The following is a 102,815-nucleotide window of genomic DNA, read 5'->3' as shown; positions in this document are numbered from 1 at the left end:
AAGAATTCACCGCCTACGCCGCCTCCCTCGGCGTCCCCGAGATCACCGCCATCCCCATCTCCGCGCTCGCCGGCGACAACGTCGTGGAACCCTCCGCCCACATGGACTGGTACGGCGGACCCACCGTCCTGGAACACCTGGAAACCGTCCCCGTCAGCCACGACCTCACCGCCTGCCACGCACGCTTCCCCGTCCAGTACGTCATCCGCCCCCAGAGCACCGAACACCCCGACTACCGCGGCTACGCCGGCCAGATCGCCGCCGGAGTCTTCCGCGTCGGCGAACACATCACCATCCTGCCCTCCGGACGCACCACCACCATCGAAGGCATCGACGCGCTCGGCCAAAGCGTCGACATCGCCTGGGCCCCCCAGTCCGTCACCATCCGACTGACCGACGACATCGACATCTCCCGCGGCGACCTCATCGCGCCGAGCTCGGACACGCCGGCCACCACGCAGGACGTCGAGGCGACCGTGTGCCACGTCGCCGACCAACCGCTCACCGTCGGCCAGCGGGTGCTGCTCAAGCACACCACCCGCACGGTCAAGGCGATCGTCAAGGACATCCCCTCACGCCTCACCCTCGACGACCTCTCCCAGCACCCCGCCCCCGGCACCCTGGTGGCCAACGACATCGGCCGCGTCGTCATCCGTACCGCCGAGCCCCTCGCGCTCGACGCCTACGTGGACTCGCGGCGCACCGGTTCGTTCCTGCTGATCGACCCCGCCGACGGCACGACGCTGACCGCCGGCATGGCGGGCGCCTCGTTCGCCGCCGAGGCCGACGTGGACGCGGACACCTCCGCCGAGGACGCGGAGTGGGACTTCTGATGATCACCGACTTCTTCTCGACCTTCGCGAAGGAGGGCGGCCGTGTCGGCAGCGGCGCCCTCGGCAGCGGCCAGGGCGGGGTCGGGCGATGTGCGTGATGACGTACGCGCACTGCCTGCGCGCCCGCTCGTACCACCCGCACCGCCAGTTCAGACGAAGACCTGCCGACCGCCCGGCCGCGCCACCTGACTCCAGGGGGACGTGAGCACCGGGCCAACGAGAGGAAAGCCTCCCGTGCGTGCCACCCGTACCACCCTCCGCCGCGGCCTCGCCGCCGCCGCCGCTCTGCCGCTGCTCGCCGTGGCGGCCACCGCCTGCGGCTACGGTTCCGAGGCGAAGGACGACGACTCCGCGAAGTCGAACGTCTCCGCCGGCGGGAAGAAGCTCTCGGCGGACACCGTGAAGATCGGGTACTTCCCGAACCTCACGCACGCCACCGCCCTGGTCGGTATCCAGGAAGGCCTCATCGCCAAGGAGCTCGGCGGCACCACGGTCAAGCCCTCGACGTTCAACGCCGGCCCTTCGGAGATCGAGGCGCTCAACGCGGGTTCGATCGACATCGGCTTCATCGGCCCCTCCCCCTCGATCAACGGTTACAGCAAGTCCAAGGGCCAGAGCCTGCGCATCATCGGCGGTTCGGCCTCCGGCGGTGTGAAGCTCGTCGTCGACCCGAAGAAGATCAAGACCCTGGACGACCTCAAGGGCAAGAAGATCGCCACCCCGCAGCTCGGCAACACCCAGGACGTGGCGTTCCTCAACTGGATCTCCGAAAAGGGCTGGAAGGTCGACGCCCAGAGCGGCAAGGGCGACGTCTCCGTGGTCCGTTCGGACAACAAGGTGACTCCGGACGCCTTCAAGGCCGGTTCCCTGGACGGCGCCTGGGTCCCGGAGCCGACCGCTTCGAAGCTGGTCGCCGAGGGCGGCAAGGTCCTGCTCGACGAGTCGACGCTGTGGCCGGACGACAAGTTCGTCATCACGAACATCATCGTGTCGCAGAAGTTCCTCTCCGAGCACCCGGACGTCGTGGACGCCGTGCTGCGCGGCACGGTGAACACCAACAAGTGGATCAACGCCAACCCGGACGAGGCGAAGGCCTCGGCCAACGCCGCGCTCAAGGAGCTGAGCGGCAAGGCGCTGCCCCCCGAGGTCCTCGACCCGGCCTGGGAGTCCATCCAGATCACCGACGACCCGCTGGCCGCCACGCTGCAGGCGCAGGCCGACCACGCGGTGTCGGCCGGTCTGCTGGAGAAGCCCGACCTCAACGGCATCTACGACCTGAAGCCGCTGAACAAGATCCTGAAGGCCGCGGGCCGGCCCGAGGTCGCCGACGCCGGTCTCGGCGTCAAGTAGCCCACCCGACCGCACCAGGATTTCCTGATGACTCCCAGGAGGTGACGACCATGGCGACCACCACCCTCACCAAGGCCGAGGACCGTGCAGCGGTCGAGCACGCCGCTCGTATCACGCACGTCTCCAAGTCCTTCGCCGGACCCACGGGGCAGCAGCTCGTCCTGGACGACATCACGCTCGATGTCGCTCCGGGCGAGTTCGTCACCCTCCTGGGAGCCTCCGGGTGCGGTAAGTCCACCCTGCTCAACCTGGTTGCCGGACTCGACCGCCCGACCGCGGGGTCCATCGAGACCCCCGGCGGGCGGCCGGCTCTGATGTTCCAGGAGCACGCCCTCTTCCCGTGGCTGACCGCGGGCAAGAACATCGAACTCGCCCTGCGGCTGCGCGGGGTCCCGAAGTCCGAGCGCCGCCCCGAGGCGGAGCGGCTGCTCGAACTCGTACGCCTCACCGGGGCGTACGGGAAGCGGGTGCACGAACTCTCGGGCGGGATGCGCCAGCGGGTCGCGATGGCCCGTGCGCTCGCCCAGGACAGCCAACTGCTGCTGATGGACGAGCCGTTCGCCGCGCTCGACGCCATCACCCGCGACGTGCTGCACGACGAGCTGACCCGGATCTGGCGTGAGACGAACGCCTCCGTCCTCTTCGTCACCCACAACGTGCGCGAGGCGGTGCGGCTTGCCCAGCGCGTCATCCTGCTGTCGTCGCGGCCCGGCCGGATCGCCCGGGAGTGGAAGGTCGACATCGAGCAGCCTCGCCGCATCGAGGACACCGCCGTGGCGGAACTGTCCGTCGAGATCACCGAAGAACTGCGTGGGGAGATCCGCCGACATGGCCAGCACTGAAACGAAGGCCGACGACCTGGCAGGTCTCGAAGCCGGCCTGGACGCGCTCGACGCCGTACAGGTACGCAGGACTCCGGCCCGCGAGATCCTGCTCAACAAGGTGCTGCCGCCGGTCGTCGCCGTCGTCCTGGTGGTCCTCGTCTGGCAGTTGCTGGTCTGGGCGAAGGTCACCGACGACTACAAGCTGCCGCCGCCGGCGGCGGTCTGGGACAGCCTGACCGACATGTGGGTGCAGGGCACCCTGCTGGAGGTCATCTGGACCAGTGTGTCGCGCGGCCTGTTCGGCTTCGTGATGGCCGTGGCGATCGGCACCCCGCTGGGCATGCTGGTCGCACGGGTGAAGGTCGTCCGGGCGGCGATCGGGCCGATCCTGTCCGGGCTCCAGTCCCTGCCGTCCGTGGCATGGGTGGCGCCGGCCATCATCTGGCTCGGCCTCGACGACAAGACGATGTACGCGGTGATCCTGCTCGGCGCGGTCCCCTCCGTCGCCAACGGCCTGGTCTCCGGTGTCGACCAGGTGCCGCCGCTGTTCCTGCGGGCGGGCCGCACCATCGGCGCGACGGGGCTGCGCGGGACGATCCACATCGTCCTGCCGGCGGCGCTGCCCGGATATCTGGCGGGTCTCAAGCAGGGCTGGGCCTTCTCCTGGCGCTCGCTGATGGCCGCCGAGATCATCGCTTCCTCGCCCGATCTGGGTCTGGGTCTGGGGCAGTTGCTGGAGAACGGCCGGAACAACTTCGACATGCCGGGGATCTTCCTGGCGATCCTCCTCATCCTGTTCGTCGGCATCGCGATCGACCTGCTGATCTTCAGCCCGCTGGAGCGGCGGGTGCTGCGCAGCCGCGGTCTCCTCGTCAAGAGCTGAGTACTCATGGCCTCCCCTGTCCTGCTCGTCATCGCCCACGGCAGCCGCGACCCGCGGCACGCGGCGACCGTGCACGCGCTCACCGCGCGGGTGCGGTCGCTGCGGCCCGGGCTGCGCGTGGAGACGGGATTCCTCGAGTTCAACGCCCCGTCCGTGCCCCAGGTGCTGGAGCGCCTGGCCGCGGAGGGGGCGGGTGAGGTCGTGGCGCTTCCCCTGCTGCTGACCCGCGCCTTCCACGCCAAGACGGACATCCCCTCCGTACTGCGTGAGGCCCGCGGCCGGCTCCCCCGCCTGCGGATCAGCCAAGCCGATGTCCTCGGCCCGTCCCCGTTGCTGAACGCGGCACTGGAACAGCGGCTGTACGAGGCCGGGGTGGCCCCCGGCGACAAGAGCTCGACCGGGCTGGTCCTGGCCTCGGCGGGTTCCTCCGACCCGGAGGCGATCGCAGTGATCGCTGAAATCGCGCGGGAGCTGCGGCACACCGGTTGGTGCGCCGTGCGGCCTGCGTTCGCCTCCGCTGTAGTTGCCGAGGGCTCCTCCCGCACCGCCGACGTCGTACGCGCTCTACGGGCCGACGGCGTGCGGCGGGTGGCGGTGGCTCCGTACGTCATCGCGCCCGGCCGCCTTCCCGACCGCATCGCCGGCGGGGCCGAGGAGGCGGGCGCCGATGTGCTGGCGAGCGTGCTCGGCCCGTCGCCGGAGCTGGCGCGCCTGCTGCTGACGCGCTACGACGAGGCGCGCGTCCTCGCACCTGCGGCCCTGAGCGCCTGACGTACCGTCCTCGCCGAGAACGCCGGCCGGCGCGTCCGTGAGGGGAGGACCAGCCGTGGTCCTGGAGCGACGCGAGGACAAGGCCGGCCGGCTACAGAGGCCGAGGCCGCCCGTCACGATGCGGACCGGGTCACCGCGGGCGGGCGGGGCGCATCGACGTCAGCCGAGGTCCAGGCTGCCGGTCCGTTCGCGCTTGAGCTCGAAGAAGTCCGGGTGGCCCGCCAGCACACGGAAGCTGTCGAAGAGCCTCGCCGCCTCCTCGCCGCGCGGGACGGAGTTGAGCACCGGCCCGAACCAGACGGTGCCGTCCACGTGGATCGTCGGGGTGCCGACGTAGGAACCTGCCGCCGGGTCCTTTCCCCGGTCGTGGCTGCGCCGCACGGCCTCGTCGTACGCATCCGTGTGCGCGGCGTCCGCGAGGGCGGCGGGCAGGCCCAGTTCGGCCAGGGCCTGCCTGGTGACGTCGTCGAAGTCCTCGTTCTTCCCCTGGTGGATGCGGGTGCCCAGCGCGGTGTACAGGTCCCGGAGGACACCCGGCCCGTGGTCCGCGGCAGCGGCGACCGCGACCCGGACCGGGCCGATCGACTTGTCGACCAGCTCGCGGTACCAGCCGGGGAGTTCGTTGCCGGTGTTGTGCAGGTACAGGCTCATGACGTGGAAGCGGAGCTCGATGTCGCGCCGCTGCTCCACCTCCAGCATCCAGCGGGAGGCGATCCAGGCGAACGGGCAGGCGGGGTCGAACCAGAAGTCGACGGCCGTCCGGCCCGTGCTCTCGTTCACGTCAGTGCTCATGCCGAGAGCCTAGGGAGGCGGCGGCTCCGGGCCCTGGGCCATTGGCCCGCCGTTCCGCTGGGCCACCGGGTCCTCACACGGTGCCGGACCACCGCGGGTCGCGCCCGCTGAGTGCGAGCGCCCGCTCGAAGTCGGACGCCGCCTCGGGCGCGCGTGCCTCCCCGGCGAAGCCCTCGTACCGGCGGTAGAGAGCGGCGTAGCCCTCGACGGTCTCCAGAAGGAAAGCCGCCGCCGGGCCGGAGAGACGGAACTCCTGCCCGGTGGCCCGTGCGACGTCCCAGCCGTGCAGCGCCGTCTCCATGACGAGCATCGCGGCGGTGTCCGCCGCCGGCGAGGAACCGTTCCCGGTGTCGATCTCCCCCTCCCAGGCCGCCGGGTCGGACCATGCGGCGACCGCCCGCTCGATCTGGGCGGCGTACCGCTCGGCCCAGTCCGCGTCGGCCACGAAGTCACGGCCGGTCAGCTCGTCGGGGACGGGCGTCCGTCTGGCACGGCACTCCAGGCCGTGGCCGGTGTGGAGCACCCAGTGGTTGATCAGTTCCCGCAGGTCCCAGCCCTCGCAGACGGTCGGGGCGGTGACCGGCGGCGGGACGTCCACGCCCCGGGCGACCCTGGCGGCCTCGGTGGCGCATTCGTCCATGTGCGTGTACGCGTTCTTCATGCGCCCATCGTGCGGGCCGCCCGGGTGGCCGGTCTTGAAGAAACACGACAGCCCCCCGCCGGTGGCCGGGGCGGGGACGGCGGGACACGGCGACGGGCCGCGCTCGGTGAGCGCGGCCCGCGGGGCGGGTGGTGCGAAGCGGTCCTAGAAGACGCTGACGCCGTAGGCGCTCAGCGCTTCGGTGACCGGCTGGAAGAACGTGGTGCCGCCCGAGGAGCAGTTGCCGCTGCCGCCCGAGGTGAGGCCCAGTGCCGTGGTTCCGGAGAAGAGCGAGCCGCCGCTGTCGCCGGGCTCGGCGCAGACGTTGGTCTGGATCATGCCGTAGACGATGTCACCGCCGCCGTAGTTCACGGTGGCGTTGAGGCCGGTGACGGTACCGCTGTGGACCCCGGTGGTGGAGCCGCTGCGCTTGACGGCCTGCCCGACGCGAGGGGTGGCGGCCGAGGTGATGTCCTGGTAGCTGCCGTTGTAGAGGTAGACCCGGCCGTCCGCGGCGGCGGAGTTCGAGTGCCGGATGAGCCCGTAGTCGTTGGTCGGGAAGCTGGAACCGGCACGCGTGCCGAGCGTGGTGGTCTGGCCGGAGTTGGTGTACCAGGTGCTGCCTATCTCGGTGCAGTGCCCGGCGGTCAGCGCGTAGTACGTGCTGCCGCTGCGGACGTTGAAGCCGAGGGAACAACGGCCGCCGCCGGCGTAGATGGCCTGGCCGCCCGCGATGAGCTTGTTGAAGGTGCCCTCGGTGCGGTTGATGTCGGCCTTGGCACCGGAGTCGGTGACCGACTTCTTGATGGTCGCGATCTCGGCGGCGCTGACCGTGCTGTCGACGGTGACGACGACCTTGCCGGTGCTCGCCTCGGTGTACCAGGCGGTGCCCGCGATGTCGGCGCCGCGTACGGCGGAGCTGGCCTCGGCCAGTTCCGCCTTCGTCACGGTGGTGTCGGGTGCGGCCTGGGCGACCGCGGTGGGGGCCGCAAGCGCGACGGCGGTGACCAGACCTGAGGTCGCCGCGATGAGGCGGGCGCGTCTGGAGATCGAGCCGAGGGGGGCGAAGCGCTTGAAGGTCACAGGATCCTCCGTCGATGGGGGGTGTTCGGACCGCTGGGTGGGCGGCCCGCGCCGTGCGACTGTCCTCGACCGCGGGTTCTGGTCGTGGACCTGCCAACCGCACGGCTCGAATCCTTGACTCCACTTGGTCCGGTGACAAGGTCGCCTTCCGGACCACGACGCAGAGCGGACCTCCCGCTCCGGAATGCGTACGGCCGGGCTCCGAACACCGGCGTCCGCTCATCGAACGGACGCCGGTGGCGAATTGCAGCAAAGCCGCGAACAGGCGCGCGACGAGCGCACTTCTCCCCCGGCGTCGCGTTCACACACAGGCCGGCCGCCCGGGACGGTCTCGCCCGAGCGGCGTCGCGCCCCGGAGCGGGCTCAGGAAGGCACCGACCGTTCGGGCGGCTTACCAGCCTTTTGCCCCGGGGTTCGGGGTGGCCGGAATCAGCCCTTCCAGCGATTACCGGCCTGCCGACGGGCACAGATCAGACCGGGGCGGCACTCTTGCGGCGCCGATCCGGGTGTGCTGCGCGGGGAGGAGCGAAGGTGGCCGGGCGGGCCTCTCAGACCTCGGCGAAGGGATCGTCGATGAAGGGGGTGGCCTGGTGGAAGTAGAGCCTCCAGCCGCTCCCGGTCAGCCGCCACAGCGAACTGCGGTGCGAACGCAGCCCCCTGGACTCGGTGTCGAAGGTCAGATGCACCAGGTCCGACGCGAGCTGGTCGCCGCGCATCCGTGACGCGGTGAGCGGCCCGGGGGGCGGGGCGTCCGGTGCGGTGAGAGCGGCGATGATCGTCCTACGCTCCCACAGCCTGCCACTGGTGCCGATCTCCCGGAAGTCCGGATGCAGGAGTGCGGCCAGCACGTCCGCGGAGCTCCGCACCACGGGATCGAGGAGGCGGAGTTCGCCCTCGATCGCTGCTGCCACGGCGGGCGAAGGCTCAGTCACGCGTCATCTCCACAAGTTTGACCACGGTGTTCCAGTTACGGCTCGTCGCGACGAGGCCGCGGGTGAGTGCCGGCCGTCCGAGCGCGACGGCCAGCTTGGAGCGGCCGAGCCCTTCGGGCGCGTACAGATACAGGGCACGCTCTCCGAGCCGGAACTCCTCGGGACGGAAGGCGGCGGCGTCGAGCGCGGCGAAGCGGGCGGCGTCGACGGGCTGGTCGAAGTAGGTGACGTGCAGCTGCTTGGCTTCCAGCTCGGCGGCGGGGAACGGGCAGGCCTCGGCCACCGCGGCGAGATAGCCGGCCGAGCGCACGAGGCAGTCGACCGGAAAGCCGAAGCGGGCCTCGATCGCGCGTTCCAGTTCGGCCGCCAGGGAGCTCTCGTCACCCGACGCGCTGCTGAACACGGCGTTCCCGCTCTGCAGGTAGGTGGCGACGTCCTCGTGGCCCAGTTCGCCGAGCACCTCGCGGAGCTCCGGCATCGGGACCCGCCGTCGGCCGCTGACGTTGACCCCGCGCAGCAGCGCCGCGTACATCGTGCTCATGGTCACCACCCTAGAGGGTGCCGGCCGCACCACGGCGCCGCCCCACGTGGCGACCGCCGCGCCCCGTGGGGGAGGGCGCGGCGGTCAGGTGACGGTGTGCCGGGCGGGCTACTCGACGATCTTCAGGAGCTTGTTCGCCGTGCCCTCGGTCGCGTTGGAGATGGCGTCCGGGGTGGCTCCCCCGGTGAGCGCCGTGGCGACCTCCTCCGGGGTGGCCTCCGGGTGGCCGCCGAGGTAGACGGCGGCGGCGCCGACCACGTGCGGGGTCGCCATCGACGTACCGGAGATGGTGTTCGTGCCGTCGTCGCTGTCGTTCCACGCCGACGTGATGTCCGAACCCGGGGCGTAGATGTCCACGACCGAGCCGAAGTTGGAGAACGAGGACTGCTCGTCGTCCGCGGTGGACGAGGCGACCGTGATGGCCTCGGGGACACGGGAGGGGGAGCCCTCGCCGGCGTCGCTCGACTCGTTGCCCGCGGCCACGGCGAAGGTCACACCGGAGGCGATGGCCTTCTGCACGGCGGCGTCGAGTGCCGGGTCGGCACCTCCGCCGAGGCTCATGTTGGCGACGGACGGGCCCTCGTGGTTGGCGGTCACCCAGTCGATCCCGGCGACGACCTGCTCGGTGGTGCCCGAGCCCGCGTCGTCCAGGACGCGGACGGCCACGATCTTCGCCTTCTTGGCGACACCGTGGGCGGCTCCCGCGATGGTCCCGGCCACGTGGGTGCCGTGACCGTTGCCGTCGTCGGCGTCTTCGTCGTTGTCCACGGCGTCGAAGCCCGAAGTGGCCCGGCCCTCGAAGTCGTTGTGGGTGACGCGGACCCCGGTGTCGATGACGTACGCCGTGACCTCGCCGCCGGCGGCGTCCGGGTAGGTGTACGCGCCGTCGCCCTCGGTCCCGGCCTGGTCGATGCGGTCCAGACCCCAGGACGGCGGGTTGTCCTGGGTGGTGTCGATGTGGAACTTCTTGTTCTGCACGACCTTGGAGACGGCGGGGTCGGCGGCGAGCCGCTTCGCCTCCGTCTCCGAAAGCCCGCTGGCCGAGAAGCCGTTGATGGCCGACTTGTAGTTCCGCTCGATGGTGCCGCCGTACTCCTCGGCCAGATCGGCCTTGTCGGCCTTCTGGTCCAGCATCACGATGTAGCTGCCGGAGACGGCCGTGGCCGCGTCAGCGCCGTAAACGATGCCCGTCGCGGGGGCCGGTGCGGCTCCGGCGAACGGGGTGGCGAGCAGGGTGACACCGGCCGCCGCCGCCACGGCGGTTATCGCGGCGGTGAGCTTGACCGACCGGGTGCGCTTGTGAATTGCCATGAAGAGGGGTCTCCTCGTCATTCTTTGTGGGGGGATTGGCCCCCGGCCGGAAATTCTCCGGGGGCTGCCTCGAAACCCTGCTCGATTGACGCGCCCAGATCAAGACCTTCATGTAGCCGTCACGTAGTCGGCAAACTTCCGTCACAGTAAATCGCCGCAATTCCCCCGAGTCGCGGCGTCTACGCGCGCCACACCTGCCCATTAGGGCGAACGTATTTTCCCGCACGAGTGAACTCGGCCCGGACGGACGAGGGCCGGTCCATTCGTTACAGGGGAACACTGCCGCGGAATGACATGTTTCGGTTGTGCAGATCGCTGACGAGAACTCACCCCGTGTCCCGCCCGACGGCACATGGCGGACCGCTCGAACCAGGACCCAGGACGACGAAGGCCCGAGCGTGAGGTGCACCGTCGCCCTGTCTCCCGACTCCTTGACGGCGAACCTGCCCGCGCAGTCACAACACGGCCGCCTGGCCGACGTCGCGGTCGTCGGCCTCGGTTACGTGGGACTGCCCACCGCGCTCTCCCTGTTCACGGCTGGCCGAACCGTGGTCGGCGTGGACACGAGCGAATCCCGGCTGGCGGACATCCGTGACGTGCGGGTGGACCTGCTGCCCGCGCAGCAGGTCCGGCTGGCGGAGGCCCTGCGTGCCCCGGGCTTCCGGCTGACGGCCGACCCCGCGGCCGCCCTGGAGGCGGACGCGGTGATCATCTGCGTCCCGACTCCGGTCGACGAACGGCTCGCACCCGATCTCCGGGCCCTGAAAGCCGCCTGTGCCGCGGCGGTCGCCCACGCGGTGCCGGGGCAGCTCCTGGTCCTCACCTCGACCAGCTATGTCGGCACCACGCGCGAACTCCTCGTCGAGCCTCTCGTGGCCCGGGGACTGAGGCCCGGCACCGACGTCTTCGTCGCGTTCGCCCCCGAGCGGATCGACCCGGGGAATCCCTCCCACTCCCCCGACCGGACGCCCCGCGTCATCGGCGGTGTCACGGACCGGTGCACGGAGCTGGCCGCGTACCTGCTGGCCGGGACCGCGCCGTCGGTCCACCGGGTGGACAGCCCGGAGGCGGCGGAGATGAGCAAGCTGTGGGAGAACACCTTCCGAGCCGTCAATATCGCGCTGGCCAACGAACTCGCCGAGAACTGCCTGGAGTTCGGCCTCGAACCCCGGCACGTCATCGAGGCGGCGGCCACCAAGCCCTACGGATTCATGCCTTTCTATCCCGGCCCCGGCGTGGGAGGGCACTGCATCCCCTGCGACCCGCACTACCTGCTGTGGCAGTTGCGCGCGAGAAAGGTCCCGTCCCCGCTGGTCGACGTGGCGATGACGGCGATCGCGGAGCGCCCCGCCCTGGTCGCCGCGAAGGCCCGGCAAGCCCTCGCCGCACGGGGACTGGGCACCGCCGGGGCCAGGGTGCTGATCCTGGGCGTCGCCTACAAGCCCGGGGTGGCGGATCTGCGCGAGAGCCCCGCACTGGAGATCATGGACCGGCTCGCGGCCTGGGGCGCCACCGTCGAGTACGCCGACCCGCTGGTGCCCCGCCTGGAGCGGCACGGAGTGGTACGCCACAGTGTCGGCGTCCCCGGCGCGACGGAGTGGGATCTCGTCCTCGTGCACACCCTGCATCCCGGAGTCGACGTGAGCTGGCCGGCGGACAGCCCGGTCGTCCTCGACGTCACCCGCAGGCCGGCCGGCGCGGCGGCCGGGGCCGCCGTATGAGCCAGGGCTCCACGCCGGTACCGGCACGGGACCGTACGACGACCCGGCGGGCCCTGCTCGCCGCGGCCGTCGCCGCGCCGGCCGCGGGGCTGGCCGCGGCCCTCGCCTCGGACGCGCCCGGGCCCGCGGCGGCCGGCCGGCCCGGTGACGGCAAGGCATCCGGCGGCTCGCCCTCCCCCGCTCCGACGGCGCCGGCCGGGCCTGAGACCGCGGATCGTCCAGGGGGCTCCTTCCACGCGTTCTTTCCCTCGGAGGGCCTGGTCACCAACGAATACGCCTATCGCGACCCGGGAGCGGACGACGCCCGTCTCTCGCGCGACTGGGCCGTCACCAGCGGATCGCTCTTCTCACGGTGGGGCTTCGGGTGGACCGGGGAACCGGACGGCGACGCCCCGGGCCCCGACTCGGGCCTGCACACCGGCTCGTCCGTCTTCCGGCTGGTCACCCGCCGCCGGGACTTCGGTGACACCGCGGTGCGGTGCTGGGTGTTCCTGAAGCCGCCGGGCGCCACCGGGCGCACTCCCGCACGCGACTGGGACGGCGCGCACCTCTGGCTCCGCTACCACAGCGCGCAGGAGCTGTACGCCCTCAGCTTCCGCCGTCGTGACGGCAAGGTTGTCATCAAGCGCAAGTACCCCGCGCCCGGCCGCCCCGTGGACGAGGAGGGGGTGTACACCACGCTCGCGACCCGCGACCACGCCATGGAGTACGGCCGCTGGCACCAGGTCGCCGCCACGGTGAGCGGCTGCGGAACGCACCGGGTGCGGATCACGCTGGCCCTCGACGGGCGGACGGTGCTGGACGCGGAGGACCGGGCGCCGGGCAGGCTGGCCGAGCCGGGTGGGGTCGGACTGCGGGGCGACAACACCGACATGGCCTTCTTCGGCTTCACGGCGGCGGGGGCCGGTGACGGCCGTCGGTGCACCGGCGCTCCGCCGGAGGCTTCCCGCCCGGGGTGGCCCTGGCCGGAGAGCCTCCGTCCGGAGGTGGGGCACGGGTGACTACGCTCCACCGCCCGACAGCCGGGCCGGCGCAGGCCCCCGCACCCGGGAGCGCCAGGGCACCGGGACGCCGGGGCGCACCCACCGGCCCCGCGCTCAGCCACGGGGTGCGCCGGTTGCTCGTCCTGCTCTGCCTGATGCCGCTCCTGTTCCTCCTGGCGTCCCAGTCCGCGCGCCTGCTGCCCCGTATGAACCTTGCGGTCTGCTACGGACTCATCGTGCTCGCCGGCACGATCGTGACGCTGTACATCGCCTACAGCCGCTACGAGGACCCCGCCGAGGGCGAGCTGCGGGGGCGCCCGGGCCCGGGTGAGGACTTCCCCCCGCTGTCCCAGGAACCCGGCGTCACCTTCCTGCTCGCGGTGAAGGACGAGGTGGACGGCATCGAGGCGTGCGTACGCTCCATGGCCGCCTCCGACTGCCCACGGGTACGGATCGTCGTGGTGGACGACCACTCCGAGGACGGGACCGGCGACGTGCTGCGCCGGCTGAGTCAGGAGCTGGGCATCACCGTCATCCACCTGGGCGCCAACGTCGGCAAGAAGCACGCGCTGGTGAGGGCCTGCGAGCTCGCCGACACCGAGATCATCGCCTTCACCGACTCGGACTGCGTCCTCGCCCCCGACGCGCTGCGGCGTTGCGTACGCGCCCTGGTCACCCACCCCGAGCTCGGCGCCGTGAGCGGCCACTGCCGGGCGCTCAACACGGAGTCGAGTCTGCTGGCCCGTGTCCAGGACGTTTGGTACGAGGGCCAGTTCAGGGTCGCGAAGGCCGCGGAGGCGTCCTTCGGTTCGGTCTCCTGCGTCTCGGGGCCCCTGGCCGTCTTCCGCCGGGACGCCGTCTACAACTACCTCCCGGCCTGGGCTGACGACCGCTTCATGGGTGCCCCGTTCCGCTTCGCCACGGACCGCCAGCTGACCGGGTACGTGCTCGGTCAGGCGTGGAGGGGCGCGGCGCTCAAGCGCCGGTACGCCGGGTCCCCCTTCGTCGAGGAGGACTTCGCCGAGCGCCGGTGGCGCGTCGGGTACGTACGCTCCGCGAAGGTGTGGACCGATGTGCCCGCCCGGCTCCGGCCCCTCCTGCGTCAGCAGATCCGCTGGAAGAAGAGCTTCATCCGGAACCTCTTCTTCACGGGCTCGTTCATGTGGCGCCGGGGCTTCGGGCCCGCCGCGCTCTACTACGGGCACGCGCTGTGGGTGCTGGCGGCTCCGGTGATGGCGTTCCGGCACCTGCTCTGGGCACCGGTGCACGGCGCGTTCTTCCTGACGCTCCTGTACTTCTGCGGGGTGGTACTCAAGGGCTGCGTCTGGGGTCTCGCGTACAAGATCGACCATCCGGGGGACACGCGCTGGCGGTACCGGCCGCTCATGAGTCTGTTCTCATCGGTGCTCCTCGCCTGGCTGTTGCCCTACTCCCTGCTCACCGTGCGGCGTGGCGTGTGGTCCAGGGGTGCGGCATGAGAAGACCGGCCCGTCCGGCGCTCCGGGCCCTGGCCGCGCTGCTCAGCACGGCGGCGGTCGCCGCCGTGTACCTCCTCGTGCTCTCCCGGGGGACTCTTCCGTGACCCGCTCCGCACCCGCCCGGGCGCTGCTCGGACTGCTGGCCCTGGCCCTGGTCTGCGTACCCTTCTACGGTGCGTGGCGGTTCCACGAGTTCCGCAGGACGGTGGCCGCGCAGGAGGCACCACCCCGCCCGGCGCCAGGGGCTGCGGCCTCGCGGGAGCGGGCCACGGCCGGGCCGGGCACGCGGGGGGCACCGCCCGTCGTGCTGGCGTACCACGACATCGGGCGTGACAGCTCCAGCCGTTACACGGTGACCCCCGAGGCCTTCGAAGCCCAGCTCGCCGCCCTCGCGGCGGCCGGCTACCGCACCCTGAGCAGTGCGGAGTTCGTCGCGTACCTCCGGGGCGGGAGGGCGCCCGGACCGCGCTCGGTGTTCCTGACCTTCGACGACGGCGCGCACGGGCTGTGGGTGCACGCCGACCGCATCCTGGCCAGGTACCGGATGCGAGCCGCCGCCTTCCTCATCACGCGCGTGGTGGGAAGCCATCGTCCGTACTACCTCTCCTGGGACGAGATCGGCCGGATGGCCCGGTCGGGGCGCTGGGACTTCCAGAACCACACGCACGACCTGCACCGGCGGGGGGCCGTGGACGCGGACGGCCACACGTCCTCCGTCCTCACCTCCCGCGTGTGGCTGCCCGGGGAGAAGCGGCGGGAGACCGAGGCGGAGTACCGCAGACGGGTCGAGGAGGACCTGGACCGCGCGAACGCCGACATCACCCGCCACGGGCTGCCCGCACCGCGGCTCTTCGCCTACCCGTTCTCCGAGGCGAGCGGCAACGGCTCGGAGCTGCCCACGAACCCGACGCTGCGGGCTGCGCTCGACGCGCGGTTCACCGCCGCCCTGACCAACAGTTCCGACCGCCCGCTGCCGGCCGGACGCCGGGCGGCGGCGGCGCACGAGGTGCAGCGGGTGGAGGTCACCGGGCGGACCGGTGTCCGGGATCTGATGGCCGGTGTCGAGCGATGGACCGCCGTCTCCCCGGACGCGTGCCCGGCCCCGCTCACCCGGCCGGCGCTGTGGCGGCGCAACGACAGTTCGGGCACCACCGGTCTGGGAGCGCTCACCGGTGCGGGCCCTCATCCGGACCGCGCGGGGTACGCCGCTGCCTCGTACCGGCCGACCAGCACCGCCGACTGGTCCGCCTACGCCGTGGACGCCCGGGTGGGCCGGCTGCGGGAGTCGAAGAACAACGTCGGCCTGATCGTGCGCGAAGGAAGTCTCGACCCGCTGGCGGTCGCGCTCAGCTTCAGTTACGTCCGCCTGATGGAACGCCGGGACGGCCGCTGGCAGGAGGTGGGCCGCCGCAAGCTCAGGAACGCCGCCGAGCACCGCGTCACGGTCACCGTGGACGGCGATATGACCGTGGTCGCCGTCGACGGCACGGTGCAGATCAAGCGTTCCGGCGCACAGGTGACCGGCGGCGACGCCTCAGGCGGTTTCGCCATCAGTGTGCGCAACGGCGATCCGGACGGCCCCCGGCCGCGCTTCACCTCCCTCACGGTGAGGCCGGCCGCCGAGGGCGCCGGCCCCGGGAAGGCCTCGCGGCACGGCTGACGACAGCGGTGCTCAGGCGGGCAGTTCGGCCTCGACGAGGTCGGCCGCCCGCAGGGTGCCGCCCTCGCCCGCCATGCGCTCCTGGATCCGAGCGAGCTTCGCGGCGACCTCCGGATCGTCCACCAGCGAGAGGACGGCGGCGCGCAGGGAAGCCGCGTCGGCGTTCTCCTTGGGCAGATGCCGGGCTACACCGAGAGCCTGGAGCATGTCCGCGTTGCCGAACTGGTCGACGGCCTGGGGGACGGCGACCATCGGGGTTCCGGTGGCCAGCCCTTCCTGGCTGCCGCCTGCGCCCGCGTGGGTGATGAACGCATCCGCCTGCTTGAGCACGGACAGCTGCGGAACCCACGAGCAGACCTCGACGTTCGGCGGTACGTCGCCGAGTGCGGCGGGGTCCACGTGCGAGCCGATCTGGAGCACCGTGTGCCAGTCCGGCAGGCCGCCGAAGGCCTCGACGCACGCGCGGTAGAAGGCGGGTTCGTCGGTGTAGGCCGATCCGAGGGAGACCAGCAGGACCTTTCCCGCGTCGGTCGGCCGCTTCCACTCCCCCTGCTCGGCCCGCTCGCCCTGGCAGGCTCCGACGAAGGTGAACCTGGAGTGGTCCACGCGTTCGGCGTTCGGCTGGAGCGCCTCGGGGATCAGGACGAGGCCGCGGCGCGGCCGGGCCACGAAGTCGTCCACGGAGAGGTCGCCGAGACCGTGTTCGGCGAGCCAGTCGGCGAACCGCGCGAAGTACGCCCGGCCCTGCGCGGTCTTCCTCAGCTCGGCGTTCATGGGCTCCCCGACCTCTTCGGCGTAACCCTCCCAGGGCACCAGGTTGGGCCAGAGCTGGACGGCGGGGACGCCCCAGCGGTGGGCGAGCACACGGGCCGGGTATGCGGTGATGTCGTGCAGGACGAGGTCCGGCTCGTCCCCTTCGAAGGCCGCGGCGAGCTGCGGGAGCGCCTGGACGGCGTCGTCGAGGAACGGCTCGATGTAGTCGATGGGCTCACTGCCCCACCCCTCCGGCTCGGTGGGCAGGGTGGACGTGTAGATCACCGGCTCCGCGCCGGTGGCGGCGACCTTCTCGGCGAAGGAGGCCGGGATGGCGTAGCTGACACGGTGCCCACGGGCGACGAGCTCCCGGATCACTTCGAGGCTCGGGTTCACGTGTCCGTGGGCGGCGATGGAGAACATGGCGATGTGTGAGGGCGCGGTCGGCGTCATGTCCGCAACGGTAAACGAGACGATACGTCTCGTCCAGTCATTTGGGGGTCCGGATCAGCGCTGATAGCGGGCGAGCACCCGGTTACCGTCCTCGACCAGGCGTTTCTTCAGCTCCCTCGTGTCGATCGCCCCGCTGTAGTACTCCTGGAGCGCGGGCGTGGCGACCTTGTCCTTCCATTCGGGGTAGCCGCGCACCGACTGCGCGGGGGCCGGGCGCAGGGCGCGGGCGAGCGCCGCGCCCGTGGCCCAGCCGTTCTCGGTGGTGTGCAGCGCGGGGTCGGCCAGAGCCTCCGTTCCCGTGGGCAGCATCCAGTCACCCTTGGCGAGGCGCACCATGTTGGCCGGCCGCAGGAGGAAGTCGATGAACTGCGCGGCCTCCTGCTTGTGCGGACTGTCCTCGGCCACCGAGAGGGTCTGGGGGCTGACTCCCTGGGCGAGCCCTCCGTCGCCCGCCGGGGCGGGCAGGACCGTCCAGTCGAATCCCTTCGGCGCCTGCTCGACGACCTGCTGGCGGTAGGAGAAGCCCAGGGGGACCATGGCGTACTTGCCGCCGAAGAAGCCGGGGAGGGTGTCGGAACCACCCATGCCGAGCGCCGTACGGGCCGCGCTCCCGTCGGAGTTCACCTGGTCCCTGACCGTTTCCGGCATGACCTGGTCGTCCTCGCCGAAGCGGATGACCGCCTTGCCGTCCGCTCCCCGGTGGAAGACCTGCCCGCCGGCGGAGAGACCCAGGTTGAGGGTGACGGAGACGGGCTCCCTGAGCGGCCAGGCGACACCGTACGTCCCCTTCTTCGTCAGCTTCTCGGTGACCTGCCGGAACTCGGCCCAGCTCCACGGCTTCGCGGGCGTCGGCATCCGGACGCCGGAGGACTCGAGGATCTTCGTGTTGGCGATCAGCACCTTCGGTTCCTGGAGGAACGGCACTCCGTAGACCCCGTCGCCGAAGGTGGTCGTCGACCAGGACTGCCGCGGGATGTCCTTCTTCAGCCGGTCCGGCAGCAGGGGCCGCAGGTCGGCGAGGTAGCCGCCGTAGGCGAAGTCCGCGAGGTCGTCGGAGGCGTCGTGGATGATGTCGGGCGCCTCACCGCCCTCGAACGCGGTGAGCAGCTGGTCGTGGACGTTGTCCCAGCTCCCCTGGACGTAGTCCACCTGGATGCCGGGGTGCGCGGCGTTCCACTCGCGCACGAGCTCCTTGTTGGCGTCCACGGACTCCTTCTGCCAGGCCAGTGACTGGAAGCTGAGCCGGATGGTGCCGTCCGCCTCACTGTCCCGCCCTCCGCCTCCCGAGCAGCCGGCCAGCAGAAGGGTGAGCGCGGTGATCACCGCTGCCGCGGCGGCGTACGGACGTCGCATCAGTGCTTCACCGCCCCGGCCGTCAGACCGCCCGTGATCCGCTTCTGGATGATCGCGAAGAGGACGAGCGAGGGGAGGGTGGCGAGGAAGGCGGCGGCGGCGAGCGGGCCGAGGTCGGCCACGCCCTCGGCCCCGAGGAAGTGGGTCAGTACGACCGGCAAGGTCTGCTTCTCCGGTGTCTTGAGCAGGACGAGTGCGAAGAAGAACTCGTTCCACGCGGTGATGAACGCGAAGAGCCCCGTGGCGACGATCCCGGGAGCCAGCAGCGGGGCGACGACCGACACGATGATCCGCCCCTTCCCGGCCCCGTCGACGGCCGCGGCCTCTTCCAGCTCGGGGGGCACCGCCCGTACGTAACCCGCCAGCATCCAGAGCGCGAAGGGCAGCGACCACACGACGTAGACCAGGATCAGCCCCCAGAGCGAGTTGATCAGGTGCAGGTTCTTGAGAACCAGGAAGAGCGGAATGATCACCAGGACGAAGGGGAACGCCTGACTGATCACGACCCAGCCGGTGGCCGCCGTGGACAGCCTGGTCCGGTGACGTGCCATCACATAGGCCATGGGTGTGGCGATGACGACGGCGATCAGGGCGGCACAGAGCGCGGCGGTGAGCGAGTTGGCCGCCGCCCGGAGCAGTGGCTGCTCGTCGAAGGCCTGCCGGAAGTTGTCCAGCGTCGGGTTCTCGGGGATCCAGGTGGGGTGCAGGGAGCCCAGCTCACGGGCCGGCTTGAAGGCGGTGGAGATCAGCCAGAGGAAGGGGAACGCCAGGAAGACCAGATAGCACAGGAGCGCGGCGTACTGTCCGGCGCGCGCGGTTCTGCCGGTACGAAGACTCATGTGTCGTCGCCTCCCCTGAGCCGGCCGACGAGGAAGAGCGCGAGGAGCACCGAGATCACGGCGACCATCACGCAGCCCATCGCCGCGGCGTAGCCGAACTGCCCGTAGCGGAAGGCCTCCTCGTAGGCGAAGAGCATGGGCAGCCTGGTGCGGCCGCCGGGACCGCCGCTGGTCAGGACGTAGACCAGGGCGAAGGAGTTGAAGTTCCAGATGAAGTTGAGGGCGCTGATGGCGAGCGCCACGGGCCTGATGGCGGGCCAGGTGACCGTGCGGAAGCGGCGCCACGCCCCGGCCCCGTCCAGGGCCGCCGCCTCGTGGAGTTCGTGCGGGGTGTTCTGCAGCCCGGCCAGCAGGGCCACCGTGGTCTGCGGCATGCCGGCCCAGATCCCGACGAGGATCACGGCGGGCAGTGCCGTGGCGAGTCCGGTCAGCCAGTCCCGGCCGTCACCGAGTCCGAGGTCGCGGATGGTCTCGTTGAGGATGCCCGCGTCGGGGTTGTAGACCAGCCGCCACATGATGCCGACGACGACCTCGGGCATGGCCCAGGGGATGATCGCCAGCGCCCTGGCCAGCCAGCGCATCCGGAGGTTCGCGTTGAGCAGCAGGGCGAGGCCGAGCGCGAGGACGAACTGCGGGACGGTGACGCCGACCGCCCACAGCAGACCGATCCGGAAGGAGTCCCAGAAGAGCGTGTCGTGCAGCAGGTCCTGGAAGTTGAGTGTGCCGATCCACTGGGTGGAGCGGGTGCGGCCGGACTGCGCGTCGGTGAAGGCCAGCGCGATGCCGTACAGCAGCGGGCCGACGCTCAGGATCAGGATCGGGAGCAGGGCGGGCAGCACCAGGAACCATGTGGCGCCGTCGCGTCGGCGGCGGCCCCCACCCCGTCCGCCCGGCGGGGCCTTGCGCCCGGACCGCGTCATCGCGGTCGCCAGTGTCATGAATTCGACCCCTTTGCCGCTTCGGATCGGTTTCATACCTGTATGACCGCCGGGGCGGTCCCCGTCATCGTGCTGACGGGCCGACGGTTCGTCAAGGTGGCCTGCGGTCCCGGTGGCCTGCTGGAGCCGCGGTGGACGGCGGAGGCGGGCCGGGCGGGACGACCGGTGAGCGAAGGCGCCCTCCACCTCACCGGATCGGCGGTGTCGGGCCGCCCGCCGGTGGCACCATCTGTGAGATGCCCCCTTCCCTTCAGGTCGGCCCGTACACCGTCGTCGCGCTCGCCGACGGCGAGGGCCCCTTCTTCTCCCCCAGGTCCGAGGCGTTCCCCGGCGCCACCGCCGAGCAGTGGGCGGCGGCCGACCGTTTCGATCCCGGCGCGCTCGACGCCGAGGGGCGCTGGCGGCTCCAGTTCCGCGCCTTCGCGATCCGCAGCGAACAGCGAGTGACGCTGGTCGACGCGGGGATCGGCCCGGCAGGCAGCCCGGCGGCCTCGTGGGCTCCCGTGCCCGGGGCGCTCCCGGCTTCACTCGCCGCCGCGGGCATCGAACCGTCCGACGTGGACACCGTGGTGCTCACGCACCTCCATACCGACCATGTGGGCTGGGCCGTGGTCGGCGGCGCACAGGGGCGGCCGTTCTTCCCGAACGCCGCATACCTGTTGCAGCAGGCAGAACTCGACGCGATCGAGGTGGTCAACCCGCAGCTGCGCTCCGCCGTGATCGCTCCGCTCCGGGAGTGCGGTCAGCTACGGCTGCTCGACGGCGACACCCCGCTGAGCGGCGGCGAGCGCGTCGTCTCCACACCCGGTCACACACCCGGGCACCAGAGCGTGCTCGTCGGCTCCGCGCACGAAACGGTCGCCGTCACCGGTGATCTCCTCGTGCACGCGATCCAGCTGCTCCACCCCGAGCTCGCCTACGCCCACGAGATGGATCTCGCGCGGGCGAGGTCGTCGAGGGAACAGGTGCTGGGCAGCCGGGACGCCGGCACCCTCCACCTCGCCACCCCGCACCTGACCGAGCCGTTCGTCACCCGGTGACCTACCGGTGAGGCGGCGCCGCTCTGCCGGCGCGCGCGGCCGCTCTGCGTCCGGAGCCCGGTGCCCGGGTCGCCCGTGCCGGAACCCGGCGACGGCCCGTCGCCGGCCCACCGGCCGAAGGGGGTGGCCTGCGTCGGGGTGCCCCTGCGGGGATGAGAAAATCCGGCCATGGACGACATGCGTGCCCGCGAGGTACTGACGGCCGCCGGGCTGCCCGGCGGAGCGGAGCTCATCGCTCTGGGCGAGAACGCGGTGTTCGCCGTCGGTGACCTGGTGGTCAAGGTCGGCCGGGACGCCACGGACCACCCCGAACTGCGGGAGCGGGCCGCGCGCGAGGTGGCCGTCGCCCGGTGGCTCGCCGAATCGGGCGTACCCGCCGTACGGGCCGCGGAGGCGGAGGCCCGGCTCGTGGAGGGCCACCCGGTGACCCTGTGGCACCGGCTGCCCGATGCCGTGCGCCCGCCCGAGCCCCGCGATCTGGCCCCGCTGCTCACCCGGGTGCACGCGCTGGCCACCCCGGAGGACTTCACCCTGCCCCGGCGTGAGCTGCTGGGCGGTGTCGAGCGCTGGCTGCGGCTCGCGGGCGACGCGATCGATCCGGCCGACGCCGACTATCTGCGCGGCCGGCGCGACGGCTTCGCGAAGGCAGCCGCCGCACTCGCCCCCCATCTGCCGCCGGGCCCCGTCCACGGCGACGCCCTCCCCCGCAACGTCCATGTCGGCCCGGACGGACCGGTCCTGGTGGATCTGGAGACCTTCTCCGCCGACCTGCGCGAGCACGATCTGGTGGTCCTCGCCCTCTCCCGCGACCGGTACGGCCTGCCGGCCGAGTCCTACGACGCGTTCACCGAGGCGTACGGATGGGACGTACGCGCCTGGGAGGGCTGCGCGGTGCTGCGGGGCGCCCGCGAGACGGCGAGCTGTGCCTGGGTCTCCCAGCACGCCCCGGCGAACCCCAAGGCCCTGGCCGAATTCCGCCGCAGGGTGGCGTCCCTGCGCGAGGACGACCCCGAGGTGCGCTGGTACCCCTTCTGATCCAGCGGCTGTCAGCTGACGTAGGGGATGACGGGCCAGGCCGGCTCGACAGTCGCCTTCGGGTCGGAGGTACGCCGGAGGTACTGCTGGAGCGACGCGGCCTGCTCGGCCGCCGCGCGCACCTGAAGGTTGTGCACGTCCGTCGGCGCCAGCGCGCCTATGACCGAGTGCTTGACCCCCATGGTCCGCGCCGCCCGTGCCGCCGCCACGGCGTCCGCGACGGCGTTGTGGGCGTTGTCGAGCGGCACTCCGTAGTACTCGCAGAGAGCCCGGAGGTTCCGTGATCCCTTCCTGTACCGGTCCACGTGCTTGTCCAGGACCAGGGGGTCGATGACGGGAGACGTCTCGCCACGCAGCCGCTTGGCCAGTGGCTCGATCCCGTAACGCCTGCACTCGCGGTCGAGGAGGGAGAGGTCGTACCGCGCGTTCATCACCACGAGCGGGATGCCCGAGTTCAGGGTCTCGGCGAGGGCCGAGGTGATCTCCTCGATCGCCGGAGCCGCCTGCGCACCGTGCTCACGGGCGTGTTCCGTGGAGATGCCGTGTATGGCCGAAGCCTGCCGGGGGATGGCCACCCCTGGATCGAGCAGCCATGTCCGGGGTTCCGGCTGCCGCCCGTCCGGATCCACGGTGACGACCGCCGCCGTGACGATGCGGTCGGTCTCGACGTCGGTTCCCGTGGTCTCCAGGTCGAAGCCGACCAGGCGCTCCTGGTGCCAGCTCATCCCGTACCTCCTCCTGTGGTGCTCTCCCCCAAGTGATGACCACCTTCGCACGCACCACTGACAACACGGGAAGGGGCGTCAGGAGACGGGCCTGGAGTCCGTCCACACCGACTCGAACTCCTCGCGGTACGTCTCGAAGAGGCCGTGCTCGCTGTCCTGCCCCGCCCTGACCACGGCACGCCCGGCGCCCCGGAGCACCAGCACGGGTGCCTCCATCCCGCGTGCGCGCCGCAGATACGGCTGGACGACCCCGACGGCGTCCGGCCCGTCGCCGTCCACCAGGTAGGCGGTGAAGCGCGGCGTCTCGTCGAAGACGTGGATCTGGAAGGCTCCCGGGTCGCGGAGCTTGGAACGGACCCGGCGCATGTGGAGGATGTTCATCTCCACGGAGCGGCTCAGTTCGCCCTTCTTGAGGCCCAGTTCACGCTCCCGGCGCTTGACCGCGCTGCTCGCGGGGTTGATGAACAGCAGCCGCACCCGGCAGCCGGACTCGGCGAGGCGCACCAGCCGGCGCCCCGAGAAGTTCTGCGTCAGGAGGTTGAGGCCTATGCCGATCGCGTCCAGCCGGCGCGCGCCGCCGAACAGGTCCTCGGCGGGCAGCTGGCGCTGGAGCCGCACGCGGTCGGGGTGGACGGAGACGACGTCGGCGTACCGGTCGCCGACCAGCTCCTCCACCGCGTCCACGGGCAGCCGGTCGGCGGACGGGACCGCCGCGCCGCTGCCGAGGATCTCCAGGAGCCGTGCGGACGCCCGCTCGGCCTGGGCCAGCACCGCCTCGTTCAGCGCTCGGTTGCGGGAGACGACGTTGCGCGCCACCTCCAGCTCGTCCAGGGCGAGCTCCACCTCGCGGCGGTCGTCGAAGTACGGCTCGAAACACGGCCAGTGCTGGACCATCAGCTCGCGCAGCTGCGGCAGCGTCAGGAAGCTGAGGACGTTGTCGTCGGCCGGGTCCAGCAGGTAGCCCTTGCGGCGCGAGACCTCGCGGACGGCCACGGCGCGCTGCACCCACTCCTGCCCGGCGGGCCCCGCGGCGGCCACCACCCAGTCCTCGCCGTGCACCGGTTCGTAGATCGGCCGGATCACGGCGGAGACCACGGCGCGCAGCCGCTGTTCCACCAGATTCAGCCAGATGTACGCGCGCCCGGCACGCTGGGCGCGCGTGCGCACCTCGTTCCAGGCGTCCGCTCCCCAGTCCAGCTCGGCGCCGATCTCCATGGGCTGCGCGAGGGAGACAGCCCCCGGCGGGGCATCGGTCGGCTCCCCCTCGTGACCCGCGTCACCTGGGGGCAGCTCGAACCCTCCCGAGCTCACCCGCGTACCGCCTTCCACTCCCCCATCAACGATCAAGGAAGGGTACTCCGCGAGCGGGAGCCGTGCAGCCGGATGCACAGCCTCCTTTCTCAACTCCCCCATGAAAAGGGCCTGTTCCTTGCGGCGAGATCGGGTGGAGTGAGATGGTTCATAGCGATTGCGCACCCCCTCGCACGCCGTACGACGGACGGAGGAGCGACCGGGCGGCCCGGCCCCCCTGTTCGGGCGACATGACGTGCCCGAGGTTGACCGGTGCGGCGGGAACACGCCGACGGAACCCGGCCGCACCGCCCGACGTACTAGGTACAGGGCCGTCTTTCGGGGAGTATCGGGTCGAAAACCCCCAGCACCCGGATCAGAAGTGGAAGAGTCCTATCTATGCAGGTCTGGCCGGGACACGCGTATCCCCTCGGCGCCACCTACGACGGCGCCGGAACCAACTTCGCGGTCTTCTCGGAGGCCGCCGACCGAATCGAGTTGTGCCTGCTGCACGACGACGGTTCAGAAACGGCGGTGGAGCTCCGCGAGACCGACGCCTTCGTGCGTCATGCCTATCTGCCCGGGGTGATGCCGGGGCAGCGCTACGGCTTCCGGGTGCACGGTCCGTACGAGCCGCAGCGCGGGCAGCGCTGCAACTCGGCGAAACTGCTCCTCGATCCGTACGCGCGCGCGATCTCGGGGCAGATCCAGTGGGGCGAGGCGGTGTACGGCTACCCCTTCGGCAAGCCGGACGAGCGCAACGATCTCGACTCGGCGCCCCACATGATGAGCTCGGTCGTGGTCAACCCGTACTTCGACTGGGGTGACGACCGCCGGCCGCGCACCGACTACCACCGCACGGTGATCTACGAGGCCCATGTGAAGGGCCTGACGATGCTCCACCCGGGTCTCCCCGAGGAGCTTCGCGGCACCTACGCCGGGCTCGCGCACCCGGAGATCATCGCCCATCTGACGGAGCTCGGCGTCACGGCGATCGAGCTGATGCCGGTCCACCAGTTCGTCCAGGACCACCGGCTCGCCGACGCCGGGCTGGCCAACTACTGGGGCTACAACACCATCGGCTTCTTCGCCCCGCACAACGCGTACGCCTCCTGGGGCGACCGCGGCGAGCAGGTGCTGGAGTTCAAGCAGGCGGTGAAGGCGCTCCACCAGGCGGGCATCGAGGTCATCCTCGACGTGGTCTACAACCACACGGCGGAGGGCAACCACCTCGGCCCGACGCTCTCGTTCCGCGGTCTGGACAACGCCTCGTACTACCGGCTGGCAGACGACCAGAAGTACTACATGGACACCACCGGCACGGGGAACTCGCTGCTGATGCGGTCCCCGCACGTCCTCCAGCTGATCATGGACTCGCTGCGGTACTGGGTCACCGAGATGCACGTGGACGGCTTCCGCTTCGACCTGGCCGCGACGCTCGCACGTCAGTTCCACGAGGTGGACCGGCTGTCCTCGTTCTTCGACCTGGTGCAGCAGGACCCGGTGGTCAGTCAGGTGAAGCTGATCGCCGAGCCCTGGGACGTGGGCGAGGGCGGTTACCAGGTGGGGAACTTCCCGCCGCTGTGGACCGAGTGGAACGGCAAGTACCGGGACACCGTGCGGGACCTGTGGCGCGGTGAGCCCAGGACCCTCGCGGAGTTCGCCGGACGCCTCACCGGCTCCTCCGACCTCTACCAGGACGACGGCAGGCGCCCGCTGGCCTCGATCAACTTCACCACCTGCCACGACGGCTTCACGCTGCACGACCTGGTCTCGTACAACGAGAAGCGCAACGACGCCAACGGCGAGGGCAACCGGGACGGCGAGAGCCACAACCGTTCGTGGAACTGCGGGGCGGAGGGTGAGACCGAGGACAAGGAGGTCCTGGAGCTGCGCAGCCGTCAGATGCGCAACTTCATCGCCACGCTGATGCTCTCCCAGGGCGTGCCCATGCTGAGCCACGGCGACGAGTTCGCGCGTACGCAGCGGGGCAACAACAACGGCTACTGCCAGGACAACGAGCTCTCGTGGGTGCACTGGCCGGACCCGGCCGCGGCCTCGCGCGCCGAGGACGGCGAGACGGACGGCTCCGGCACGGACACGAGCCTGCTGGAGTTCACCCGGGCCATGGTCTGGCTGCGCCGCGACCACCCGGTCTTCCGGCGCAGGCGCTTCTTCCACGGGCGGCCCGTCGAGGGCACGCACGACGAGCTCTCCGACATCGCGTGGTTCACCCCCCGGGGTGAGGAGATGACCCAGCGGGACTGGCAGGCGGCGCACGCCAAGGCGATGACGGTCTTCCTCAACGGCCACGCGATCTCCGAGCCGGGGCCGCGTGGTGAGCGGATCTCGGACGACTCGTTCCTGCTGATGTTCAACGCGGGGGCCGAGTCGCTGGAATTCTCCGTGCCGATGAACCACGGCAAGCAGTGGCAGGTCGTCGTCGACACGGCGATTCCGGACGGGGTGCCGCCGGGCGCGGGCCCGAAGGTGTCTGCGGGCGAGCGGGTGACGCTGGTGGGGCGCAGTCTGACGGTGCTCAAGCGTCCGGCGTAGGCCATCGGGGTGTCCGGGGCCGGGCGGGCACCGCCCGGCCGGTACCAGGTGGCGGAGAAGGTGGGAGAGAGGCGCCCGTGTGGGTACGTACGAGTCCATGACGCCCACCGCCACGTACCGGCTGCAGCTCCAACCGGACTTCCCTTTCGCCGCCGCCGCGGACGCCGTGCCGTACATCGCCGAGCTCGGCGTCTCGCATCTGCATCTGTCCCCCGTCCTGGAGGCGGTGCCGGGCTCGGGGCACGGTTACGACGTCGTCGACCACACCAGGGTGCGGGCGGAGTTCGGCGGTGAGGAGGGGCTGCGGCGGCTGGCCGCCACGGCGCGGGCCCACGGCCTCGGGCTGGTCCTGGACATCGTGCCGAACCACATGGCCGCCGCGCCCCGGCACAACCTGCCGCTGTGGGAGGTGCTGCGCGAGGGCCCGGACTCGCCGTACGCCCGATGGTTCGACATCGACTGGGCGGCGGGCGGCGGGAAGGTGCTGCTGCCTGTGCTCGCCGGGCGCGTCGGTGAGGAGAGCGGCAGCTTCGAGACGGGCGTCAGGGAGGACGGCACGCCCGTGCTCCGCTACGGCGACCTGGAGTTCCCCCTGCGCGAGGGGACCGCGGGCCTTCCGCTGCCGGAGCTGCTGGCCTCGCAGCACTACAGGCTCGCGTGGTGGCGGCTGGCCAGGACCGAGCTGAACTACCGGCGGTTCTTCACCATCTCCGATCTGATCGGTGTCCGGGTGGAGCACCCGGAGGTCTTCACGGCGACCCACGCCAAGATCCTCGAACTGGTCACCGACGGGGTCGTCGACGGGCTGCGTATCGATCACCCCGACGGGCTGGCAGATCCCGCCGCCTACCTGGGACGGCTGGGCGAGGCCACCGGCGGCCGGTGGACGGTCGTCGAGAAGATCCTCACCGGCTCCGAAGCACTGCCGGCCGGCTGGGCGGTCGCGGGGACGACCGGCTACGACGCGCTGCACCGGATCGACGGGCTGTTCACCGACCCGATGGGCGCCGCGGACCTGCTCGGCCGCTACCGCGACTTCGCGGGGCCGGCCGGGGACCGCGGCGGCTACTGGAAGGCCACCGTCCGCCGTGCGGCGTATCGCGTGGTCACCCATGAGCTGGCGGCCGAGACGGAATGGCTGACCCGCCTCGCGGTCGAGGCGTGCGCCGCTGATCAGGCGCTGCACGACCACGCGCCGTGGGCGCTGCACACGGCGGTGCGCGAGCTGCTCGTACGCGTCCCCGTGTACCGGCCGTACGTCACGGCGGGCGGACCGCTCACGGAGATCGCCGAGTCGACGCTCCCGGCGGAGGCCGTGCGTGATGCCAAGGCGGTGTTCTCGGTCTCCCAGGAGGCGGAGGCCGTCGACGTGGTGCGGGATCTGGCGCTGGGCCGGCTCGGCGACGGGCCGGAGCACGCGGCCTTCTGCGCGCGGTTCGCGCAGACGGCCTCCGCGCTGCACGCCAAGTCGGTGGAGGACACGGCGTTCTACCGCTACGTCCCGCTGATCTCGGCGACCGAGGTGGGCGGCGACCCGGGTCAGCCGGCGGTGAGCCCGGAGGACTTCCACGCCTTCTGCGCCCGCACCGCCCGGGACTGGCCCGCCACCGGCACCGTGCTGACGACCCACGACACCAAGCGCAGCGGGGACGTGCGGGCCAGGATCGCGGTCCTGTCCGAGTGCCCGGAGCGCTGGTCCACGCTGGTGGCACAGCTGGCGAGGGCGAGTACGGTGCCGGCGCCGGATCCCCAGCTGGCCTGGCAGGCCTGGCAGTCGGCGTACGGCTGCGCGGGCGTACCCGTGAATGAGATGGCGGGCAGGCTGGAGCCTGCGCTGCTGAAGGCGGTGCGCGAGGCGGGCCTGTTCACCAGCTGGACCGAGCCGGATCCGGCGTACGAGCGGGCGGTGACCGACTTCGTGGCGGCGGGTCCGGGCAGCGACGCGGGCGAGGCCCGGGAGATGATGACCCGCTTCGCGGACACGCTCGCCCCCTTCGTACGGGCCAATGTCCTGGGCGCCGCCCTGGTCCATCTGACGATGCCCGGGGTGCCCGATCTGTACCAGGGCACGGAGCGGGAGTACATCGCGCTGGTCGACCCGGACAACCGGAGGCCCTTCTCCAGGCCCTCCGGCGGCCATGACGAGAAGGCGGCGCTGACGACGGCCGCGCTGCGCCTGCGCCGGGACCGCCCGGAGCTCTTCGGGGAGTCCGGCACCTACGCCCCGCTCTCCGCCCGGGGGCCGGCAGCTGCCCACTGCCTGGCGTTCTGCCGGTCCGGCGAGGTGGTCACCGCGGTGACCCGGCTGGCGTTGCGGCTCGACGAGGAGGGCGGCTGGCGCGGGACGGAGCTGATGCTGCCCGACGAGGGCCCGTGGACCGATCTCCTGTGTCCGGGGCGGGAGTTCACGGGCGTGGCGGTCTCCGTGGCGGAGCTCTTCGCGGACCGGCCGGTGGCGCTGCTGACGAGAGTGGGGCGCTGAGAGGCCGGCGGACGGCGTTCCTGGAGCCCTGGGGACGGGCGGCGGCGCCTCAGGCAGGCGGGACGGGCAGGGACGCGGTGAGCCGGAAGGCCACCCTGCCGAAACTCACCTGGTCGCCGTCGCGCACCACCACCGAGCCGACGACCCGCTGGCCGTTGACGCATGTGCCGTTCGTCGAGCCGAGATCGCGCAGGATCCAGCGGCTGCCGTACGCGGTCAGTTCGGCGTGCATCCGCGACACCGTCTCGTGACCGAGGCGGAGGCCGTTGCCCGGGTCGCGGCCGATGCGCAACGGGTGCGGGCCGGGCACCGGGAGCAGGAGTCTGGGCAGCCTCTCGGACTGCCACGCCATGCGCACCCGGGCCGGGAAGGCCGAGACCCCGCCCACGGCGCGGAACAGCCCGCGCGACCAGCGGCCGCGGGTCTCCAGGTCGGAGGTGAGGGCTTTCAGCTCGTCGGACCGGCGTGCGCTCAGGGCCAGTTCCATGCGTCGCAGGAAGGTGTCGTGCGAGAGCTTTCCCTGCGCTGCGCCGTCTCTGAGCACACCGAGGACACGGTCGCGCTCGGCGTCCGAAAGCCGCGCGGGATGCGTGTAGGGCTCGAAGGAGGACGTCACGCAACGATTGTCGGGCCGAGACGCCCGAGGTGTCCAGACGATGCCCGATTCCGGCAGGCCTGACCTGCACCGCACGCGTAAATGGCGTACGCCGGCGGCGCGGGAGTTGTTAGGGTCACGCGCCGTCCCGACCGATCGGGCGGTACCCCTGCCGAGGAGATTCTGTGACCCTTGCACCGCCCGGCCTGACCATCCGTCCGCTCACCGGAGCGGACGAACTCGGGCTGTTCCGCCGTCTCTCCTACGTCCTGGACCATGAGCTCGCCGACGATCTGGACACCGGCCGGCGCCGCCCCGAGTGGATGTGGGTGGCACTGCGCGGCGACCGTGTCCTGGCCCGCGTCGCCTGGTGGACGGGCCGGCCCGGGTCAGGGCCGCAGGCACTGGACTTCTTCGACCTGGACGACTCGCTGCCCGAGCCGGAGCGCGGCGCGATCGGGCTCAAGCTGCTGGAGACGGCGACGGAGGCCGTCGTCCCGGCCGGGGCGGCCCGGCCCGAGTACGGGCGGTTCATCCCGCCGGGCTGGCGCGACGACCCGGCGGCGCGCGAGGTCGTGGAGGCCCGGACACGGGTCATGGAGGCGTCCGGGGCCCGGATGCTCGTGGAGCGGCTGCGACTGGAGTGGCGTGAGGGCACGCCCGTTCCTGAGGACGACGGCCGGCTGGTCTTCCGCGCGGTCTCCGGACGTGAGGACCTCCTCGCCCTGATGACCCCGGTGCTGGAGGGCACGCTCGACGCCCACGGGCAGCAGGACCTGGCGTCCGGACTCAGCGCCCGGGAGGCGGCGGAGCAGCACTACGACGACGAGTTCGCGCACTTCAGGACACCGCGGGAGTGGTGGCGGATCGCGGAACTGCCGGACGGTGAACCGGTGGGCTTCGTGGTCCCCGCCCGGAACAACTACCACCCGGTGATCGCCTACATCGGCGTGCTGCCGGCCCATCGCGGACGTGGCTACGTCGACGGCATCCTGGCCGAGGGCACCCGGATACTCGCCGCCCAGGGAGTGGACCGGATCAGGGCGGCGACGGACCTCGGCAACGTCCCGATGGCGAAGTCCTTCGAGCGTCTGGGGTACGTGAACTTCGAGCGCGCTTTCAACATGGTGTGGGACCGGCCGTAAACCGGTGGCCGCCGCGCGCCGGGGCCCGTACCCTCACGGAGGAACAACGACCCCGGACGCGGAAGGAGGCGAGACACGTGCGTACCACCTCGTGCCCGCGCTCCCGTCCCGTCCGCAGGACGGTGTCGGACTCGGTCTGACCGGGAGCGCAAGCCCCTCGCCACCCAGTCCTGGAGGACACACCCATGACCTCTCCGGTCATCCGTGCGCTCACGCCGAGCGAATCGCGTCTTTTCCACACCCTGCCGGGCCCCTTCCTCGTCGGACGGGCCGCGTTCGGCCACCGCTACGCCACCGTGCACGAGGGCGGTGAGTACCGCCCCGAGTGGACGTGGGTCGCCCTGCGCGACGGCGTCGTCGTCGCGAGGGCCGCCTGGTGGGGCGGGCCCGAGGACACCGAGCCCGTGCTGCTGAACTACTTCGACTTCGCCGAGGGCGAGGACGGTGCCGCCGCCGAACTCCTGCGCCGGGCGCCGTGGTCCGTCGAGTACGAGCTGATCATGCCGCCGCGATGGCGGGACGAGCCCGAGGTCCGGGCCGCCGCCTCGGCCCGTGTCGCTGCGGCGGAGGCGGCCGGCATGAAGCCGCTGGTCGAGCGCTACCGCTACGAGTGGACTCCGGCGGACGGGCTGCCGGAGCCGCCGGGCCGGCTGGAGTTCCGCGCCGAGCCCGACGACGCGGTGATCCTGGACGTGCTGCGCCGCGTCCACTCCGTGACGCTGGACGCCCATGCCCTGCGCACCATCGAGGGCCCGGGCGGTCTGGAACAGGCCGCCCAGGAGGAGCTGGACTTCTTCAACTGGTGCCCCTCCCCCCGCGGGTGGTGGCAGCTCGCGTACACCCCGGACGGCGAACTCGCGGGCATCCACGTGCCCGCCCGCAACCCGGGCGGGCCGTGCATAGGCTTCATCGGGGTCGTGCCCGAGGCGCGCGGCCACGGCTACGGCTACGACCTGCTGGTGGAGTGCACCCGGTTCCTGGCCGGGGAGGGCGCCACGTCCGTCGCCGGTGCGACGGACCGGGGCAACGTGCCGATGGCCGCCGCGTTCGCACGCGCCGGGCACCGCATCACCCAGGAGCGTGTTCACCTGGTGTGAGTTCGGGCCGTGGCGCACCGGCGCCGGTGCGCTGCGCGCTGATCAGGTCGCGGTACCAGGCGTAGGACTCCTTGGGGGTGCGGCGCAGGGTCCGGTAGTCGATGTGCACCAGGCCGAACCGCTTGCTGGCGCCCTCGGTCCACTCGACGTTGTCGGTGAGTGACCAGGTGAAGTAGCCCCGTACGTCGACGCCCGCGTCGATGGCCCTGCCCAGTGCCTCCAGGTGTCCTTCGAGGAAGGCGATGCGGCGGCCGTCGGCGACGGGCTCGTCGACGGCGCAGCCGTTCTCCGTGATGTAGACGGGCGGCAGCCGGTCCCCGAAGCGGTCCCGGAGCCCCCCGAGCGTCTCGGCGAGCCCCTCGGGGACGACGGGCCAGCCGAAGTCGGTGGTGTCGTAACCCTCGATCTCCCTTATGCCGAAGGGGAGTCCGGGGGGCATCGAGTAACCGGAGAAGGAGTCCAGCGCCTCGGGCCTGGGGGCGCCGACGAGGGTGGGGTTGTAGTAGTTGACCCCGTACCAGTCGAGCGGCGTGGAGATGGTCTTGAGGTCGTCCTCGACCGGGCCGGGCATCAGGGCGGCGAACCCCTCGTCCGGGTAGCGGCCGGTGAGGACCGGGTCGGCGAACAGCCAGTTGGTCAGGGTGTCGTAGAGCTCGGCGCCCATGCGGTCCTCGTCGGTGTCCCCCGCCGTCCAGACAGGGGTGTGGGAGAGCGCGATGCCGATGTTGCCGGCGCCCGCGGCGCGCAGGGCCCGTACGGCCAGGCCGTGGGCGAGCAGCTGGTGGTGGGCGGCCGGGAGCGCGTCGAAGAGGAGGGTGCGGCCGGGTGCGTGCTCCCCGAGGGCGTAGCCGAGCATCGTCACCTCGGCCGGTTCGTTGATGGTGATCCACATGGGCACCCGGTCGGCGAGGCGTTCCGCGACGATGCCCGCGTACTCCGCGAAGCGGTAGGCGGTGTCCCGGTTGAGCCAGCCGCCCGCCTCGTCCAGCGGGAGCGGGGTGTCCCAGTGGTAGAGCGTCGGGGCCGGGGTGATGCCGTGGGCGCAGAGTTCGTCGACGAGCCGGTCGTAGAAGTCGAGTCCGGCGGGGTTGAGGGAGCCGCTGCCACCGGGGACGACGCGGGGCCAGCTGATCGAGAAGCGGAAGGCGTCCGCGCCCAGTCCGGCGAGCAGCGCGACGTCCTCGCGGTAGTGCTCGTGGAAGCCGGTGCCGCGGGTGGTGTCGGTGCCGTCCTTGATGCGGCCGGGCTGTGCGGCGAAGGCGTCCCAGCCGGAGAGCCCCTTGCCGTCGGTGTCGAAGGCGCCTTCCGTCTGGAAGGCGGAGGCGGAGGCTCCCCACAGGAAGCCGGGTGGGAAGGTCGGCACGGTCATCTCGGCCTCCAGCAGCCGTGGGAGGGACCTCGGTGGTACTGCCCGGGTTCACTACGTATGAGCAGAACCCGGCAGGGCAATGATCAGGACCAGACCCTAATCGCCAGTTACGGACTCGCTCCAGTGTCCCGGGGCCGTGTGTGCGACTTCCGCCGATCATGGGGGCCTCCGGGTGAGGCATCCCGTTCATGGACGAGGAGTGGTGAATGCAGTTCGAGGTGTGGGCCCCTGCCGCGGAGTCGGTCGTGCTGTGCACGGCCGGCGGGCAGAGTCCGATGGACCGTGACGAGCGGCGTGCGGGCTGGTGGACGGCCGAGGCCGAGGCGGCGGACGGCGACCGTTACGGCTTCTCGCTGGACGGCGGCCCCGTGCTGCCCGATCCGCGTTCCCGCCGTCAGCCGGACGGGCCGGACGGCCGGAGCGCGGTCGTGGACCACTCGGCGTACCCCTGGCGGACCGCCGCGTGGGCGGGGCGCGGCCTGCCGGGCGCCGTCCTGTACGAACTGCACGTCGGCACGTTCACGGAGGAGGGCACCTTCGGCGCGGCGGCCGAGCGGCTCGGCCACCTGGTGGACCTCGGCATCACCCATGTGGAGCTGATGCCCGTCTGCCCGTTCCCGGGAACACACGGCTGGGGGTACGAAGGGGTGTCACTCTGGGCGGTGCACGAGCCGTACGGAGGCCCGGCCGGGCTGAAGCACTTCGTCGACACGGCGCACGGCCTGGGTCTCGCCGTCGTCCTGGACGTGGTCCACAACCATCTGGGCCCCTCGGGCAACTACCTCCCCGCCTTCGGGCCGTACTTCACGGACACCCACCACACCCCCTGGGGCTCGGCGGTGAACCTCGACGCCCCCGGTTCGGACGAGGTGCGCGCGTATCTGCTGGGGAGCGCGCTGGCCTGGCTGCGGGACTACCACCTGGACGGCCTGCGCCTGGACGCCGTACACGCGCTGGCCGACGGCCGGGCGCTCACGTTCCTGGAGGAGCTCTCCACCGCCGTGGACGCTCTCGCCTCCGAGCTCGGCCGGCCGCTCGGTCTGATCGCGGAGTCCGATCTCTGCGATCCACGGACGACCACACCGCGCACCGAGGGCGGCATCGGACTGCACGCCCAGTGGAACGACGACTTCCACCATGCCCTGCACACCGCACTCACCGGCGAGTCCCAGGGCTACTACGCGGACTTCGCCACCGCCCCCTTCACCGCGCTCGCCAAGACCATGACCAGCGCCTTCTTCCACAACGGCAGCTACTCCAGCTTCCGGGGCCGCACGCACGGCCGCCCGGTGGACGTCACCCGCACGCCCGCGCACCGCTTCGTCGGCTACGCCCAGACCCACGACCAGATCGGCAACCGCGCGCTCGGGGACCGGCTCGCGGCCTCGCTGAGCCCCGGACTCCAGGCGTGCGCGGCGACGCTCGTGCTCACGGGGCCCTTCACGCCGATGCTGTTCATGGGCGAGGAGTGGGGTGCCCGCACCCCCTGGCAGTTCTTCACCGACCACACGGATCCCGATCTCGCCCGCGCCGTCCGCGAGGGCAGACGCAGGGAGTTCGCGGCGCACGGCTGGGCGGAGGAGGACATCCCCGATCCACAGGACCCTGCCACCCGGGACCGCTCGTGCCTCGACTGGAGCGAGCCCGGGCGTGAACCCCACGCCAGGCTGCACGCCTGGTCCCGCGAGCTGATCGCCTTGCGGCGCACCCTGCCGGACCTTTCCGATCCGGACCTCGCCTCCGTGAAGACGGCGTACGACCAGGACTCGGGCTGGATCGCCTACCGCAGGGGCGATCTGAGGGTCGCGGTCAACCTGTCGGGGAAGCCGGCGGCCATCCCGCTGGGGGCGGGACGGCACCGCCGCGGCGCGGGCCGGGTGCTGGCCGCCTGGGACCCGGTGGAGCCTCCGGGCTCCGACGGACTGCTGCACCTGCCGCCGGAGTCGTGCGTGGTACTCGCCGACGACTGAACGACTCCCCTGCTCGCGAGCTCACTTCGGCTCACCGGCTCGGGCACCCGGGCCGGCGGCCGGCTGTCCGCGCTCCGGGCTGGGCCCCGACGCCTCGTCGGGCGCCGTTTCGGCCTTCGGGTGGAGTATCTCGCGCGCCTGCTCCGCGGCCCGGGCGAGGCTCTCGGCGACGAAGTCCATGAAGCGGGCGATGTTCTCGAGGCGGGCGGCGGCCGGGCTGCCGGGGCCGAGGATGCCGACACCCTGCCGCGCGGTCTCCACGAGCAGCGTGTTGGACCGGGCGGCGGCGATCATCGACTGGTACCAGACGTCGTCGTCGGCGAAGTAGCGCTCGCGGCGGCCTTCTTCGCGCTCGCGGCGGAGGAGGCCCTGGTTCTCGAGGAACGCGACCGCCTTGGAGACGGACGCCGGACTGACCTGGAGGCTCCGCACGAGTTCGGACGCGGTGAGGCTGCCGGCGTCGGTGGTGTAGAGGGCGACCAGCACGCGCGCCGTCATCTTGGGCAGACCCGACTGCATGAGGACGGCGGTGAACGTCTCCTCGTAGGCACGCACGGCCTCGGGGTCGCGTCCGTGGGCCTGCGGGGGCGCCTCCGGCCCGCGGGGCGCGGTCTGCCTGCGCTGGTGCGCGCGCCGTTCGGTGGCGCGGTGGGCCAGGTCGGCGCGGTAGCCGGCGGGACCGCCGTTGCGCATCACCTCGCGCGTGATCGTCGAGGTCGGGCGGTCGAGACGTCTGGCGATCTCCGCGTAGGCGAGCCCGTCGGCCAGCCCCAGCGCGATCTGCTGACGTTCCTGCTGAGTGAGCCTGCCTCCCGGCACAGCGGTCTCCCCCTTCGTGGCGTCCCTGACCCCCTCAGCATAGCCTTCATTTTTATTTCATTGCAACGATCCAGCGTCTGACGTTGCATTAGATTTCAGGCCGCTGCAACGACATAGGGCCATCCAACTGCCATTACTCACTCCTCTAGCGACAGAGGTGTTGAAGGATCTTTGAACGCAACGTAGCTTTTCCCCTGCCGGAAACACCATCGAACGCGGCGCGCGGGCGATCCCTACTCGACGATCGCCAGTTCGCGGGGCGTGGTGTTCAGCCGCCTGCCCCCGTCCCCGGTGACCGTGACGATGTCCTCGATACGGACGCCGAAGCGGCCCGGAAGATAGATGCCCGGCTCCACGGAGAAGCACATCCCCGGCACGAGCGGCTGCTCCTCGCCCTCGATCATGTAGGGCGGCTCGTGCGTGGTGACGCCGATGCCGTGGCCGGTGCGGTGGATGAACCGCTCGCCGTAACCGAATTCGGTGATCACCGCGCGGGCCGCCCGGTCGATCTCCTGGCAGGCCACTCCCGGCCGCACGGCACGACAGCCCGCCTCCTGCGCCTCCCTTACGACGTCGTGGACGCGCTGCTCCTCGGCGGTGGGTTCGCCGACATGGACCGTACGGGAGGTGTCGGAGCCGTAGCCGTGCTTCAGTCCGCCGAAGTCCAGGACGACCATGTCACCGCCTTCGATCGTGCGGTCTCCCGCCTCGTGGTGCGGGTTCGCCCCGTTCGGGCCGGAGCCGACCACGGTGAAGTCGACCTGGGAGTGGCCGTGTTCGGTGAGCAGGCCGGCCAGATCCGCGGCCACCTCACTCTCCCTGCGACCCTCGAACCGCACCTTGAGGATCTCTTCGTACGTCGCGTCCGCGGCGGCTCCCGCCGCCGCCAGCCGCTCCAGCTCGGCCGCGTCCTTGACCGCGCGCAGCATCGGCAGGGCCTCGGTGAGCGAGGCGTAGGAGGTGTCGGGCAGCAGCGCGTGCAGCGCCAGCAGGTGCAGGGCCCAGGCGTTGTCGCTGATTCCGAACCGGCCCTTGGCGTCGAGGAGTCCGGCGGCCAGGGCGTAGGGGTTCGCGGCGTCGGTCCAGTCCCGCAGGGTGAGGGCGGGAGCGCCCACCGCGCGCTCGGCGTCGGCCGCCTCCAGGGCCGGTACGACGAGGACGGGGTCGTGACCCGCCCGCAGGACGAGCAGGGTCAGGCGTTCGGTGTCCGCGGTCGGCCGGTAGCCGGTGAGATGGACCATGTCGGGACCCGGCGCGACGAGGACACCTGCCAGGCCCGCGGCGTCGGCGGACTCGGCGGCCCGGGTCATCCGGTTCCGGTAGTCGTCGGCGGTGAAGGGCACGGGCTGGTCGGTGCTGGGCATGAGGACCTCCTGGCGGGGCGACGCGGCACACAGCATCCTGCCCGTCCGCCCCGGTGCACGCGAGCGGTATCCGGGCCGCCGTGCCTCGCGGCTCAGGAACGGCGTACGACGAGGTCGGCGCGGTCGCGGTGCCGCTCGACCAGCCGGGCGTTGCGCTCGTCGGACTCGGCGACCCAGCGCTCGGCGTCCGGCCGGGACTTCCCGAAGCGCACGTGCCGGTCCACGAGCCCGCCGATCCGGGCCCGCGGTTCGGCGTCCAGGAACCACACCTCGTCCAGCAGGCCGCGCACCGGTGCCCAGGGGCCTTCGTCCAGCAGCAGGTAGTTGCCCTCGGTCACGACGAGCGGTGTGCCGAGGGGTACGCGCACCGATCCGGCGACCGGCTCCTCCAGGGCCCGGTCGAAGGCGGGTGCGTAGACCGCGTCCGGGCCCGGGTGCCGCAGCCGGCGCAGGAGCGCCGCGTATCCGGCGGCGTCGAAGGTGTCGGGGGCGCCCTTGCGGTCCGCCCGCCCCAGGCGTTCCAGCTCCGCCCCGGCCAGGTGGAAGCCGTCCATCGGGACGAGGACGGCGCACCCGTCGAGCGCGTCGACGACGCGGGCCGCCAGCGTGGACTTCCCTGCGCCGGGCGCGCCGGCGATGCCGAGGATGCGGCGCCCGCCGGCGCCGGCGAGGCGGCGAGCACGGCCGGTCAGCGCGGCGAGGTCACTCGTGTCCATGGCGGGCATTCTCCCCGGACGGGCCCGGCCCGCGTTAGTGTTACGTATAACTACACCATGGCACGCAACTTCGAGGATCCCCATGTCTCACATCGCCCTGGTCACGCTGGTCGTCCGCGACTACGACGAGGCCCTCTCCTTCTACACCGGCGCACTCGGTTTCGAGCTGGCCGAGGACACGGACCGGGGCGACGGCTCCCGCTGGGTGGTCGTGCGGCCGCGGGGCACGTCGGGCACCGGCATTCTGCTGGCCCGCGCCAAGGACGACGCGCAGCGCGCGAGCGTCGGGGCACAGACGGGCGGCCGGGTCGGCTTCTTCCTGCACACGGAGGACTTCGCCGGCGACCACGAGCGGATGCGCGCCGCCGGGGTCCGCTTCCTGGAGGAGCCCCGGCACGAGGCGTACGGCTCGGTAGCGGTGTTCGAGGACCTCTACGGCAACCGCTGGGACCTGTTGCAGCCCGCGTGAGCCGCCGTTCTCATACGGGTTCCGCCGCCGCGGCCAGCGCTTCCAGGACCGGCTTGATCAGCGGGTGGCCCTCGGCCCCCTGGCGCACCGCGGCGAACACCCGCCGGGTCGGGGCGGCACCCTCGACGGGGCGTACGACGACCCGTCCGAGCTCGGTTCCGCGCAGCGCCGAGCGGGGCACCAGCGCCACTCCGGCGCCCGCTCCGGCGAGAGCGACCACGGCGTGGAAGTCGTCGGACGAGTGCTCCAGCCGGGGCGCGAAACCCGCGTACTCGCACGCCAGGACCACCACGTCGTGGCAGGGGTTGCCCGGGTAAGGGCCGATCCACGCGTCCTGGGCGAGATCGGCGACGGCCACGTGCCCCTGGTCCGCGAGGCGGTGGCCGACCGGCAGCACCGCGTCGAACGGCTCGGAGTACAGCGGCAGCCTGGTCAGCCTCCGGTCGTCGTCACCGGGCGCCCCCCGGTACTCCACGGCGACCGCCACATCGACCAGCCGGTCGAGCACCATCGGCACGCTCGCGTCGCCCTCGGCGTCCTGCACCCGCACCCGGATTCCGGGCGCGGTGCGGGTGAGCGCGGCGATGGCGGGGGCGAGGACCAGTCCGATGCCCGTGGCGAACGCGGCGACGGTGACCGTCCCGGCGACGCCCGCGCCGTAGTCGGCGAGCTCCGCCTCGGCCCGCTCCAGCTGGGCGAGGACCGCGTTGGTGTGGGTCAGCAGGATCTCCCCGGCCGGTGTCAGCCGGGTGCCTCTCGCCCCGCGCTCGACCAGCCGGTGGCCGGTCTCCTGCTCCAGGGCGGCGAGCTGCTGGGAGACGGCGGAGGGCGTGAGATACAGCGCCGCGGCGGCAGCGGTCACCGTCCGGTGGTCGGCCACCGCTCGGAGGACACGCAGCCGCCGCACATCGATCATGCGCTCATTGTCCCTGTTCGCAGGGGCCGCTCACGCCTCCAGTGCGGCCCGCGCGTCGACGAACGCCTCCACGGCGCGGTTGACGTCCTCGGTGGAGTGCGCTGCGGAGAGCTGGACGCGGATGCGCGCGGCCCCCTGCGGGACGACGGGGTAGGAGAACCCGATCACGTACACACCGCGCTCGAGGAGCAGCTCCGCCATCCTGCCTGCCTTCGCCGCGTCCCCGATCATGACGGGGGCGATGGCGTGGTCGCCGGGCAGGATGTCGAAGCCCTCCTCGGTCATCCTGGAGCGGAAGAGCGCGGTGTTGGCATTCAGCCGCTCACGCAGGTCGCCGGCGGTCTCCAGCAGGTCGATGACCTTCAGGGAGGCGGCGGCGATGACCGGGGCGAGCGAGTTGGAGAAGAGGTACGGGCGCGAGCGCTGGCGCAGCAGCGCGACGATCTCGGCGCGCGCGGCGACGTAGCCGCCGGACGCGCCGCCCAGGGCCTTGCCGAGCGTGCCGGTGATGATGTCGACCCGGTCCATCACTCCGTGCAGTTCCGGGGTGCCACGGCCGCCGGGGCCGACGAAGCCGACGGCGTGCGAGTCGTCGACCATGACCATCGCGCCGTAGCGGTCGGCGAGGTCGCAGATCTCGGCCAGCGGGGCGACGTACCCGTCCATGGAGAAGACGCCGTCGGTGACGACGAGGCGGCGCCGGGCGCCGGAGGCCTCCTTGAGCTGCTGCTCCAGGTCCGCCATGTCACGGTTGGCGTAGCGGTATCGCTTCGCCTTGGAGAGGCGGATGCCGTCGATGATCGAGGCGTGGTTGAGGGCGTCGGAGATCACCGCGTCCTCGGGGCCGAGGAGCGTCTCGAAGACTCCGCCGTTGGCGTCGAAGCAGGAGGAGTAGAGGATCGTGTCCTCCTGGCCGAGGAAGGCGGAGAGCCGCCGCTCCAGCTCCTTGTGGACCTCCTGGGTGCCGCAGATGAAGCGGACGGACGCGAGGCCGTAGCCCCAGCGGTCCAGCGCCTCGTGCGCGGCGGAGACGACCTCGGGGTGGTCGGCGAGACCGAGGTAGTTGTTCGCGCAGAAGTTGAGCACCTCGCCCGCGCGGCCCCCGGCGGTGACGGCGACGGTGGCGGACTGCGGGGTGCCGATGACGCGTTCCGGCTTCTGGAGACCGGCGTCGCGGATCTCGTCGAGGGTGGTGCGCAGGTCGTCGCGTACGGATTCGAACATGTCGGGTGTCTCCCAGGTGGGTACGGGTGCGTACGAGAGGTGTCAGGCGGCCCAGTCGAGCAGGACCTTGCCGCCGAGACCGCTCGCGGCGTCGTCGAACGCGGCCTCGAAGTCGCGGTAGCCGTACCGGCCGGTGATGACCGGGGCGAGGTCGAGCCCGCCTTCCAGGAGCACGGACATGGCGTACCAGGTCTCGTACATCTCGCGGCCGTAGATCCCCTTGATGGTGAGCATCGAGGTGACGACGCGTGACCAGTCGACGGGGAACTCCGCGGACGGCAGTCCGAGCATCGCGATCCGGCCGCCGTGCGTCATGTTCGCGATCATGTCCCGCATGGCCTCGGGGCGTCCGGACATCTCCAGGCCGATGTCGAAGCCCTCGCGCAGTCCGAGCCGGCGCTGGCCGTCGGCGATGGTGGCGCCGCCGACGTTCAGGGCGAGGTCCACGCCGACCTTCCTCGCGAGGTCGAGCCGGGCCTCGCTCACGTCGGTGATGACGACGTTGCGGGCACCGGCGTGGCGGGCGACGGCGGCGGCCATGATGCCGATCGGGCCCGCGCCCGTGATCAGGACGTCCTCGCCGACCAGGGGGAACGACAGGGCGGTGTGGACGGCGTTGCCGAACGGGTCGAAGATCGCGGCGACGTCGAGGTCCACCTTGTCCCGGTGCACCCAGACGTTGGAGGCGGGCAGGGCCAGGTACTCGGCGAAGGCCCCGTCCCGTCCGACGCCGAGCCCGAGGGTCGAGCGGCACAGGTGGCGCCGGCCCGCGAGGCAGTTTCGGCACTTGCCGCAGACCAGGTGGCCCTCACCGCTGACCAGGTCGCCGATCTTGATGTCCACGACGTCCGCGCCGATCCCCGCGACCTCGCCGACGAACTCGTGCCCCAGGACGAGCGGGGTGCGCACGGCCTGCTGCGCCCAGCCGTCGTAGTCGCGGATGTGCAGGTCGGTGCCGCAGATACCGGTGCGCAGGACCTTGATGAGCACGTCCCCCGGGCCGGTCTCCGGCTCCGGCACGTCCATCAGCCAGAGTCCCGGCTCGGCCTTGTGCTTCACGAGTGCCTTCACGGCTGCGGCTCCCTGTACCTGGTACGTGGCGAACACCCCGGTCCCGGGCACGCCGAATACGGCCGGCGGCCCGGAGCGACTGAGGGGTACGGCGGGCGAGTGGGTGCGCTGCGGTCCGTCCCCTGGACCGGTGCGCCGCCCTCCGCCGTCACAGAGAAATGTGCCGCACGGCGGGGCCTCAGGTCCATCGAGGATTTCTTAAGCGCCGCCGCAGCTGTGCTTCACACCCCGGCGCGCATTTAGATATTTTGACATAGCTATTACCTGGTACTTATAGTCGGCGCATGCCCGCTCCCCGTGTGCCTTCGCAGGACGCCGACCACGTAGCCTCCGCGCTCGTGGCGTTCCTGCCCGGACTGCACCGGGCCCTGGAGCGGCAGGTCGCGCGGGACTTCCCCCATCCCCGGCTTCCGGACGGCCAGCTCGCGCTGCTGTTCCTCGTCGAGGAGCACGAGGGGATCACCGTCCGCGAATCGGCCGAGGCCCTGCTGATGAAGCCGAACAACGTCAGCGCTCTCGTCTCGCAGCTCACCGAGCTCGGCCTGCTGGAGCGCAGGCAGGACGCGGCCGACAAGCGGGTGGCCCATCTGCACCCGACGACCACGGCCCGGGAGCGCCTCGCCGAGGCGCGTCTCCTCAAGGAAGCGCACGTGGCGCGCGCGCTGACCACCCTCACCGACGGCGATCTCGACGCCCTCGGTGCGGCTCTGGGCGCGCTGAAGTCACTGACACGGCGCCTCCACTCCTCCGCCGGCTGACACGCACGCGCTGTTTCCGGCCAGACTCCCGGGCTCGACGACGCCTGGGCCCCCTGGCCGGCACCTGCGCGCGTGGACACGGCCGTCCCCGCCGTACACGTACGGCCGTGCCGACGCCTCCGGGCGCCGTCCGCCCACACCCCTGAGTACGAACACAGACAAGGCACTTCCATGTCCTCCACCACCGTGGACAAGTCCTCCATGCCCGCAGGGCCGCCATCCGGCGCACCCGAGAAGAGCCGGCGCACCAATCCCTGGCTGACGCTGATCGCCGTGGCCATCGGTCTGTTCATGGTCAACCTCGACGGCTCCGTCGTGGCGATCGCCAACCCGGAGATCGGCCGGGACCTCGACGCGTCCACCGCCGACCTCCAGTGGGTCACCAACGCCTATCTGATCGCCATGGCCGCCCTGCTGATCCTGGGCGGCAAACTCGGGGACCGCTTCGGGCGTCACACGGTCTACATGGTCGGCACCGTGGGCTTCACCCTGGCCTCGGTGGCGATCGGTCTCTCGGGCTCGATCGAGGGTGTGATCGCCTTCCGCGCGGCGCAGGGGCTGTTCGCCGCCCTGCTGATACCCAACACCCTCGGTCTGCTGCGCGCGGTCTTCCCGCCCCACAAGTTCGGCATGGCCGTGGGCCTGTGGGCCATGGTGGCGTCCTGCTCCACCGCGCTCGGACCGATCGTCGGCGGCCTGCTCATCGAGCACGTCAACTGGGAGTCGGTCTTCTACATCAACGCCCCCATCGGCGTCGTCGCGCTGGTCATCAGCCTGCTCGTACTCCCGAAGAGCAAGGACTCCACCGGCCGTCACCGTTTCGACGTGCCCGGCGTGATCCTGCTCGCGGTCGGCCTTGTGGCCCTGGTCTTCGGTGTGGTCAAGGGCGAGACGTGGGGCTGGACCTCCGGCGGAACACTGGGGTCGATGGCAGCGGGTCTGGTCCTGCTGGCCGTCTTCTGCTGGTACGAGACCCGTCAGGAGCACCCGCTGCTGCCGATGCGCCTCTTCCGTAACCGGTCCCTGACCATCGGCACCGCAGTCACCGCGATCAACTTCTTCGTCCTGCTCGGCGTCATCTTCTTCCTGATGCTGTACCTGCAGAACGTGCGGGGCTTCACCCCCGTGGAGGCGGGTATCCGCACCCTGCCGCTCAGCCTGGCCACCGTGGTCGCCTCGCCGCTCGGCGCCGCCCTCACCCAGCGCTTCGGTCCGCGACTGACCATGCCCGTCGGCATGGTGCTCCAGGCCGCGGCATCCCTCTGGATCCTGACCTGGGACGCCGATTCCTCCTACGCCGCGATGTGGCCGCCGTTCCTCGCCATCGGCCTCGGTGTCGGCATGGTGATGTCCGCCTCCTCCGACGCCATCGTCGGCAACGCGCCCAAGAAGGACGGGGGTGTGGCCGGAGGTCTGCAGGCGACCTCGCTGCAGATCGGCGGCGCGCTCGGCACGTCCGTCCTGGTCTCCCTGATCAGCGGCAAGGTGGGGTCCACACTGACCGGCGAGCTGACCTCCGCCGGTGTTCCGGCGGGCGCGGCGGCCGGCTTCCAGGAGGCCAAGGACGCCGTGGCCATGGGGGTCTCGCCCGTGTCGGCCGACATGCCGGCGCAGCTGAGGGCCGCCGTCGTCGAGGGCAGCGGCAACGCGTTCATGAACGGTGTGCACTCCGCCGTGATCGTCACCGCGGTCCTGTGTGTCGCCGGTGCTCTGCTGGCCGCCATGGGCATGCGCGGCCGGACCGGACCGGAGACCGTGGAGGACTGAGGCCCCTGCGGTCCGGCCCGGCCGGGTGCGGGCGCGCACACCTGCGCGTTCCGTACCCGGCCGGGCCGTTGTCAGGGCCGCGGTACGAACGCCCTGATGGCCTCGGTCAGCCGCTGGGGCTGGTCCTCCGGGATGAGGGTGAAGCTGTCGGCGATCTCCACGAGTTCGCCGTCGGGCAGCATGTCCGCCAGCCTCCGGCCGTGGGCGGGAGGCATGACCTTGTCCTCGGCTGCCCAGACGACCAGCGCGGGGCGGTCGAACGTGCGCAGGGCTTCGGCCCAGCTCAGGAGGACGTCCTTCTGCGGCACCCCGAGCACGTACGCCCGCAGGTCACGCCGGATCGCGGCGGAGGTCCACAACGGCCGGAACCACTCGTCCATCACCTCGTGCGGGACCGGACGCTTGCTCATCCACCCCCAGGTGAGAGGAAGTCTGCGCATCGGCTTCAGTCTGAGCAGGGCGAAGGCCGCCCTCAGACCACCGGGCACCTTGGCCGCGGCGTACAGGTTGCGGCCGGGCAGGCCGGGCGGGTAGTTGGCGAACGCCTCGCAGGAGGTGATCACCAGCCTGCCGATCCGCTGGTCCCGGCCCTCCGCGACGAGGGCCTGCGCCCCGCCCCAGTCGTTCATCACGAGGGTGACGTCCCGGAGGTCGAGCTTCTCCAGGAACTCCGCCACCAGGTGGGCCACCCCGACGACCGTCAGATCGGCGTCCGGGCGCATCGGCCTGCGGTGGGCTCCCAGCGGCAGAGTGGGCACGACGCAGCGGAAGTCGGAGCGCAGCCCGGCGACGACGTGGCGCCAGAGCGAACCGTTCATCGCCACCCCGTGGAGAAGGACCAGCACGGGCCCGTCGCCGCCCGTGTCCTCGTACTCCACCACTCCTGCGGAAAGCGTCACTTCGGTCATACCCCCAACCTAGGGCGTCCTGGTACGGCGAGCGGCCCAACGGGGCGTCAGGGCTTGATAGCGTCGCCCGCACGACTACGGAAAGCTCCCCGCCGGGGTCGTCGCTCCGCCGGGCCGGGCCGCACCGACAGGGCGGCGAGCGGCGGCCGGTGCGTGTGACGGGGACGCACGTGGCAGGGACGATGAGGGCCTACGCATGAGCCTCCCGCAGTTGCACTACACCTCCGTCGCGTCCGGTGACGGGGAGTCCGCCGGCCGGTTCACCGCCGCCACCCCCGCGATACCCGGGCCGGTACGCGCGGAGGCCGCACCGCTGCTGGCCTACGACGCACCGGCAGGCACTCCCGACCGGCTCACCGACACCCAACTGCGGACGTTGCCCGTCGCGTTCGGCTTCACCGCACTCTCCGACGGCAGTCATCTGCTCAGCCGTTCAGTGGCGGCCTCCACGGGCGGATTCCACGCCCACGCCGTGCACCTGCCTGCGGGTACGCCGCTGCCGGGCCGGGTGCTCCCCGTCGCCGCGTGGGGCGCCGCAGGCTGGCTGTCCGCGACGCCGGACCGCGCGCAGCCCGACCCGCTGACCACGATGGGCTCCGCCCAGGGCCCCTCCCGCGGGCTCACCCGGGAGAGCCTCGGCGACTTCGCCGTGGCCCGCAGCCCGTGGCTCGCCGCCGTGCTCAGCGATATGCGCCGGGTGAGCGAGGACCCGGCCGCGCCCGCGGTCGTGCTCGTGGAACGGCAGAGCGCGGATGTGGCCCGTTGGGTCGCGCTCGCCACGGCGGTGCTGCCCAGGGAGCACGCCGAGCGGCTGACCTTCACCACGTACACACGGCATCCCGGGCGTACCGCGCACCAGGTCGTCGGAGTCCTTCCTGAGGACGCCCCCGATCCCAGTGACCCCCGTTTCCGCGTACACGCCGCCTCCGGCCCGCGCCCCGGCGTGGTGGACGACGCCTGGGCGGGGACCGCCGCCCGGATCTGGCGCAGCCGGGCCCCCGAGCTGTTCCGGGAGGCCGCGGAACTGCCGGGCGAGCCCTTCGCCGCCGGTCCGCTCGCGGTGACCGCGCTGGGTGCGGGCATCGCGCTCGGGTCCGACGAACGCGCCGCGGCTGCCGACTGGGCGGCCGTGCGGCCGTACGCGCTGGACGAGAAGCGCACCCGGCAGCTGACCGACGCGCTGACCGCGCCCGCCGACGACCGCACGGCGGGCGAGTGCGCCGCCGCGCTCCGGCTGCTGACCGCCCTGGACGGCCGCTGCCCCGCCGATGTCACCGCCCCGCTCGCCGCACTGCTGGTGACGGAGGCGGTGCGGGGCGCCGACCCCGGTCTGGAGCCGCCCGCGCGCTCGGCCTTCGAGGAGCCCGCCGGACAGCGCGCCCTGACCGCACTGGTGGAGGAGCTCGGCGCCGAACTGCTGGCCGAACTCTCCCCCGGAGCCTCCCGGGACGTCGCGCGGACGGTGCAGTTGCTGCGGATCGTGCGGCTGCTCGGCATCGACTGCGGCGATCTGCTGCCCGGCGTGGTGCACCGGCTGGCCCGCGCGCTCCTGGACGACCCCGAGGCGGGCGCGTGTCCCGCACTGCTGGACCTGCTGGACGAGCAGTTCGACGTCCGTACGGCGCTCCTGGGCGAGCTGGACCGGCTCGCCCCGGACGACCCGGCGGGCGCGGAGAGGCTGCTGATCCGGGTCTCCCTGCCGTTCACCGGGACACAGGCGCTGCCGCACCTGCGGATGTGCGCCGAGGCGCCGGGGGCGAAGGCGCGTGGCGCGGACCGGGTGGAGGTCCTGCACACGGTGCTGCGCGCCGCGGGCATGTCCCCCTTCGCCGAACCGCTGGTGCTGCGGACCGCCGTCGGCCTCGTCTGGGGCGACGAGACCCCCACGGCGGGCGAGGCCCGGTCGCTGCTCACCGAGACCACGTCGGACGCCCACCGGGTGGCCGGCACGTGGGCGCACCTCGTCGAGGCGGCACTCGCCGCGCCTCACGGCGACGAGGACGGCCCCCAGCTCGCCCACGACCTGCTGCGCGGCTTCCCGCAGGAGATCACCGCCCGGGTGCGCGCCTGCCTGATGCTGCTGGACTTCGCCCGCGACCTGCGCGCGGGAGCGGCGGAACCGGGCTGGGCGGAACGCGTGCGCGAACTGCGGGCCCGCGCCGAGCCGGTGGAGCCCTCGATCCTCGAACACGCCTACGGCGCTCTCGCCGAACGGCTGCTGGCCCCGGACCGGCCCGAGGCGGAGCTGTACGCCTTCGTCCACAGCGGGGACGAGGACCTGATGTCGGCGTACGGCAGGGCGGCCCGCCGCGAGGAGACACGGACCCTGCTGCTGGCCGACCCCACGTACGTGGCGGACTGCTACACGGTCTGGACCGCCCACCCGCACGCGGGCACCGTCTGGACCCGGACCCGGACCCCCCTGCTCGACGAGGTGCTGCGCCCGGCGGTTCGGGCGCTGGCACCCGAGGGCGTCACGGCGGTGGAGCAAGCCGTGGAGCGCGAGGGAAGCAGCCGCACCCTCGACGCCTTCCGCACCTGGAACCGCCCGTCCCGCTCCCTCGGACGCCTCGGCAAACGCATCGCGGGCCGGGTGCGCCGGGGCTGACCGAGCCAAGGGGATTCGCTCGTGCACGCACTGAGGACAGACGTCCGGGCAACCGTGGGGACGGCAACGCTGCCCGCCACCTCACCGGCTGCTCCGGCGGCGAGGACAAAGCCGTCCCGAAGGCGCCCGAACGGATCTGCTGGGACGTCTTCACGAAGAAGGGCGTAGCTCCTCATGCCGACCGGCGACAGAGGCCGCCGCCCACCTCGGCCCCTTTCTGCGGCAGTTCGTGTCGTTCGCGGAGCGGGAACTGAACTGCGTCTGACCGACGGTGATCCGCGCGCCCTCGGCTCGTCGGCCGGCCGTCGTCCCAGGTCCCCTGGGCAGCCTCGCGGATCACCTGCCGGTCCGGCGACGCCGGCTCACACGTTGGGCACCCTGAGCCGGTCCCAGCTGGCCTTGCCCGGGATGCCGTCCGCGCCGCTTCCCGAGTAGCCGAGCTTGCGCTGCCATGCGGCGTACGACGCGCGGTCCGCCTCCGACCAGTCCGGGCCGGGGCCCACCTCGTACCTTCCGCAGCCCTCGGCCACGAGTCTCTTCCCCATCGCCGTGATGACGGCGCTGTGCCTGCCCGCCCGGAAGAACGCGGCTCCGGGGAACGGCTCGTACGTGGCCGGCGGGGGCGGGCCGTCCGGGCGGCCGGCGAGGCGGGTGCGGACTCTTCCGCGCATCGAGTCCATCGTGAAGCCGCGCGGGTCGACCTTCCCCGGCTGCCACTCCTTGTGGCCGATCACCGAGCGGTGGTTCCAGCCGTGCGCACGGCAGACGGCGGCAGCCGCCCTCTCGATGGCCAGCAGCTGGGCGGCGGGCCACGGGTCCTTGCCGTCGCCGAGGTTGACGCACTCGAAGCCGTAGAAGGAGCGGTTGCCGTCGGTGTTGGCCTCGTTGTCGGCGGGCAGTGCCCTTTCCTCGATCACCGCGCGCAGGACGTCGTCGTCGCCGAGTCCGGCGTGGTTGGCGCGGCCGTGGCCGACCATGTGGACCGAGCCGTCCTTGGCGATCACCCCGTGGCACAGCGGGCCCGGCAGGGTCGAGTGGCCGTCGTAGCAGAGGTCCACGGAGCTCTGTGTGCCCGAGGTCACGGTGTGATGGATCATCACCCCGTGCACGGGGCCCCATGCGCCCTTGTGGTTGCGGTTGTGTGTGCGCCAGCTCCGGTGTTCGACCACACGCAGACCCTCGTCCCGCAGGGCCTTGAGCAGTTTGTCAGCAGACAGAGGCGTTGCCATCGGGTGCTCCTTTACCCAGGTGGTGCATCAGCTCTCTCGGGCTGTCTCCGTCGTCCTCCCCGCCGCTCCGCCCTCCGAACCGGAGGGGGCGATTCTCCGTGTCCTCGGCGCTCCCGCACCGGTCTCCCCTGCCGGGCCGTCCGGCTACCGGGTTCACGGGTACGGCGCGGCAGGTACCGTAGGGAGGACGATTTCGTGAGCCTCCTGGCGGGCTGCGTACACCCAGGAGGAACACATGACGACGAACCGCGGACGCAAGGACGTGATCCGGGACCGGATGGCCGCGACCGGCGAGTCGTACAACGTCGCCGCCCGCAATCTCAAGGCCATGAAGGACATGGGCGCCACCCGCGAGGCCCTGCTCGTCCAGCGCTGGCGGCCCGCGGAGTCCCTGGACGTGCCGTGCCCCTGCGGCGGCACGTGCGAGCCCGGCGAGACCTGTGACCGCTGCCACGCCCGGCACCGGCACGTGAAGCGTTACCCCGGCAGCGTCACGGACGTCGAGGTCTGGGCCGACCGGTACGAGTGCATGGGCTGCTCGGCGTCGTACACCCTGACCATCCGGCTGGCAGGGCGCCCCTGGGGCGTGGCCGAGACCGTCGTGCGGGGCGGGGCCGCCGAGGAGGTCGTCAGGGCCCGGGTGTTTCCCGGGGTGGCGCACCCGCTGCTGCGGGCCGAGACGGGCACGGACTCCGAGGACGAGTAGGGCCCCCTCGGGCCGGGCGACGGGCGGCAACTCGCCGCCGGGCCCCTCAGGGACCGGGCGAGCGGTCCGGACGGCCGGCCCCGGAGAGACGGTCGAGGCGATCGCGGTGGGCCCGGGTCAGCTGGAGGCGCTCCGCCGCGACGTTCTCCTCCAGGTGGTCGATCCGGCCGGTGCCCGGGATCGGCAGGACGACCGGCGAGCGGCCGAGGAGCCAGGAGAGCGCCACCTGCGTTCGGGTGGCGTCCAGCTCGGCCGCGACGGCGGCGACCTCGGCCTCGGCTCCCGCGTCGCCCCAGGCGACGGGGCACCACGGCAGGAAGGCGATCCCCGCCTCCTCGCAGGCCGTGAGCACCGGGTCGTGCTTGCGGTCGAGCAGGTTGTAGCGGTTCTGGACGCTCGCGATGCCGACGATCCCGCGCGCCTCGTCGAGTTCGGCGACGGTGACCTCGGACAGTCCGATCCGCCTGATCTTGCCTTCGGTCCGCAGGTCCCGCAGCGTGCCGACCTGATCGGCGAGCGGGGTCGCAGGGTCGATCCGATGCAGTTGCAGCAGCTCGACCCTTTAGACGCGCAGGCGTCGCAGGGCGTTCTCCACCTGGTCGCGCAGCACGGCCGGCCGTCCGTCGAGCGCCCATTCGCCGGTCTCGTCCGAGCGCGCCACTCCCACCTTGGTGGTGATCAGCAGGTCGTCCGGATACGGATGGAGCGCCTCGGCCAGGAGTTCCTCGTTGGCTCCGCCGCCGTAGAGGTACGCCGTGTCGATCAGGGTGATCCCCAGCTCGACGGCCCTCCGGGCGACCGCGACGGCGCCCTCGCGGGGCGGGCCCGGTTCCGTCGGCAGGCGCATGGCCCCGAAACCGAGCCGCCGCACCGCCAGGTCCCCTCCGACACGAAACTCCGTCGACGTCACGCGTGGTCCTCCCCCAGGCCGAAGAGCAACGCTAGCACCGGAGTTGACACCCGGAGCAGGAGTTTCCGCGAGGGTCCGGCGCGCGGACCCTGACCGCGTGGTGAGGCCTGACCGATCGGTCAGCTACGGTGGGCCCATGCCACGTCCGCCTTCCGCGATGCGACATCACATCCTCGACTCCGCCCTGCGCCTCTTCGCCGAGCACGGCTTCAAGGGGACCTCCCTCCAGGACATCGCCGCCGAGGCCCACTGCTCCAAAGCGTCCCTGCTGTACCACTTCGCCGGCAAGGACGCGATCCTCACCGAGCTGCTGACCCCGCCGGCCGAGGGGCTCTCCGCCCTGCGGGAGGAGTTGGCACCACTGGAGGGCGGCCGCGCCGTGGAACCGGCCGTGACGGGCTACATCGCCCTGGCGATGCGGTTCCACCTGGAAGTAAAGATCATCTTCGCCGAACTTCCCGACATGCTCAGCCATCCGGTGCTCGCCGTCATCCCGGAGGCGGTCGACCAGCTCGCGGACGCGCTGGCCGGACGGTCCCGGAAGCCGCGCGCCCGCGCCATGGCCCAGATGGTGATCGGCGGCGTGGCGGTCACGGTCGCGGCCGATGTGGGCGTCGAGCCGGACACCCTGCGCACCGAACTGGTCCAGGGAGCACTGAGGACCCTCGGACATCCCACCAGCTGACAGAAGTCGTCTCGTCAGGACCGAAGAGAAAGACGCCTCTTTCGCATGGCTATCCTGCTGTACCGGCTCGGCCGGTTCTCCTTCCGCCGCCGAGGGCGCGTACTCGCCCTGTGGCTTTTGCTGCTCGCACTGCTCGGCGGGGGCGCGGCAGCCTTCAGCGGGCCCACCACCAGCAAGTTCTCCATACCGGGCACCGAGTCCCAGAAGGCCCTGGACTCGCTCGCCCGGGAGTTCCCGCAGGCGGGTGGTGCGACCGGGACGATCGTCGTCGCCGCGCCCGAGGGCGGGAAGCTCACGCCCGCCGCCGTGGCCCCGGTGACCGAGGAGGCCGCGAAGGTTCCCGGTGTCGTCGCCGCCGTCGACCCGTTCGCGTCGAAGGCCGTCTCGCAGGACGGCCGCTACGCCCTGATACAGGTGCAGTTCACGTCCGGCGTGGACGGCATCACCGACGCGCAGCGGGAGGCGTTCCGGGAGGCGGGCTCGTCCGTCGCGGACCTCCGCGTGGAACACGGCGGTGAGATCATGCGCGGGGTCCCGGAGGTCGGTTCGACCGAGGCCCTCGGTGTCGCGGTCGCCGCCCTGGTGCTGGTCCTCACCTTCGGCTCCCTGGTGGCGGCGGGCATGACCCTGCTGAACGCGCTGGTAGGGGTGGGTGCCGGTATGGCCGGACTCTTCTCGCTCAGCAGCACCGTGGAGCTGACCAGCACGGCGCCCATCCTGGCGCTCATGCTGGGGCTGGCCGTGGGGATCGACTACGCGCTGTTCATCACCTCCCGTCATCGCCAGTACCTCGCGGAAGGCATGGACGCGGAGGAGGCGGCGGGCCGGGCCACCGGAACCGCCGGTTCGGCCGTCGTCTTCGCCGGCGCCACGGTCGTCATCGCCCTGGCGGCCCTCGCGGTCGCCGGTGTCCCGTTCCTCACGGTCATGGGGCTGGCGGCCGCCGCCACGGTCGCTCTCGCGGTACTCGTCTCGCTCACCCTGCTTCCCGCCGTCCTGGGCTTCGCCGGTGACCGCGTCCTGCCCCGCAAGCTCCGCAAGCGCACTCCCGTGCCCGCTCAGGCTCAGCCGGCGGACGAGGCGGCCGGGGCACCGGCCGGGAGCGCCTTCGGCTTCCGCTGGGGCCGCATCGTGGCGCGGCTCCGCGTTCCGGTCCTCCTGCTCGGCGTGGTCGGCCTCGGCGCGCTCGCGCTGCCCGTGCAGGACATGCGGCTCTCCCTTCCGGACGCGAGCACCGAGGCGGTCGGGTCGCCCAACCGTGAGGCCTACGACCTGACCACCGAAGGGTTCGGCGAGGGCTTCAACGGCCGGCTGATCGCCGTCGTGTCCGGCGACGACGCGCGGTCGACCGAGGTCGCGGCGAAGGAGGCCGCCGCGCTCATCACCTCCACCGAAGGCGTCCTGGCCGTCGCCGCCCCGCAGATGAACGAGAAGGGCACCACCGCCCTGCTGGCCGTGATCCCGAAGACGGGTCCTACGGCCGCCGCGACGGAGGAGACGGTCCACGCGATCCGTGACCGGGTGGGAGAGGTGCGGGGTGCGGCGATCGCGATGACCGGTGCCACCGCCGTCGGGATCGACGTCTCCGAGAAGCTCGCCGACGCCCTGCCGGTCTATCTCCTGCTGGTGGTCGGGCTGTCCGTCCTGCTGCTGATGCTCGTCTTCCGGTCGTTCCTCGTGCCCGTCAAGGCGGCGCTGGGCTTCCTGCTGACCATCGGTGCCACCTTCGGCATCACCGTCGCGATCTTCCAGGAGGGCCATCTCGCGTCGCTGGTCGGCCTCGACACCCCCGGCCCGCTGGTCAGCTTCCTGCCCATCCTGCTGATCGGCATCCTGTTCGGCCTGGCCATGGACTACGAGGTCTTCCTGGTCTCGCGGATGCGGGAGGACTTCGTCCACGGTGCCGACGCGCGCGAGGCCGTCATCAGCGGTGTCGGCCACAACGCGCGCGTCGTGACGGCCGCCGCGGTGATCATGACCGCCGTGTTCGGCGGGTTCGTCTTCATGCACGACCCGGTCATCAAGTCCATGGGGTTCGCCCTGGCGATCGGCGTGCTCATCGACGCGTTCGTCGTACGGATGGCACTGGTGCCCGCGGTCATGCACCTGCTGGGACGCGCGGCCTGGTGGCTGCCCCGTACGGTCGACCGGGCGCTGCCCGACCTGGACATCGAGGGCGAGCGGCTGAGCAGCCGGATCCCGGCACCGGAGCAGGCCGTCGAGCTCGTGAAGACGTGAGCACGCGCCCGCCCCCGTCCGGGAGCGGGCCTCGCGTGACGGAACGGCCCCGCCGGGAGGAGTCCTCCCGGCGGGGCCGTTCCTCTGCGCGTCCGGTGGCGGGATCAGCTCTCGTCCGGCGCCAGGGTCAGCGAGATGGAGTTGATGCAGTACCGCTGGTCCGTGGGGGTCGGATAGCCCTCGCCCTCGAAGACATGGCCCAGGTGCGAACCGCAGCGGGCGCAGCGCACCTCGGTGCGGGCCATGCCCAGGCTGTTGTCCTGGAGCAGTTCGACCGCGTCGGTGTCCTTCGGGTCGTAGAAGGACGGCCAGCCGCAGTGCGACTCGAACTTCGTGTCCGAGCGGAACAGTTCCGCGCCACAGGCACGGCAGGAGTAGACGCCCGCCGTCTTGGTGTCGGTGTACTCACCCACGAAGGCGGGTTCGGTGCCCGCCTTGCGCAGCACCGCGTACTCGGCGGGGGTCAGCTCCGCCCGCCATTGCTCGTCCGGTTTCTCGACGTCGTACGACACGGTGGCTCCCTCAGCTCGACAGGTGGTCCAGGATCTGCGGGCCGAGGTCGGTGACGTCGCCCGCTCCCATGGTGAGAACGAGATCGCCGGGCTTCGCCATTCCCGCGACGGCGGCGGGGACGGCGGCCTTGTCGTGGACGGCCGTGACCTCCGCGCCCGCGGCCTTCGCGGCGTCGATGATCAGCTCGCTGGTGACACCCGGGACCGGATCCTCACGGGCCGGGTAGATGTCCAGGACCAGGGACGCGTCGGCGAGGGCGAGCGCCTGGCCCATCTCCGTGCCGAGTTCCTGGGTGCGGGAGAAGAGGTGCGGCTGGAAGACCACCAGGATGCGCGCGTCGGTGGCCGCCCCGCGCATGGCCTCCAGGTCGGCGGTCATCTCCGTCGGGTGGTGCGCGTACGAGTCGATGACCTGGACGCCGGCCGCCTCGCCCTTGAGCTGGAGCCTGCGCTTGACCCCGGTGTACTTGCCGATGGCGGAGGCCAGGTTGTGCGCGGGGATGCCGAGGGCGACACCGGCGGCGAGCGCGGCGACCGCGTTGTGCGCGTAGTGGCGGCCGGGCACGGAGACCGTGAAGGTGAGGTACTTGCCGTTGAGCACGACCGTGACCTCGCTGGTCAGGCCGCGGGGGGTGACCTTGTGGACGCGTACGTCGGCGCCCTCGGACTCACCGTAGGTGACGACGTGGAGCGAGGAGATGTCGCGGACCCGCCGCGTGAGCTCGGCCGCGCCGGGCTGGTCGGCGGCCACGACCAGGGTGCCGCCGGGGACGACCTTGCCGACGAAGGTCTCGAAGGACTCGTAGATCTCGTCCATCGACGCGTAGTTCGCGTGGTGGTCCAGCTCGACGTTGAGGACGATCGCGACCTGCGGGGCGTACGTGTGGAAGCTCCGGTCGCTCTCGTCGGCCTCGGCGACGAAGATGTCGCCGCCGCCGTGCGTGGCGTTGGTGCCGGGGCCCTCCAGGTCTCCGCCGATGGCGTACGAGGGGGCGAGGCCCAGCTCGGACAGGGCCACGGCGAGCATCGAGGTGGTGGTGGTCTTGCCGTGCGTGCCGGCGACCGCCACGGCGCGCAGGCCGTCCATCAGGGAGGCGAGCGCGTCGGAGCGGTGCACGACCGGAATGCCCAGCTCGGCGGCGCGGACCAGTTCGGGGTTGTCGGCGCGGATGGCGCTGGAGACGACCACCGAGGTGGCGTCGTCCGCGAGGTGCCCGGCGGCGTGCCCGATGTGGACGGTCGCGCCCAGCGCACGCAGGGCGCCGGCGGTCGCGGTCTCCCGGGCGTCGCTGCCCGCCACCTTCGCGCCGCGCTGGGCCAGGATCTTCGCGATGCCCGACATTCCGGCGCCGCCGATGCCGATGAAGTGCGGCCGTTCCAGGGCGGCAGGAATACCGGGTGCCATACGTGTCTCTCCCGAGGTGTGACGTGTGTCTGGGTCCGCCCCAGCCTATTCGCTGTGCGCGAAGAGCTTGAGCACCGGTACGCCGACCTTGTGGCGGGCCCGCGACGCCCAGTCGCGGTGGAAGAACTCCTCGACGTAGTGCGGCGCCGTCAGCACGATGACCTCGTCGGCCCCGGAGTCGTCGACCACCGTCTTCAGCTTGTCCAGGGGGTGGTCCTCGATCACCTGTCCGACGGCTTCCGAGCCCGCCTGCCGCAGCTCCCGGAGTGAGTACTCCAGTGCCATCTCGGCCGGCTCTCTCGCCTCCTTGCCCTCCGGCCTCTCCCCCTCGCGGACGGCCTCCCGGAGTTCGCCGATCGCCACGTCGTCGATCGCGCGGAGCAGCACGTCGGCCTGGTCGCTGCGGGGCTGCATCAGTACGACGAACGAGATCCGCTCCTCGCCGTGGAGGGTCGTGACGAACTCCACGTCCTCGGCAGTGAGCGGCTTCTCGATCATCAAAACGCTTGTGAACACGACAGGCGCCCTTCCGCTACATCTCGTCGGCCGCGGGGACGGCCGCTGTTGCTGAAACCATTTTTCCCCGCAGTCGCACGGGGTTGCAGGACTAAGTGTGCCCATCGGAAGCTAACCGGAACGGCAAATTCCGCTAAGTGTCAGATCTTCGTGCACCAGCTTCCGGCGAGTATCAGATCTTCGTATAACGACTGAAGAGGAATCCTGCCTCTTCGAGGAGCGAGACAAGGGAGAAACGTTCCGGCACGGCTACGGCGGGCCCGCCGGCGATCCGCTGCGCGGCTCCCGCCGTGAGCAGCGGTGAGACGGTCAGGCAGAGCTCGTCCAGCACGCCGGCCGCCACGAACTGGCCGAGCAGACGCGGTCCCCCCTCGGTGAGGAGCCGGCCGAAACCCCGGTCCGTCAGTTCCGCCACCGCGCGGGCCGGCTCGACGGCGGCGCCGTCCCCGGCGAACAGGACCTCGGCCCCCGCGTCCCGGGCGGCGTGGACCCGGTCCGAGGGCGCCGCCGTACCGGTGATCACGAAGGTCGGTACCAGCGGCGAGACGAAGAGCGGGAGCGAGAAGTCCAGGTCCAGGCTCGCGCTGACGACGGCGATGGCGGGAGCCGGACCCTGCCCGGCCGCCGCGCGCCGGGCGGCGAACGCCTCACGCGCGCGGGCGGGCCGGTAGCCCTCGAGGCGCACCGTTTCGGCGCCCACGACGACCGCGTCGGCCAGCCCTCGCAGGGTGCCGAAGATCCGCATGTCCGTGGGGCAGGAGATGCCCTGGGAGCGGCCGTCGTGCTGAGCGGCGCCGTCGAGGGTGGAGACCATGTTGGCGCGGAGCCATGAGCGCCCGGCCTCCGGATACGCGTAGGCCTCGGCCAGCTCGTCGAGCGTCCACTCGCGGTCGGCGGCAGCGGCTGGGTTTGTCAGGTCCGTCACAGGGAGCAGGCGTCGCATGCCCAGCAGTCTGGCACGGCCCTTAGAGTGGAGAGTTGTGTCGTCCTCCACAGCCGTGCCGGGGCAGAGCCCCATAGCCGAAACGGCCCCGCAGTCCCTGTGCGCCCTCGAACCGCGCGTCCCCGCCGACCGCCTGGTCGCGGAGATGGTGCCACCGCCGCGCTTCGACTCGGTGCGCTTCGATACGTACGTACCCGACCCGAACCAGCCGAGCCAGACCGAGGCGGTCGAGGTGCTCGCCTCGTTCGCGGCCGGGCTCGGCGGTGCGCACGCGACGGGCTCCGGGAAAGCGCGAAGCGCCTCCTCCATGGGGTGGTGGCGGGCGGCGGGCGGGCGGTTCGGGAAGAAGCAGGCGGCCCCCACGGGGCCGCGCGGGGTCTATCTCGACGGCGGGTACGGCGTCGGGAAGACGCACCTGCTGGCCTCCCTCTGGCACGCCACACCCGCCGATCCCTCCCTCAAGGCGTTCGGCACGTTCGTCGAGCTGACGAACCTGGTCGGCGCGCTGGGCTTCCAGCAGACCGTGCAGACCCTCAGCGGGCACCGGCTGCTCTGCATCGACGAATTCGAACTGGACGACCCGGGTGACACCGTCCTGGTGTCGTCCCTGCTCAGCAGGCTCGTCGAGGCGGGGGTGGCACTGGCCGCCACCTCGAACACGCTGCCCGGCAAGCTCGGTGAGGGCCGCTTCGCCGCGGCCGACTTCCTCCGCGAGATCCAGGGGCTGTCGTCGCACTTCCGGCCACTGCGCATCGACGGCGAGGACTACAGGCACCGAGGGCTGCCCGAGGCTCCGCCGCCGTACTCCGACGACCAGGTGACCAGGGCCGCCTACGCGACTGCGGGCGCCGCCCTCGACGACTTCCCGTCCCTGCTCGACCACCTCGCGCGCGTGCATCCGAGCCGGTACGGCGCGCTGACGGACGGGATCACCGCGGTCTGCCTCACCGATGTGCGTCCGGTACCCGACCAGTCGACGGCCCTGCGCCTGGTGGTACTCGCCGACCGGCTGTACGACCGCGAAATCCCGGTGCTCGCATCCGGCCTCCCCTTCGACCGGCTGTTCAGCGACGAGATGCTGAACGGCGGGTACCGCAAGAAGTACTTCCGGGCCATCTCGCGGCTCACTGCGCTGGCACGTGACGCAAAGGGACTTGTGGGGCAGTAGGTTCGAGGTCGAGCGCGTGCGGGTGCTGTCCGGCGCCCGCGCGTCGCGTACAACCGCGCACACCGTCCGAAAGGGATCCAGTATGGCTACCACGCGTCAGGCGCACACGGTCTGGGAAGGCAACCTGATCGAGGGCAACGGCGTTGTCACCCTCGACTCCTCCGGGATCGGGGAGTACCCGGTCTCCTGGCCCTCCCGCGCGGAGAAGGCGAACGGCAAGACCAGCCCGGAAGAGCTGATCGCGGCGGCGCACTCCAGCTGCTTCTCGATGGCTCTGTCCAACGGACTGGCCACCGCGGGCACTCCGCCGACCCGGCTGAACACCCAGGCCGAGGTCACCTTCCAGCCCGGCACGGGCATCACCGGCATCCACCTCACGGTGGAAGGTGAGGTTCCGGGTCTCGACGAGGCGGGCTTCGTGAAGGCCGCCGAGGACGCGAAGGCGAACTGCCCGGTGAGCCAGGCGCTGACGGGCACCACCATCACGCTCAGCGCGTCGCTGGCCTGATCCCGCACGTCCCTGGGGCCTCGTGCGGCCCAGGGACACAGGGGGCACCGTGGCCCGCATGGTTCCCGCGCGCCGCGACGCGTGGTACACACATGCGGGTCACTTCACCTGTCCGCCAACAGGGAGTTGCCTCATGACATCCGCACCTCGACGCCTCGCGACGGAATCAGCGTCCCGCGGGCTCGCGACACGACGACAGATCCTGGCCGGCAGCGCCGCTGTCGCCTTCACCGGCGCCTTCACCGAACTCTTCGCCGGCACCGCCGATGCCCGGGGCCACAGTGGCTACGGCCCCCTCCTGCCGGATCCCGAGGGCATGCTCGACCTGCCGAAAGGTTTCCGCTATCGGGTCCTCTCCCGGGAGGGCGACCCGCTCCGCTCCGGCGAGGGCCTGGTCCCCAGCAACCACGACGGCATGGCCGCCTTCAGGGGCCGCAACGGCCGGGTCCATCTCGTGCGTAACCACGAGAACAGGGTCACGGGGAAGATCGGTGTCCCCACCGTCGAGGGCCTCACCTACGACCCGGCAGGCAAGGGCGGCTGTACGGCCATCGAACTCGACGCGCGCGGCGCGGTCCGGGGCGAGCGCGTCGCCGTCGCGGGGACGGCCGTCAACTGCGCGGGCGGCCCCACTCCCTGGAACACCTGGCTGACCTGCGAGGAGACCGAGGACAAGGCCGGCACCAACGGCTACACGAAGGACCACGGTTTCGTCTTCGAGGTGGACGGCGCCGATCCGCGCCGGACCGGGGCCGTTCCGCTGACCGCGATGGGCCGCTTCCAGCACGAGGCCGTCGCGATCGACCCGGCGAACGGCATCGTGTACGAGACGGAGGACGCGTTCGAGAGGCCCTTCGGGCTCTTCTACCGCTTCCTTCCGGAGAAGCCGCTCGGCGGGACGGGCTCGCTGCGGGCAGGCGGAGCGCTGGAGGCCATGCGGGTACCGGGGGTGCCCGATCTCTCCCTGATCCAGGAGATCGGTGCGCGTTTCGAGCGGGTCGAGTGGGTCCCCGTACCGGATCCGCAGGCGGCCGGAACGCCCATCCGGCATCAGGACTTCGGGCCGAAGGGCGTCACCCACGCCCAGAAGCTGGAGGGCTGCTACTGGGGCGGCTCGTCGGTGTACTTCGTCTCCAGCTACGCGCGCAGCGCGGAGGGTTCGGCGGCCGACCACTTCGGCCAGGTCTGGCGGTACGAGCCGGAGCGGCGCCGGCTCACGCTGGTGATCGTCTTCGGCCCGGACACCGACGTGCAGCTCCCCGGCGAGTCCCCGGACAACATCTGCCTGGCCTCCGGGGGCGGGCTGATGGTCTGCGAGGACGGGGGCGGCGCGCAGCACGTGCTCGGGGTGACGCGGCGCGGCGAGGTCTATCCGATGGCGCGGGGGCGGCAGAACATCGGGACGGCCGAGGAGCCGGAGTGGGGTGAGTTCGCCGGGGTCACGTTCTCGCCGGACGGCAGAACCATGTTCGTGAACTGCTACACGCCGGGGACCACCTTCGCGGTGACGGGCCCCTGGCGCTGACCGGCTTCGGCAGACGGGTGATCCGGGCCGGCCGCGCGTCGGCCCGGAGTGCCGTGGACGGCAGCTGATCCTTTTTCAGCTAGCGTCCTTCGGTGATCAAATCCGTTCGTACGATGATCGTTCTGTCTGCTCTGGGTGGGGCCTTTCTGAGCGGGGCGCTCGTCGGCTGCGCTGGGCCGGAAAGCGTGCGGGCCGGAAGCCCGGAGGCCGCGCCCTCCGGGGACGTCGCGGCAGCGCCGTCCGGAGGTGCCGCGCTCACGACGGCCTCCCCCGAGCCCGCGACACGGTCCGCCACGGCGTCCGCGAGCCCGTCGCCGCCTCCGCGGGGCGAGCCGCCCGTTCTCGCCCCCGGGCCCGCCGGGCTCACGCCGGTCTTCGAGCGCCGCGCGGAGAACACCTCGCCCCGGAGCAGCGGCGGCAAGGTCGTGGCGCTCACCTTCGACGCGGACATGACGGCTGATCAGGGACCACGGGCCGCCCAGGGCGAGCACTTCGACAACCCCGGGCTGATCGCGTCGCTGCGCCGGCTGAAGATCCCGTCGACGGTCTTCATGACGGGCCGGTGGGCGCAGGAGTACCCGGCTCAGGCCCGCTCGATCGGCACCGATCCCCTCTTCGAGATCGCCAACCACTCCTTCAGCCACTACGCCTTCGCCTCGCCCTGCTACGGCCTGCCGACCGTCGCGAAGGCCGACATGCGCAGAGACGTGGACCGGGCCTTCACCGCGATCCGGCAGACCGGGGCGCGCAACGTCGTGCCGTACTTCCGCTTCCCCGGGGGCTGCTACGACGACGTCTCGCTGAAGGCCCTGGCCCCCACGGGGGTCACCGCGGTCCAGTGGGACGTCGTCAGCGGTGACGCCTTCGCGACCGACGCGGACGCGGTGGCCGAGCAGGTGCTGGACGGGGTGAGGCCCGGGTCTCTGGTGGTCATGCACTGCACACGCAGCGCCGCACCCGTGACCGAGGACGCCGTACGCCGGATCGTGCCCGAGCTGCGTGAGCGTGGCTACCGCTTCGTCAAGGTCTCCGAGCTCATGCGCGGCTGAACGGCGGCGGCGCCGCGCCCGGCCCGTCGGGCGCGGCGCTCGGGCGCGGCGCTTCAGGCAGCCCGGCGCCCGGCCCCAGGCGCGCCCGGCCTCGTCCCGCACGCCCGGCCCGTCAGCCGGAGCAGGCCGTGCGTCCCGCTTCCTGCCAGGCGCACACGGGGCACAGGGTGCTGCCCTTCGTGGACTCCGGGTATTCGGTCGGCTTCCGGCACAGCACGCACTCGGCGTACGGCGGCCCGGCGTCCTGGGGAGCGGGGGCCGGCTCGGGCGTCTCGCAGTACGCATCGTCCATGCCGTCGAGCGTACTCACTCGCGCAGCGAGGCGATCCGGGACGTGAGGGCGGCCACCGTGACGGCGACGGCCACGGCCACGCCGAGCGGCAGCAGGGGTACCCGCACCGTGCCGGTCGCCGACCCGGAGACGAGTCCGGTCACCGCCTCCCGGGCGGGCGAGCCCCTGCCCACGAGGGCCAGCAGCACACCGAGCAGCGTCACCAGGAGCGACCATCCTCGGCGACGCAGGACCGGGCGGGAGCAGAGCGCCCCCACGGCCGTACCGAGCAGGGCACAGCACGCGGCGGCGAGCAGCCCTGCGAGGGCGGCGGGCGGGATCGGTACGTCGACGGTGTGGCCGGTGCTGGAGGGCTCGCTGATCAGCAGCGTGATCCCGGTACCCGCGACGCCCAGGGCGAGCGCGCTGCCCAGGGCCGCGAGCAGTGAGGCGACGTGCGCGCGCGAAGGCCCGGCGGCCGACGCGGTGACGGTCCGGGCGGCGGGCGGCTCCTGGGTGACACAGAGCCGGGCTAGCCAGGCGGCGACGGGGACCAGCGCGGCGGCGGCGTAGCCGAGCGAGTCCAGTACGGGCTGCCCGGGCCGGAGGCCGACGCCGAGGACGGCCGCGTACAGGAGGACGGGGGCGAGCCAGCGCTGTGAGCGAGCCAGCAGAGCGAGGTGGTAGCGCGTCGGCGCGGCGATGAGGCGCACCGCGGGTCGGGGCGCGGGACGGAACGCGGGCTTCGGTGCACCGCCCGGCAGGGACACCTGCGCCGGCGCGGCTGTGAGCGACGGTGCGGGCGCGGGCGCACGCCAGGGCGCAGAAGAGGGGGAGGGCTTAGAGGAAGGCGGGGGCGCGGACGAAGGCGGGGCAGCGGGCGGAGGCACGGCCGTACGCGCCGGCGTGGGCGCGGCCGCCCGTGCGGCCTCGGCGCGTGTTCCCGCACCGGCGGCCGGCTCCGGCAGCAGGTCTGCGGCCGTGCCGGCCGGAACAGGGTCCCTAAGCACGAGGACCCCGGTGATGTGCCAGGGCGGCCGGGCCGAGAGCAGGGCGTGGAGGACGCTGTCCGAATGCGCCGCGGTCGTCGTGAGGCGGAGCACGCGCGGGTTCCCGGGATCGCGTTCGACGACGGACGTGCCGGGCAGGCCGCCCGGCACGGCGGCCGACGCCATGCCCGTCGCCTCGATCCGGACGCCTGGGCCGGGGTCCGCGGCGGCGGAGCCGGCCGGAGTGAGGGTGAGCCCCTCCAGCCGGTACGCGAGGCCGGCCGATCCGGCGAGCCGCCGGGGGTCGTGGTCGACGAAGACCACCGTGGCGCCCTCGGCGACCCGCTCGGCGACGGCCCGGTCCAGTTCGCCCCGGGCGCCCGTGTCCAGGCCGGTCCACGCCTCGTCCAGGACGAGCAGCTCCGGTCGTGCCAGGAGCGCCTGGGCGACGGCGACCTTCTGGCTGGTGCCCTTGGAGAGCTCCGCCATGGGGGTGCGCGCGTGCCCGGCCGCCCCGAACCGCTCCAGCCACTCCAGCGCACGCGCGGCGGCCTCGGCGCTCGTGAGACCGTGCGCCCGGCCCATGTGGACGAGGTAGCCGAACGCCGTGAACGGCAGCGCGGCGGGGAACCGCTCGGGGACGTATGCCGTGCGCGGCCGGCCGGTGATCCGCCCCTCGGTGGGCGCGTCGACCCCGGCGAGCAACCGCAACAGGGTCGACTTGCCGGTGCCGTTGACGCCCTCGACGCGGACCAGGGTGTGCGGGGGCAGGTCCAGATCGACACCGCGCAGCACCCACGGCCCCCGCACCCCGTACCGTCGGCCCACTCCCCGCAGGATCAATGGGCCGCAGCCTTCTCCGGCTTGAGCTCGCTGGGACGTACGATCACGAACCCCTCGCCCTGGAGCATCAGCTGGACCGCCTCGCCCGATCCGCCGCGCACCATCGAGCCGAAGCTCTGCGAGCGGTGCAGGGAGGTGGAGAGCTGAGCGCTCCAGCCGACGACCGCGTCCGTGTCCACGTACACCGGCTGCTGTGCGGTGACGGGGATCACGATGGGCTGGCCGTCGCAGATGAGGCCGAGCTTCCCGTATCCGCTGAAGACGCTGTTGAAGAGGCCGCCACCGGTCATACCGGCGCCCTTCACGGTCTTGATCTCGTAGGACAGGCTCGCGTCGAAGCAGAGGACGTTGCGGCCGTTGATGGTGAGGACGTCGCCCTGTTCCATCTCCACGATGAAGCAGTTGGCCGCTTCGTGGGCGAACCACGCCTCGCCCTGACCGGTGACGGCCATCAGCGCCAGCCCCTCACCGGTCACCGCGCGCTTGAGCATGCCGCCTATGCCCTGGCCCTTGCGCTCGAACTGCAGATTGCCGCGGAAGGCGATCATCGACCCCTGCCGCGCGTGCATCTCACCGTTGACGGCGTACTTGATGGATTTGGCGTTCTGCAGGGTCATGCCGGGGGCCGTGGCCTGCTGCGCCATGTGCTCGCTGGAAAAGAGGTCGCTCTTCATGGCGTGCATCCTCACCCGGAGGCAGTTGTTCCGCCAAGAAGGAGTCGTGGCGGGGCCTGGCAGACTGGGTGCGTGAGCAGCGACAGCATCCCTGAGCCCCTTCCCGTACCCTCCGCGACCTCCGCCGACAGCCCGTTCCGTACGGAGCCGACGGCCCGCGACGAGGCCCCCCAGTTCGTCCTGCCGCTCGTCGTGCACATCGAGAAGGCGGACCCCCCGGCGCGCAACGACGCCCTGGTGACGGCGGCCCGCGCGGTGCTCACGATCCTCTCCGACCCCCGCTCGCTCGGCGAGGACGACGGGGCGGGCGAGGGCGAGTGGGCCCAGGCCATGCGCGACTGGCAGGACGCCAGGATCCGCAAGGTGGTGCGGCGGGCGCGCGGCGCGGAGTGGCGCAAGGCGTGCGCGCTCCCCGGGATCACGGTCACCGGCGAGCGGGCCGAGGTCCGGGTGTACCCGCCGGTCCCCTTGGACGGCTGGCCCAAGGAGCTGGCCAAGCTCCAGGTGTCGGGCACGGATCTGGAGGACGCCGAGCCCCCGGCCGCGCCCGTCCTCGACGGTCCGGTGCTCTGGATGAGCCCGGAGACCGGCATGTCGGCGGGGAAGGCGATGGCGCAGGCCGGGCACGGCGCGCAGCTCGCCTGGTGGGAGCTGTCGGACACGGAGCGCAAGGCATGGCGCGAGGCGGGGTTCCCGCTCTCGGTGGCCACCCCGGACGCCGGCCACTGGCGCGAACTGGCCGCGAGCGGACTGCCGGTGGTACGGGACGCGGGGTTCACGGAGGTCGCTCCGGGGTCCTGCACGGTCGTCGCCGACCACCCGGCGCTGCGCCGCTGACCCACCCGGCGCCGGGCCGCTGACCGGTGGGGCGGGCCCCGGACCCGCCCCTTCGCTCCCCCGGTCGCGCGGTTTCCCTCCGGCCCGGCTGAACACTTCTGCGCCGATCTACGTATCTCCTCGTACTGCCGCACCGGCATTACCGCCAAGTAGGTTGAACGCCGACTCAGTTGGCGGTTGATTCGAGCTGATACGCACCGGCCCGGGAGACACCTTGCTGCGACGCATCAACGGAACGGCCCTCATCATCGCCGCGCTGCTGGCCACGATCGGCGCGCTCGCCTTCCCCGTGTGGTCCTACGACGACCGCTCCGGCACCGGCGCGGCCAATCTGAACGCGTCCAGCGTGGCCACCCAGTGGGGCCCGCTCTCCGCGACCGACCGCGACTTCCTGGTCAAGGTGCGGCTGGCCGGGCTGTGGGAGCTCCCCGCGGGGCAGCAGGCGATCGAACGCGCGCCGAGCGAGGCGGTGAAGCTCGCCGGTGACCACCTGGTGGTGGGCCACACGGACCTGGACCGGCGGGCCCGGGACGTGGCCGCGAAGCTCGGGGTGGAGCTCCCGAACCAGCCCACGGAACAGCAGCAGAGCTGGCTCCGGGAGCTCACCGCCGCCGACGGCGAGGAGTACCAGCTGAAGTTCGCCAACCTCCTGCGTGCCGCGCACGGCAAGGTGTTCGCACTGGTCGCACAGGTCCGGCACACCACGCGCAACTCGCTGATCAGGCAGCTGGCCTCAGACGCCAACCAGACGGTGCTGGACCACATCACCATGCTGGAGCGCACCGGTTTCGTGGACTTCGACGGCCTGGCACGCGAAGCGGCCGGAGCTTCGACGGCCAGCCCGTCGGGGCCGCCCGCGCCGTCCGGCGTCGTACCCCAGGTGCCGGTGCCGGTGACACCGAGCGGCGACCAGTCGTTCACCTCCCGCCCGGTGCCTCCGACGATGGCCCCGCTGCCTCAGCCGTAACGCCCTCAGCCGTGGCGTCGGCGGCCGGAGCGCGGGGGCAGTCGCGGTCCCGGCGGCGGACGTCCAGGCGGTTGCCCCCTGGGCCGGTCCACTGCGCCCCGGGGACCCCGGGCACCACCGCGTCGGCTCGTCGGCACATCTGCGCACCCCCCGTTTCCGCGGGTCGACGCGGGACCAGCCGGGCCGCCGCGGAGGTCACGGTCGCGTGAGGCGGCGCCGTAAGCAGCTCCGGGAACCTCAAATTCAGCTCTGAACGTCCCCTCTTTCGGATTCACCGCCGCGTGGCGGGGCCATGACCCCTGCACAACGGGGAGGAGACACATGAAGCTGGGAATCGGGATCGGCTGGCGGCCGGAGATCGCGGACGCCGTCGAGGCTCTGCCGGGGATCGACTGGGTCGAGGCGGTGGCGGAGAACATCTGCGCGGACCATCTCCCCGCGTCCCTCGAACGCCTCCGGGAGCGCGGCGTCACCGTCGTCCCGCACGGTGTGGCGCTGGGCCTGGGCGGGGCCGACCGCCCTGACCCCGCCCGCCTCGCCGGACTGGCCGCACGGGCCGCCCTTCTCGGCGCGCCCCTGGTGACGGAGCACATCGCCTTCGTACGGGCCGGGGGGCCGCTCACCGCCTCGCCGTCCCTGGAGGCGGGGCATCTGCTGCCGGTGCCCCGGACCTGGGACGCGCTGGAGGTCCTGTGCGAGAACGTACGCATCGCGCAGGACTCGCTGCCCGTGCCGTTGGCCCTGGAGAACATCGCCGCGCTGATCTCCTGGCCCGACGAGGAGCTGACCGAGGGCCAGTTCCTCGCGGAACTGGTGGAGCGTACCGGCGTACGGCTGCTGATCGACGTGGCCAATCTGCACACCAACCACGTGAACCGTGGCGAGGACCCCGCGACCGCGCTCGACGAACTGCCGGTGGAGGCCATCGCCTACGTCCATGTGGCGGGCGGCGTGGAGAAGGACGGCGTCTGGCACGACACGCACGCCCACCCCGTGACGCGCCCGGTCCTGGACGTCCTGAGCGAACTGCGCTCCCGCGTCGATCCGCCGGGAGTCCTGCTGGAACGTGACGACGACTTCCCGCCCGCCGGGGAACTGGCCGGTGAACTGACCGCGATCCGCCGCACGCTGGCGGAGGCGGCAGCCGCTGGGGCGGCGCCCCGGCGAAGGCCCGGCGTGCCGGAGGAGCCGCCCACCCGGCGAGCGGGGGACCGCGACCGGACCGCCGTCGCCCAGACCGCGCTGCTCTCCTCGCTCGTGGCCGGCACTCCCGCGCCGGAGGGTTTCGACCGCCGCCGCCTGGAGGTGCAGAGCCGCGCGCTGGCCGCCAAGCGCGCCGACGTCATCGCCAAGGTGGCGCCGGAACTGCCCGAGATCCTCGGTGACGGATACCGGAAGGCGTTCCTCGCGTACGCCAGGAACCGGCCGATGTCCGGGGGTTACCGCCGTGACGCGCTCGGCTTCGCCGAGCACCTCCTGATCACCGGCCGGCCGGCCGACGAGGCGGCCCGGCGGAGGCTGACGCGCTGGTGGCGGGAGCGCTCCGGCCCCCGCCCTCCGCGCCGGGGAACCCGCCTGGTCCACGCCGCCCGTGCAGCCCTCCTCGGAAAGTGACCGCCATGAACACTCTTGCGCTCGTACTCACGCTGGCCGTGGCCGTCTCCTCGGTGTTCCTGATCGTCGCGACGCGACGCGCCGGGCTGCGGGGCGGCGGCACCGCCGCGCATGTGCACGACCTCTTCGAGGAGGCGTTCCTCAAGGGCGGCCCGGCCAGGGCGGTGGACACCGCCCTCACCCGCATGCACACGGACGGACGGCTGACCATCGGCGGGCCCGGCATCGTCGCGGTCCTGCGGGACGAGGCACACGACGCGGTGGAACGGGCCGTCCTCCAGGAGCTGGCCGCCGCTCCCAGCGGCGCCCTGCACACCCTCCGGGAGAACGTGATGCGGCACCCGGCGGTGCAGGAGATCGGCGACGGTCTCGCCGCCCGTGGACTGCTGGTCGCGCCCGGCGAGAGCCGGACCCGTCGCGCCTGGGGGCTGGGCCTGGGCATCGGGTGCATCGTGGGGTTCCCGGTGGCCATCGCCCTGACCATCACGCAGTACGCCCTGTACGACGGGTACTCGGACATCCCTTTCCCCTTCTTCCTGAAGGTCCTGCCCGCACTCGTGGCCGGGGCGGTGATCGGTCTGGTCACCGCGTCGACGGCCAAGGCGCGGCTCACCGAAGCGGGCCGCAGGGCCGCCGCGGGCTTCCAGGTGGCCAATGCCCACGTGACCGACCCGGCCCACCTGGTAGCCACCCAGGGACTCGGCGCACTCCCCGACCCGGAGCTCCAGGTCCAGTTGACGGCCGCCGCCCGCCAACGGTCCTCCAGGGGCTCCTCCTCGGGCTCCTCGTCCTCGTCCGCCTCCTCGGCCGCGTTCGTGCCCGTGATGTGGTGCGCCGGGGTGGGCCCCGGCGGAGGCGGCTGCGGAGGGTCCACCGGTGGTGGCGGCGACTCCGGGACGAGCTCCTCCTGCAGTTCGGGGTCGAGTTGCGGGAGCAGCGGATCCAGCTGCGGCGGGGGCGGTTCGAGCTGCGGTGGCGGCGGCGGTTCGAGCTGCGGTGGCGGCGGTTCCTGATGCCCGCCCGCCGTCTCCGCGCCGGTGCGTCGAGGGCGGCGGGCCCGTGCGGGCCCCTGCGGCGTGGCGCCGGGGGGCGGAGTCCGAACGCCCGGCTCGGCATGCGTACGAATTCAGCCACCGATGACCGCCTGTGACCGAGATTGGTCCATATCGTGAACAGGGCATGGCGCTTCCCTGCCGGTTTCGCATAGAACTCCGCCATGCTCTGGGTTCTGCTTCTTCTGGTGGCGTGGAGCGCCGCCGCCGTCTCCTGTATCCGGCTGTGCCTCGTCACCGCGGGTGCGGCCCAGCGGCCGGCGCACTCCGCACCGGCGCCCGTCGCCCCTGAACTCAACCTGTACGAGACGGCGTTCCTGGCCGGCGGCCCGCACCGGGTCGCCGATCTGGCCCTGGTCTCCATGCATCTGCGGCGCCGGCTGCTGCTCGCCCACACCGGCTGGGCCACGGTGGTCGACCCGGAGGGCCAGGACGAGGTCGAGCGCACCGTGATCCGCGCGATCGGCCCGGAGGGCCAGTCCCGGATAGCCCCGATACGGGCCGCAGCGGCGGCGGCCGAAGCCGTGCGCTCCCTCGCCGACCGCCTCGTCGCGGCGGGGCTCGCCGTCCCTCACGGCACCCGGACGAGCCTGGAGTCGGCCGTACGCGCGGTTCGGGGCTCTGCCGTGCTGGTCGTGGTCCTGGCAGCCACGGCCGTGCTGATGCCAGGTCAGGAGACGGGCTACGCGGGCCCGGTGGTCGCGTGGTTCGGGCTGCCGCTGGTGCTGACACTGGGCTGTCTGGCCATCGCCCGGGTGGAGAACCACCCGTACAGCCCGTGGGCGTCGCCGTCCGGGCAGCGCTGGCTGGACTCCCTGCCCGCGCCGGTGCACGGCGCGGACCGCGACCTGCTGGCCGCGGTGGCCGTGCGGGGCGTCGGCGCCGTGCGGGATCCGGCGCTGCGGGCCGCGCTGCTGAGCGGGGCCCGCACCGGCGGATGACCCGCCAGGACGTGAAGACGCCACAAGGGCCGCCCCGGAGGGCGGCCCTTGTGGCGTGCTGTCCAGTTGTGCGGCCCGGGACACATCGGCCTGGGACGGCGAGATGGAGCGGCCCACGGGGAGGAATGGCTGACTCCCCCGCGCGCCACGGCGCTTCGCCGGCCCTCGGCCGATGTGCACCCGGTACCGGACCCGGTGTCGCTGGAACGACGGGCGGCGTCACACGCGCCGTTGCCCGCCAACTGATCTTCCGGGTCGGGATGACCGGAAACGCTGGCTATGCGAGTCCGGCCACCAAGTCTGCTACGGACTTCCTGCGTCCGGTGTAGAACGGAACCTCTTCGCGCACGTGCAGTCGCGCCTCGGAGGCGCGCAGGTGACGCATCAGGTCGACGATGCGGTACAGCTCGTCGGCCTCGAAGGCGAGGACCCACTCGTAGTCGCCGAGCGAGAAGGAGGCGACCGTGTTGGCGCGCACGTCAGGGTAGCCGCGGGCCATCTTCCCGTGGTCCGCGAGCATGCGGCGGCGGTCCTCGTCGGGCAGCAGGTACCAGTCGTAGCTGCGCACGAAGGGGTACACGCTGATGTAGTCGCGCGGGGTCTCGTCGGCCAGGAAGGCAGGCACGTGCGACTTGTTGAACTCGGCGGGGCGGTGCAGCGCCATGTTCGACCAGACCGGCTCCAGGGCGCGGCCCAGCTTCGTGCGCCGGAAGAGGTTGTACGCCTCCTGGAGTTCGTCGGACGTCTCGGCGTGCCACCAGATCATCAGATCGGCGTCCGCCCGGAGACCGGACACGTCGTAGGTGCCGCGGACCGTGACGTCCTTGGCCGCGAGCTGGTCGAACAGCTCCTGGACCTCGTCGGCGTAGCCGGCGCGGTCGAGCGGAAGGACATCCTTCAGCCTGAAGACGGACCACAGGGTGTAGCGGATGACCTCGTTGAGGTCCTTGGCCTTCTTGCCTGCGTTCGGAAGCTTTTCTGGCGCACTCATACGGCTATTGTCCCGCCTCGCTCCGCGAGCCCCGAACCCGGGTCGGAGTGTTGCCGGTCTCCCCCGTGGAGCGGCCCTCGATGTCAGCGGCGATCTCGTCCGCGGCGCGGTGCGCGCTGGCGACGCAGGCCGGGATCCCGACCCCGTCGTAGACGGCTCCGCACACGCGCAGACCGGGCAGCTTGGCGACCTCGTCACGGATCCGGGCGACCCTGCCGAGATGCCCCACGGGGTACTGGGGCAGCCCGCCGATCCACCGGGTGACCTCGGTGTCCACGGGCCGCGCCGTCAGTCCGGTCGCCGCGGCCAGGTCCCCCAGGGACACGTCGACGAGTTCGTCGTCCTCGCGGTGCAGGTGCTCCTCCTCGCCGTAGCGGCCGACCGACGTCCGCAGCAGGAACAGATCGGGGGCCGAGTCGGCGACCCACCGCCACTTGTTGGTGGAGAAGGTGGCGGCCTTGATCGTGCGGCCGTCGACCGGGGGCACGAGGAAGCCGGAACGCCCCTGGAGGGCCGCGGTCCCCGCGAGGTCGGAGCGCCGGAAGGCCATGGTGACGAGGGCCATCGAGGCGTACTCGACGGCGGCCAGCTCCACGGAGGCCGCCGGGCACTCGGCGGCGAGCAGCGTGGACGCCGACCACGCGGGGGTGGCCAGGACGACGGCGTCGGCCGCGACCACCCGGCTGTCGGTGCGCACGTCCCAGCCCCGCGCCGACCGGGTCAGGCCGAGCACCGGGGTCTCCGTGAGGATCTCGGCGCCCCCGGCCCGTACGGCGTCGGCCACCGCGCCGGGCAGGGTGCCGATGCCTCCCTCGATGCCCTGGAAGACCGGCCCCGTCTGCTGCCGGGCGGCGGCCCGCTCCTGGATGCGGAGCACGCCGTCGAGGAGCGGCCCGCCCTCCTTCACGGCCTCGAAGAGGTGGGGCACGGCGGCGCGCATGGAGATCCGGTAGGCGTCACCCGCGTACACCCCGCCGAGCAGTGGCTCCACCAGCCGGTCGACGACCTCCCGGCCGAGCCGGTCGGCGACGTACGAACCCACCGCGACGTCGTCGCCGACGGCGGTCGGCGTGAGGTCACGCTCCTCGGCGATCCTGGCCAGGCCCTCGGGCGAGAGCACACCGCTGAGCGCCGCGGGGTCGCCCGGTACGCCCATCACGTGGCCCTTGGGCATGGGCCGCAGGGCGTCGCGGGTCCAGACCGAGGCAGTGGCGGTGGCGGGCGGCTGGAGCCGCTCGCCGAGGCCCACCGCGGTGGCGAGCCCGACCGCCTCCGGCCGCCGCGCGAGCATCGACTCGGCACCGAGGTCGACCTGGGTGCCCGCGATCTCGCCCGTCATCAGCTTTCCGCCGAGCCGCTCCGTCGCCTCCAGGACGGTGACGCGGAGGCCGGAGGCCAACAGCCGGTGGGCGGCGGCGAGTCCGGCGATGCCACCGCCGATGACGACGGCATGGCCCGTACGTGTGGTGTCGCGCTGAAGAGGACGCTGCATGGGTCCACTCTCTCAAACCCTTACCGAGTCCCGAACGTGACCACTTCGAAACCGCCTGACGGCAACCCGCACCAGGGCCTCCTACGTCGAACCGGCACCATCGACAACGACCCTCGGGGGGACACGTCATGCCTTACGGACACCACACCGGCAGCCATCCATCCACTCGTTCCGGACCGCGGCGCTCACGCGCGCTGGCCGCCGCCGGCCTGCTCGTGGTGCTCCTGGGCACCGGTGCGTGCGGGGCCGGCTCGGACAGCGGTTCGCAGGGGCTCGACTCCGCGTCCGACAAGAAGGCGGCGGCTCCCGCCGCGGAGGGAGCCGGCGACCAGGCCGCGGGCAAGGAGGCCGACCGCTCCTCGTCCACGCGGAAGACGGACTCCGCGGTCGCGGTCCACGTCATCCGCACGGCCACGCTCGACATCGAGGTGAAGAGCGTGCCGAAGGCGGTCGCCGCGGCCCGGGCCGCAGCCGAAGGGGCCGGCGGACTCGTCGCGGACGAGAGCACCGAACGGCTCGACGAGGAGCACGACGTCTCCCGTCTCGTCCTGCGCGTACCCCAGGACCGGTACGACGAGGTGCTGCGCGGCCTCGCGGGGTCGGGGAAGCTGCTGTCCCGGACGTCGAACGCGAAGGACGTGACCGGGGAGGTCGTCGACGTCGAGAGCCGCATCGCCACCCAGCGAGCGAGCGTCACCCGGGTCCGCGATCTGATGGACAAGGCCGTCAAGCTCACCGACGTGGTGGCACTGGAAGGAGAACTGAGCAGCAGGCAGGCCGACTTGGAGTCCCTGCTCGCCCAGCAGGCGTCGCTGAAGGACCGTACGTCGCTGGCGACGATCACCCTCGAACTCAGTGAGCCGTACGCGGAGGGCAAGGACCCCGAGGACGAGGACACGGGCTTCCTGGACGCCCTGGCCGGGGGCTGGGACGCGTTCCTGACCATGCTCCGGTGGATCGCGGTCGCCATCGGCGCCACGGCTCCGTTCCTGGCCGCCGCGGTCGTGCTGGCGCTCCTGTGGCGGCTGCTGCGCGGCCGCCTGCCCCGGCGCCGCAGGGCGCCCCAGGAGCCGCCGCAGACCCCGACGGCCGCGTCCGGGGAGCCGCCGCGGACCCCGCGGCCCACACCGGCCCCGTAACCGCCGTAGCGTTGGTCCCCGACCTGCACACGGCGGCGAAGGGACCCGGCATGGCGGCGGAACGACTGGTGGTCGTCGGAGGCGACGCGGCGGGCATGTCCGCCGCGTCACAGGCCCGCAGGCTCAAGGGGCCCGGCGAGCTGAGCATCGTCGCTTTCGAGCGCGGCAACTTCACGTCGTACTCCGCCTGCGGCATCCCCTACTGGGTGAGCGGCGACGTCGACGGCCCCGACGACCTCATCGCCCGTTCGCCCGAGGAGCACCGGGCCCGTTCGATCGATCTGCGCACCCGCACGGAGGTGACGGAGATCGACGTCGACGGGAGGCGGGTGCGGGCGCTGGACCGCGACAGCGGTGAGACGTACTGGACACCGTTCGACAAGCTGGTGATCGCCACGGGCGCCCGGCCCGTCCGTCCCGCTCTTCCCGGGATCGACGCCCCGGGCGTCCACGGGGTGCAGACCCTGGACGACGGCCAGGCGCTCCTGGACTCGCTGGACCGGGCCCCGGGGCGCCGGGCCGTCGTGGTGGGCGCGGGTTACATCGGGGTCGAGATGGCCGAGGCGATGCTCAAGCGCGGCTTCGAGGTGACGGTGCTCAACCGCGGCGCGCAGCCCATGGCGACGCTGGATCCGGACATGGGGCAGCTGGTCCACGACGCGATGGACGGGCTGGGCATCACGACCGTCAACGGCGCCTCGGTCACCCGGATCGACACGGGCGAGGACGGCCGGGTCACGGCGGTGGCCACGGAGCAGGAGACCTATCCGGCGGACATCGTGGTGCTCGGCATCGGCGTCGAGCCGGAGACCACCCTGGCCCGCGAGGCCGGTCTGCCGCTGGGCCCGCACGGCGGCCTCCTGACGGACCTGTCGATGCGGGTCGTCGGGCAGGACGCCATCTGGGCGGGCGGGGACTGCGTCGAGGTCCTGGACCTCGTCGCCGGCCGCACCCGGCACATCGCGCTCGGCACCCACGCGAACAAGCACGGCCAGATCATCGGGGCCAACGTCGGCGGCGGCTACGGCACGTTCCCGGGCGTGGTCGGTACGGCGGTGAGCAAGGTCTGTGATCTGGAGATCGCCAGGACCGGCCTGCGCGAGAAGGACGCGACGGCGGTCGGCCTGCGCTTCGTGACGGCGACGATCGAGTCGACGGGCCGCGCGGGCTACTACCCGGGGGCGAAGCCGATGACGGTGAAGATGCTCGCGGAGTACCGCACCGGACGGCTGCTGGGCGTGCAGATCGTGGGCCGTGAGGGGGCGGCGAAGCGGGTGGACGTCGCTGCCGTGGCACTCACCGCCGGGATGACGGTGGAGGCCATGACGGCACTCGACCTCGGATACGCCCCGCCGTTCTCCCCGGTCTGGGACCCGGTCCTGGTGGCCGCCCGCAAGGCCGTCTCGGCGGTGCGGGCGAGCCTCCGGGAGGACGTCTGACTAACGGGCCGTCTGCTCGTGGACGTACTCCACCAGGCGCGTCAGGGCAGCCGGGTCGGTGGACGGCAGGACGCCGTGCCCCAGGTTGAAGATGTGGCCCTCGAGCCCCGCGGCGGCGGCGAGCACCTCGCGGGTCTTCGCCTCGACCGCCTCGGTCGGCGCGAAGAGCACCGCCGGGTCGAGGTTGCCCTGGAGCGCCTTGCCGGGACCGACCCGGCGGGCACCCTCGTCCATCGGGACGCGCCAGTCCACGCCGACCACGTCCGCGCCGGCCTCGCCCATCAGGCCGAGCAGCTCGCCGGTGCCGACGCCGAAGTGGATGCGCGGGACGCCGTACGGGGCGACGGCGTCGAAGACCTTCGCGGAGGCCGGCATTACGGAGCGGCGGTAGTCGGCCGGGGCCAGGGCCCCGACCCAGGAGTCGAAGAGCTGGACCGCGGAGGCGCCGGCCTCGATCTGAACCTTCAGGAAGGCGCCGGTGATCGCCGCCAGCCGGTCGAGCAGCTCGGCCCAGAGCTCCGGCTCGCCGTACATCATGGCCTTGGTGCGCTCGTGGTTGCGGGACGGGCCGCCCTCCACGAGGTAGCTCGCCAGAGTGAACGGCGCACCGGCGAAGCCGATGAGCGGGGTGGCGCCGAGCTCCGCGGTGAGCATCCCGAAGGCCTCGGTGACGTACGGGACGTCCTCGGGGGTGAGATCGCGCAGGCGGGCCAGATCGGCGCGGGTGCGGATCGGCTCGGCGATCACCGGGCCGACGCCGGGCTTGATGTCGAGGTCGATGCCGATGGCCTTGAGGGGCACGACGATGTCGCTGAAGTAGATCGCGGCGTCGACCTTGTGGCGGCGCACGGGCTGCAGCGTGATCTCGGTGACCAGCTCCGGCATCATGCAGGAGTCGAGCATCGCGATGCCCTCGCGGACCTTCAGGTACTCGGGCAGCGACCGCCCCGCCTGACGCATGAACCAGACCGGGGTGTGCGGCACCGGCTCGCGACGGCACGCCTTGAGGAACGCCGACTCGTGGGTGGCGGGGGTCGTCGGCAGGCCCGGGGTCGGGCCCTCCCCCGATCGGACGGAGCTGAGCTCTTGGGGAAGGTCGTTGGCACTCACGCACAGAATCTTCGCACGGAGCGGCAACGAGCCGGACCCCGCATGGGTGTCCCTCCCTGCACGGGGCTCCGGTTCCGCCTACTCTTCCCCGCATGGCTCCGGCTCAGGGACAATATTCCGATCATTCCGATGGCACTGACAGCGAGGAGAGTGCGGACGGCGAAACGGTTCCGCCCGCGTTCCGGTCGGCGGTCGACGCGCTGCGTTCCGCCCGTCTGCGCCCCGAACTGGAGGTCGAGCCCACGCGCCCGCCGAAACGGCTCGCCCCGCACGCGTACGCCCTGGAAGCCGCGGTGGTCGACGGCGACGACGATCTCGCCGACGGCCGCCTCGTGCTCCTGCACGATCCGTCGGGGCACGACGCCTGGCAGGGCACCTTCCGGCTGGTGACCCTCGTGCGGGCGGAACTCGAACCGGAGATGGCGGCGGACCCTCTGCTGCCTGAGGTGTGCTGGACGTGGCTGACGGGCGCACTGGATGCCAGAGGGTTGTCGTACGGGGAGGCCGGCGGCACCGTGACGCGGGCCGGCTCGCACTACTTCGGCGCGCTCGGTGCGCGCCGTCCCGCCACGCAGATCGAGATCCGCGCCTCGTGGACGCCGCGCGAGGGGCGCGGTGGGGTGCCCGACACCGCGGCGCACCTGTCCGCGTGGGGTGATCTGCTCTGCCAGCTGGCGGGCCTGCCGCCGTCGGGCACCGCGGACGCGGCGGTGGTGACCCTGCCGCAAAGGCGCGGACCCCAGGCGCCATGACGCAGCGTCATCATTCGGAGAGCCGGTCGCACAGGGACCGGCTCTCTTTTCGTACAATCGATCGCGCGTCCTATTTGCCCGAATTGTTACTCACTAATCCGTGATCTTCCTCTAAAGGAGGACGCACCTGCTGCCGAAGAGGTCAATGACCCTTCAAGCACGGTTCGCCCCGGCTTCCCCCTAGCCGGCCCGTCCCGACACTCCCCCCAGGAGGCCTGGTGTCCGTTCTCCTCGAGCAGCCCGCAAGCCTGGTCGCCTACCGCCCGAACAAACCGACGGCCATGGTCGTCGTGGCCGACCCGCGCGTCCGTTCCACCGTCACCCGCCATCTGTGGGCTCTCGGTGTTCGTGACGTCATCGAGGCGTCGTCCATCGCGGAGGCCCGCCCCCGCGTCGGCAACCCGCGCGACATCTGCGTTGCCGACGTCCACCTGCCCGACGGTTCCGGGCTGACCCTGCTGTCCGAGACCCGAGCCGCCGGCTGGCCGAACGGCCTCGCCCTCTCCGCCGCCGATGACATCGGCGCGGTACGCAACGCCCTCGCGGGCGGAGTGAAGGGCTACGTCGTCACCGGCACCCGTACGAACATCGGCCACCCCACCCGTCCCGGCGTCGCCCCGATCGGCGCCAACGCCGCCCGCATGCACCGCAGGCCTCCCGGCTCCCCGAGCCACCCGGGCGGCTACCGCGAACTCTCCGGCCGTGAGGTGGAGGTGCTCCGCCTGGTCGCCGAAGGCCAGTCCAACAAGGCCATCGGCGTCTCGATGGGCCTCTCCGCACTCACCGTCAAGAGCCACCTCGCCCGCATCGCCCGCAAGCTCGGCACCGGAGACCGAGCCGGAATGGTCGCCGTGGCCCTGCGTACGGGCATCATCCACTGACGCCCCCACCCCACCGGCACCTGCGCGGACGCGCACCCGGCCGGTTTACGCGCATGGCCGCCCGTCGGCGGAACGTTCCGTCGACGGGCGACGCGCATACACAGATACCCTTGGCATGTGACCGACGCCCAAGAGACCGCAGAAGACACATCACTGCGAACCACCGGGGGCGCTCCCCCGGACGACGTCGCCCCGGCGCCGATCCCCTTGCTCGAACCGCGCGAGGGCATCCCTCCGGTGGTGGCGACCGACGACGCGCTGGCCGAGGTGATCGCGGCCTTCGCCGCGGGCACCGGCCCGGTGGCCGTCGACGCCGAGCGCGCCTCCGGCTACCGCTACGGGCAGCGCGCCTACCTCGTACAGCTGCGGCGCGAGGGCGCGGGCAGTGCCCTGATCGACCCGGTCGGCTGCCCCGACCTCTCCGGGCTCGGTCAGGCCCTCACCGGCAGTGAGTGGATCCTGCACGCAGCCACCCAGGACCTGCCCTGCCTGCGCGACATAGGCATGACCCCGACGTCGCTCTTCGACACGGAGCTCGCCGGACGGCTCGCGGGGTTCCCGCGCGTCGGACTGGGCGCCATCGTGGAGAACGTCCTCGGCTACGCCCTGGAGAAGGGCCACTCGGCGGTCGACTGGTCCACGCGTCCGCTTCCCGACCCGTGGCTGCGCTACGCCGCCCTCGACGTCGAACTGCTGGTGGACCTGCGCAACGCCCTGGAGGTGGAGCTGGACCGCCAGGGCAAGCTGGAGTGGGCCCTGGAGGAGTTCGAGGCGATCGCGTCGGCGCCGCCCGCTCCCCCGCGCAAGGACCCGTGGCGCCGGACCTCCGGCATGCACAAGGTGCGCCGCCGCCGTCAGATCGCCGTCGTACGGGAGCTGTGGAACGCCCGCGACCAGGTGGCGCAGCGTCGCGACGTCTCCCCCGGCAAGGTGCTCGGCGACGCCGCGATCATCGAGGCGGCCCTGGCGCTGCCCGCGAACGTGCAAGCCCTCACCGCACTGCCCGGCTTCGGCCACCGCATGGGACGCCGTCAGCTGGAGCAGTGGCAGGCGGCCGTCGACCGCGCCAAGGCGCTGCCCGAATCGGAGCTGCCGCAGCCCGGTCAGCAGCCGGCCGGCCCGCCGCCGCCCCGCTCCTGGGCGGACAAGGACCCGGCCGCCGCCGCCCGCCTCTCGGCCGCGCGCGCCTCGGTGTCGGAGCTCGCGGAGCGGCTGCACATGCCCCAGGAGAACCTGATCACCCCGGACACCGTGCGCCGGGTCTGCTGGGAGCCGCCCAAGACCCTCACGCCGGGGGCCGTGGAGACCGCCCTCGCCGGGTACGGCGCGCGCCGCTGGCAGATCGAACAGGTCGGACCGCTCCTGCTGGACGCCCTGGACAAGAGCGCCTGAGCTCTCTCGCGTGTGCCCCCTGCCGGAGGACCGGCAGGGGGCACACGCGTGTCGGGGCCGTGCCCCCGTGCCGCCCGTCGGCGAGGATCGAATTCGCGCCAGTTACCGGTCTCTCCCGGGCACCGGTGGCGGCTCGTCCCGTGTGACGTTCGCCGCTCCGGTGGTGGGGGGTGGGCAGTCTGGTTACCCGCAAGTAGCATGTGGGTGGCGGCGCGCCGATGCGTGCGCCCCGCAGCAGTGCCATCCCGCACCCTGGAGGAGAGCCACCGTGCCTCGTACCATCCGGGACGTCGTCTTCGTCGACGGCGTCCGCACCCCGTTCGGCAAAGCGGGCCCGAAGGGCATCTACCACGAGACCCGCGCCGACGATCTCGTCGTGAAGGCCATCCGGGAGCTGCTGCGCCGCAACCCGGATCTGGACCCCGCCAAGATCGACGAGGTCGCCATCGCCGCGACCACGCAGATCGGCGACCAGGGCCTGACCCTCGGGCGTACCGCCGGAATCCTGGCCGGGCTGCCGCAGTCGGTACCCGGTTACTCCATCGACCGCATGTGCGCGGGCGCCCTGACCGCCGTCACCTCGACGGCCGGCTCCATCGCCTTCGGCGCGTACGACGTCGTCATCGCCGGCGGTGTCGAGCACATGGGCCGTCACCCGATGGGCGAGAGCGTGGACCCGAACCCGCGTCTCGTCTCGGAGAAGCTGGTCGACGAGTCCGCCCTGTTCATGGGCATGACCGCGGAGAACCTGCACGACAGGTACCCCTCGATCACCAAGCAGCGCGCCGACGAGTACGCGGTCCGCTCGCAGGAGAAGGCCGCGAAGGCGTACGCCGACGGCAAGATCCAGCAGGACCTGGTGCCGGTCTCCGTGCGCCGCACCAACGCAGAGGCGGGCGAGACGGGCTGGGGCCTGGTCACCGCCGACGAGCCGATGCGCCCGGGCACCACCATGGAGTCGCTGGCCGGCCTGAAGACCCCCTTCCGCGCCTACGGCCGCGTGACGGCCGGTAACGCCGCGGGCCTCAACGACGGCGCCACCGCCTCGCTGCTCGCGTCCGAGGAGACCGCCCGCGAGCTGGGTCTCCCGGTCAAGATGCGCCTGGTGTCGTACGCCTTCGCGGGTGTCGAGCCGGAGGTCATGGGCTACGGCCCGATCCCGGCGACGGAGAAGGCACTGGCCAAGGCCGGTCTCTCCATCGACGACATCGGTCTCTTCGAGATCAACGAGGCCTTCGCCGTGCAGGTGCTCGCCTTCCTGGAGCACTACGGCATCGCCGACGACGACGCGCGCGTCAACCAGTACGGCGGCGCGATCGCGTACGGCCACCCGCTCGCCTCCTCCGGCGTCCGCCTGATGACTCAGCTGGCCCGCCAGTTCGAGGAGCAGCCGGAGGTCCGCTACGGCCTGACGACCATGTGCGTCGGCTTCGGCATGGGCGCGACGGTCGTCTGGGAGAACCCGAACTTCAACGGAGGCACCAAGTGAGCTCCACCACTGAGCTTCTGAAGGGTGCGGCCGAGCTGTTCCCCGGTGAGGTCGTCACGCAGGCGCACGTACGCCACCTCGACCTTCCCGGCGGCGCGGGGCGCTTCGCGCTCATCACGCTGGACAACGGCTTCGACCACACCAAGCCGACCACCATCGGCCCGCAGTCGCTGGCGAACCTGAACGCCGCCATCGACCAGGTCGAGAAGGAGGCGGCCGAGGGTTCGATCACCGGTGTCGGTGTGACCGGCAAGCCGTTCATCTTCGCGGTCGGCGCGGACCTCAAGGGCGTCGAGCTCCTCAAGGAGCACAAGGACGCGCTGGCCATCGGCAAGGGCGGCCACGACGTCTTCCGCCGCCTCTCCGGCCTCGCGGTCCCGACGTTCGCGTACTACAACGGCGCGGCCATGGGCGGGGGTGTGGAGATCGGTCTGCACTGCTCGTACCGCACCGTCTCCTCCGCGCTGCCGGCGTTCTCGCTGCCCGAGGTCTTCCTCGGTCTGGTCCCCGGCTGGGGCGGCTGCGCGCTGCTCCCCAACCTGATCGGCGCCGACCGCGCCGTCTCGGTGATCATCGAGAACTCGCTGAACCAGAACCGCCAGCTCAAGGGCAAGCAGGTCTTCGAGCTCGGGATCGCCGACGCGATCTTCGAGGGCGCGGACTTCCTGGAGCAGTCGCTGATCTGGACCGCGTCCGTCCTCAAGGGCGAGATCGCGGTCGAGCGTCCCGAGGTCGACCGGGGTGACGCCTGGGACCAGGCCGTCGCCCGCGGCAAGGCCGTCGCCGACTCGAAGGTGCACGGCGCCGCCCCGGCCGCCTACCGCGCGCTGGAGATCATCGCCGCGGCGAAGTCCGGCGACCTGGATGCCGGCTTCGACGCCGAGGACCAGGCGCTCGCCGACCTGATCATGGGTGGCGAGCTGCGCTCGGGCATCTACTCCTTCAACCTGGTCCAGAAGCGCGCCAAGCGCCCGGCCGGTGCCCCGGACAAGTCCCTGGCCCGCCCGGTGACCAAGGTGGGTGTGGTGGGCGCCGGCCTGATGGCCAGCCAGCTCGCACTGCTCTTCCTGCGCCGCCTGGAGGTCCCGGTCGTCCTCACGGACATCGACCAGGACCGGGTCGACAAGGGTGTGGGTTACGTGCAGGCCGAGATCGACAAGCTCCTCGGCAAGGGCCGCATCAACCAGGACAAGGCCAACCGCCTCAAGGCCCTGGTCTCCGGTGTGCTGGACAAGGCGGAGGGCTTCTCCGACGCCGACTTCATCATCGAGGCCGTCTTCGAGGAGATCGGCGTCAAGCAGCAGGTGTTCGCGGAGGTCGAGGCGGTCGCCCCAGCGCACGCGATCCTCGCCACGAACACCTCGTCCCTCTCGGTCACCGAGATGGCGTCGAAGCTGAAGAACCCCGAGCGGGTCGTCGGCTTCCACTTCTTCAACCCGGTCGCGGTCCTCCCGCTGCTGGAGATCGTCCGCGGCGAGCAGACCGACGACGCCTCGCTGGCCACGGCCTTCGGTGTCGCGCGCAAGCTGAAGAAGACCGCTGTGCTGGTGAAGGACGCCCCGGCGTTCGTCGTCAACCGCATCCTCACCCGCTTCATGGGCGAGATCCAGAACATCATCGACGAGGGCACCCCGGTCGAGACGGCGGAGAAGGCCATCGAGCCGCTCGGCCTGCCGATGTCCCCGCTGGTGCTGCTGGAGCTCGTCGGCCCGGCGATCGGTCTGCACGTCTCCGAGACCCTGAACCGCGCCTTCCCGGACCGCTTCACGGTCTCCGAGAACCTCGCGGCGGTCGTGAAGGCGGGCAAGCGCGGCTTCTACGTCTACGATTCGGGCGCGCCGGTCCTCGACCCCGAGGTCGCGGCGCTCCTCAAGCAGGGCGACACCGTCCTGACGGAGGACCAGGTCCGTGACCGCGTCCTGGACGCGGTGGCCCAGGAGATCGGCCTGATGCTGGCCGAGGGCGTCGTGGCCGAGCCGCAGGACATCGACCTCTGCCTGATCACCGGCGCGGGCTGGCCCTTCCACCTGGGCGGCATCACGCCGTACCTGGACCGCGAGGGCGTCTCCGAGCGGGTCAACGGCAAGCCGTTCCTGGCGCCGGGCGTGGCGAGCGTTCCGGCGTAACGCGGATTCCTCACCGGACGGGCCGTACGGGATCGTTTCCGTACGGCCCGTTCCCATGCCCGGCGTGGGACGGCCCGGCCGTGTGCGGCCGGGGGAACGGACGCAGACGAAGGGCCGGCCGGGATCACCCCGGCCGGCCCTTCTCCCGTCCCGTCCGTCACCAGGTACCGGTGAACGGCCTGTGGTTGCACGTCTCGCCGCACTCGTCCTCGCGGGAACTCCCCGCCGTGCGGATGCTGCTGTTCTCCGGGATGCCGACGACCTTGAACCGTACGGTGGAGGGAGCGGACTCCTGCGCGCCGAACAGCGCGATGACGTCCACGGCGTGGTGGCCCGCCCGCCAGCGGTGGGCGTGGGTGAAGTGCCACTCGCCCTTCTCGTCGACGGCCGTCGCACCGATCAGCCGTCCGCTCTCCATCAGCACGACCTTGGTGGCGCCCGGCTGGGTACGGCCCGCGAACCGCACCTTCGGTCCCGCGAACTTGTCCTCCTTCGGCGCGGTGATGACGGCGGGCGCCACTCCGGAGATCACCTGGAAGTGCTGCTCGGCCGTCGGTGAGCACCCGTCGGCCCTGAGACCGACGCACTGGATGACGTGCTCCCCCGGCGTCCACTCGACCGCCCGGCGCCACAGCCACTGGCCCGCCGCGCCCACGCCGGTTCCGCCGATGTACTGCCCCTGTTCGAAGAACAGCAGGTAGTCCGTTCCGGGCGCGGCCGTGCCGGAGAACTTGGTCATGGGGCCGACGGTGGCGCCCGCGACCGGGCGGGCGAAGGTCGGTGCCCCGCCGCTGCGCATGCCGTAGTCGAGGGCCGATTCGGGCGACTGGACCGTGAACTCGTGGGACACCGGGGGCAGCCCCTCGGGCTCCATGAGCGCGGCGATGTCCACGTCGGCCCGGGTCAGGACGGACCGCTCGACCAGGCCGGCGACGACCAGCCGGGCGACCTCGTAGGCCCCGGGGTGGTTCAGATGGCTGGAGTCGATGTTTCCGTCCGGGTGCAGGGGGTGCTCGCCGGCGTCGACCCAGCAGAAGTACTGGCGCAACCGGGTCGGGCCGATCCTCGACCACAGGCTCATCGTGATGCCGGTGAGGTCGATCAGGGGGACGCCGATCGCGGCGGCGGTCTCCGCCATGGCGCGCGGGTACGCGCCCCGGGTGTTCTTCACCTCGCCGGTCGCGGAGAAGGCGTAGCGCGCGGTGGGGGTGACCATGACCGGCACTCCGCCCTCGCTCCGGATGTACTCGGTGAAGAGCCCGAGGAGTTCCTGGTACTCCGGCACCGGGACGTAGCGCATGCCGTTGTGGATCATGTGGTCCACACCGCCGAACCCGAGGAGGACGATGTCCCCCGGCTTCATCCGGTTGAGCAGTCCCGCGAACCGCTCGGTGTAGTACTTGCGGGTGGTCATCGCGCTGCGCGCGTAGTTCGCGACCTCTATCGGGCCGACGAGCAGTTCCTGGATCTTCTGCCCCCAGCCGGCCATGGGGGCCTCCTCGTCCGTACGCGGCGCCGGAACGGAATCCCCGAGGACAAATATCGTGCGGTTCATTTTATCCCCATTCAAGGAGTTCTAGCGGTCGACGACGTTCATGGCCATGGCCCCTGACGCGGAGCAGTACGGGCGCACCTGGACGGGCTTGGCGGGGTGCACACACACGAAGTCCGTCGTCTCGTCCCCCACCACCGGTACGGCCGGGTACACGAACGCACCCTTGACGTCGGGGAAGTCCTCCAGGAGGTGACACACCCGGAACTTGCGCCAGTTGTCCGGAGAGGGCTGGAGCCACCAGTCCCAGTCCTCCCAGCGGTCGAGGCGGTGGTCCACCACCTTCCTGACCGGCACCTCGGCGCGGAAGGTGTTGTCCGCGAGCACGCTGACGGGCACGGTGAAGTTGGCCGGGTGGGGCCCACGTCTGCTGACCACGAGGAGCGCTCCGGGCTCGATCCGGCTCGCGCCGCACAGGACACCGGTCAGCGTGATCCCGTGCTCGTCGACGTCGACGGCGGTCGACTCGACGTGGTCCTGCCGCAGGACGGTACGGAGCATCAGCTTGCCGTTGGGCTGCGCGTAGGGGAGGTTCCATCCGACGGGCGCCGGCCCGGAGCCGGCCAGTACGGCCGCCCGTGCCCCGATCAGCTTCCGCGTGTCGCGGATCCCGGCCTTCATGTGGACGTTGACGGACTTGGCGTTGGACATGGTGACCCGCCACCTGCCGTCGCCGAGGTCGTCCAGCGCCGAGGGGGTCAGCGCGGCCGTGTAGCGCGTGCCCCCGTTGCCGAGGGGTTTGCGGGTGGTGCGCAGGGGCATGTCCGGCAGCCGCTTCCCGTCGGACGGGTTGTGCCGGAGGACGAACTGCCAGCGGTGCTTGCCGTCCTGCGGTCCGACGGCGGAGAACCTCAGCCATCCCGCGTCGTCGGCCGCGACGTCCACGGTGGCGGCGGCGATGGAGACGGGCGGCACTGTCGGCGGCGCGGCGACGGTGCGCGTGTCAGTGGCGGGGACCCGGTAGCCGCGGTCCGACGCGGCGCGGCGGCGCGCCGCGTCCTCGAACAGCTCGACGTACCGTGCCGCCACCGCCTCGGGGTCGTAGCGCGCGGAATTGCGCAGGGCGGCCACACCCATGGCGCGGCGGAGCGCGTCGTCGGCCATCAGCGTGCGCAGACCCTGCGCGACGGCGTCCGCGTCCCCGGTCCTTACCAGCAGGCCGTCCTCGCCGTGGCGCAGGATCTCCCGCGGCCCCACGGGGCAGTCGGTGGAGACGACGGGCAGCCCGCAGCGCATGGCCTCCACCAGCGTCATCCCGAAGGACTCGGCGCTGGAGGTGACGGCCGCGATCGATCCCTTGGCCCACTCGGACTCGATGGGTGAGAAACCGCCCATGAGCAGTGCTCGGCCGGCGAGCCCGAGTTCGGTGGTGAGCGCCCGCAGTTCGGCCGACTCGCCTCCGTCGCCGTAGATCCGCAGCTGCCAGTCCGGGAACTCGTCGGCGAGCATGCCGAAGGCACGGACCAGCAGGTCGTAGCGCTTGACCCGGTGCATACGGCCGGCACTCACGATCACCTTGTGGGAGCCGTCGGCGGGCTCGACCACAGGGCGCGGCACGCTGTTGGGGATACCGATGACGGGGATGCCCGGGACCGGGGTGTTCTCCACGAACGAGCGGGCGTCGGCCTCGGTGACGGTCGTGACGGCGTCGAGGCGCGGGTAGACGCGGGCCATCTCGGCCCGGACGGCCGGCGGGATCGCCAGGTGGGTCATGTGCTCCTGCGCGACGCGCAGGGCCGAGTCACGGGTGTACCGCGCCACGAACAGGTTCAGGCTGGGCCTGGTGCCCACCACCACGTCCGCGCCGGTCCGGCTGAGGTCCTGGATGATCCTGGCGTCGGTGAACTTGCTGTACTGGGCGTAGAACTCCTCCTGGCGCGGGACGACCTCGCTGGGCTCGTCGCTGCCCGCGGCCTTCACGTCCGCCGATCCGGAGCGGAGGTCCACCAGGGCTCGCACGGTGATGCGCGGGGAGATCTCGAACTTCGTCGCGGTGGTCCGCCGGAAGACCGAGACGATCTCGACCTCGTGCCGGACCGCGAGCGCCTCGGCGAGGTTGATCACCGTACGGTTGGTGCCGCCGATGCCGTAGATGTTGTTGATCAGGAACGAGATCTTCACCGGACCTCACGTTCCCTCTGCTCGAACGGGCTCGGCACCGGGAAGTAGGACTCCAGGAAGGTGTTGAGCATGATGGTCTGCCTGTTCACCTCGAAGGTGTCGGAGACCGTGTCGTTGATGCAGAACGCCTGCCGGTCACGCCGGGCCAGCAGGATGCCCAGCCTTCTGGAGATCTCGGGCTTCGCCAGATCGAGGTAGGCGAAGCTGATGTCGGAAGGCACGGCTCGTCCTGTGAAGTACGCGTAGTAATGGTAGAGCGAGGACGGGATGGAGATGTCGGTCGCGCTGCGGAACCTGCTGTGCGAGGTGCTGTGGTGCGCCTCCGCGAACTCCTTCTCCATCTCGTAGAGCACGCTGCGCCGCAGGGCGTACGGCGCGTGCCGGAGCTTCTGCACGATGGCGGAGCCGAAGTTGTCGAGGATGATCTTCCGGTTGTTCTTCCCGGCGGCGTCGACCGGCCGGTCCCCGACGGTGAGGCCCCACCTGGGGACCTGTGAGGGCGAGAAGAAGGTGCGGGTCATCCCGTTGGACAGGAAGAAGTCCTTGGGCGTGGTCGGGCAGCCCAGGAACATGTCGTCGTTGAAGTACAGGAAGTGCTCGGACAGGCCGTCGATGTGGTGCAGCTGGCTCTCGATGGCGTGCGAGTTGTACGTCGGCAGGGCGGCCTGGTCCTGGAATATCTCCGTGTGGTCGACCACCGTGAGACGGGAACTGCGCAGGCTGAGCCACTCGGGCCGCTGCCGGTCGGTGACCAGGTAGACGTGGCGTACCCAGGGCGCGTTCTGCTCCAGCGCCCGCAGGGAGTAGCGGAGTTCGTCACGGCTGATGTAGCGGGCCGCGTTCGCCGACTCGGTGTGGTAGCCGCCGTCGCCGAACTGGGCGCGGCGCCGCTGCCATTCCGGGGCCGATCCGTCCACCCACGTGTAGACGACGTCGACGGGGAAGCGCACGTCCTCGGGGAGCACATCGGCGCAGGCCTCGATGGTGCGCACCGAGCGGGTGCGGCGGGTGTGCAGGGCGGCGAACCCGGTCAGCCGGCTGACGGGGACCTCGACCCGCGGCTCGTCCAGGGCGACGTCCTCGGTGACACGGTTCGGCCGGGGTGCGACGAGCCGGCCGTCCTCGGGGCGCCAGAACTCGATGTCGCAGCCGTAACGGAGGCCGAGCACCAGGGAGTTGCCGGGATCGGCCCACACCATGCCGGTGCGCAGCACGCGTGCCCGGCTGCCGGTGCGACGGGCCCGGGCGGAGCCGCAGAGGGCCGTTCTCCCGGCGAGCCGCTCCCCGGAGAGGGCGGAGACGTACACGGGGGCGGTGAGCCGGGTCGTCGCCAGGGCGGCCACGACGCGCTGCCGGTCCGCCTCCGACACGCCGAGCACGGACCTGAAGTCGGAGCTGCCCCGGACCGCGAAGTAGTCGATGCCCGCTTCGTCGAGGAGCGAGACGATCAGCTCCAGGTTCGCCTCCCGCAGACCGAGCGGGGACGCGGTGGACCGCACGAGCGCGATCATCCCTCCCCGCCCGGAGAGCACGGCGAGGCTTTCCGAGGCGCGGAAGAGGTGCGGCCAGCGACGGCGCGCCCGGCGTCCCCGGACGAAGCGCGCGGCCAGGGTGAGGATGTGGAGGCGTCGCAGCAGCCCCTTGAGACCGGTGCGCAGGCGCATGGGAACGCGCCGGGCGACGCGTCGTCTCAGGGAGCGGGGAACGAACGTGCGGTACACCCCGACGACAGCGGATGCCTCCGGATTACTTGTGCTCACGTGTACGTTTCCGGGTCCTCTGGATGGCCGTGCTCAAACGGACTTGCCACGGGGAAGTAGCGGTGCAGGAAGTCGACGACCGCCTTGGTGCCGCCACGGCGGAGAGCCTCGTCGCTCCCGAGCCCGAAGAAGTGAAGCTGTTGCAGGTCGCGGCGCACGAGCAGCCGTTCGAGCTGACGAGCGATGTCGGGCAGTGCCGCGTGTACGACGGCCGTCGTCCCGCCCGACGGATCAGCGAGCCCGTGGGCGTACGCGAAGTGGTGGACCAGCCCGTCGGCCGGGTGGGAGCCGGGGAGCTTGGGGTGAACCTGCCCGTCGGCCGGGGCCTCCGCCACCGCCCCGCTCTCCGCGAGCCGGCTGAGGACCGAGCAGGTGTACGGCTGGGGCCCGGGGGCGAAGGACTGCGTCACGGCTCGGCCGGTCGCCGAGTATGCCTGCGCCGTCCAGGGTGCGAAGGACTCCTCGGCCGTCCACACCCCGCGCCGGGGGCGGGTCGTGCCGGTCGGTGTGAAGTAGTCGAACGGACGCGTGGGGCGTCCGAGCAGCGCCCCGGGGCGGAACACCAGGAAGTGCTCCGCGATGTCGGGGAGCAGGTGGAGGTGACCCCCGGCCCCGTGCCGGTCCGGGACCACGGCGAGCCTGCCGTCGTCGCCCTTCAGCCACGCGGGCGCCGGTTCCTGGGCCACCACGTGGACGAGGTCGACCCACGGGGCGTACTGGTGGAGGGATCGCAGCGACGCCCTGAGCAGTTCCTCGCCCCAGGCTCCCGGATGCTGCCACAGCAGCACGGCGTCCACGGGGAAGGTGATCTCTTCGAGGCGGGGGATGTCGAAATGTTCGAGGGTGACCGACGGGTCCATGTCACCGTCGATGTCGCTGTAGCCCGACAGCCGGTCGAAGCCGATCTCGATGCCCACGGCGTCCCTGGAGACGACGCGCTGGACACGGTTGGGGCGGGGTCCCACGAGACGCTCGTGCGGCAGATCGGTGTTGACCGTCCAGAACTCGATCTCGATGCCCTGGTCCTCGCCCACCCACAGGTTCTCGGTGGGTTCGGTGCGCAGCCAGGTGATCCGGATGGCCTTGGCCCTGCCGTAGTTCTTCCAGGCCTTGAGGTGGCTGCCCGGGACCGCGCGGGTCTCGTTGTTGACGGGGGACGCCGACACGACGTAGCCGGTGTGCTCCTCGAGCAGTGCGCGCAGGACCCTGCGGACCTGCCCCTTGTCCTGCTGTTCGACGGCGAGGCAGATACGCCGGTCGTCGAGTGCGGGCACCGCGAACCAGGGGATGTCGGCGGCGTCCAGGGCCGAGGTCACCAGATCATGGTCGAGGCGGCGCGCCAGGTCGACGGTCAGGCCCTGGTGCACATGCCCGACACGGCCGTCCGGAGTGCGCGTCCTGCGTTCGGACGCGCTCGCGAAGTCCCCCTTCCTGACCAGCCGGAGCGCGCGTCGGTGCAGGCGCGCCTCACGGCGGTTCAGGGTGCGTACGAGGCCGCCCTTGACCTTGCGCCGGACCTTGGGCGGCACCCGGCTGCCCGCGACGGCACGCACCGGCTGGGGGACGATGCGTTTGTAGACCCTTGCGGCCGAACTCGAATCGGTCATGTCATGAACCCCGACTCATCGCTCGTAGGGACTGGTGACAGGGAAGTAGGCGTTGAGGAATCCGTCGAGCAGTTCCTGCTGCGCCTCGATGTCCTCCGGCGTGGAGAACGCGTCGTTCAGGCAGAAGGAGTCCTGGCTCCGGCCGTCGAGGAGCCGCTGCAGCCGGTCCGCCAGGTCGGGGACCGCCAGCTGGAGGTAGGTGAACGGCATGGTCCCGGGCTGCGCCCGGCCGGTCAGCGCCGCGTAGTACAGCCCGAACGACGACGTGGTGGACAGGTCCGTCATGGACCGGAAGCGGCTGGCGGCCGTACGGGCCCACGCCTGGGGGAAGTCGCGTTCGGCCTCCTCCATCGCGCTGCGGCGCAGCGCGTAGGGGATGTGCTCCATGGGCTGGGTGATCACCCTGCCGAAGCGTTCCTTCAGGAGCGCGCGGTTGTTCTTGCAGGCAGCGTCGACGGGGGTGTCGGTCTCGACTACGGGCCCCTGCGGTATCCGGTTGCGCGAGGGGAAGTACCGGGCCGTTCCGCTGGGCGTGAAGAAGGCGTGCGGCGCCACCGGGCGGCCGATGAACATGTCGTCGTTGAAGTACAGGAAGTGCTCGGACAGCCCCTCGATGTGATGCAGCTGGCTCTCGATCGAGTGCGAGTTGAACGTCGGCAGGTCTGCGGGGTTCCGGAAGATCTCCCGGTGGCTCACCACCCGGATGCCGGGTACGTCCTCACGGAGCCAGGCCGGGACCTGGTCGTCGGTGACGATGTAGATGGTGCGCACCCAGGGGGCGAACATGTGGAGCGAGCGGACCGAGTAGCGCAGCTCGTCGCGGCTGATGAAGCGGGCGTCGCTCGCGGACTCGGCGTGATAGACCTCACCCTTCGCCGACGCCTTGCGCTGCTGCCAGGCGGGGTCGTTCCCGTCCACCCACGTGTACACGGCATCGACCGGGAAGGCGATGTCCTCGACGCAACCGACCAGGAATTCGGGACGAGTGGCGAGCGGGGGCGCGTCGCGGGGCGACGTGTGGTCGGACACGAAGCGGCTGAACAGACGCGGAGCTCCGAGCACGTTGCCCCCCTCAGCCGACACGGCCCAGGTGACCCGGTTGGCCCGGGGGGCGACGAGATGTGTCCCGTGCCACCGCCAGAACTCCACCGTGCATCCGTACTCGTGGCCCATCAGCAGGTGTCTGCCGGGGTCGGTGCGGTACCAGCTGACCTGCACGGCGGACGCCGTACGGACACCCCGCCAGGCCTTGGGGTCCCTGGACGAGCGTGGGGCGACGGGCGCGGCCTGGCCGGCGTCGATGACACTCAGGTGGCCGGCGTACTGCCCCATGCCCCTGAACAGGGCGCCGAGGACGGCTTCCCTGTCCTCCTCGGCGACCGCGACGACGGTCCCGTGGTCGGAGGTTCCGCGCACGGCGAAGAAGGACACCCCCGCGGACTGGAGCAGGTCGGCGACGGCGGAGCGATTGGCCTCCCGGGCGCCGAGTGGAGTGAGTCCCGGTTCGACGTAGACGTCGTCCGTCGCACCGCCCGGCGCGCTCGGCTGCGGAGCGGGCGAGGGCGCGGCCGCGAGAGGGGTCGGCGCGGGACCGGGCACCGTGTCCGCGACAGGCCGCACAGCGGGTCCGGGAATGATCGTCATCCCCGCCACCCCCCACCAGGGCCGGACCATCGCCGCAGCACGCGCCATCACTCCTTGATCTGCCTGCGGTCGACGACCAGCAGAGCCTTCGCGGATCCCCCGTGGATGCCGCTTACTCTGCGAGCTTCATCTGCCACAAGTAGTCATTGATGGCGACTGAAAGAACTTTCAACTTTCACAGAGCGATCACATCTTCATCAGTTGTAGGCTCCGTGTCAATGTCGACCCCGAAAGCCACAAAACGCCAAAAGGGTCGACATCAGGAACATATCGGTCATGGCGCCGATGACCGACAGGTCTCGCCCGAGGTTCGCATCTCAGACGCGCACGGCGGGCGCCATGGCCAGGCCCGGCTCGCGGTTCTGACGGGCGACGTACAGCGCCCCGTCGGCTCCGATCACCGCGAGCACCACACGCCCCGCGCTGTCGACCGCCAGAGCAGGGGGCATGTCCGTCCGTTCACCGGTCGGCGACCACCACAGGCCACCGCCCTCGTTCTCGGTGCCGCACGCCGCGACCATGACATGCCCGTCGAGATCTCGATGGGCCAGCACCGTGCAGTCGTAGCCGTCGAGCCCGGCCCGCAGGACGGAGACCGGCCCCTCGGCCGGAGTTCCGCCCAGCGGGATCACCCAGCCCCCGACCCGGTACGCCATCACGCCGCCCGTCGCGGGATCGGTCCAGTAGTACGTGCACCGCCCCGGGGCGGTCTCCAGTCCCGTCACACTGGCCGGCGCCATCTGCACGGGTATGTCCTGCTGCCGCGTGAAAGCCCCGCCCGGAGAGGTCTGAGTCCAGTGCATCGCGAGACCCGCTCCCTGGACGAGGAGGTCCACAGCGCCTGACGCGCCCTGCGTGACGGCCATCCCCTCCTCGGCGCCACGGGCGTTCATGTTGTGCCACGACTCCCACTTGCCGTCCTTGTCGTCGCGCCGGAGCATCACACCGCCTGCGCCGGTCCGCACGAAGAAGTTCAGCAGCCCGGACGGACTCACGGTGCCGACCGGTGCGCCCATGCCGGACGCCTGGTCGGTGTTCTTGCGCGGATTGCCGAGGGAGTGCCACGAGCTGAGAGCCCTGCCGCTCTGGTACTGGATGGCATGCATCACATCGACGACGGGTGGGCCGTCCTTCTTCGGGACGGATCGGCGGCCGAGGAAATGCACGTATCCGTCCGCGCCTTGCGCGAGGGACAGGTGCGTCAGCCGTGGAATCCTGAAGAGATCCGGGCCCGACCACTCCGGTCCCCCTGGCCGCGTCTCCGTCCACCGGAGCACCCCGTCGGGGTGGCGCGCGTACGCGGTGAGTCTTCCGTCCTTGCCACGCAGCAGCCACTGGCCTGCGACAGCGCCCACGGCCGCGTGGCGTTCGCCGCTCCCGTTGTCCCGTACAGCTCGTACCGGGGCGGCTCCTCGGTCGGTGCGCCCAGACTTGACCCGCATGATGTGAGGTCGTCCTTCCCACGATTCCCCGCCGGGACCCGGCGCCGGCTGCCGCACGGCCGCGTCAGGGACGCGCGAAGGGTCTGGCACCCGCCATCATAGAATCCCCGTTCGATCGCCACCGAACTGCCGACCCGCGTTCACCCTTCCGCACCCCGTCGCTCACCTCCCCCTGCAGCTGGGGCGAATGCGTACGGGACGCGAAGAGCCCGCGAAGAATTACACACGATTCGAAAATTTGTCTATACTACTCGGCCAGCCCCCCACATGAGTGGACCGGCCCCACCCGAGTCCCCAACTCCACACTCAGCCCTCACGGGCCACAGACCAAGGGACTCGTGCAGGATGAGCCACGACGCCGTACCCCCGGGCCCGCGCGCCTCTCGACGGGCGGAAGCACCGAAGCGCGGCCGGAAGAAGGAACGAACGCGCCGCCGCGGCCTCAAGATCACGCTCGGGGTGCTGGTCGTCCTGCTGCTCGCCGGCGGTGGCACCGCGTACTGGATGTTCCAGGACCTCGACGGCAACATCAAGGGCGTCGACATCGACAAGGCGCTCGGCGAGGACCGCCCCGAGAAGCTCCCCACCACCGGGCAGAACCTCCTCGTCCTCGGATCCGACTCGCGCGCCGGGGCGGAGAACAAGGAGCTGGGCGGGGGCGGCGGTGTCAGCGGGGCCCGTTCCGACACCGCTCTCGTGGTGCACATACCCGAGGGCCGTACCGAGGCGGTCGCCGTGTCCATCCCGCGCGACACCCTGGTGACCCGGCCCGAGTGCGTCAAGGGTGACGGCTCGAAGATGGCGTCCGCGGAGCGGGTCATGTTCAACTCCGTGTACTCGCAGGTCGGTCCGGCCTGCGTGGTCAAGACCGTCGAGAAGATGTCCGGGGTCAGGATCGACCACTACCTGGAGATCAACTTCGCGGGGTTCAAGGACCTGGTGGACGCGATCGGCGGTGTGACCGTCAAGGTCGAGGAACCGATCAAGGACAAGGCGTCGGGGCTCGACCTGACCGCCGGCACGCACAAGCTCGACGGCACGGAGTCCCTCGCCTACGTGCGTACCCGGCACGGGGTCGGCGACGGCAGCGACCTGGGCCGCATCGGGCTCCAGCAGCAGTTCCTGATGGCCCTGCTGACTGAGATCAAGTCGCAGGACCTGCTGGGCAGTCCGACAAGCACGTACAAGATCGCCAACTCCGCCACCAAGTCGCTCACGACCGACGAGGGCCTCGCCTCGCTGACCTCCCTCGCGGAGTTCGCCCGCTCGATGAACGGCGTCGATCCCGCCTCGATGGAGACGATCATGCTGCCGGTCGCCTACGACAAGCGGGACCCGAACCGCGTGGTGGCGGCGGAACCCCAGGCCGGTGACCTCTGGAAGGCGATCCGGACGGACGGCACCATTCCCGAGTCGGCCAAGAAGTCTCCGGCCACCGGCGGCTGATCCGGCGCAACCGCGGCGACCGGGGCAGGCCCCGGGGCGTACGGCACGCGCGAGGCAGGGACCCGCGCGTGCCGTACGCCGCCGCAGCCGCCACGGCCTGACTGGCCGACGGTCAACGGCTCTTGGCCATAAGGCTGTTCCTGCGCCCGTACGCGAAGTAGATGATCACGCCGAGCACCATCCAGATCCCGAACCGGAGCCAGGTCTCCGCCGGGAGGTTCAGCATCAGCCAGACCGACGCGGCCACCGAGACGATAGGCAGCAGCGGAACCCACGGGGTGCGGAAGGCGCGGTGCAGCTCGGGGCGGGTGCGGCGCAGCACGATCACGCCGAGGGCGACGACCACGAACGCGAAGAGCGTGCCGATGTTCACCAGCGTCGCGAGCTCGTTGATGCTCGTGAAGCCGGCCACGACCGCGATGATCACGCCGAGCAGGATGGTCGGGCGGTACGGGGTGCCGAAGCGGGGGTGCGTCACCGAGAAGAACCTCGGCAGCAGCCCGTCGCGGCTCATCGCGAAGAACACCCGGGTCTGGCCGAGCAGCAGGATCATGCAGACCGTGGTGAGGCCGACCGCGGCGCCGAAGCTGATGACACCCGCGTAGAAGGGGTGCCCGACCGCCTTGAAGGCGTCGGCGAGCGGGGCGCTGACCGAGAGTTCGGTGTAGTTCTGCATGCCGGTGACCACGATGGAGACGGCGACGTAGAGCAGGGTGCAGATGACCAGCGAGGCCAGGATGCCGCGCGGCATGTCACGCTGCGGGAGCTTGGTCTCCTCGGCCGCGGTGGCCACGACGTCGAATCCGATGAAGGCGAAGAAGACGACGGACGCGGCGGTGAAGATGCCCATGACGCCGAAGTTCGTCGGTTCGTAGCCGAAGATCAGCTGGACCAGAGGGGCGTCGAGGCCCGATCCGCCCTCCTGCTTCTCGGCTTCGGGGATGAAGGGCGTGTAGTTGGACGCCTTGATGAAGAAGAGCCCCGCGATGATCACGATGAAGACGACGGCCACCTTGATGGCGACGACGACGGTGGTCACCCGGGCGGAGAGCTTCATCCCGAGCACCAGGATGACCGTCAGGATCAGCACCAGGACGAACGCCAGGACGTCGAAGCCGAATCCGCTCGCCACGTCCGGGCCAGAGAGCACGTCGGGCATGGTCCAGCCGACGTTGTCCATAAGCGAGCGGACGTAGCCCGACCAGCCGACCGCCACCACCGCGGTGCCCAGGGCGAATTCCAGCACCAGGTCCCAGCCGATGATCCAGGCGACGAGCTCGCCCAGGGAGGCGTACGAGAAGGTGTACGCCGATCCGGCCACCGGCACGGTGGAAGCGAATTCCGCGTAACAGAGCGCGGCGAGCGCGCAGACGATGCCCGCCGCGACGAAGGCGAGGGCCGTCGCCGGGCCCGCCGTCTCCTTGGCGACCTTGCCCGTGAGGACGAAGATGCCGGTGCCGATGATGACACCCACTCCGAAGACCGTGAGGTCCAGCGCGGAGAGGGATTTCTTGAGCGCGTGCTCCGGTTCCTCTGTGTCACGGATGGACTGTTCGACCGTCTTGGTCCTGAACAGCCCGTTTCCGCTGGGCGGCATGTCCTGCTGCGTGCTCACCGGCGTACCTCCACGCACTCGTCGTGCACGCCATGATTCGTAAACGGCCGCCCCCGGCAGGCTCCGCGCGGCCCGATTTCACGCGAATGGGCCGGTCGGACCACCCGTGCGGGGTGGCGACCGGCCCATCGGGCACGCCTGGTGGATCAGTCGCGGACGGGCTCCACGGCCCGGCTCTCGTACCGTCCGTCGAGCTTGGCGACGAGGCCGGTGACCTGACGGGCGATGTCCGGCGCGGTCAGCCCGATCTCCGCCATGACCTCGCCGCGCGAGGCGTGGTCGAGGAAGACCGGGGGGATGCCGAAGTCGCGCAGGGGCACGTCGACGTCTGCGTCGCGCAGTGCCTGGGCGATGGCGGAGCCGACGCCGCCGGCCCTGCTGTTGTCCTCGACGGTGACGACGACCCGGTGCTTCGCCGCGAGCGGGGCGAGCGCCTCGTCGACGGGCTTGACCCAGCGCGGGTCGACGACCGTCGTGGAGATGCCCTGGGCGTCCAGCAGAGCGGCGATCTCCAGGCACATCGGGGCGAGGGCGCCCACGGAGACCAGGAGGACGTCCGGCGCGTCCGAGCCCGCCTCACGCAGGATGTCCATGCCGCCCGCCGTGCCGACGGCCTTGACCGCGGGGCCGACCGCGCCCTTGGAGAAGCGGACGACGGTGGGGGCGTCGTCGACCTCGACGGCCTCGCGCAGCTGGGCCCTCACCTGGTCCGCGTCGCGCGGGGCGGCGATGCGCAGGGTCGGCACGCACTGCAGGATCGACATGTCCCACATGCCGTTGTGCGAGGCGCCGTCCGTGCCCGTGACACCGGCCCGGTCCAGGACGAAGGTCACCCCGCACCTGTGCAGGGCGACATCCATCAGGACCTGGTCGAAGGCGCGGTTCAGGAACGTCGCGTAGACCGCGAAGACGGGGTGCAGCCCACCGGTGGCCAGGCCGGCCGCGGAGACCGCGCCGTGCTGCTCGGCGATCCCGACGTCGTAGATCCGGTCCGGGAAGGCTTCCTCGAACTTGCCGAGGCCGACGGGCTGAAGCATGGCGGCCGTGATGGCCACGATGTCCTCGCGCTCGTGGCCGAGCTTGACCATCTCCTCGCCGAAGACCGAGGTCCAGTCGAGGCCGGAGGTGGAGATGGGCAGCCCCGTGTCCGGGTGGATCTTGCCGACCGCGTGGAAACGGTCCGCCTCGTCCTGGAGCGCCGGGGTGTAGCCACGGCCCTTCTCGGTGAGGCAGTGGACGATGACGGGCCCGCCGAAGCGCTTGGCCCGCTGGAGCGCCGACTCCAGGGCCTCGATGTCGTGGCCGTCGATGGGGCCGACGTACTTCAGGCCCAGGTCCTCGAACATGCCCTGCGGTGCGATGAAGTCCTTGAGACCCTTCTTCGCGCCGTGCAGGGTCTCGTACAGCGGCTTGCCGACTACGGGCGTGCGCTCCAGGAGGTCCTTGCCACGGGCCAGGAACCGCTCGTACCCGTCGGTGGTGCGCAGGGTGGCGAGGTGGTTGGCGAGGCCGCCGATCGTCGGCGCGTACGAGCGCTCGTTGTCGTTGACGACGATGACGAGCGGGCGGTCCTTGGCGGCGGCGATGTTGTTCAGCGCCTCCCAGGCCATACCGCCCGTGAGCGCGCCGTCACCGATGACGGCGACGACGTGGTCGTCCTTGCCCAGGACCTCGTTGGCCTTGGCGAGGCCGTCGGCCCAGCCGAGCACCGTCGAGGCGTGCGAGTTCTCGATGACGTCGTGGTCGGACTCGGCGCGGGACGGGTAGCCGGAGAGGCCGCCCTTGCTCTTGAGCTTCGAGAAGTCCTGCCGGCCGGTGAGGAGCTTGTGCACGTAGCTCTGGTGGCCCGTGTCGAAGAGGACCTTGTCCTGCGGGGACTCGAAGACCCGGTGCAGGGCGATGGTCAGCTCGACCACGCCCAGGTTCGGGCCGAGGTGGCCGCCGGTCTTGGACACCGCCTCGACGAGGAAGGTACGGATCTCGTCGGCGAGCTGGTCCAGCTGCTCGGAGTCGAGCCGGTCCAGGTCGCGCGGTCCCCTGATGCGGGTCAGCAGATCCACCCGTGCCTCCTTGCGTGTGAGCTGGTCGAGCGAGTCGATCCGATGAGTCTAATGTTCCGCCGGCGGACCCGGTCATCGGGCGGCGCATTCAGCCGCGCCGCGCCGGGGTCGGCCGGACGCGCACATGCCCGGCATCACGGAGGATGCCGGGCACGTGTGTGCAGGTACGACGGTCAGGCGCGGCCGGCGGTCTTCTGCGTCTTGCGGGTGATGGAGTCGATGACGACCGTGACGAGAAGAACAGCGCCGGTGATCATGTAGTTGATCGGCGTGGCGATGCCTTCGAGGGCCAGACCGTACTGGATCGAGACGATCACCATGACACCGAGCAGCGCGTTCCACGTGCGGCCCCGGCCACCGAAGAGGCTGGTGCCGCCGATGACGGCCGCGGCGATGACGTTCATCAGGAGGTCGCCGCCACCGGAGCCCTGGTTGGCCGCCGCGATCTTGGAGGCCCAGAACAGGCCGCCGATCGCCGCGAAGGTGCCGGCGATGGCGAAGACCGAGACGCGGATCGCGGTGACGTTGATGCCCGCGCGGCGGGACGCCTCGACGCTGCCGCCGAGCGCGAAGATCTTCCGGCCGTAGGCGGTGCGGCGCAGGACGAAGTCCGTACCGACCAGCACGACGAGGAAGAGGACCAGGGCCAGCGGGAGACCGCGGTACTGGTTGAACATGAACGCCGCGCCGAAGCCGAAGACGGCGAGGACGGCGGTGCGGATCACGATGTCGACCAGCGGCCGCGACGGGACGCCCGCGGCCTCGCGGCGGCGGGTGTCCAGGAACGCGGAGAGGAAGTAACCGATCACCGCGACGGCGGCGAGGCCGTAGGCGGCGGCGACATCCGAGAAGTAGTACGTGGTCAGCTTGCCGACGACACCGTCGCTGTCCAGGTTGATCGTGCCCGTGTCGCCGAGCAGCTGGAGCATGAAGCCCAGCCAGAAGAGCAGACCGGCGAGGGTGACGGCGAACGCGGGAGCGCCGATCCGCGCGAAGAAGAAGCCGTGGATGGCGCCGATGACGGCGCCGCTGACGATCGCGACGAGGACGGCGAGCCACTCGTTCATCCCGTGCGTGACGCTGAGCACGGCGACGACGGCGCCGGAGACACCGCTGACCGAGCCGACCGAGAGGTCGATCTCGCCGAGCAGCAGCACGAAGATGATGCCGACGGCCATCATGCCGGTGGCCACCATCGTGACGGCGATGTCGCTGACGTTCTTCGCGGAGAGGAACTCGGAGTTCAGGCTCTGGAAGACGACGCAGATGATGATCAGGCCGATGATCACGGGGATCGAGCCGAGGTCACCACCGCGCATCTTGCGCTTGAACTCGGTGATGTAGCCGCCGAGGCCCTGCTCGCGCACGAGGAGCCTGGGGTCGACCACGGTGTCGGCGCCCTTGGCCGCCTCCGGGTTGACCACTGCGGTGGACGTCTTGTCGGTTGTCACTTCTGGGCCTCCGCGTTGCGCGCCGCACGACGGGTCACGGCGTTCTCCGTGGCACCCGTGATGGCGGAGATGATCTCTTCCTGCGAGGTGGTCTTCACGTCGAAGACCCCGTTGTTCCGGCCCAGCCGGAGCACGGCGACCTTGTCGGCGACGGCCTTCACATCGGCCATGTTGTGGCTGATGAGGATGACCGCGTGGCCTCGCTCGCGCAGCCGCTCGACGAGGTCGAGGACCTGGGCGGTCTGCTCGACACCGAGTGCGGCGGTGGGCTCGTCGAGGATGACGAGCTTGGGCTCGCCCAGCATCGAACGGGCGATGGCGACCGTCTGGCGCTGACCGCCGGAGAGCGACGCGATCGGTATGCGGACGCTGGGGATGCGGATCGACAGCGTGCTCAGGAGCTCGCGTGACCGCCGCTCCATCTCGACCTCGTCGAGGATTCCGAACTTGCGGAGCTCCCGGCCGAGGTAGAGGTTGCCGACGACATCGATGTTGTCGCAGAGCGCGAGGTCCTGGTAGACGGTCGCGATCCCCAGGTTCTGGGCATCGTGCGGCTTGTTGATCTGGACCGCGCGGCCGTCCCACTCGATGACACCGTCATCGATGGGGTGGACCCCGGCGATCGTCTTGACCAGCGTTGATTTACCGGCACCGTTGTCACCCACCAGGGCGACCACTTCACCGGCGTGGACCTCAAGCTCTACGTCGGTGAGCGCCTGGACGGCACCGAACCGCTTGGAGACCCCTCGCAACGCCAACACGGGCGTAGCGGACACGTGAACCATCTCCTTCGCCGCCTGACCCGGCGGGGATACCGCGCCTGGGGGAAGGCGCGGTGGTTTGAGCAGAAGCATGAAAAAGAAGGGGCCGAAGCGTTCCGTCCGGCGCCCCGCCCGGCAGCGGGACAGTTGGTGGGCGAGGCACCGGACAGGCTTCGGGGGCCGCCCGGCGGGCCGTGGAGGGCCGGCCGGGCGGAAGGGGCCTACTTCAGGCCCGCGGCGGTGCAGGCGGCCTTGTACTTGGCCGTGCAGATCTCGTCGAGCGTGTAGATGCCGTCCTTGATGACGGTGTCCTTGATGTTGTCCTTGGTCAGCGAGACGACCGGGACGAGCACGGTGGCGATGCCCTTCGTGCCGGCGTTGTCGACCTTGGACGTGGCGATGGTGTCGAGCTTCTCGCCCTTGGCGAGCGCGACGGCCATCTCCGCGGCGACGACGCCCTCCTGCGGGTAGGGCTTGTAGACGCTCATGAACTGCTCACCGGTGACGATGCGCTGCACACCGGCGAGTTCGGCGTCCTGGCCGGTGACCGGCGGGAGCTTGGAGATACCGGCGGACTTGAGGGCCTGGATGATGCCACCCGCCATGCCGTCGTTGGCGGAGTAGACGCCGGCGATCTTGTCCTTGCCGAGGGCCGTGATCGCGCCCTCCATGTTGGCGTTGGCGTTCTCCGGCTTCCACTCCTTGGTGTCGTACTCCTTGCCGTACGTCACCTTGCCGTCGAGGACCGACTTGGCGCCCTTCTTGAAGAGCGCGGCGTTCGGGTCGGTGATCGAGCCGTTCATCATCACGATGGTGGGCTTGGCGGCGTCGCCCAGGGCCTCCAGCAGGGCCGTGCCCTGCACGCGGCCGACCTCTTCGTTGTCGAAGGAGGTGTAGGCGTCGATCGGGCCCTCGGCGAGGCGGTCGAAGGCGACGACGGGGATGCCCGCGTCCTTGGCCTTCTTCACGCTGTTCTCGATGGCCTTGGCGTCCACCGCGTCGATGATCAGCGCGTCGACCTTGTTCGTGATCATGGTGTCGACCTGCTGCGACTGCAGCGTGGCGTCCTGCTTGGCGTTGGCGTAGACGACCTCCGCCTTACCGCCGGTGAGCTCGCCGACCTTCTTCTCGATGATCGGCTTGTCGAACTTCTCGTAACGGGCCGTGACGTTCTCGGGGAGGAGCAGACCGATCTTGAGATCGTCGCCCTTCTTGCCCGAGTCGGTGGTGGCCTTGTCGCCCGACTCCTTGGCACTCCCGCAAGCAGCGAGCGAGACGGCCATGGTGGTGGCGGCAACGGCAACGGCGGCACGACGCATACGCGTGTTCATTTCGAACCTCCCTGACGAGGCCGCGACGTTGCGGCCGAGGTGGCTGGAAGTCAACTCGGCCGCGAGGTCAGCGTCAAGGAGTAAATACTTAACGAGATGACAACGGTGCCATTCGTTATCTAAGTGAAGGCAGGCGTCGCGGCGGGGAGGGTGCTCTCCAAAAGGGATGAATCCCCCATCTCGCTGAGCACGAGGGCCAGTGCCCCCAGCACTTCGGCCCGTCCGCCGAGGGCGCCGGGCAGCACGGAGAGCTGCCGCGCGGCGCTGGGAATGGCATAGCGCGAGACCGAGTCCCGGATGGGCCCGAGGACCAACTCCCCTGCCTCCGCGAGGGATCCGCCGAGCACCACACGGCTCGGATTGAGCAGGTTGCAGAGGTTGGCCACCCCGCTGCCGATGTGCCGGCCGACGTCCCCGATGACCCTGCGGCAGCCCGGATCGCCCTCGCGGGCCAGCTGCACCACCCGCTCCATCGTGAGATCGGGCCCGTGGCTGGGCCTGAGCAGGGGCAGGACGTACCGGGCCGCCGTGAAGGTCTCCAGGCAGCCGCGGTTGCCGCAGCGGCACACAGGGCCCGCCTCGTCGAGCGTGATGTGGCCGATCTCCCCTGCGGTGCCGCCGGGGCCGCGGTAGATGTGCCCGTCGATCACCAGTCCGGCTCCGACGCCGCTGGCGACCTTGATGTACGCGAGATCCTTGACCCCGCGGCCGCTGCCCCACACGAGCTCGCCCAGCGCGCCCAGGTTGGCGTCGTTGTCCACGTACACCGGCACCCCGAGGCGGCCGGCGAGCTCCTGGCTGGGGTTGATGCCCGTCCAGCCCGGCAGGATCGAGGTGGAGCCCAGCGTGCCGGACTCCACGTCGATCGGTCCCGGCACCCCGAGGCCCACGCCGATCACCTTCGCGGCGCTGATGCCCGTGGTCTCGATCAGGCGGTTGACCAGCTGTTCCGCCCGGCCGAATCCCTCCGCCGACGAGGCGTCCACGTCCAGCGGCTCGGATTCCTCGGCCAGCACCTGGTGGGCCAGGTTGCCGATGGCCACCCGGAGGTGGGTATGCCCGAAATCCACCCCGATGACGATGCCCGCGTCCCCGCTCAGGGAGACGCTCCTGGCTCGGCGCCCGCCCGCCGAGGTGGGGGTCACCTCGACCGTGCCGCCGTCCTTGAGTTCACGCACGATGTTGGAGACGGTGGCTGCGGAGAGACCGGTGCTCCTGGCGATCTCCGCCTGGGTCAGGGACCCCGCCATCCTCACGGCACGTACGACCCGCTCAAGGTTGGCCCGATGCAGAGATGTCTGCGACCCCGGAGTCTCCATTGACCCGCCCTTATCCGTGGCCCGCGTCACCCTGGGTGACCGAACCTTGTACAAGTTATGAACTCCAAAGCTCCGCTGAGGATACCTATGCCGTCAACCCCTTGACGAAAATCTGCTCCTGCCCCTTACACAGGGGGTCGGGCCCCGGAGAGACGTCTCGTGAGCTCCCGCGAAACACCGTTCCGCGCATCGCCGGCGAGCGATTCATCCAGAAATGATCGCTCAAGGATCGTTTACCCGGTCAGGAAACG

General features: G+C 71.4%; 83 protein-coding genes and 2 pseudogenes. 40 read left to right on the top strand and 45 right to left on the bottom strand.

Annotation, left to right across the window (positions count from 1 at the left end):
• From ABZY45_RS33900 to ABZY45_RS33880, 5 genes and pseudogenes are all read left to right on the top strand, one after another.
• Window positions 1-833: pseudogene (locus ABZY45_RS33900) on the top strand (hypothetical protein); the annotation flags it as partial.
• A 234-nt stretch (window positions 834-1,067) separates the two neighbouring features.
• Window positions 1,068-2,183, top strand: coding sequence for an aliphatic sulfonate ABC transporter substrate-binding protein (locus ABZY45_RS33895; protein ID WP_356746097.1), 1,116 nt, complete (start codon window positions 1,068-1,070; stop codon window positions 2,181-2,183).
• A gap of 50 nt (window positions 2,184-2,233) precedes the next feature.
• Window positions 2,234-3,025 carry an ABC transporter ATP-binding protein gene (locus ABZY45_RS33890; RefSeq protein WP_356746096.1) on the top strand — a complete coding sequence of 264 codons (792 nt, stop codon included), beginning with the start codon at window positions 2,234-2,236 and terminating at the stop codon, window positions 3,023-3,025.
• On the top strand, window positions 3,012-3,890 hold the full coding sequence (locus ABZY45_RS33885; RefSeq protein WP_356746095.1) for an ABC transporter permease: 879 nt from the start codon (window positions 3,012-3,014) through the stop codon (window positions 3,888-3,890). Before ABZY45_RS33890 ends, ABZY45_RS33885 begins: the two co-directional genes overlap by 14 nt.
• Before the next feature lie 6 nt (window positions 3,891-3,896).
• Window positions 3,897-4,661 (top strand): sirohydrochlorin chelatase, encoded by a 765-nt coding sequence (locus ABZY45_RS33880; RefSeq protein WP_356746094.1) that lies wholly within the window; start codon window positions 3,897-3,899, stop codon window positions 4,659-4,661.
• A gap of 159 nt (window positions 4,662-4,820) precedes the next feature.
• On the opposite strand, the gene ABZY45_RS33875 is transcribed toward ABZY45_RS33880, so the two are convergent.
• The 6 genes from ABZY45_RS33875 to ABZY45_RS33850 form a co-directional block, all read right to left on the bottom strand.
• On the bottom strand, window positions 4,821-5,453 hold the full coding sequence (locus ABZY45_RS33875; protein WP_356746093.1) for a DsbA family protein: 633 nt from the start codon (window positions 5,451-5,453) through the stop codon (window positions 4,821-4,823).
• A 73-nt stretch (window positions 5,454-5,526) separates the two neighbouring features.
• Complete coding sequence (locus tag ABZY45_RS33870; RefSeq protein WP_356746092.1) at window positions 5,527-6,114, bottom strand: TIGR03086 family metal-binding protein; 588 nt, start codon at window positions 6,112-6,114, stop codon at window positions 5,527-5,529.
• A 144-nt stretch (window positions 6,115-6,258) separates the two neighbouring features.
• Window positions 6,259-7,176, bottom strand: a complete 918-nt coding sequence (locus ABZY45_RS33865) for a S1 family peptidase (RefSeq protein WP_356746091.1) — start codon at window positions 7,174-7,176, stop codon at window positions 6,259-6,261.
• Between the two features lie 548 nt (window positions 7,177-7,724).
• Window positions 7,725-8,108, bottom strand: a complete 384-nt coding sequence (locus tag ABZY45_RS33860) for a nuclear transport factor 2 family protein (protein WP_356746090.1) — start codon at window positions 8,106-8,108, stop codon at window positions 7,725-7,727.
• Window positions 8,101-8,649, bottom strand: coding sequence for a DUF1697 domain-containing protein (locus tag ABZY45_RS33855; protein ID WP_356746089.1), 549 nt, complete (start codon window positions 8,647-8,649; stop codon window positions 8,101-8,103). Before ABZY45_RS33855 ends, ABZY45_RS33860 begins: the two co-directional genes overlap by 8 nt.
• Before the next feature lie 108 nt (window positions 8,650-8,757).
• Window positions 8,758-9,960, bottom strand: a complete 1,203-nt coding sequence (locus ABZY45_RS33850) for a S8 family peptidase (protein WP_356746088.1) — start codon at window positions 9,958-9,960, stop codon at window positions 8,758-8,760.
• 431 nt (window positions 9,961-10,391) lie between these two features.
• Between ABZY45_RS33850 and ABZY45_RS33845 the strand changes: the two genes are divergently transcribed.
• From ABZY45_RS33845 to ABZY45_RS33830, 4 genes are all read left to right on the top strand, one after another.
• Entirely contained in the window at window positions 10,392-11,681 is a 1,290-nt protein-coding gene (locus ABZY45_RS33845; protein ID WP_356746101.1) for a nucleotide sugar dehydrogenase, read from the top strand.
• On the top strand, window positions 11,678-12,682 hold the full coding sequence (locus ABZY45_RS33840) for a hypothetical protein (RefSeq protein ID WP_356746087.1): 1,005 nt from the start codon (window positions 11,678-11,680) through the stop codon (window positions 12,680-12,682). Before ABZY45_RS33845 ends, ABZY45_RS33840 begins: the two co-directional genes overlap by 4 nt.
• On the top strand, window positions 12,679-14,142 hold the full coding sequence (locus tag ABZY45_RS33835; protein ID WP_356746086.1) for a glycosyltransferase: 1,464 nt from the start codon (window positions 12,679-12,681) through the stop codon (window positions 14,140-14,142). Before ABZY45_RS33840 ends, ABZY45_RS33835 begins: the two co-directional genes overlap by 4 nt.
• A gap of 100 nt (window positions 14,143-14,242) precedes the next feature.
• Window positions 14,243-15,802, top strand: coding sequence for a polysaccharide deacetylase family protein (locus ABZY45_RS33830; protein ID WP_356746085.1), 1,560 nt, complete (start codon window positions 14,243-14,245; stop codon window positions 15,800-15,802).
• A 12-nt stretch (window positions 15,803-15,814) separates the two neighbouring features.
• Here the strand turns inward: ABZY45_RS33830 and mgt are convergent, their stop codons facing one another.
• Genes mgt through ABZY45_RS33810 form a run of 4 tightly spaced genes read right to left on the bottom strand, consistent with a single transcriptional unit; the run spans window position 15,815 to window position 20,138 of the window.
• Complete coding sequence (gene mgt / locus ABZY45_RS33825; protein ID WP_356746084.1) at window positions 15,815-17,008, bottom strand: macrolide-inactivating glycosyltransferase; 1,194 nt, start codon at window positions 17,006-17,008, stop codon at window positions 15,815-15,817.
• A 54-nt stretch (window positions 17,009-17,062) separates the two neighbouring features.
• Window positions 17,063-18,361, bottom strand: a complete 1,299-nt coding sequence (locus tag ABZY45_RS33820) for an extracellular solute-binding protein (RefSeq protein ID WP_356746083.1) — start codon at window positions 18,359-18,361, stop codon at window positions 17,063-17,065.
• The gene (locus tag ABZY45_RS33815) at window positions 18,361-19,200 is read right to left on the bottom strand and encodes a carbohydrate ABC transporter permease (protein WP_356746082.1); all 840 of its coding nucleotides are present in this window, start codon (window positions 19,198-19,200) and stop codon (window positions 18,361-18,363) included. Before ABZY45_RS33815 ends, ABZY45_RS33820 begins: the two co-directional genes overlap by 1 nt.
• Complete coding sequence (locus ABZY45_RS33810) at window positions 19,197-20,138, bottom strand: sugar ABC transporter permease (RefSeq protein ID WP_356746081.1); 942 nt, start codon at window positions 20,136-20,138, stop codon at window positions 19,197-19,199. Before ABZY45_RS33810 ends, ABZY45_RS33815 begins: the two co-directional genes overlap by 4 nt.
• A 236-nt stretch (window positions 20,139-20,374) precedes the next feature.
• Between ABZY45_RS33810 and ABZY45_RS33805 the strand changes: the two genes are divergently transcribed.
• Both ABZY45_RS33805 and ABZY45_RS33800 read left to right on the top strand, forming a co-directional pair.
• A complete protein-coding gene (locus ABZY45_RS33805; RefSeq protein ID WP_356746080.1) occupies window positions 20,375-21,178 on the top strand; it encodes an MBL fold metallo-hydrolase in 804 nt (267 codons plus the stop codon).
• 168 nt (window positions 21,179-21,346) lie between these two features.
• On the top strand, window positions 21,347-22,213 hold the full coding sequence (locus ABZY45_RS33800; protein ID WP_356746079.1) for an aminoglycoside phosphotransferase family protein: 867 nt from the start codon (window positions 21,347-21,349) through the stop codon (window positions 22,211-22,213).
• Window positions 22,214-22,224: 11 nt separating this feature from the next.
• Here ABZY45_RS33800 and ABZY45_RS33795 read toward each other — a convergent pair whose 3' ends face one another.
• Together ABZY45_RS33795 and ABZY45_RS33790 are read right to left on the bottom strand one after the other, a co-directional pair.
• Window positions 22,225-22,938, bottom strand: coding sequence for a 3'-5' exonuclease (locus tag ABZY45_RS33795; protein WP_356746078.1), 714 nt, complete (start codon window positions 22,936-22,938; stop codon window positions 22,225-22,227).
• Between the two features lie 78 nt (window positions 22,939-23,016).
• Window positions 23,017-24,249, bottom strand: a complete 1,233-nt coding sequence (locus tag ABZY45_RS33790) for an SAV2148 family HEPN domain-containing protein (RefSeq protein ID WP_356746077.1) — start codon at window positions 24,247-24,249, stop codon at window positions 23,017-23,019.
• A 378-nt stretch (window positions 24,250-24,627) separates the two neighbouring features.
• Between ABZY45_RS33790 and glgX the strand changes: the two genes are divergently transcribed.
• Together glgX and treY are read left to right on the top strand one after the other, a co-directional pair.
• Window positions 24,628-26,784: a glycogen debranching protein GlgX gene (glgX, locus tag ABZY45_RS33785; protein WP_356746076.1), complete on the top strand. Its 2,157-nt coding sequence runs from the start codon at window positions 24,628-24,630 to the stop codon at window positions 26,782-26,784.
• 97 nt (window positions 26,785-26,881) lie between these two features.
• Complete coding sequence (gene treY, locus ABZY45_RS33780) at window positions 26,882-29,266, top strand: malto-oligosyltrehalose synthase (RefSeq protein WP_356746075.1); 2,385 nt, start codon at window positions 26,882-26,884, stop codon at window positions 29,264-29,266.
• Between the two features lie 49 nt (window positions 29,267-29,315).
• Here treY and ABZY45_RS33775 read toward each other — a convergent pair whose 3' ends face one another.
• Window positions 29,316-29,882 carry a DUF1707 and FHA domain-containing protein gene (locus ABZY45_RS33775; RefSeq protein WP_356746074.1) on the bottom strand — a complete coding sequence of 189 codons (567 nt, stop codon included), beginning with the start codon at window positions 29,880-29,882 and terminating at the stop codon, window positions 29,316-29,318.
• Between the two features lie 164 nt (window positions 29,883-30,046).
• Between ABZY45_RS33775 and ABZY45_RS33770 the strand changes: the two genes are divergently transcribed.
• Both ABZY45_RS33770 and ABZY45_RS33765 read left to right on the top strand, forming a co-directional pair.
• A complete protein-coding gene (locus ABZY45_RS33770; protein WP_356746073.1) occupies window positions 30,047-31,006 on the top strand; it encodes a GNAT family N-acetyltransferase in 960 nt (319 codons plus the stop codon).
• 185 nt (window positions 31,007-31,191) lie between these two features.
• Window positions 31,192-32,103 (top strand): GNAT family N-acetyltransferase, encoded by a 912-nt coding sequence (locus ABZY45_RS33765; protein WP_356746072.1) that lies wholly within the window; start codon window positions 31,192-31,194, stop codon window positions 32,101-32,103.
• Here the strand turns inward: ABZY45_RS33765 and ABZY45_RS33760 are convergent.
• Entirely contained in the window at window positions 32,075-33,472 is a 1,398-nt protein-coding gene (locus ABZY45_RS33760; RefSeq protein ID WP_356746071.1) for a GH1 family beta-glucosidase, read from the bottom strand. The two genes, ABZY45_RS33765 and ABZY45_RS33760, sit on opposite strands and share 29 nt — an antisense overlap.
• Before the next feature lie 206 nt (window positions 33,473-33,678).
• On the opposite strand from ABZY45_RS33760, the gene treZ reads away from it, so the two are divergent.
• Complete coding sequence (gene treZ, locus ABZY45_RS33755) at window positions 33,679-35,442, top strand: malto-oligosyltrehalose trehalohydrolase (protein ID WP_356746070.1); 1,764 nt, start codon at window positions 33,679-33,681, stop codon at window positions 35,440-35,442.
• A 21-nt stretch (window positions 35,443-35,463) separates the two neighbouring features.
• Here the strand turns inward: treZ and ABZY45_RS33750 are convergent, their stop codons facing one another.
• The 3 genes from ABZY45_RS33750 to ABZY45_RS33740 all read right to left on the bottom strand — a co-directional run bounded on the left by ABZY45_RS33750 (window position 35,464) and on the right by ABZY45_RS33740 (window position 38,341).
• Entirely contained in the window at window positions 35,464-36,261 is a 798-nt protein-coding gene (locus ABZY45_RS33750) for a helix-turn-helix domain-containing protein (RefSeq protein WP_356746069.1), read from the bottom strand.
• Window positions 36,262-36,494: 233 nt separating this feature from the next.
• Window positions 36,495-37,625 (bottom strand): aminopeptidase P family protein, encoded by a 1,131-nt coding sequence (locus tag ABZY45_RS33745; protein WP_356746068.1) that lies wholly within the window; start codon window positions 37,623-37,625, stop codon window positions 36,495-36,497.
• A gap of 92 nt (window positions 37,626-37,717) precedes the next feature.
• Window positions 37,718-38,341 carry a nucleoside/nucleotide kinase family protein gene (locus ABZY45_RS33740; protein WP_356746067.1) on the bottom strand — a complete coding sequence of 208 codons (624 nt, stop codon included), beginning with the start codon at window positions 38,339-38,341 and terminating at the stop codon, window positions 37,718-37,720.
• 82 nt (window positions 38,342-38,423) lie between these two features.
• Here ABZY45_RS33740 and ABZY45_RS33735 point away from each other — a divergent pair, with 82 nt between their 5' ends.
• Window positions 38,424-38,810, top strand: coding sequence for a VOC family protein (locus ABZY45_RS33735; protein ID WP_356746066.1), 387 nt, complete (start codon window positions 38,424-38,426; stop codon window positions 38,808-38,810).
• A 10-nt stretch (window positions 38,811-38,820) separates the two neighbouring features.
• On the opposite strand, the gene ABZY45_RS33730 is transcribed toward ABZY45_RS33735, so the two are convergent.
• From ABZY45_RS33730 to tdh, 3 genes are read right to left on the bottom strand one after another with little or no spacing between them, the layout of a single operon-like run.
• The gene (locus tag ABZY45_RS33730) at window positions 38,821-39,726 is read right to left on the bottom strand and encodes a LysR family transcriptional regulator (RefSeq protein WP_356746065.1); all 906 of its coding nucleotides are present in this window, start codon (window positions 39,724-39,726) and stop codon (window positions 38,821-38,823) included.
• A 30-nt stretch (window positions 39,727-39,756) separates the two neighbouring features.
• Window positions 39,757-40,950, bottom strand: a complete 1,194-nt coding sequence (locus ABZY45_RS33725) for a glycine C-acetyltransferase (RefSeq protein WP_356746064.1) — start codon at window positions 40,948-40,950, stop codon at window positions 39,757-39,759.
• A gap of 42 nt (window positions 40,951-40,992) precedes the next feature.
• Entirely contained in the window at window positions 40,993-42,021 is a 1,029-nt protein-coding gene (gene tdh / locus ABZY45_RS33720) for an L-threonine 3-dehydrogenase (protein ID WP_356746063.1), read from the bottom strand.
• A gap of 284 nt (window positions 42,022-42,305) precedes the next feature.
• Between tdh and ABZY45_RS33715 the strand changes: the two genes are divergently transcribed.
• Together ABZY45_RS33715 and ABZY45_RS33710 are read left to right on the top strand one after the other, a co-directional pair.
• Window positions 42,306-42,779, top strand: a complete 474-nt coding sequence (locus ABZY45_RS33715; RefSeq protein ID WP_356746062.1) for a MarR family winged helix-turn-helix transcriptional regulator — start codon at window positions 42,306-42,308, stop codon at window positions 42,777-42,779.
• A gap of 171 nt (window positions 42,780-42,950) precedes the next feature.
• Entirely contained in the window at window positions 42,951-44,546 is a 1,596-nt protein-coding gene (locus tag ABZY45_RS33710) for an MFS transporter (RefSeq protein WP_356746061.1), read from the top strand.
• Between the two features lie 71 nt (window positions 44,547-44,617).
• On the opposite strand, the gene ABZY45_RS33705 is transcribed toward ABZY45_RS33710, so the two are convergent.
• Window positions 44,618-45,454, bottom strand: coding sequence for an alpha/beta hydrolase (locus tag ABZY45_RS33705; protein WP_356746060.1), 837 nt, complete (start codon window positions 45,452-45,454; stop codon window positions 44,618-44,620).
• Window positions 45,455-45,650: 196 nt separating this feature from the next.
• On the opposite strand from ABZY45_RS33705, the gene ABZY45_RS33700 reads away from it, so the two are divergent.
• Complete coding sequence (locus ABZY45_RS33700; protein ID WP_356746059.1) at window positions 45,651-48,062, top strand: GTPase-associated protein 1-related protein; 2,412 nt, start codon at window positions 45,651-45,653, stop codon at window positions 48,060-48,062.
• Between the two features lie 362 nt (window positions 48,063-48,424).
• Here ABZY45_RS33700 and ABZY45_RS33695 read toward each other — a convergent pair whose 3' ends face one another.
• A complete protein-coding gene (locus ABZY45_RS33695; protein WP_356746058.1) occupies window positions 48,425-49,291 on the bottom strand; it encodes a peptidoglycan-binding protein in 867 nt (288 codons plus the stop codon).
• Window positions 49,292-49,526: 235 nt separating this feature from the next.
• Here ABZY45_RS33695 and ABZY45_RS33690 point away from each other — a divergent pair, with 235 nt between their 5' ends.
• Window positions 49,527-49,997, top strand: a complete 471-nt coding sequence (locus ABZY45_RS33690; RefSeq protein ID WP_356746057.1) for a hypothetical protein — start codon at window positions 49,527-49,529, stop codon at window positions 49,995-49,997.
• A 46-nt stretch (window positions 49,998-50,043) separates the two neighbouring features.
• Here the strand turns inward: ABZY45_RS33690 and ABZY45_RS33685 are convergent.
• A pseudogene (locus ABZY45_RS33685) lies at window positions 50,044-50,907 on the bottom strand (aldo/keto reductase).
• 136 nt (window positions 50,908-51,043) lie between these two features.
• On the opposite strand from ABZY45_RS33685, the gene ABZY45_RS33680 reads away from it, so the two are divergent.
• A complete protein-coding gene (locus tag ABZY45_RS33680; RefSeq protein WP_356746056.1) occupies window positions 51,044-51,592 on the top strand; it encodes a helix-turn-helix domain-containing protein in 549 nt (182 codons plus the stop codon).
• Window positions 51,593-51,637: 45 nt separating this feature from the next.
• Window positions 51,638-53,830 carry an MMPL family transporter gene (locus ABZY45_RS33675; protein ID WP_356746055.1) on the top strand — a complete coding sequence of 731 codons (2,193 nt, stop codon included), beginning with the start codon at window positions 51,638-51,640 and terminating at the stop codon, window positions 53,828-53,830.
• A 104-nt stretch (window positions 53,831-53,934) separates the two neighbouring features.
• Here ABZY45_RS33675 and msrB read toward each other — a convergent pair whose 3' ends face one another.
• The 4 genes from msrB to ABZY45_RS33655 form a co-directional block, all read right to left on the bottom strand.
• Window positions 53,935-54,342, bottom strand: a complete 408-nt coding sequence (gene msrB, locus ABZY45_RS33670) for a peptide-methionine (R)-S-oxide reductase MsrB (protein WP_203183216.1) — start codon at window positions 54,340-54,342, stop codon at window positions 53,935-53,937.
• Window positions 54,343-54,352: 10 nt separating this feature from the next.
• Window positions 54,353-55,747: a UDP-N-acetylmuramate--L-alanine ligase gene (gene murC, locus ABZY45_RS33665; RefSeq protein ID WP_356746054.1), complete on the bottom strand. Its 1,395-nt coding sequence runs from the start codon at window positions 55,745-55,747 to the stop codon at window positions 54,353-54,355.
• Between the two features lie 45 nt (window positions 55,748-55,792).
• On the bottom strand, window positions 55,793-56,245 hold the full coding sequence (locus ABZY45_RS33660) for an indole-3-glycerol phosphate synthase (RefSeq protein WP_208766137.1): 453 nt from the start codon (window positions 56,243-56,245) through the stop codon (window positions 55,793-55,795).
• Between the two features lie 190 nt (window positions 56,246-56,435).
• Window positions 56,436-57,206 carry a pyrimidine reductase family protein gene (locus tag ABZY45_RS33655; RefSeq protein WP_356746053.1) on the bottom strand — a complete coding sequence of 257 codons (771 nt, stop codon included), beginning with the start codon at window positions 57,204-57,206 and terminating at the stop codon, window positions 56,436-56,438.
• Window positions 57,207-57,243: 37 nt separating this feature from the next.
• Here ABZY45_RS33655 and zapE point away from each other — a divergent pair, with 37 nt between their 5' ends.
• The 4 genes from zapE (at window position 57,244) to ABZY45_RS33635 (ending at window position 61,456) form a co-directional block, all read left to right on the top strand.
• On the top strand, window positions 57,244-58,374 hold the full coding sequence (gene zapE / locus ABZY45_RS33650; protein ID WP_356746052.1) for a cell division protein ZapE: 1,131 nt from the start codon (window positions 57,244-57,246) through the stop codon (window positions 58,372-58,374).
• An 82-nt stretch (window positions 58,375-58,456) separates the two neighbouring features.
• Entirely contained in the window at window positions 58,457-58,882 is a 426-nt protein-coding gene (locus ABZY45_RS33645; RefSeq protein WP_356746051.1) for an OsmC family protein, read from the top strand.
• Window positions 58,883-59,015: 133 nt separating this feature from the next.
• Complete coding sequence (locus ABZY45_RS33640; RefSeq protein WP_356746050.1) at window positions 59,016-60,407, top strand: alkaline phosphatase PhoX; 1,392 nt, start codon at window positions 59,016-59,018, stop codon at window positions 60,405-60,407.
• 113 nt (window positions 60,408-60,520) lie between these two features.
• Entirely contained in the window at window positions 60,521-61,456 is a 936-nt protein-coding gene (locus ABZY45_RS33635) for a polysaccharide deacetylase family protein (protein ID WP_356746049.1), read from the top strand.
• 112 nt (window positions 61,457-61,568) lie between these two features.
• Here ABZY45_RS33635 and ABZY45_RS33630 read toward each other — a convergent pair whose 3' ends face one another.
• Genes ABZY45_RS33630 through ABZY45_RS33620 form a run of 3 tightly spaced genes read right to left on the bottom strand, consistent with a single transcriptional unit; the run spans window position 61,569 to window position 64,233 of the window.
• Window positions 61,569-61,748 (bottom strand): hypothetical protein, encoded by a 180-nt coding sequence (locus ABZY45_RS33630; RefSeq protein ID WP_356746048.1) that lies wholly within the window; start codon window positions 61,746-61,748, stop codon window positions 61,569-61,571.
• Window positions 61,749-61,762: 14 nt separating this feature from the next.
• Window positions 61,763-63,544, bottom strand: coding sequence for an ATP-binding cassette domain-containing protein (locus tag ABZY45_RS33625; protein WP_356746047.1), 1,782 nt, complete (start codon window positions 63,542-63,544; stop codon window positions 61,763-61,765).
• A gap of 11 nt (window positions 63,545-63,555) precedes the next feature.
• Window positions 63,556-64,233: an AIM24 family protein gene (locus ABZY45_RS33620; RefSeq protein WP_356746046.1), complete on the bottom strand. Its 678-nt coding sequence runs from the start codon at window positions 64,231-64,233 to the stop codon at window positions 63,556-63,558.
• A gap of 72 nt (window positions 64,234-64,305) precedes the next feature.
• Here ABZY45_RS33620 and ABZY45_RS33615 point away from each other — a divergent pair, with 72 nt between their 5' ends.
• From ABZY45_RS33615 to ABZY45_RS33595, 5 genes are all read left to right on the top strand, one after another.
• A complete protein-coding gene (locus ABZY45_RS33615; protein ID WP_356746045.1) occupies window positions 64,306-65,070 on the top strand; it encodes an aminoacyl-tRNA hydrolase in 765 nt (254 codons plus the stop codon).
• A 217-nt stretch (window positions 65,071-65,287) separates the two neighbouring features.
• Window positions 65,288-66,037: a DUF4142 domain-containing protein gene (locus ABZY45_RS33610; protein ID WP_356746100.1), complete on the top strand. Its 750-nt coding sequence runs from the start codon at window positions 65,288-65,290 to the stop codon at window positions 66,035-66,037.
• A 321-nt stretch (window positions 66,038-66,358) separates the two neighbouring features.
• Window positions 66,359-67,651 (top strand): DUF692 domain-containing protein, encoded by a 1,293-nt coding sequence (locus ABZY45_RS33605; protein ID WP_356746044.1) that lies wholly within the window; start codon window positions 66,359-66,361, stop codon window positions 67,649-67,651.
• A gap of 5 nt (window positions 67,652-67,656) precedes the next feature.
• A complete protein-coding gene (locus ABZY45_RS33600) occupies window positions 67,657-68,664 on the top strand; it encodes a TIGR04222 domain-containing membrane protein (protein WP_356746043.1) in 1,008 nt (335 codons plus the stop codon).
• Between the two features lie 203 nt (window positions 68,665-68,867).
• Window positions 68,868-69,644, top strand: coding sequence for a TIGR04222 domain-containing membrane protein (locus tag ABZY45_RS33595; RefSeq protein WP_356746042.1), 777 nt, complete (start codon window positions 68,868-68,870; stop codon window positions 69,642-69,644).
• Window positions 69,645-69,921: 277 nt separating this feature from the next.
• Here the strand turns inward: ABZY45_RS33595 and hemQ are convergent, their stop codons facing one another.
• Window positions 69,922-70,635, bottom strand: coding sequence for a hydrogen peroxide-dependent heme synthase (hemQ, locus tag ABZY45_RS33590; protein WP_277331306.1), 714 nt, complete (start codon window positions 70,633-70,635; stop codon window positions 69,922-69,924).
• 4 nt (window positions 70,636-70,639) lie between these two features.
• Window positions 70,640-72,127 carry a protoporphyrinogen oxidase gene (gene hemG, locus ABZY45_RS33585; RefSeq protein WP_356746041.1) on the bottom strand — a complete coding sequence of 496 codons (1,488 nt, stop codon included), beginning with the start codon at window positions 72,125-72,127 and terminating at the stop codon, window positions 70,640-70,642.
• Between the two features lie 128 nt (window positions 72,128-72,255).
• Between hemG and ABZY45_RS33580 the strand changes: the two genes are divergently transcribed.
• Both ABZY45_RS33580 and ABZY45_RS33575 read left to right on the top strand, forming a co-directional pair.
• Window positions 72,256-73,266 (top strand): DUF4349 domain-containing protein, encoded by a 1,011-nt coding sequence (locus tag ABZY45_RS33580; protein WP_356746040.1) that lies wholly within the window; start codon window positions 72,256-72,258, stop codon window positions 73,264-73,266.
• A gap of 50 nt (window positions 73,267-73,316) precedes the next feature.
• Entirely contained in the window at window positions 73,317-74,705 is a 1,389-nt protein-coding gene (locus tag ABZY45_RS33575; protein WP_356746039.1) for an FAD-dependent oxidoreductase, read from the top strand.
• On the opposite strand, the gene hemE is transcribed toward ABZY45_RS33575, so the two are convergent.
• Window positions 74,706-75,749 (bottom strand): uroporphyrinogen decarboxylase, encoded by a 1,044-nt coding sequence (hemE, locus tag ABZY45_RS33570; RefSeq protein ID WP_356746099.1) that lies wholly within the window; start codon window positions 75,747-75,749, stop codon window positions 74,706-74,708.
• Between the two features lie 158 nt (window positions 75,750-75,907).
• On the opposite strand from hemE, the gene ABZY45_RS33565 reads away from it, so the two are divergent.
• The 5 genes from ABZY45_RS33565 (at window position 75,908) to ABZY45_RS33545 (ending at window position 82,455) form a co-directional block, all read left to right on the top strand.
• Window positions 75,908-76,567 (top strand): DUF3000 domain-containing protein, encoded by a 660-nt coding sequence (locus tag ABZY45_RS33565; protein ID WP_356746038.1) that lies wholly within the window; start codon window positions 75,908-75,910, stop codon window positions 76,565-76,567.
• A gap of 218 nt (window positions 76,568-76,785) precedes the next feature.
• Complete coding sequence (locus tag ABZY45_RS33560; RefSeq protein WP_033300087.1) at window positions 76,786-77,448, top strand: response regulator transcription factor; 663 nt, start codon at window positions 76,786-76,788, stop codon at window positions 77,446-77,448.
• Between the two features lie 117 nt (window positions 77,449-77,565).
• Complete coding sequence (locus tag ABZY45_RS33555; RefSeq protein ID WP_356746037.1) at window positions 77,566-78,840, top strand: HRDC domain-containing protein; 1,275 nt, start codon at window positions 77,566-77,568, stop codon at window positions 78,838-78,840.
• A gap of 268 nt (window positions 78,841-79,108) precedes the next feature.
• Window positions 79,109-80,329 (top strand): acetyl-CoA C-acyltransferase, encoded by a 1,221-nt coding sequence (locus tag ABZY45_RS33550; RefSeq protein WP_356746036.1) that lies wholly within the window; start codon window positions 79,109-79,111, stop codon window positions 80,327-80,329.
• Entirely contained in the window at window positions 80,326-82,455 is a 2,130-nt protein-coding gene (locus tag ABZY45_RS33545) for a 3-hydroxyacyl-CoA dehydrogenase NAD-binding domain-containing protein (protein ID WP_356746035.1), read from the top strand. Before ABZY45_RS33550 ends, ABZY45_RS33545 begins: the two co-directional genes overlap by 4 nt.
• Before the next feature lie 157 nt (window positions 82,456-82,612).
• Here ABZY45_RS33545 and ABZY45_RS33540 read toward each other — a convergent pair whose 3' ends face one another.
• From ABZY45_RS33540 to ABZY45_RS33515, 6 genes are all read right to left on the bottom strand, one after another.
• Complete coding sequence (locus ABZY45_RS33540; protein WP_356746034.1) at window positions 82,613-84,010, bottom strand: GDSL-type esterase/lipase family protein; 1,398 nt, start codon at window positions 84,008-84,010, stop codon at window positions 82,613-82,615.
• Window positions 84,011-84,031: 21 nt separating this feature from the next.
• Window positions 84,032-86,128 (bottom strand): glycosyltransferase family 4 protein, encoded by a 2,097-nt coding sequence (locus tag ABZY45_RS33535; protein ID WP_356746033.1) that lies wholly within the window; start codon window positions 86,126-86,128, stop codon window positions 84,032-84,034.
• Window positions 86,125-87,792, bottom strand: coding sequence for a stealth family protein (locus ABZY45_RS33530; RefSeq protein WP_356746032.1), 1,668 nt, complete (start codon window positions 87,790-87,792; stop codon window positions 86,125-86,127). The genes ABZY45_RS33535 and ABZY45_RS33530 overlap by 4 nt, the downstream gene beginning before the upstream one ends.
• A 92-nt stretch (window positions 87,793-87,884) precedes the next feature.
• Window positions 87,885-89,495, bottom strand: a complete 1,611-nt coding sequence (locus ABZY45_RS33525; protein WP_356746031.1) for a sugar phosphotransferase — start codon at window positions 89,493-89,495, stop codon at window positions 87,885-87,887.
• Between the two features lie 15 nt (window positions 89,496-89,510).
• Window positions 89,511-91,187 (bottom strand): stealth family protein, encoded by a 1,677-nt coding sequence (locus ABZY45_RS33520; protein ID WP_356746030.1) that lies wholly within the window; start codon window positions 91,185-91,187, stop codon window positions 89,511-89,513.
• 269 nt (window positions 91,188-91,456) lie between these two features.
• Complete coding sequence (locus ABZY45_RS33515; protein WP_356746029.1) at window positions 91,457-92,581, bottom strand: hypothetical protein; 1,125 nt, start codon at window positions 92,579-92,581, stop codon at window positions 91,457-91,459.
• A 345-nt stretch (window positions 92,582-92,926) separates the two neighbouring features.
• Between ABZY45_RS33515 and ABZY45_RS33510 the strand changes: the two genes are divergently transcribed.
• A complete protein-coding gene (locus tag ABZY45_RS33510; protein ID WP_356746028.1) occupies window positions 92,927-94,027 on the top strand; it encodes an LCP family protein in 1,101 nt (366 codons plus the stop codon).
• Window positions 94,028-94,139: 112 nt separating this feature from the next.
• Here ABZY45_RS33510 and ABZY45_RS33505 read toward each other — a convergent pair whose 3' ends face one another.
• From ABZY45_RS33505 to ABZY45_RS33480, 6 genes are all read right to left on the bottom strand, one after another.
• Window positions 94,140-95,624, bottom strand: a complete 1,485-nt coding sequence (locus tag ABZY45_RS33505) for an amino acid permease (RefSeq protein ID WP_356746098.1) — start codon at window positions 95,622-95,624, stop codon at window positions 94,140-94,142.
• Between the two features lie 164 nt (window positions 95,625-95,788).
• Complete coding sequence (dxs, locus tag ABZY45_RS33500) at window positions 95,789-97,702, bottom strand: 1-deoxy-D-xylulose-5-phosphate synthase (protein ID WP_356746027.1); 1,914 nt, start codon at window positions 97,700-97,702, stop codon at window positions 95,789-95,791.
• Between the two features lie 173 nt (window positions 97,703-97,875).
• Window positions 97,876-99,153 (bottom strand): sugar ABC transporter permease, encoded by a 1,278-nt coding sequence (locus tag ABZY45_RS33495; RefSeq protein ID WP_356746026.1) that lies wholly within the window; start codon window positions 99,151-99,153, stop codon window positions 97,876-97,878.
• A complete protein-coding gene (locus ABZY45_RS33490; protein ID WP_014153351.1) occupies window positions 99,150-99,938 on the bottom strand; it encodes an ATP-binding cassette domain-containing protein in 789 nt (262 codons plus the stop codon). Before ABZY45_RS33490 ends, ABZY45_RS33495 begins: the two co-directional genes overlap by 4 nt.
• Window positions 99,939-100,135: 197 nt before the next feature.
• Window positions 100,136-101,245 carry a substrate-binding domain-containing protein gene (locus ABZY45_RS33485; protein WP_145812072.1) on the bottom strand — a complete coding sequence of 370 codons (1,110 nt, stop codon included), beginning with the start codon at window positions 101,243-101,245 and terminating at the stop codon, window positions 100,136-100,138.
• Between the two features lie 119 nt (window positions 101,246-101,364).
• Window positions 101,365-102,564, bottom strand: a complete 1,200-nt coding sequence (locus tag ABZY45_RS33480) for an ROK family transcriptional regulator (protein ID WP_356746025.1) — start codon at window positions 102,562-102,564, stop codon at window positions 101,365-101,367.
• Window positions 102,565-102,815 lie beyond the last annotated feature (251 nt).

This window comes from Streptomyces sp. NPDC006516, assembly GCF_040611875.1.
In the GTDB taxonomy this organism is placed as follows: Bacteria; Actinomycetota; Actinomycetes; order Streptomycetales; family Streptomycetaceae; genus Streptomyces.
This window is presented reverse-complemented; position numbering and strand designations above follow the sequence as displayed.

Coding starts and splice junctions, on each gene's coding strand:
- ABZY45_RS33890 (WP_356746096.1), top strand. CDS start 2,234: ATGGCGACCACCACCCTCACCAAGGCCGAGGACCGTGCAGCGGTCGAG.
- ABZY45_RS33885 (WP_356746095.1), top strand. CDS start 3,012: ATGGCCAGCACTGAAACGAAGGCCGACGACCTGGCAGGTCTCGAAGCC.
- ABZY45_RS33880 (WP_356746094.1), top strand. CDS start 3,897: ATGGCCTCCCCTGTCCTGCTCGTCATCGCCCACGGCAGCCGCGACCCG.
- ABZY45_RS33875 (WP_356746093.1), bottom strand. CDS start 5,453: ATGAGCACTGACGTGAACGAGAGCACGGGCCGGACGGCCGTCGACTTC.
- ABZY45_RS33870 (WP_356746092.1), bottom strand. CDS start 6,114: ATGAAGAACGCGTACACGCACATGGACGAATGCGCCACCGAGGCCGCC.
- ABZY45_RS33855 (WP_356746089.1), bottom strand. CDS start 8,649: ATGAGCACGATGTACGCGGCGCTGCTGCGCGGGGTCAACGTCAGCGGC.
- ABZY45_RS33850 (WP_356746088.1), bottom strand. CDS start 9,960: ATGGCAATTCACAAGCGCACCCGGTCGGTCAAGCTCACCGCCGCGATA.
- ABZY45_RS33840 (WP_356746087.1), top strand. CDS start 11,678: ATGAGCCAGGGCTCCACGCCGGTACCGGCACGGGACCGTACGACGACC.
- mgt (WP_356746084.1), bottom strand. CDS start 17,008: ATGACGCCGACCGCGCCCTCACACATCGCCATGTTCTCCATCGCCGCC.
- ABZY45_RS33820 (WP_356746083.1), bottom strand. CDS start 18,361: ATGCGACGTCCGTACGCCGCCGCGGCAGCGGTGATCACCGCGCTCACC.
- ABZY45_RS33815 (WP_356746082.1), bottom strand. CDS start 19,200: ATGAGTCTTCGTACCGGCAGAACCGCGCGCGCCGGACAGTACGCCGCG.
- ABZY45_RS33810 (WP_356746081.1), bottom strand. CDS start 20,138: ATGACACTGGCGACCGCGATGACGCGGTCCGGGCGCAAGGCCCCGCCG.
- ABZY45_RS33805 (WP_356746080.1), top strand. CDS start 20,375: ATGCCCCCTTCCCTTCAGGTCGGCCCGTACACCGTCGTCGCGCTCGCC.
- ABZY45_RS33800 (WP_356746079.1), top strand. CDS start 21,347: ATGGACGACATGCGTGCCCGCGAGGTACTGACGGCCGCCGGGCTGCCC.
- ABZY45_RS33795 (WP_356746078.1), bottom strand. CDS start 22,938: ATGAGCTGGCACCAGGAGCGCCTGGTCGGCTTCGACCTGGAGACCACG.
- glgX (WP_356746076.1), top strand. CDS start 24,628: ATGCAGGTCTGGCCGGGACACGCGTATCCCCTCGGCGCCACCTACGAC.
- treY (WP_356746075.1), top strand. CDS start 26,882: ATGACGCCCACCGCCACGTACCGGCTGCAGCTCCAACCGGACTTCCCT.
- ABZY45_RS33765 (WP_356746072.1), top strand. CDS start 31,192: ATGACCTCTCCGGTCATCCGTGCGCTCACGCCGAGCGAATCGCGTCTT.
- ABZY45_RS33760 (WP_356746071.1), bottom strand. CDS start 33,472: ATGACCGTGCCGACCTTCCCACCCGGCTTCCTGTGGGGAGCCTCCGCC.
- treZ (WP_356746070.1), top strand. CDS start 33,679: ATGCAGTTCGAGGTGTGGGCCCCTGCCGCGGAGTCGGTCGTGCTGTGC.
- ABZY45_RS33745 (WP_356746068.1), bottom strand. CDS start 37,625: ATGCCCAGCACCGACCAGCCCGTGCCCTTCACCGCCGACGACTACCGG.
- ABZY45_RS33740 (WP_356746067.1), bottom strand. CDS start 38,341: ATGGACACGAGTGACCTCGCCGCGCTGACCGGCCGTGCTCGCCGCCTC.
- ABZY45_RS33735 (WP_356746066.1), top strand. CDS start 38,424: ATGTCTCACATCGCCCTGGTCACGCTGGTCGTCCGCGACTACGACGAG.
- ABZY45_RS33730 (WP_356746065.1), bottom strand. CDS start 39,726: ATGATCGATGTGCGGCGGCTGCGTGTCCTCCGAGCGGTGGCCGACCAC.
- ABZY45_RS33725 (WP_356746064.1), bottom strand. CDS start 40,950: ATGTTCGAATCCGTACGCGACGACCTGCGCACCACCCTCGACGAGATC.
- ABZY45_RS33715 (WP_356746062.1), top strand. CDS start 42,306: ATGCCCGCTCCCCGTGTGCCTTCGCAGGACGCCGACCACGTAGCCTCC.
- ABZY45_RS33710 (WP_356746061.1), top strand. CDS start 42,951: ATGTCCTCCACCACCGTGGACAAGTCCTCCATGCCCGCAGGGCCGCCA.
- ABZY45_RS33705 (WP_356746060.1), bottom strand. CDS start 45,454: ATGACCGAAGTGACGCTTTCCGCAGGAGTGGTGGAGTACGAGGACACG.
- ABZY45_RS33700 (WP_356746059.1), top strand. CDS start 45,651: ATGAGCCTCCCGCAGTTGCACTACACCTCCGTCGCGTCCGGTGACGGG.
- ABZY45_RS33695 (WP_356746058.1), bottom strand. CDS start 49,291: ATGGCAACGCCTCTGTCTGCTGACAAACTGCTCAAGGCCCTGCGGGAC.
- ABZY45_RS33690 (WP_356746057.1), top strand. CDS start 49,527: ATGACGACGAACCGCGGACGCAAGGACGTGATCCGGGACCGGATGGCC.
- ABZY45_RS33680 (WP_356746056.1), top strand. CDS start 51,044: ATGCCACGTCCGCCTTCCGCGATGCGACATCACATCCTCGACTCCGCC.
- ABZY45_RS33675 (WP_356746055.1), top strand. CDS start 51,638: ATGGCTATCCTGCTGTACCGGCTCGGCCGGTTCTCCTTCCGCCGCCGA.
- murC (WP_356746054.1), bottom strand. CDS start 55,747: ATGGCACCCGGTATTCCTGCCGCCCTGGAACGGCCGCACTTCATCGGC.
- ABZY45_RS33660 (WP_208766137.1), bottom strand. CDS start 56,245: ATGATCGAGAAGCCGCTCACTGCCGAGGACGTGGAGTTCGTCACGACC.
- ABZY45_RS33655 (WP_356746053.1), bottom strand. CDS start 57,206: ATGCGACGCCTGCTCCCTGTGACGGACCTGACAAACCCAGCCGCTGCC.
- ABZY45_RS33645 (WP_356746051.1), top strand. CDS start 58,457: ATGGCTACCACGCGTCAGGCGCACACGGTCTGGGAAGGCAACCTGATC.
- ABZY45_RS33640 (WP_356746050.1), top strand. CDS start 59,016: ATGACATCCGCACCTCGACGCCTCGCGACGGAATCAGCGTCCCGCGGG.
- ABZY45_RS33635 (WP_356746049.1), top strand. CDS start 60,521: ATGATCGTTCTGTCTGCTCTGGGTGGGGCCTTTCTGAGCGGGGCGCTC.
- ABZY45_RS33630 (WP_356746048.1), bottom strand. CDS start 61,748: ATGGACGATGCGTACTGCGAGACGCCCGAGCCGGCCCCCGCTCCCCAG.
- ABZY45_RS33620 (WP_356746046.1), bottom strand. CDS start 64,233: ATGAAGAGCGACCTCTTTTCCAGCGAGCACATGGCGCAGCAGGCCACG.
- ABZY45_RS33605 (WP_356746044.1), top strand. CDS start 66,359: ATGAAGCTGGGAATCGGGATCGGCTGGCGGCCGGAGATCGCGGACGCC.
- ABZY45_RS33600 (WP_356746043.1), top strand. CDS start 67,657: ATGAACACTCTTGCGCTCGTACTCACGCTGGCCGTGGCCGTCTCCTCG.
- ABZY45_RS33595 (WP_356746042.1), top strand. CDS start 68,868: ATGCTCTGGGTTCTGCTTCTTCTGGTGGCGTGGAGCGCCGCCGCCGTC.
- hemQ (WP_277331306.1), bottom strand. CDS start 70,635: ATGAGTGCGCCAGAAAAGCTTCCGAACGCAGGCAAGAAGGCCAAGGAC.
- hemG (WP_356746041.1), bottom strand. CDS start 72,127: ATGCAGCGTCCTCTTCAGCGCGACACCACACGTACGGGCCATGCCGTC.
- ABZY45_RS33580 (WP_356746040.1), top strand. CDS start 72,256: ATGCCTTACGGACACCACACCGGCAGCCATCCATCCACTCGTTCCGGA.
- ABZY45_RS33575 (WP_356746039.1), top strand. CDS start 73,317: ATGGCGGCGGAACGACTGGTGGTCGTCGGAGGCGACGCGGCGGGCATG.
- ABZY45_RS33565 (WP_356746038.1), top strand. CDS start 75,908: ATGGCTCCGGCTCAGGGACAATATTCCGATCATTCCGATGGCACTGAC.
- ABZY45_RS33540 (WP_356746034.1), bottom strand. CDS start 84,010: ATGAACCGCACGATATTTGTCCTCGGGGATTCCGTTCCGGCGCCGCGT.
- ABZY45_RS33530 (WP_356746032.1), bottom strand. CDS start 87,792: ATGCGCCTGCGCACCGGTCTCAAGGGGCTGCTGCGACGCCTCCACATC.
- ABZY45_RS33525 (WP_356746031.1), bottom strand. CDS start 89,495: ATGACCGATTCGAGTTCGGCCGCAAGGGTCTACAAACGCATCGTCCCC.
- ABZY45_RS33520 (WP_356746030.1), bottom strand. CDS start 91,187: ATGGCGCGTGCTGCGGCGATGGTCCGGCCCTGGTGGGGGGTGGCGGGG.
- ABZY45_RS33515 (WP_356746029.1), bottom strand. CDS start 92,581: ATGCGGGTCAAGTCTGGGCGCACCGACCGAGGAGCCGCCCCGGTACGA.
- ABZY45_RS33510 (WP_356746028.1), top strand. CDS start 92,927: ATGAGCCACGACGCCGTACCCCCGGGCCCGCGCGCCTCTCGACGGGCG.
- ABZY45_RS33505 (WP_356746098.1), bottom strand. CDS start 95,624: ATGCCGCCCAGCGGAAACGGGCTGTTCAGGACCAAGACGGTCGAACAG.
- ABZY45_RS33490 (WP_014153351.1), bottom strand. CDS start 99,938: ATGGTTCACGTGTCCGCTACGCCCGTGTTGGCGTTGCGAGGGGTCTCC.
- ABZY45_RS33485 (WP_145812072.1), bottom strand. CDS start 101,245: ATGAACACGCGTATGCGTCGTGCCGCCGTTGCCGTTGCCGCCACCACC.
- ABZY45_RS33480 (WP_356746025.1), bottom strand. CDS start 102,564: ATGGAGACTCCGGGGTCGCAGACATCTCTGCATCGGGCCAACCTTGAG.